The 115,343-nt window shown below is 67.1% G+C and carries 93 protein-coding genes and 6 pseudogenes (2 of these 99 only partly in view); 59 read left to right on the top strand and 40 right to left on the bottom strand.

Annotation, left to right across the window (positions count from 1 at the left end):
* Positions 1-671, bottom strand: partial view of a transketolase gene (gene tkt, locus OCQ_RS15995; RefSeq protein WP_008258107.1) — the 5' end (the start) only. It extends 1,429 nt beyond the left edge of the window; the window shows 671 of its 2,100 coding nt (coding positions 1-671); it begins with the start codon at positions 669-671; the stop codon falls past the left edge of the window.
* A gap of 255 nt (positions 672-926) precedes the next feature.
* Here tkt and OCQ_RS15990 point away from each other — a divergent pair, with 255 nt between their 5' ends.
* Complete coding sequence (locus OCQ_RS15990; protein WP_008258105.1) at positions 927-1,853, top strand: heme o synthase; 927 nt, start codon at positions 927-929, stop codon at positions 1,851-1,853.
* Between the two features lie 277 nt (positions 1,854-2,130).
* On the opposite strand, the gene OCQ_RS15985 is transcribed toward OCQ_RS15990, so the two are convergent.
* Positions 2,131-3,105, bottom strand: a complete 975-nt coding sequence (locus tag OCQ_RS15985; protein WP_008258103.1) for a quinone oxidoreductase family protein — start codon at positions 3,103-3,105, stop codon at positions 2,131-2,133.
* 19 nt (positions 3,106-3,124) lie between these two features.
* On the opposite strand from OCQ_RS15985, the gene OCQ_RS15980 reads away from it, so the two are divergent.
* Positions 3,125-3,775, top strand: a complete 651-nt coding sequence (locus OCQ_RS15980; protein ID WP_041785086.1) for an ATP-grasp domain-containing protein — start codon at positions 3,125-3,127, stop codon at positions 3,773-3,775.
* On the opposite strand, the gene OCQ_RS15975 is transcribed toward OCQ_RS15980, so the two are convergent.
* The 4 genes from OCQ_RS15975 to mptB all read right to left on the bottom strand — a co-directional run bounded on the left by OCQ_RS15975 (position 3,725) and on the right by mptB (position 8,214).
* The gene (locus tag OCQ_RS15975) at positions 3,725-4,678 is read right to left on the bottom strand and encodes a COX15/CtaA family protein (protein WP_014385242.1); all 954 of its coding nucleotides are present in this window, start codon (positions 4,676-4,678) and stop codon (positions 3,725-3,727) included. The genes OCQ_RS15980 and OCQ_RS15975 overlap by 51 nt on opposite strands.
* A gap of 62 nt (positions 4,679-4,740) precedes the next feature.
* Positions 4,741-5,517, bottom strand: a complete 777-nt coding sequence (locus OCQ_RS15970; protein ID WP_014385241.1) for an ABC transporter permease — start codon at positions 5,515-5,517, stop codon at positions 4,741-4,743.
* Entirely contained in the window at positions 5,514-6,449 is a 936-nt protein-coding gene (locus OCQ_RS15965) for an ABC transporter ATP-binding protein (RefSeq protein ID WP_041785083.1), read from the bottom strand. Before OCQ_RS15965 ends, OCQ_RS15970 begins: the two co-directional genes overlap by 4 nt.
* A 61-nt stretch (positions 6,450-6,510) precedes the next feature.
* Positions 6,511-8,214 (bottom strand): polyprenol phosphomannose-dependent alpha 1,6 mannosyltransferase MptB, encoded by a 1,704-nt coding sequence (gene mptB, locus OCQ_RS15960; RefSeq protein ID WP_014385239.1) that lies wholly within the window; start codon positions 8,212-8,214, stop codon positions 6,511-6,513.
* A 96-nt stretch (positions 8,215-8,310) separates the two neighbouring features.
* Here mptB and OCQ_RS15955 point away from each other — a divergent pair, with 96 nt between their 5' ends.
* Genes OCQ_RS15955 through OCQ_RS15925 form a run of 7 tightly spaced genes read left to right on the top strand, consistent with a single transcriptional unit; the run spans position 8,311 to position 14,623 of the window.
* On the top strand, positions 8,311-9,084 hold the full coding sequence (locus OCQ_RS15955) for a helix-turn-helix transcriptional regulator (RefSeq protein ID WP_009955755.1): 774 nt from the start codon (positions 8,311-8,313) through the stop codon (positions 9,082-9,084).
* Positions 9,081-10,529: a Fe-S cluster assembly protein SufB gene (sufB, locus tag OCQ_RS15950; RefSeq protein ID WP_009955754.1), complete on the top strand. Its 1,449-nt coding sequence runs from the start codon at positions 9,081-9,083 to the stop codon at positions 10,527-10,529. Before OCQ_RS15955 ends, sufB begins: the two co-directional genes overlap by 4 nt.
* Positions 10,529-11,713, top strand: a complete 1,185-nt coding sequence (gene sufD, locus OCQ_RS15945) for a Fe-S cluster assembly protein SufD (protein WP_009955753.1) — start codon at positions 10,529-10,531, stop codon at positions 11,711-11,713. The genes sufB and sufD overlap by 1 nt, the downstream gene beginning before the upstream one ends.
* Positions 11,713-12,486 carry a Fe-S cluster assembly ATPase SufC gene (sufC, locus tag OCQ_RS15940; RefSeq protein WP_009955752.1) on the top strand — a complete coding sequence of 258 codons (774 nt, stop codon included), beginning with the start codon at positions 11,713-11,715 and terminating at the stop codon, positions 12,484-12,486. The genes sufD and sufC overlap by 1 nt, the downstream gene beginning before the upstream one ends.
* A gap of 1 nt (position 12,487) precedes the next feature.
* The gene (locus tag OCQ_RS15935) at positions 12,488-13,804 is read left to right on the top strand and encodes a cysteine desulfurase (protein ID WP_014385238.1); all 1,317 of its coding nucleotides are present in this window, start codon (positions 12,488-12,490) and stop codon (positions 13,802-13,804) included.
* Positions 13,801-14,301 (top strand): Fe-S cluster assembly sulfur transfer protein SufU, encoded by a 501-nt coding sequence (gene sufU, locus OCQ_RS15930; RefSeq protein WP_014385237.1) that lies wholly within the window; start codon positions 13,801-13,803, stop codon positions 14,299-14,301. Before OCQ_RS15935 ends, sufU begins: the two co-directional genes overlap by 4 nt.
* Positions 14,276-14,623 carry a metal-sulfur cluster assembly factor gene (locus OCQ_RS15925; RefSeq protein ID WP_008258091.1) on the top strand — a complete coding sequence of 116 codons (348 nt, stop codon included), beginning with the start codon at positions 14,276-14,278 and terminating at the stop codon, positions 14,621-14,623. Before sufU ends, OCQ_RS15925 begins: the two co-directional genes overlap by 26 nt.
* Here OCQ_RS15925 and OCQ_RS15920 read toward each other — a convergent pair.
* The 20 genes and pseudogenes from OCQ_RS15920 to OCQ_RS15830 form a co-directional block, all read right to left on the bottom strand.
* Positions 14,613-15,146 (bottom strand): DUF421 domain-containing protein, encoded by a 534-nt coding sequence (locus OCQ_RS15920; RefSeq protein ID WP_014385236.1) that lies wholly within the window; start codon positions 15,144-15,146, stop codon positions 14,613-14,615. The genes OCQ_RS15925 and OCQ_RS15920 overlap by 11 nt on opposite strands.
* A 574-nt stretch (positions 15,147-15,720) precedes the next feature.
* Positions 15,721-16,671 (bottom strand): NAD(P)/FAD-dependent oxidoreductase, encoded by a 951-nt coding sequence (locus OCQ_RS15915; RefSeq protein WP_014385235.1) that lies wholly within the window; start codon positions 16,669-16,671, stop codon positions 15,721-15,723.
* Between the two features lie 62 nt (positions 16,672-16,733).
* Complete coding sequence (gene ctaD / locus OCQ_RS15910; RefSeq protein WP_041785082.1) at positions 16,734-18,440, bottom strand: aa3-type cytochrome oxidase subunit I; 1,707 nt, start codon at positions 18,438-18,440, stop codon at positions 16,734-16,736.
* A gap of 70 nt (positions 18,441-18,510) precedes the next feature.
* Entirely contained in the window at positions 18,511-19,059 is a 549-nt protein-coding gene (gene msrA / locus OCQ_RS15905; RefSeq protein WP_041297910.1) for a peptide-methionine (S)-S-oxide reductase MsrA, read from the bottom strand.
* Positions 19,056-19,550 carry a peptide-methionine (R)-S-oxide reductase MsrB gene (gene msrB, locus OCQ_RS15900; RefSeq protein WP_014385232.1) on the bottom strand — a complete coding sequence of 165 codons (495 nt, stop codon included), beginning with the start codon at positions 19,548-19,550 and terminating at the stop codon, positions 19,056-19,058. The genes msrA and msrB overlap by 4 nt, the downstream gene beginning before the upstream one ends.
* A gap of 34 nt (positions 19,551-19,584) precedes the next feature.
* Entirely contained in the window at positions 19,585-20,355 is a 771-nt protein-coding gene (locus OCQ_RS15895) for an SDR family NAD(P)-dependent oxidoreductase (RefSeq protein WP_014385231.1), read from the bottom strand.
* A gap of 171 nt (positions 20,356-20,526) precedes the next feature.
* On the bottom strand, positions 20,527-21,042 hold the full coding sequence (locus OCQ_RS15890; RefSeq protein ID WP_014942447.1) for a YkgB family protein: 516 nt from the start codon (positions 21,040-21,042) through the stop codon (positions 20,527-20,529).
* A 133-nt stretch (positions 21,043-21,175) separates the two neighbouring features.
* Complete coding sequence (locus tag OCQ_RS15885) at positions 21,176-21,766, bottom strand: GNAT family N-acetyltransferase (protein ID WP_014385229.1); 591 nt, start codon at positions 21,764-21,766, stop codon at positions 21,176-21,178.
* Between the two features lie 58 nt (positions 21,767-21,824).
* Positions 21,825-22,475 (bottom strand): RraA family protein, encoded by a 651-nt coding sequence (locus tag OCQ_RS15880; RefSeq protein WP_014385228.1) that lies wholly within the window; start codon positions 22,473-22,475, stop codon positions 21,825-21,827.
* The gene (locus OCQ_RS15875) at positions 22,475-22,750 is read right to left on the bottom strand and encodes a DUF6510 family protein (RefSeq protein ID WP_014385227.1); all 276 of its coding nucleotides are present in this window, start codon (positions 22,748-22,750) and stop codon (positions 22,475-22,477) included. Before OCQ_RS15875 ends, OCQ_RS15880 begins: the two co-directional genes overlap by 1 nt.
* A 14-nt stretch (positions 22,751-22,764) precedes the next feature.
* Positions 22,765-23,505 (bottom strand): ferredoxin reductase, encoded by a 741-nt coding sequence (locus tag OCQ_RS15870; RefSeq protein ID WP_014385226.1) that lies wholly within the window; start codon positions 23,503-23,505, stop codon positions 22,765-22,767.
* Positions 23,506-23,513: 8 nt separating this feature from the next.
* Positions 23,514-24,113 (bottom strand): sulfite oxidase-like oxidoreductase, encoded by a 600-nt coding sequence (locus OCQ_RS15865; RefSeq protein WP_008258058.1) that lies wholly within the window; start codon positions 24,111-24,113, stop codon positions 23,514-23,516.
* Positions 24,110-25,237 (bottom strand): transaldolase, encoded by a 1,128-nt coding sequence (gene tal / locus OCQ_RS15860; RefSeq protein WP_014385225.1) that lies wholly within the window; start codon positions 25,235-25,237, stop codon positions 24,110-24,112. The genes OCQ_RS15865 and tal overlap by 4 nt, the downstream gene beginning before the upstream one ends.
* Positions 25,238-26,017: 780 nt before the next feature.
* Positions 26,018-27,430, bottom strand: coding sequence for an NAD(P)H-quinone dehydrogenase (locus OCQ_RS15855; RefSeq protein WP_008258053.1), 1,413 nt, complete (start codon positions 27,428-27,430; stop codon positions 26,018-26,020).
* Between the two features lie 36 nt (positions 27,431-27,466).
* Complete coding sequence (locus OCQ_RS15850) at positions 27,467-27,934, bottom strand: DUF5709 domain-containing protein (RefSeq protein ID WP_008258051.1); 468 nt, start codon at positions 27,932-27,934, stop codon at positions 27,467-27,469.
* Between the two features lie 58 nt (positions 27,935-27,992).
* Positions 27,993-28,381: pseudogene (locus OCQ_RS26150) on the bottom strand (four-helix bundle copper-binding protein).
* A 239-nt stretch (positions 28,382-28,620) separates the two neighbouring features.
* Complete coding sequence (locus OCQ_RS15845; RefSeq protein ID WP_008258049.1) at positions 28,621-28,935, bottom strand: hypothetical protein; 315 nt, start codon at positions 28,933-28,935, stop codon at positions 28,621-28,623.
* Between the two features lie 186 nt (positions 28,936-29,121).
* Complete coding sequence (locus OCQ_RS15840; protein WP_008258047.1) at positions 29,122-31,392, bottom strand: LuxR C-terminal-related transcriptional regulator; 2,271 nt, start codon at positions 31,390-31,392, stop codon at positions 29,122-29,124.
* A 690-nt stretch (positions 31,393-32,082) separates the two neighbouring features.
* Positions 32,083-34,806 (bottom strand): helix-turn-helix transcriptional regulator, encoded by a 2,724-nt coding sequence (locus OCQ_RS15835; protein WP_008258045.1) that lies wholly within the window; start codon positions 34,804-34,806, stop codon positions 32,083-32,085.
* 176 nt (positions 34,807-34,982) lie between these two features.
* The gene (locus OCQ_RS15830) at positions 34,983-37,775 is read right to left on the bottom strand and encodes a helix-turn-helix transcriptional regulator (protein WP_014385221.1); all 2,793 of its coding nucleotides are present in this window, start codon (positions 37,773-37,775) and stop codon (positions 34,983-34,985) included.
* 571 nt (positions 37,776-38,346) lie between these two features.
* On the opposite strand from OCQ_RS15830, the gene OCQ_RS15825 reads away from it, so the two are divergent.
* The 16 genes from OCQ_RS15825 to OCQ_RS15750 all read left to right on the top strand — a co-directional run bounded on the left by OCQ_RS15825 (position 38,347) and on the right by OCQ_RS15750 (position 55,687).
* Positions 38,347-40,131 carry a sigma-54-dependent Fis family transcriptional regulator gene (locus tag OCQ_RS15825; protein WP_014385220.1) on the top strand — a complete coding sequence of 595 codons (1,785 nt, stop codon included), beginning with the start codon at positions 38,347-38,349 and terminating at the stop codon, positions 40,129-40,131.
* Positions 40,132-40,633: 502 nt separating this feature from the next.
* Positions 40,634-41,122: a hypothetical protein gene (locus OCQ_RS15820; protein WP_014385219.1), complete on the top strand. Its 489-nt coding sequence runs from the start codon at positions 40,634-40,636 to the stop codon at positions 41,120-41,122.
* Positions 41,123-41,569: 447 nt separating this feature from the next.
* Complete coding sequence (locus OCQ_RS15815; protein WP_041785075.1) at positions 41,570-42,622, top strand: alpha/beta hydrolase fold domain-containing protein; 1,053 nt, start codon at positions 41,570-41,572, stop codon at positions 42,620-42,622.
* A 25-nt stretch (positions 42,623-42,647) separates the two neighbouring features.
* Entirely contained in the window at positions 42,648-43,883 is a 1,236-nt protein-coding gene (locus tag OCQ_RS15810; RefSeq protein ID WP_014385217.1) for a PPE family protein, read from the top strand.
* A 98-nt stretch (positions 43,884-43,981) separates the two neighbouring features.
* Positions 43,982-44,227 (top strand): hypothetical protein, encoded by a 246-nt coding sequence (locus tag OCQ_RS15805; RefSeq protein WP_085976450.1) that lies wholly within the window; start codon positions 43,982-43,984, stop codon positions 44,225-44,227.
* Positions 44,227-45,147, top strand: coding sequence for an NADP-dependent oxidoreductase (locus tag OCQ_RS15800; protein WP_014385215.1), 921 nt, complete (start codon positions 44,227-44,229; stop codon positions 45,145-45,147). The genes OCQ_RS15805 and OCQ_RS15800 overlap by 1 nt, the downstream gene beginning before the upstream one ends.
* Positions 45,148-45,165: 18 nt before the next feature.
* Complete coding sequence (locus OCQ_RS15795) at positions 45,166-45,606, top strand: cupin domain-containing protein (RefSeq protein WP_008258030.1); 441 nt, start codon at positions 45,166-45,168, stop codon at positions 45,604-45,606.
* Positions 45,593-46,075 (top strand): hypothetical protein, encoded by a 483-nt coding sequence (locus tag OCQ_RS15790; protein WP_050989387.1) that lies wholly within the window; start codon positions 45,593-45,595, stop codon positions 46,073-46,075. The genes OCQ_RS15795 and OCQ_RS15790 overlap by 14 nt, the downstream gene beginning before the upstream one ends.
* Positions 46,076-46,080: 5 nt before the next feature.
* Positions 46,081-47,559: a dihydrolipoyl dehydrogenase family protein gene (locus tag OCQ_RS15785; RefSeq protein WP_041785714.1), complete on the top strand. Its 1,479-nt coding sequence runs from the start codon at positions 46,081-46,083 to the stop codon at positions 47,557-47,559.
* 52 nt (positions 47,560-47,611) lie between these two features.
* Positions 47,612-48,586, top strand: a complete 975-nt coding sequence (locus tag OCQ_RS15780) for an NADP-dependent oxidoreductase (protein ID WP_232065665.1) — start codon at positions 47,612-47,614, stop codon at positions 48,584-48,586.
* Positions 48,583-48,972, top strand: a complete 390-nt coding sequence (locus OCQ_RS15775; protein ID WP_014385211.1) for a RidA family protein — start codon at positions 48,583-48,585, stop codon at positions 48,970-48,972. Before OCQ_RS15780 ends, OCQ_RS15775 begins: the two co-directional genes overlap by 4 nt.
* Positions 48,969-49,634 (top strand): nitroreductase family protein, encoded by a 666-nt coding sequence (locus OCQ_RS15770; protein WP_014385210.1) that lies wholly within the window; start codon positions 48,969-48,971, stop codon positions 49,632-49,634. The genes OCQ_RS15775 and OCQ_RS15770 overlap by 4 nt, the downstream gene beginning before the upstream one ends.
* 71 nt (positions 49,635-49,705) lie before the next feature.
* Positions 49,706-51,166 carry an MFS transporter gene (locus tag OCQ_RS15765; RefSeq protein ID WP_014385209.1) on the top strand — a complete coding sequence of 487 codons (1,461 nt, stop codon included), beginning with the start codon at positions 49,706-49,708 and terminating at the stop codon, positions 51,164-51,166.
* Positions 51,163-52,191 (top strand): methyltransferase, encoded by a 1,029-nt coding sequence (locus OCQ_RS15760; protein WP_041785074.1) that lies wholly within the window; start codon positions 51,163-51,165, stop codon positions 52,189-52,191. The genes OCQ_RS15765 and OCQ_RS15760 overlap by 4 nt, the downstream gene beginning before the upstream one ends.
* Before the next feature lie 128 nt (positions 52,192-52,319).
* Positions 52,320-52,745, top strand: coding sequence for an MmpS family transport accessory protein (locus tag OCQ_RS15755; protein ID WP_008258012.1), 426 nt, complete (start codon positions 52,320-52,322; stop codon positions 52,743-52,745).
* Complete coding sequence (locus OCQ_RS15750; RefSeq protein WP_014385207.1) at positions 52,742-55,687, top strand: MMPL/RND family transporter; 2,946 nt, start codon at positions 52,742-52,744, stop codon at positions 55,685-55,687. Before OCQ_RS15755 ends, OCQ_RS15750 begins: the two co-directional genes overlap by 4 nt.
* Positions 55,688-55,707: 20 nt before the next feature.
* Here OCQ_RS15750 and OCQ_RS15745 read toward each other — a convergent pair whose 3' ends face one another.
* Complete coding sequence (locus OCQ_RS15745) at positions 55,708-55,926, bottom strand: hypothetical protein (protein WP_009955746.1); 219 nt, start codon at positions 55,924-55,926, stop codon at positions 55,708-55,710.
* A gap of 303 nt (positions 55,927-56,229) precedes the next feature.
* On the opposite strand from OCQ_RS15745, the gene OCQ_RS15740 reads away from it, so the two are divergent.
* The 3 genes from OCQ_RS15740 to OCQ_RS15730 all read left to right on the top strand — a co-directional run bounded on the left by OCQ_RS15740 (position 56,230) and on the right by OCQ_RS15730 (position 59,054).
* Positions 56,230-57,000, top strand: coding sequence for an SDR family NAD(P)-dependent oxidoreductase (locus OCQ_RS15740; RefSeq protein ID WP_014385206.1), 771 nt, complete (start codon positions 56,230-56,232; stop codon positions 56,998-57,000).
* Between the two features lie 269 nt (positions 57,001-57,269).
* Positions 57,270-58,508, top strand: a complete 1,239-nt coding sequence (locus tag OCQ_RS15735; protein WP_014385205.1) for a thiolase family protein — start codon at positions 57,270-57,272, stop codon at positions 58,506-58,508.
* Positions 58,509-58,667: 159 nt separating this feature from the next.
* Complete coding sequence (locus OCQ_RS15730; RefSeq protein ID WP_014385204.1) at positions 58,668-59,054, top strand: GNAT family N-acetyltransferase; 387 nt, start codon at positions 58,668-58,670, stop codon at positions 59,052-59,054.
* A 601-nt stretch (positions 59,055-59,655) separates the two neighbouring features.
* Here OCQ_RS15730 and OCQ_RS15725 read toward each other — a convergent pair.
* Positions 59,656-60,817, bottom strand: a pseudogene (locus OCQ_RS15725) (IS3 family transposase).
* Here OCQ_RS15725 and OCQ_RS27270 point away from each other — a divergent pair.
* From OCQ_RS27270 to OCQ_RS15700, 4 genes are read left to right on the top strand one after another with little or no spacing between them, the layout of a single operon-like run.
* Positions 60,701-61,321 (top strand): cupin domain-containing protein, encoded by a 621-nt coding sequence (locus OCQ_RS27270; protein WP_330981643.1) that lies wholly within the window; start codon positions 60,701-60,703, stop codon positions 61,319-61,321. The pseudogene OCQ_RS15725 and the gene OCQ_RS27270 overlap by 117 nt on opposite strands.
* Positions 61,322-61,337: 16 nt before the next feature.
* Entirely contained in the window at positions 61,338-61,766 is a 429-nt protein-coding gene (locus tag OCQ_RS15710) for a Rid family hydrolase (protein ID WP_008258002.1), read from the top strand.
* Positions 61,767-61,802: 36 nt separating this feature from the next.
* Entirely contained in the window at positions 61,803-62,555 is a 753-nt protein-coding gene (locus tag OCQ_RS15705; RefSeq protein WP_014385201.1) for an SDR family oxidoreductase, read from the top strand.
* A 19-nt stretch (positions 62,556-62,574) separates the two neighbouring features.
* Positions 62,575-62,985 (top strand): cupin domain-containing protein, encoded by a 411-nt coding sequence (locus OCQ_RS15700; protein WP_014385200.1) that lies wholly within the window; start codon positions 62,575-62,577, stop codon positions 62,983-62,985.
* Between the two features lie 42 nt (positions 62,986-63,027).
* Here the strand turns inward: OCQ_RS15700 and OCQ_RS15695 are convergent, their stop codons facing one another.
* The 3 genes from OCQ_RS15695 to OCQ_RS15680 all read right to left on the bottom strand — a co-directional run bounded on the left by OCQ_RS15695 (position 63,028) and on the right by OCQ_RS15680 (position 66,586).
* Positions 63,028-63,768, bottom strand: coding sequence for a DUF5666 domain-containing protein (locus OCQ_RS15695; RefSeq protein ID WP_041785709.1), 741 nt, complete (start codon positions 63,766-63,768; stop codon positions 63,028-63,030).
* A 126-nt stretch (positions 63,769-63,894) separates the two neighbouring features.
* Complete coding sequence (locus OCQ_RS15690; protein ID WP_179960080.1) at positions 63,895-64,683, bottom strand: DUF5666 domain-containing protein; 789 nt, start codon at positions 64,681-64,683, stop codon at positions 63,895-63,897.
* A gap of 73 nt (positions 64,684-64,756) precedes the next feature.
* On the bottom strand, positions 64,757-66,586 hold the full coding sequence (locus OCQ_RS15680; RefSeq protein WP_014382818.1) for an acyl-CoA dehydrogenase: 1,830 nt from the start codon (positions 66,584-66,586) through the stop codon (positions 64,757-64,759).
* A 145-nt stretch (positions 66,587-66,731) separates the two neighbouring features.
* Between OCQ_RS15680 and trxA the strand changes: the two genes are divergently transcribed.
* The 4 genes from trxA to OCQ_RS15660 all read left to right on the top strand — a co-directional run bounded on the left by trxA (position 66,732) and on the right by OCQ_RS15660 (position 69,984).
* Positions 66,732-67,085, top strand: coding sequence for a thioredoxin (trxA, locus tag OCQ_RS15675; RefSeq protein WP_009953261.1), 354 nt, complete (start codon positions 66,732-66,734; stop codon positions 67,083-67,085).
* 43 nt (positions 67,086-67,128) lie between these two features.
* Complete coding sequence (locus tag OCQ_RS15670; RefSeq protein WP_008257990.1) at positions 67,129-67,938, top strand: enoyl-CoA hydratase; 810 nt, start codon at positions 67,129-67,131, stop codon at positions 67,936-67,938.
* A gap of 27 nt (positions 67,939-67,965) precedes the next feature.
* On the top strand, positions 67,966-69,603 hold the full coding sequence (locus OCQ_RS15665) for an ABC-F family ATP-binding cassette domain-containing protein (protein WP_014385196.1): 1,638 nt from the start codon (positions 67,966-67,968) through the stop codon (positions 69,601-69,603).
* A gap of 183 nt (positions 69,604-69,786) precedes the next feature.
* Complete coding sequence (locus OCQ_RS15660; RefSeq protein ID WP_008257988.1) at positions 69,787-69,984, top strand: helix-turn-helix domain-containing protein; 198 nt, start codon at positions 69,787-69,789, stop codon at positions 69,982-69,984.
* Here the strand turns inward: OCQ_RS15660 and OCQ_RS15655 are convergent.
* Positions 69,981-70,556: a TetR/AcrR family transcriptional regulator gene (locus tag OCQ_RS15655; RefSeq protein ID WP_008257987.1), complete on the bottom strand. Its 576-nt coding sequence runs from the start codon at positions 70,554-70,556 to the stop codon at positions 69,981-69,983. The genes OCQ_RS15660 and OCQ_RS15655 overlap by 4 nt on opposite strands.
* A gap of 22 nt (positions 70,557-70,578) precedes the next feature.
* Complete coding sequence (gene acnA, locus OCQ_RS15650) at positions 70,579-73,416, bottom strand: aconitate hydratase AcnA (protein WP_041785071.1); 2,838 nt, start codon at positions 73,414-73,416, stop codon at positions 70,579-70,581.
* A 259-nt stretch (positions 73,417-73,675) separates the two neighbouring features.
* On the opposite strand from acnA, the gene OCQ_RS15645 reads away from it, so the two are divergent.
* From OCQ_RS15645 to OCQ_RS15620, 6 genes and pseudogenes are all read left to right on the top strand, one after another.
* The gene (locus OCQ_RS15645) at positions 73,676-74,248 is read left to right on the top strand and encodes an Rv1476 family membrane protein (protein ID WP_008257976.1); all 573 of its coding nucleotides are present in this window, start codon (positions 73,676-73,678) and stop codon (positions 74,246-74,248) included.
* Positions 74,249-74,450: 202 nt separating this feature from the next.
* Positions 74,451-75,888: pseudogene (ripA, locus tag OCQ_RS15640) on the top strand (NlpC/P60 family peptidoglycan endopeptidase RipA).
* Positions 75,889-75,913: 25 nt separating this feature from the next.
* Positions 75,914-76,648 carry an NlpC/P60 family peptidoglycan endopeptidase RipB gene (gene ripB / locus OCQ_RS15635; RefSeq protein ID WP_008257972.1) on the top strand — a complete coding sequence of 245 codons (735 nt, stop codon included), beginning with the start codon at positions 75,914-75,916 and terminating at the stop codon, positions 76,646-76,648.
* A gap of 122 nt (positions 76,649-76,770) precedes the next feature.
* A complete protein-coding gene (gene moxR1, locus OCQ_RS15630; protein WP_008257970.1) occupies positions 76,771-77,904 on the top strand; it encodes a chaperone MoxR1 in 1,134 nt (377 codons plus the stop codon).
* A 38-nt stretch (positions 77,905-77,942) separates the two neighbouring features.
* On the top strand, positions 77,943-78,854 hold the full coding sequence (locus tag OCQ_RS15625) for a DUF58 domain-containing protein (protein ID WP_014380439.1): 912 nt from the start codon (positions 77,943-77,945) through the stop codon (positions 78,852-78,854).
* A 7-nt stretch (positions 78,855-78,861) separates the two neighbouring features.
* Positions 78,862-79,869, top strand: coding sequence for a VWA domain-containing protein (locus OCQ_RS15620; protein ID WP_008257965.1), 1,008 nt, complete (start codon positions 78,862-78,864; stop codon positions 79,867-79,869).
* Positions 79,870-79,938: 69 nt separating this feature from the next.
* On the opposite strand, the gene OCQ_RS15615 is transcribed toward OCQ_RS15620, so the two are convergent.
* Entirely contained in the window at positions 79,939-80,778 is an 840-nt protein-coding gene (locus OCQ_RS15615) for a hypothetical protein (protein ID WP_041785069.1), read from the bottom strand.
* A 163-nt stretch (positions 80,779-80,941) separates the two neighbouring features.
* Between OCQ_RS15615 and fabG1 the strand changes: the two genes are divergently transcribed.
* The 3 genes and pseudogenes from fabG1 to OCQ_RS15600 all read left to right on the top strand — a co-directional run.
* Positions 80,942-81,709 (top strand): 3-oxoacyl-ACP reductase FabG1, encoded by a 768-nt coding sequence (fabG1, locus tag OCQ_RS15610; protein ID WP_009953266.1) that lies wholly within the window; start codon positions 80,942-80,944, stop codon positions 81,707-81,709.
* A 34-nt stretch (positions 81,710-81,743) separates the two neighbouring features.
* The gene (gene inhA / locus OCQ_RS15605) at positions 81,744-82,553 is read left to right on the top strand and encodes an NADH-dependent enoyl-ACP reductase InhA (RefSeq protein WP_009953267.1); all 810 of its coding nucleotides are present in this window, start codon (positions 81,744-81,746) and stop codon (positions 82,551-82,553) included.
* A 6-nt stretch (positions 82,554-82,559) separates the two neighbouring features.
* Positions 82,560-83,607, top strand: a pseudogene (locus OCQ_RS15600) (ferrochelatase); the annotation flags it as partial.
* Here the strand turns inward: OCQ_RS15600 and OCQ_RS15595 are convergent.
* Positions 83,579-84,522, bottom strand: a pseudogene (locus tag OCQ_RS15595) (hypothetical protein). The pseudogenes OCQ_RS15600 and OCQ_RS15595 overlap by 29 nt on opposite strands.
* 56 nt (positions 84,523-84,578) lie before the next feature.
* Between OCQ_RS15595 and OCQ_RS15590 the strand changes: the two are divergent.
* Genes OCQ_RS15590 through OCQ_RS15580 form a run of 3 tightly spaced genes read left to right on the top strand, consistent with a single transcriptional unit; the run spans position 84,579 to position 86,545 of the window.
* Positions 84,579-85,013 carry an NfeD family protein gene (locus OCQ_RS15590; RefSeq protein ID WP_008257952.1) on the top strand — a complete coding sequence of 145 codons (435 nt, stop codon included), beginning with the start codon at positions 84,579-84,581 and terminating at the stop codon, positions 85,011-85,013.
* Between the two features lie 35 nt (positions 85,014-85,048).
* Entirely contained in the window at positions 85,049-86,179 is a 1,131-nt protein-coding gene (locus OCQ_RS15585) for an SPFH domain-containing protein (protein WP_041785067.1), read from the top strand.
* Positions 86,180-86,188: 9 nt separating this feature from the next.
* On the top strand, positions 86,189-86,545 hold the full coding sequence (locus tag OCQ_RS15580; RefSeq protein WP_014385189.1) for a DoxX family protein: 357 nt from the start codon (positions 86,189-86,191) through the stop codon (positions 86,543-86,545).
* On the opposite strand, the gene OCQ_RS15575 is transcribed toward OCQ_RS15580, so the two are convergent.
* Complete coding sequence (locus OCQ_RS15575) at positions 86,542-87,036, bottom strand: nitroreductase family deazaflavin-dependent oxidoreductase (protein ID WP_041785066.1); 495 nt, start codon at positions 87,034-87,036, stop codon at positions 86,542-86,544. The genes OCQ_RS15580 and OCQ_RS15575 overlap by 4 nt on opposite strands.
* Positions 87,037-87,043: 7 nt before the next feature.
* On the bottom strand, positions 87,044-87,460 hold the full coding sequence (locus OCQ_RS15570; RefSeq protein ID WP_014385187.1) for a hypothetical protein: 417 nt from the start codon (positions 87,458-87,460) through the stop codon (positions 87,044-87,046).
* Positions 87,461-87,715: 255 nt separating this feature from the next.
* Here OCQ_RS15570 and OCQ_RS15565 point away from each other — a divergent pair, with 255 nt between their 5' ends.
* Both OCQ_RS15565 and OCQ_RS15560 read left to right on the top strand, forming a co-directional pair.
* Positions 87,716-88,447 (top strand): response regulator transcription factor, encoded by a 732-nt coding sequence (locus tag OCQ_RS15565; RefSeq protein ID WP_014385186.1) that lies wholly within the window; start codon positions 87,716-87,718, stop codon positions 88,445-88,447.
* On the top strand, positions 88,444-89,925 hold the full coding sequence (locus OCQ_RS15560; RefSeq protein ID WP_014385185.1) for a HAMP domain-containing sensor histidine kinase: 1,482 nt from the start codon (positions 88,444-88,446) through the stop codon (positions 89,923-89,925). Before OCQ_RS15565 ends, OCQ_RS15560 begins: the two co-directional genes overlap by 4 nt.
* 106 nt (positions 89,926-90,031) lie before the next feature.
* On the opposite strand, the gene OCQ_RS15555 is transcribed toward OCQ_RS15560, so the two are convergent.
* Positions 90,032-100,312: a non-ribosomal peptide synthetase gene (locus tag OCQ_RS15555; RefSeq protein ID WP_014385184.1), complete on the bottom strand. Its 10,281-nt coding sequence runs from the start codon at positions 100,310-100,312 to the stop codon at positions 90,032-90,034.
* A 564-nt stretch (positions 100,313-100,876) separates the two neighbouring features.
* Between OCQ_RS15555 and OCQ_RS26905 the strand changes: the two genes are divergently transcribed.
* Positions 100,877-101,650 (top strand): hypothetical protein, encoded by a 774-nt coding sequence (locus OCQ_RS26905; RefSeq protein WP_014385183.1) that lies wholly within the window; start codon positions 100,877-100,879, stop codon positions 101,648-101,650.
* A gap of 587 nt (positions 101,651-102,237) precedes the next feature.
* Complete coding sequence (locus OCQ_RS15545) at positions 102,238-103,254, top strand: fatty acid desaturase (protein ID WP_014385182.1); 1,017 nt, start codon at positions 102,238-102,240, stop codon at positions 103,252-103,254.
* 48 nt (positions 103,255-103,302) lie between these two features.
* Here the strand turns inward: OCQ_RS15545 and OCQ_RS15540 are convergent, their stop codons facing one another.
* Both OCQ_RS15540 and OCQ_RS15535 read right to left on the bottom strand, forming a co-directional pair.
* A complete protein-coding gene (locus OCQ_RS15540; RefSeq protein WP_041785063.1) occupies positions 103,303-104,286 on the bottom strand; it encodes a chymotrypsin family serine protease in 984 nt (327 codons plus the stop codon).
* Positions 104,287-104,335: 49 nt separating this feature from the next.
* The gene (locus OCQ_RS15535; RefSeq protein WP_008257927.1) at positions 104,336-105,103 is read right to left on the bottom strand and encodes a TVP38/TMEM64 family protein; all 768 of its coding nucleotides are present in this window, start codon (positions 105,101-105,103) and stop codon (positions 104,336-104,338) included.
* Positions 105,104-105,283: 180 nt separating this feature from the next.
* On the opposite strand from OCQ_RS15535, the gene mutA reads away from it, so the two are divergent.
* The 7 genes and pseudogenes from mutA to OCQ_RS15500 form a co-directional block, all read left to right on the top strand.
* On the top strand, positions 105,284-107,161 hold the full coding sequence (mutA, locus tag OCQ_RS15530; RefSeq protein ID WP_041785061.1) for a methylmalonyl-CoA mutase small subunit: 1,878 nt from the start codon (positions 105,284-105,286) through the stop codon (positions 107,159-107,161).
* A gap of 6 nt (positions 107,162-107,167) precedes the next feature.
* Positions 107,168-109,417, top strand: a complete 2,250-nt coding sequence (gene scpA / locus OCQ_RS15525) for a methylmalonyl-CoA mutase (protein WP_009953287.1) — start codon at positions 107,168-107,170, stop codon at positions 109,415-109,417.
* Between the two features lie 76 nt (positions 109,418-109,493).
* Positions 109,494-110,476: pseudogene (gene meaB / locus OCQ_RS15520) on the top strand (methylmalonyl Co-A mutase-associated GTPase MeaB).
* Between the two features lie 54 nt (positions 110,477-110,530).
* Positions 110,531-111,817, top strand: a complete 1,287-nt coding sequence (gene lipL / locus OCQ_RS15515) for an esterase/beta-lactamase LipL (protein ID WP_008257920.1) — start codon at positions 110,531-110,533, stop codon at positions 111,815-111,817.
* 365 nt (positions 111,818-112,182) lie between these two features.
* Complete coding sequence (locus OCQ_RS15510) at positions 112,183-113,265, top strand: acyltransferase family protein (RefSeq protein WP_014385178.1); 1,083 nt, start codon at positions 112,183-112,185, stop codon at positions 113,263-113,265.
* Positions 113,266-113,588: 323 nt separating this feature from the next.
* Entirely contained in the window at positions 113,589-114,503 is a 915-nt protein-coding gene (locus tag OCQ_RS15505) for a sulfotransferase family protein (protein WP_014380423.1), read from the top strand.
* Positions 114,504-114,863: 360 nt separating this feature from the next.
* Positions 114,864-115,343 carry the 5' end (the start) of a sulfotransferase family protein gene (locus tag OCQ_RS15500; RefSeq protein WP_014385177.1) on the top strand. 513 nt of this gene lie beyond the right edge of the window, so 480 of the gene's 993 nt are visible here — the first part of the coding sequence; the start codon lies at positions 114,864-114,866; its stop codon lies off the right edge, out of view.

Raw genomic sequence — 115,343 nt, 5'->3', positions numbered from 1 at the left:
GCGGTGTCCTCACACAGCGCGATGTTGGTGTCGTCCTCGATCGAAATCTGGTTGTGGTCATAGAAAACGATGAGGTTGCCCAGTTGCTGGACGGCCGCCAGCGACGAGGCCTCCGAGGTGACGCCCTCTTCGATGTCCCCGTCGGAGGCGATCACGTAGATGAAGTGATCGAACGGGCTGGTGCCCGGGGCGGCGTCGGGGTCGAACAGGCCGCGCTCGTAGCGGGCGGCCATCGCCATGCCGACGGCGGACGCCAGGCCCTGCCCGAGCGGACCGGTGGTGATCTCAACGCCCTTGGTGTGGCGGAACTCCGGGTGCCCGGGCGTCTTGGATCCCCAGGTGCGCAGCGACTCGATGTCGGAGAGCTCCAGGCCGAAACCGCCCAGGTACAGCTGCAGGTACAGGGTCAGGCTGCTGTGTCCGCACGACAGGACGAACCGGTCGCGGCCCAGCCAGTAGGTGTCGCTGGGGTCGTGGCGCATCGTCCGCTGGAACAGCGTGTACGCCAGCGGGGCCAGGCTCATCGCCGTCCCGGGGTGGCCGTTGCCGACCTTTTGCACCGCGTCGGCCGCCAGCACCCGAATGGTGTCGACGGCGGCCGAGTCGAGCTCGGACCAGTCGTCCGGGAGGTGCGGTTGGGTCAGCGTGGAGATCTCTTCGAGTGTCGTCACAGACTCAGTCCTTGGGTCATCGAGCTGATCAATCCCACCCTAGTGCGGGAGGGCCGGCTCTTGCAGAGCAGGATTTCGGGTACCCGCGGCCGGCAGGTGAGAAAATTACGCGCCCGTCGAAAGCCCTTAACATTCAGTTCGGAAAACTGGGAAAAGTCTGCGGGAACCGACCCACGGGCGGGGCATCGCCGCCACTCGGTCTACCATCGTCTGTAGTAGATGCTGCGCGCCGCTGCGACCCCGAGGAGTTATTGCGTGAGCGTTCGCGGGCGCGCCGCGCCGAGCCGATTGCCAAGCCGGGTGCGAGGCACGGTGCTGGCGTACCTGGCGCTGACCAAGCCGCGGGTCATCGAGCTGCTGCTCGTGACCGCGATCCCGGCGATGCTGCTCGCGCAGCGCGGCACGGTCAACCCGCTGCTGATCGTCAACACCCTGATCGGCGGCATGCTGGCCGCCGGGGGCGCCAACACGCTGAACTGCGTGGCCGACGCGGACATCGACAAGGTGATGAAGCGCACGGCGCGCCGGCCGCTGGCGAGGGCCGCGGTGCCCACCCGCAACGCCCTGGTGCTCGGGCTGGTGCTGACGGTCGGGTCGTTCTTCTGGCTGTGGTGGACGACCAACCTGCTGTCGGGGCTGCTGGCCCTGGCGACGATCGCGTTCTATGTGTTCGTTTACACACTGCTGCTCAAGCGCCGCACCTCGCAGAACGTCGTGTGGGGCGGTGCGGCCGGCTGCATGCCGGTGATGATCGGTTGGTCCGCCGTGACGAACACGATCGGCTGGCCCGCCTTGGTGATGTTCGCCATCATTTTCTTCTGGACGCCGCCGCACACCTGGGCGCTGGCGATGCGCTACAAGGACGACTACAAAGCGGCGGGCGTCCCGATGCTGCCGGCTGTCGCGACCGAGCGCCAGGTGACCAAGCAGATCCTGATCTACACCTGGCTGACGGTGCTGTCCACCCTGGCGCTGGCGCTGGCGACGGGCTGGCTGTACGCGGCGGTCGCCGTGGTGGCCGGGGTGTGGTTCCTGGCGATGGCGCACCAGCTGTACGCGGGGGTGCGCGTCGGTGAGCCGGTCAAGCCGCTGCGGTTGTTCCTGCAGTCGAACAACTACCTGGCGGTGGTGTTCTGCGCGTTGGCGATCGACTCGGCCATCGGGCTGCCGCACCTGTTCTGACGATCTGGGGCCGCCACTCGGGCGCCGCCAGTCACTTGGGCCACTCCAGTCTCTCCGAGAGAGTGGACCGCGAATGCCCACCTCCCCGCGACAATCGTCCGGCCCGAGTTGTCGCAACCCCACCACGGCGGGTAGCGGCAACCCACCACGGCGCGTAAGGGCAACCCCACCGCGCCTAGTAACGGCAACCCCACCGCGATGCGTTGTCGCTCGGAGGTGGGCAAAACGCCCATGCCTTCCGCGGCGAACCAATGTGGCCGCTGTGACTCGACAGCCCTCAGGGCACCAGCACGATCGAGCCCGTGGTCTTGCGGCCCTGCAGGTCCTCGTGGGCGCGGGCGGCATCGGCCAGAGGGTAACGCCCGCCGACCTCGACGGTGATGTCGCCACGGGCGATCGCGGCGAACAATTCCTCTGCGCGCCAGCTGAATTCCTGCCCGGTGCGGACGAAGTGCGCCAGCGACGGCCGGGTCAAAAACACGGAGCCGGCGGCATTGAGCCGCTGCGGATCGAACGGCGGAACGGGCCCGCTGGCCGCGCCGAACAGCGCGAGCGTGCCCCGCACGGCCAGGCTGGCCAGGCTGGCGTCGAAGGTGGTCGCGCCCACGCCGTCGTACACCGCGGCCACCCCGGCACCGTCGGTCAACGCCCGGATCCGCTCGCCGAACTCGTCGGCGTCGTCGGGGTAGGAGAGCACCTCGTCGGCGCCGGCCTTCGCCGACATCCGCGCCTTCTCCGGGGTCGAGACCGTCGTGATCACCCGCGCGCCGAGCAGGTGCGCCCACTGCGTCAGGATCAGTCCGACACCGCCCGCGCCGGCGTGCACCAGCACCGTGTCGCCGGCCTGCACCGGATACACCGACTTCAACAGGTAATGCGCGGTCAGCCCCTTCAGCAGCGCCGAGGCCGCCACGTCGGCGGGAACGCCGTCGGGCACCGACGCGGTGAAAGACGCTGGGGCGGTGGCATATTCGGCATAACCGCCGGAAGCCGTGGCGGTGACCACCCGGTCGCCGGCGGTGAACCCCTCGACGCCCTCGCCGGTGTCCACCACCGTGCCGCTCGTCTCCTGGCCGAGGATGAACGGCAGCTGGCGCGGGTACTGGCCCGAGCGGAAATACGTGTCGATGTAGTTGACGCCGATGGCCTCGGCCTCGATCAGCACCTCGCCCGGGCCGGGGGAGGGTTGCGGCGTATCGACGTAGCGCAGCACCTCGGGGCCGCCGGTTTCGCTGACTTCGATTGCGTGCATGTGCTTATCATGCCCGGGCATGAAGCTCGCTCGTCCGGACGTCTTCCATCCCCGCATCGTGCTGGCGGGGCCCGGCGACGACCCCGACGACGCGGGGCTGGTGCCCGCGCTGCGCCGGCGTGGCCTGCACGCGCGGTGGCTGTCCTGGGACGACCCGGGGGCCGCCCAGGCCGACCTGGTGATCCTGCGGGCCGCCCCGGTCGGGCCGGGCCGGCGCGACGAATTCCTGGCCTGGACCCGCCGGGTGCGCCACCTGCTCAACCCGCCCGACGCCATCGCCTGGAATTTCACTGAGCGCTATCTGCGCGATCTCGCGGACGACGGGATCCCGACGGACCCTGGCGCGACGGCCCGCTCGACGTTGATCTTTCTCGGCGGGGAGCGATCCCACGCCTGGCCGGGCGAGCCGGAGTTCGAGTCCTGGGACCTCGCCTATGCCGCGCTGGCGGCGGCCGCCGAACGCGCCGGGGTCGGCGCGCGGGAGCTCCTCTACGCGCGCGCCGACGTGGCGGGGGACCGGTTGGTGAAGCTGGATCTCGTTGCGCCGCAGCTGGGTTGGCGGCACGTGGACGCCGCCACTCGCGAGCTCGCGCAGCGCCGGTTCGCCGTGGCGGTCGAGTCAGGCTGCGAGCGGCTCGGGCTCGGCCCGTTCTCGCATCGACGCCCATAGCGCCGCGGTGGCGGCGGTGGCCGCGGCGGCCCCCGCCACGTGCAGGGCGACGAGCGCCGCCGGGACGCCGGTGTAGTACTGGGCGGTGCCGACGGCGGCCTGCGCACACAGCAGGACGAGCAGCACCCCGAGCCGCCGCAGCACCGCGCGGGTCGCACGCACCGCCAGCAGCCCGAAGCCCAGGCCCACGACCAGCGCGAGGTAGGCGACCAGCAGCGAGGAGTGCACGTGCACCAAAGTGGCGACTTCGACCTTGAGTCGCGGCACCGTCCGGGTGGCGCTGCGGTCACCCGCGTGGGGGCCGGCGGCCGTCACCAGCGTGCCGGTGATCAGCACCGCGGCCAGGTTCACGCCCGAGAGCGCGGTCAGCGCGCGCAGGGGCGCGGGGATCAGCACGCGCACGGCTCCGTCGTCGGGCTCGCCGATCTTGACGTAGAGCAGCACCGCGAGCCACACCATCGTCATCGACGTCAGCAGGTGGATGGCCACCGTCCACCACAGCAGCCCGGTGCGCACGGTGATGCCGCCGATGACCGCCTGGACGACGGTCGACACCGGCATCAGCCACGCATACACCAGGACCTCGCGCCGTCGGCGGGCCCGCGTCACCGCGAGCACGGCCAACGCCGCGGTGATCACCACGGCGAAGGTGACCATCCGGTTGCCGAACTCGACGGCCTGGTGGATGCGCGGCACCTCGGCGTGGGCCACCGGGACGAAGCTGCCCGGAAAGCATTGCGGCCAGGTGGGGCAGCCCAGCCCCGAGGCGGTGACGCGCACGATCGCGCCGGTGATGGCGATGCCGCCCTGGGTCAGGATGACGGCCGCGGCGATCAGCCGCTGGACGCCCAGACTGGGATTGGGGAGCAGGTCCACCAGTCGCAACAGCGTTCGTCCGAGCACGGCCCGATCCTAAGGCACCGAAAACTACATGCTGTAGTACGCCCTGGGTCGCCGAGCGGTCGTCAGGTGAACCGGAACCAGCGCAGCGCGCTCAGCGCGGCCAGCGTGCCCCAGGCCGCCAGGACGATCACCCCGAACCAGTCCACCGACATGGTCATCGCCTGCGACAGCGCCTCGGTCAGCGCGCCCGACGGGGTCAGCCGGGCCGCCCATTTCACACCCGTCGGGATGATGTCGGTTTCCACGGTCAGCGCGCCCAGGCCGGCGAAGACGAACCACATCAGGTTGGCGACCGCGAGCACGATCTCGGCCCGCAGCGTCCCGCCGAGCAGCAGGCCGAGGGCCGCGAACACCACGGTGCCCAGCGCGATGACCCCCGCGCCCAACGCCAACGCGAGCAACGCGGGTCGCCAACCCAGCGCAAAACCGATGGCGCCCAACAGGATTGCCTGCAAGAACACCACCGTGACGACGGCCAGGGACTTGCCCGCGATGATGCCCCACACCGGCAGCGGGGTGGCCCCGAGCCGCTTGAGCGCGCCGTAGCGGCGATCGAAGGCGACCGCGATCGCCTGCCCGGTGAACGCGGTCGAGATCACCGCCAGCGCCATGATGACCGGGGTGAACGTGGCGGCGCGGTGCTGGCCGAACGAGCCGAGCGGAAGCAGCGTGAGCCCGACCAGCAGCGTGATCGGGATGAACATGGTCAGCAGCAGTTGTTCGCCGTTGCGCAGCAGCAGCTTGAGCTCCAGACCGAACTGCGCGGCCAGCATCTTGGGCACCGCGCTGGGGCGCGGGTCGGGGGCGAAAGTGCCTGCGGGGAAAGGTGATTCGCTCATGGCCGCAACTTCCTGCCGGTGAGGTCGAGGAACACGTCCTCAAGGCTGCGTTGCTCGACGCGCATGTCGGTGGCCAGCACGTCGATCCGGGCACACCACGCCGTGACCGTCGCCAGCACCTGCGGGTCGACCGGGCCCTCGACGAGGTATTCGCCCGGCGTCACCTCGGTGGCCTTGTAGTCCTCGGGCAGCGCCGCGGTCAACAGGGACAGGTCGAGCCGGGGCGGCGCGCTGAACCGCAACTGGTCCTTGGCGCCGCTGCGCATGAGCTCGGTGGGCGTGCCCGAGGCCACCGTCGCCCCGCGGTCGATGATGACGATCCGGTCGGCGAGCTCCTCGGCTTCTTTGAGCTGGTGGGTCGTCAGCACCACCGTCACGCCGTCGCGGCGCAGCGCGTCGATCAGCTCCCACACCAGCAGCCGCGCGTGGGCGTCCATGCCCGCCGTGGGCTCGTCGAGGAACACCAATTCGGGCCGGCCGACCAGCGCGCACGCCAGCGCGAGCCGTTGCTGCTGGCCGCCGGAGAGCCGCCGGTAGGTGGTGCGCGCGGCGTCGGTGAGGCCCAGGATGTCCAGCAGCCAGGCCGGGTCCAGCGGATCGGCCGCGTAGGCGGCCACCAGGTCGAGCATCTCGCCGGCGCGGGCCGCCGGGTAGCCGCCGCCGCCCTGCAGCATCACGCCGATGCGCGCCCGCAGCCGCGCGTTGTCGGCGATCGGGTCCAGGCCGAGCACCTCGATGGTGCCGGCGTCCGGGCGCACGAAGCCCTCGCACATCTCGACCGTCGTGGTCTTACCGGCGCCGTTGGGCCCGAGCAGGGCCAGCACCTCGGCGGCGTGCACTTCCAGGTCGAGGTCGGAGACCGCTGTGGTGGATCCGTAGTGCTTGTTCACGCCGCGCAGTCGCACGACCGTGTCAGGAACGTCGGGACTCACGAGCGCCGCTCCTCCTCATAGGCGCCGCTCATGCGGCGCACGGCTGGGTCGTCGGCGCGGCTCACGTGGAATCAGCGTAGGCGTCATGGGTCGGCGTCGGCCGCGGGGTCGGGGCAGGTTGCGCGGGCGATGACGGGTCGGCGGCCGGTCGACGGTCGGTTTCCCGGGCCTGCACCGGCAGGGGCCGCCAGGGCAACCGGGTGTAGGTCAGCGCGATGAGCAGCACCACGATGACGGTGCTGGCCAGCGTGGCGTCCACGATCTGGAACAGTGCGAACCGGTCGCCGTTGGCGGTCGGGCCGAAGATGCCGACGACGAGGCTGATGACGATCGCCGCCACCCGGAAGCCGGTGCGGGTGGCCCAGCAGGCCAGCGGGATGATCGCCCACAGCAGATACCAGGGCTGCACGACCGGGAACAGCAGCACGCAGATGCCCAGCGCGACGCCGAGGCCGCCGATCGGGTGCAACCGGCCGCGGAAGACGGCCAGCAGCAGCCACGCCACCATGACCGTGATGATCAGCACACCGATCGCACGGGTCAGTCCCAACACCGCGGTGGTGTGATCGCCCAGGCCCAGCAGGATGCCCACCTGCCCGGTGCCGAGCGCCAGCAGCGTCGGGGGCGACATCCAGCTGCGCACCACGTTCGCGGTGCCCAGCGTGTAGATCCAGCCGAAGCCCAGGCCGCTGGCCCAGCCCACGACGGCCATCACCGCCAGCGACAGGGCCGCCATGCCGCCTCCGGTCAACAGCAGGGCGCGCAGGTTTCCTCCCCGCCGGTAGGCCAGGGCCATCGTGACGAAGCCCAGCGCCAGCAGCGACGGCAGCTTCACCTGCGACGACAGCGTGATCAGGACGGCGCCGGCCACCAGCATGCCCAGCGGTTCCCAGTCGGGACCCGGCTTGAGGGAGCGCGGCAGCAGGCGCGGGGTGTCGACACCGCGCAGCGCGAATTCGGCACCCGCCAGCATCAGGCCCAGCATCAACGCCTCGTTGTGCACGCCGGCCACCAGATGCATGATCAGCAGCGGATTGGCCGCGCCCAGCCACAGCGCGCTGACCTCGGCGACGCCGCAGCGCCGGGCCAGCCGGGGCGTCGCCCACACGATCAGTGCGACGCCGAGCAGCTCGACGAGCCGGTGGCACAGCACGGCCGCGACGATGTTCTCCCCGGTGATCGCCGAAATGCCGCGCCCCATCCACAGAAACAGCGGGCCGTAGGGCGCGGGCGTCTCGCGCCACAGCGTCGGCACGGACAGGGTGAAGATGTGGGACAGGCCCAGCCCGGAGGCCGGGCCGACCCGGTACGGGTCGAGTCCCTCCAGGGAGATCTGGCTCTGCGCCAGATAGGAGTAGACGTCCTTGCTGTACATCGGTGGGGCGATCAGCAGCGGCAGCACCCACAGCAGCAGGGTGCGGTCCAGGTCACCGCGCGACATCCGCCGGTTGCCCAGCGCGAACCGGCCGAGCATCAGCCAGGCCAGCGCCATCATGACCGCGCCCGTGGTCGTCATCGTCAACGACACGGTCTGAATGCGCGACGGCAGGTTGAGCAGCCGCACCCCGAACGTCGGGTCCTGCACGACGGGCCGCGCCCCGGCGCCCAGCGCGCCGATCGCCATCAGCATCGTGCCGCTGGCGCCGAACAGGCGGATGCGGCGGAGCGAGGTCAGCTCGGTATCGTTCAGCGGCGTACCCACCGCCTGCTCGTCGCCGTGCAGACTCGCGATCGACGAGCTCAGCGTGTGGTGGCGGGCTGACATCTTCAGCAGCGTAGCCGTCCGGCGGTGTGACCAGCGCAACGCCAGGACAGGGGACCCTTGCTAGACCGATCGTCGGAATTGCGTCACACTGGTGTTGTGAAAATCCGAACCAGCCCCGATGGCGTCGCCGCGCCCGACGTCGGCGCTGCGAGCTCGGATCGTCACACCCGCCGCGCCATCGTGCGCCTGCTGCTGGAATCCGGAACGATCACCGCGGGCGAGATCGGTGACCGGCTGGGCCTGGCGGCCGCCGGTGTGCGCCGGCACCTCGACGCCCTGATCGAGGCCGGCGATGCCGAGGCCACGGCCCCCGCGGCATGGCAGCAGGCGGGGCGCGGGCGTCCCGCGAAGCGCTACCGGTTGACCGCCGGCGGTCGGGCCAAGCTCGACCACGCCTACGACGACCTGGCGGCGGCGGCCATGCGGCAGCTTCGCGAGATCGGCGGCGAAGAGGCGGTTCAGGCGTTCGCCCGGCAACGGATCGACGCCATCTTGACCGAGGTCACCGCGGCTGACAGCGCGGCGGACGACGACGTCGAGGCGGCCGCCGAACGGATCGCCACCGCGCTGACCAAGGCCGGGTATGTCGCCAGCACCACCCAGGTCGGCGGGCCGATTCACGGCGTGCAGATCTGCCAGCACCACTGCCCGGTCTCGCATGTCGCCGAGGAATTCCCCGAGCTGTGCGAGGCCGAACAGCAGGCGATGGCCGAGGTGCTGGGCACCCATGTCCAGCGGTTGGCGACCATCGTCAACGGCGACTGCGCCTGCACCACGCACGTCCCGCTGACGCAGAGCAAGGCTTCAAGTACGGCGCCCAGCCCGCGCCACATGACCGACACCACGAGCATCAAAGGAGCGTCTCGATGACACTCACACCCGAGGCCAGCAAGACGGCTACCGCGCCGCTGACCCAGGAAGAGGCGATCGCCTCCCTGGGGCGGTACGGCTACGGCTGGGCCGACTCCGACGTCGCGGGCGCCAGCGCCCAGCGCGGGCTGTCCGAGGCGGTGGTCCGCGACATCTCCGAGAAGAAGAGCGAGCCCGAGTGGATGCTGCAGGCCCGGCTCAAGGCGCTGCGCATCTTCGAGCGCAAGCCGATGCCGACGTGGGGCTCGAACCTGGAGGGCATCGACTTCGAGAACATCAAGTACTTCGTGCGCTCCACCGAAAAGCAGGCGGCGACCTGGGATGACCTGCCCGAGGACATCCGCAACACCTACGACCGGCTGGGCATCCCCGAGGCGGAGAAGCAGCGCCTGGTCGGTGGCGTGGCGGCGCAGTACGAGTCCGAGGTGGTCTACCACCAGATCCGCGAGGACCTCGAGGCCCAGGGCGTCATCTTCGTCGACACCGACACCGGCCTGCGCGAGCACCCCGAGATCTTCCAGGAGTACTTCGGCACCGTGATCCCGGCGGGGGACAACAAGTTCTCCGCGCTCAACACCGCGGTGTGGAGCGGCGGCTCGTTCATCTACGTCCCACCGGGCGTGCACGTCGACATCCCGCTGCAGGCCTACTTCCGGATCAACACCGAGAACATGGGCCAGTTCGAGCGGACGCTGATCATCGCCGACGAGGGTTCGTACGTGCACTACGTCGAGGGCTGCACCGCGCCGATCTACAAATCGGACTCGCTGCACTCGGCCGTCGTCGAGATCATCGTGAAACCCAATGCGCGCGTTCGCTATACGACGATTCAGAACTGGTCGAACAACGTCTACAACCTGGTCACCAAGCGCGCCCGCGCCGAGGCCGGCGCGACGATGGAGTGGGTCGACGGCAATATCGGATCCAAGGTCACCATGAAGTACCCGGCGGTCTGGATGACCGGCGAGTACGCCAAGGGCGAGGTCCTCTCGGTGGCCTTCGCCGGCGAAGACCAGCACCAGGACACCGGCGCCAAGATGCTGCACCTGGCGCCCAACACGTCGAGCAACATCGTGTCCAAGTCGGTGGCGCGCGGCGGGGGCCGCGCCTCGTATCGCGGCCTGGTGCAGGTGAACAAGGGCGCCCACGGATCACGCTCCAGCGTGAAATGCGATGCGCTGCTGGTCGATACGATCAGCCGCAGCGACACCTATCCGTATGTCGACATCCGCGAGGACGACGTCACGATGGGGCACGAGGCCACCGTGTCCAAGGTCAGCGAGGACCAGCTCTTCTACCTGATGAGCCGCGGCCTGACCGAGGACGAGGCGATGGCGATGGTGGTGCGCGGCTTCGTCGAGCCGATCGCCAAAGAGCTGCCGATGGAGTACGCGCTGGAGCTCAACCGCCTGATCGAGCTCCAGATGGAAGGCGCGGTCGGCTAGTGACGAATCTGACCGAAGCGGTCGAGGGGTCGTCGCTTACCGCGCTGAACAAGGGGGAGCTGTTCTCCTCCTTCGACGTGGACGCGTTCGAGGTCCCGCACGGCCGCGACGAAATCTGGCGCTTCACCCCGTTGCGCCGGCTGCGCGGCCTGCACGACGGTTCGGCGCATGCCACCGGCAAGGCGCAGATCACCGTCACCGAACAGCCGGGTGTGCGCACCGAAGTCGTCCGCCGAGGCGACGAGCGGCTGGGCCAGGGCGGCGTTCCCGCCGATCGCGTTGCGGCTCAGGCTTTCTCGTCGTTCAACTCCGCGACGGTGGTGACCGTGGCGCGTGACACCGAGGTCGCCAAGCCCATCGAGATCGTGGTGGACGGGCCGGGCGAGGGCGCGGTCGCCTACGGGCATCTGCAGATCCGCGTCGAGGAACTCGCGCGGGCCATCGTGGTCGTCGACCTGCGCGGCAGCGGAACGTACGCCGACAACGTCGAGATCATTGTTTCAGACTCGGCGGCGCTCGGGGTGATCTGGATCGCCGACTGGGCGGACGACATGGTCAACGTCAGCGCGCATCACGCACGGCTGGGCAAGGATTCGGTGCTCGGCCACGTCAACGTGACGCTCGGGGGAGACCTGGTGCGCACCTCGACGACGGTGCGGTTCACCGCCGCCGGCGGCGACGCTCAACTGCTCGGCACCTACTTCGCCGATGACGGCCAGCACATCGAATCCCGGCTGCTCGTCGACCACGCTCACCCCAATTGCCGCTCGGACGTGCTGTACAAGGGTGCGCTGCAAGCGGATCCGGAATCCGACCGTCCGGACGCACACGCCGTCTGGGTCGGCGACGTGCTGATCCGCGCCGAGGCGACCGGCACCGACACCTTCGAAACCAACCGCAATCTGATCCTCACCGACGGTGCCCGCGCCGATTCGGTGCCCAACCTCGAGATCGAGACCGGTGAGATCGTCGGCGCCGGACACGCAAGTGCCACAGGGCGATTCGACGACGAGCAGGTGTTCTACCTACGGGCCCGCGGTATCCCCGAAGACCAGGCCCGCCGATTGATCGTGCGCGGCTTCTTCGCCGAGATCATCCAGAAGATCGCCGTGCCCGCCGTGCGCGAGCGCCTGACCGAGGCCATCGAACACGAGCTTGAGCTGACCGAAGGAAACAAGAACTGATGACCACGCTCGAAATCAAGGACTTACACGTCAGCGTCGCGCGCACCAACGAGGCCGACGCCATCGGAATCCTCAAGGGCGTCGACCTCACGGTGTCCTCGGGGGAGACGCACGCGCTGATGGGTCCCAACGGATCCGGCAAGTCCACCCTGTCCTACGCCATCGCCGGGCACCCGAAGTACGAGGTGACGTCCGGATCGATCACGCTGGACGGCCAGGACGTGCTGGCGATGAGCGTCGACGAACGCGCCCGGGCCGGCCTGTTCCTCGCGATGCAGTACCCGATCGAGGTCACCGGGGTGTCCATGTCGAACTTCCTGCGCTCGGCCGCCACCGCCGTGCGCGGTGAGGCGCCGAAGCTGCGGCACTGGGTCAAGGAAGTCAAGGCCGCGATGGACGACCTGGGGATCGACCCGGCGTTCTCCGAACGCAGTGTGAACGAAGGCTTTTCCGGCGGCGAGAAGAAGCGCCACGAGATTCTTCAGCTGTCGCTGCTCAAGCCCAAGATCGCCATCCTGGACGAGACCGACTCCGGCCTGGACGTCGACGCGCTGCGGGTGGTCAGTGAGGGTGTGAATCGCTACGCCGAAGCCGAGCATGGCGGCGTTCTGCTGATCACGCACTACACCCGCATCCTGCGCTACATCCAGCCGCAGTTCGTCCACGTGTTCGTCGGCGGGCGCATCGTCGAAGCCGGCGGCCCGGAATTGGCCGACCAGCTCGAGGAGCACGGCTACGAGCGCTTCGTGCAGGCGGCGTCTGCGAAGGCCTGACATGACTCGGCGTGATGCGGCGGCTTCCGCTCTCGATCTCGCGGCGATCCGCGCCGACTTCCCGATCCTCAAGCGCGTCATGCGCGGCGGAAACCAGTTGGCGTATCTGGACTCCGGGGCGACGGCCCAGCGTCCGCTGCAGGTGCTCGACGCCGAGCGCGAGTTTCTGCTGACGTCCAACGGGGGCGTGCATCGTGGTGCGCACCAGCTGATGGAGGAGGCCACCGACGCCTACGAGCAGGGCCGCGCCGACATCGCGGCGTTCGTCGGCGCCGACGCGCAGGAGCTGATCTTCACCAAGAACGCCACCGAGGCGCTCAACCTGGTCTCCTATGTGCTGGGCGACAACCGGTTCGAGCGTGCCGTCGGCCCCGGCGACGTCATCGTCACCACCGAGCTCGAGCACCACGCCAACCTGGTCCCCTGGCAGGAGCTGGCCCGCCGCACCGGTGCCACGCTGCGCTGGTACGGCATCTCCGACGAGGGCCGCATCGACCTGGACTCGCTGGAGCTCGACGAGCGGGTCAAAGTCGTTGCCTTCAGCCACCATTCCAATGTCACCGGCGCGCTCGCGCCGGTGGGCGAACTGGTCTCCCGCGCCAAAGCCGTCGGCGCGCTCACCGTGCTGGACTCCTGCCAGTCGGTGCCGCACCGCCCGGTCGACTTCCACGCGCTCGACGTCGACTTCGCCGCCTTTTCCGGCCATAAAATGCTGGGTCCCAACGGGATCGGCGTGCTGTACGGACGCGGGGAGTTGTTGTCGGCGATGCCGCCATTCCTCACCGGCGGCTCCATGATCGAGAACGTCGCCATGGACGCCTCCACCTACGCCGCGCCCCCGCAGCGTTTCGAGGCCGGCACCCCGATGACGTCCCAGGTGGTCGGGCTGGCCGCGGCCGCGCGCTATCTCGACGGCATCGGCATGGACGCCGTCGAGGCGCACGAACGCGGGCTGGTCGCCGCCGCCCTCGAGGGCCTGTCCGGGATCGAGGGCGTGCGGATCATAGGGCCCACCGCACTGGAAAACCGCGGCTCTCCGGTGTCATTCGTCGTCGAAGGCGTGCACGCGCACGACGTCGGGCAGGTCCTCGACGACGACGGCGTCGCGGTGCGCGTGGGGCACCACTGCGCGCTGCCGCTGCATCGCCGGTTCGGGCTGGCGGCCACGGCCCGGGCGTCCTTCGCGGTGTACAACACCGCCGAAGAGGTCGAGCGGTTGGTCGCGGGCGTGCGCCGCGCGCTGGATTTCTTCGTCGGCGATCGCAAGCGCGGCGAAGCCGGGCGCAGCGGGTCGTCGCCATGGGTTGGGAGACAATGACCTTGCGCCTCGAACAGATGTATCAGGACGTGATCCTTGATCACTACAAGCACCCGCAGCACCGCGGGCTGCGGGAGCCGTTCGGCGCCGAGGTGTTCCACGTCAACCCGGTCTGCGGTGACGAGGTCACCCTGCGCGTCGCGCTGTCCGACGACGGCGAAACCGTCGCCGACGTGTCGTACGACGGGCAGGGCTGCTCGATCAGCCAGGCGGCCACCTCGGTCCTCACCCAGCAGGTGATCGGTCAAAGTGTCGGCGATGCCCTCAAGACCATCACCGCGTTCACCGAGATGGTGTCCTCCCGCGGCACCATCGATGGCGACGAGGACGTGCTCGGCGACGGAGTCGCGTTCGCCGGGGTGGCCAAATACCCCGCCAGGGTGAAATGCGCGCTGCTGGGGTGGATGGCGTGCAAAGACGCGCTGGCACAGGCTTACTCACGACAAGAACCAGCCCTCGAGGAGGTTACAGATGAGCGAGACCACCACACCACATGACGAGTTGCTCGCCGACGTCGAGGAAGCGATGCATGACGTCGTCGACCCCGAACTCGGCATCAACGTCATGGATTTGGGCCTGGTGTACGGCTTGGAGGTCGAGCACGGCGAGATGGGCCCGGTGGCATTGATCGACATGACGCTCACCTCGGCGGCCTGCCCGTTGCAGGACGTCATCGAGGACCAGTCGCGCAGCGCGCTCGTCGGCGCCGGCTTGGTCGACGAGCTGAAGATCAACTGGGTGTGGAACCCGCCATGGGGCCCGGACAAGATCACCGACGACGGGCGCGAGCAACTGCGCGCCCTTGGCTTCACGGTCTAGAACTTCGGTATCGACTCGAATCTCGCGCCGCTCTGCAGTCATCGTCTTTGCGCAGAACGGAAATGGCGCCTTTGGCCTCGAAGATCGCAAGATTGATGCAGTCGGCGTTGGGGTGGCCGTGCAGGCGTAACACGGCCTCCAGGTCGGCTGCGGTCAACCCGCATTGGCGCAGATTGCGTCGGTCTATCTTCCCGTCGCGGATCAGCACTTTCAGCGGTGGATCGATGAACCGTCGAACCCCCGGAATGAAGCGCAATCGTGCCAACACCGCGTGGGTGACCAGGAGGCAGATCAGCGCCGTGGTTGCGCTGAGCCACGACGCGTCACTGGCGGTGGCGGCCCTGCCGACGATGGCGCCCGCGGCGACCGCGGCGATCCAGTCGAAGGGCGCGAATTCGGCGAGGGTGCGCCGCTCCGTGAAGCGAAACAGGACCGCGGCGGTGAGGAACAGCGTCGAGGATTTGATGGCGGCACCGGTTACACCGGCCGAGTCGCCGATCAGGGCATGAAATATTCGGTCCACGCGTGCCTCCGTTCCCGGTAGTGAGCCTGGCCCCAACCGTTGTGAACTGTCATCACCCTTCACCGCCAATCACCCGGGTGAATGAACGGCAGGGGTGATGACGGTTAACCCCGCCGCGCGTCACGCTCACTGTATGAGCAGACCTGCGGAGGCCCAGGATGTCGCGCCGAGATCCACCGCCGCTATCACAAACTCCCCGGTTCGGACGCACAGCCCGATCGCCACTCCCTGCGGCATCGAACATCTCGATTTCTCGCCACAGTGTCAGCTGGCGTTCCTCGACAACGGTTTTCGGTGTGCGCGCCCGGCGGCGGCGTATGTGGAGTTTCACATGGTCGGTTACTGCAAACGCGACGATTGTGACGAGGATGGCAATGCCTGCGGTTTCGTGTGCGCGGACCATCTCGATGCGTTGGAGTACACGGCCGAGTGCACCGCACGGGAGCTACACCCCGCGAGTCCCGCGCGGCGGCTGTCCCGGCGCGTCGTTCGATGCCCATCCTGCGATAGACCGATCCGATCTGCCGCCGATATTCTGCAGGTCGTGGTGATGCTCTAGCCAGGCCGACGGTGGTCATCGGCCCTGTCTCAGAGCAGATTTCGCTAACCAGCGTTCGGCGTCGAGGGAGCATGCGCAACCGCTGGCGGCCGCGGTGATGGCCTGCCGGTAGCGGCGGTCAACCAGGTCGCCGGCGGCGAATACGCCGTCGACCGAGGTGTGGCTGGTCCCTTCTCGCGTGAGGACATACCCGTGGGGATCGAGATCGACGATGCCCACGAGCAGCTCCGAGCGGGGGCCGTGGCCGACGGCCACGATCACCGCGGAAACCGGCAGATCGCGCTCGGCGCCGCCTACGTGCTGTCGCAGCCGCAGGCCGGTCACCCACCGCCGCCCTCGGACGGCGAGGACCGAGGTGTTGGTGAGGACGGTGACCTTGTCGTGTGCGCGCACCCGGGCGGTGGTGAGCGGCGATGCGCGGAAGGTATCGCGGTGATGAACGATGGTGATGCTGCGCGCGATCCCCGTCAGGAAGAGCGCCTCCTCCATGGCGGCGTCCCCTCCGCCGACCACGGCGACATCCTTGTCGCGCAACATCAACCCCGCACCCTTGGCGGTGGTACTGACGCCTCGGCCCCGTAGCCTCTTCTCGCCGGGGATGCCAAGCGCCCGCGGGGCCGAACCCATGGCGAGGATGACGGCGCGGGAACGCCAGACCTTTCCGGCTGCCGCCACGGTCTTGACGTCACCGTCTAGCCGGAAATCATCGACGTCGTCGGGGTGCAGCTGGGCGCCGAACCGTTTGGCCTGGGCACACATGTCCCCTACGAGAAGTGGCCCGCCGGTGCCCTCGCGGAAGCCGGGATAGTTCTCGACGACCGTGGTGGTCATCAGCGCCCCGCCACGCGAAGTCCCTTCGATCAGCACCGTGTCGAGCTGCGCTCGCGCCGCATAGATGCCTGCGGTGTACCCCGCCGGGCCCGATCCGACGATGACGACGTCATGGATGCGGGCCGGCGCCGGCACTGCGGGAGCGGACGGGACAAACGTGCTAAACGGTTTGAGCGACAACGACTCCGGCGTCGCGCTCACCGCGCATCCGCACTCCCGTATCGCACGTGGGATTCAGCGCGCAATCGGTCGACCATGTGCGGGTAGTGAAGTTCGAAGGCGGGCCGCTCGGAGCGGATCCGGGGGAGTTCGATGAAGTTGTGTCGTGGCGGCGGGCTCGAGGTGGCCCATTCCAGCGAGTTGCCGTGTCCCCATGGATCGTCGACGGTGACCGGTTCGCCGTACCGCCAGCTCTTGAACACATTCCACACGAACGGCAGCATCGAGAAGCCGAGGATGAACGCCCCGATCGTCGAGACGATGTTGAGCGGCTGGAAGCCGTCGGTGGGCAGATAGTCGGAGTACCGGCGCGGCATGCCCATGCTGCCCAGCCAGTGCTGCACCAGGAACGTCGTATGAAAGCCGATCAGCGTCAGCCAGAAATGAAGCTTGCCGAACCGCTCGTCGAGCAGCCGTCCGGTCATCTTCGGGAACCAGAAGTACACCCCGGCATAGGTGGCGAACACGATCGTGCCGAACAACACGTAGTGGAAGTGGGCGACCACGAAATACGTGTCGGTGACGTGGAAGTCGATCGGAGGGCTGGCCAGCAGCACCCCGGACAACCCGCCCAGCAGGAACGTGACCAGGAAGCCCATCGCGAACAGCATCGGGGTCTCGAAGGTCAGCTGGCCCCTCCACATGGTGCCGATCCAGTTGACGAACTTGATCCCGGTGGGGACCGCGATCAAGAACGTCGTGAACGAGAAGAACGGCAGCAGCACCGCACCGGTGGCGTAGAGATGATGCGCCCACACCGCGATCGACAGCGCCCCGATGCTGATGGTGGCGTACACCATCGTGGAGTAGCCGAACAGGGGCTTGCGGGAAAACACCGGCACGACCTCGGTGATGATGCCGAAGAACGGCAGCGCGATGATGTAGACCTCGGGGTGGCCGAAGAACCAGAACAGGTGCTGCCACAGCAGGACTCCGCCGTTGGACGCGTCGAAGATGCGCGCGCCGAGGTGGCGGTCGGCGGCGGCGCCGAACAGCGCGGCCGTCAGCAACGGGAAAGCGACTATCACCATGATGCTCGTGACAAGGATGTTCCAGGTGAATACCGGCAAGCGGAACATCGTCATACCCGGTGCGCGCAGGCAGACCACCGTGGTGATCATGTTCACCCCGCCCAGGATGGTGCCCAGGCCGCCGACAATCAGCCCCAGGATCCACAGGTCGCCTCCGGCGCCCGGGGAATGGACCTCGTTGGAAAGCGGCGTGTAAGCCGTCCAGCCGAAATCCGCTGCGCCGCCCGGGGTGATGAATCCCGCCAGCGCGATGAGAGCACCAAACATGAAGAGCCAGAACGACAATGCGTTGAGCCGTGGGAAGGCGACATCGGGGGCGCCGATCTGCAAGGGCAGCACGAGGTTGGCGAACCCGAACACGATCGGGGTGGCATAAAACAGCAGCATCACCGTGCCGTGCATGGTGAACAGCTGGTTGTACTGCTCGTTCGACAAGAACTGCAGCCCCGGTGCGGCCAGCTCGGTACGGATGAACAGCGCCATCAGCCCGCCGACGAAGAAGAAGGCGAAGCAGGCGACGATGTACATGATCCCGATCAGCTTGTGATCGGTCGTGGTGATCAGGCGGTAGATCAGGTTGCCCTTGGGCCCGACGCGCGCCGGAAAGGCCCGGTGGGCGCGCAGCTCACCCACCGGGGGTGCGTAGGCGGACATCAGATTGGTCTCCTAATGCTGGATCCGTCTCCCGCCGGCGGTCAACGGCCTCGGCGCCGGACGACCGCGATCACCCATCGCGGTTCGCGTGCGCCGACGGCGACTTGGCATCGCGAAAGCCGCTGCGGTGGGGCAGCTTCCATCCTGGCCGGACGTAGTGGCACGTATAGCCCGACGGATACCGCTCGAGGTAGTCCTGGTGCTCGGGCTCCGCCTCCCAGAACTCGCCGGCCGGAGCCACTTCCGTGACCACCGCGCCGGGCCACAGTCCCGACTCGTCGACGTCGGCGATGGTGTCGAGCGCGATCCGCTTCTGTTCGTCGTCCAGATAGAAGATCGCTGAGCGGTAGCTGGTCCCGACGTCGTTGCCCTGGCGGTTCTTGGTGGTCGGGTCGTGGATCTGGAAGAAGAACTCCAGCAGCGTCCGATAATCGGTCCGGTCGGGGTCGTAGGTGATCTCGATCGCTTCGGCATGCCCGGGATGGTTGCGATAGGTGGGGTGCGCGTTCTGGCCGCCGGTGTAGCCGACCCGCGTGGACACCACACCGGGCTGCTTGCGGATCAGATCCTGCATGCCCCAAAAGCATCCACCCGCCAGGACGGCAACCTTGTGTGTCATGACCGCTGCTCGCTCACGGGTGCGCCGCCGCGTCGCTCCGCAGCCGCGTCGGAGAACAGGCTCAGGTATCGCCCGTAACCTTCGGCCTCGAGGTTGTCGCGGTGAATGAAACGCAGCGACGCCGAGTTGATGCAGTAGCGCAGGCCGCCTTTATCCCGGGGGCCGTCGCTGAAGACGTGCCCGAGGTGGCTGTCGCCGTGCGCCGAACGAACCTCGGTGCGTTCCATGAAGTGGCTGCGGTCGCTCTTCTCGACGACGTTGTCCGCGTCGATCGGCTGGGTGAAGCTGGGCCAGCCGGTGCCGCTCTCAAATTTGTCGACCGATGCGAACAGCGGCTCACCGGAGACGATGTCGACGTAGATACCGGGTTCCTTGTTGGCCCAGTATTCGCCGGAGAATGGACGCTCGGTCCCGCTCTCCTGGGTAACGTGGTACTGCTCGGGACTCAGCGCGTCGACCGCCGCCGGGTTCTTGGTGTATTCGTGTGACACGGATGCTCCTTGGTGAGTGTGCTCGGTTGTCCGATTAGTTGCGGCCGGCCATGATGCCGCCGTCGACGTTGAGGATCGCGCCGGTGACCCAGCTGGCCTGTTCGGAAAGCAGATAGGTGACGGCGTTGGCGACGTCGACGGGGGTGCCGACTCGTCCCAGCGGGTGAAGCGGCGCGAAAGTGTCTAGCGTGGCGTCGATTTCGTCCTTCGGGATAAAGCCCTCATACAGCGGGGTCTTGACAACCGCCGGCGCCACCGCGTTGACGCGAATCTTGTGCTCCGCAAGCTCGATGGCCAGATTGTGGGTAAGGGCGTGCAGGCCGGCCTTTTGCATCGAATACGCAGACGATGGTGTCAAACCGATGGCCTGATGTGCCCACATGCTGCCGATGTTGACGATGGAACCGCCCTCGCCATTGGCGATCATGCCCGCAACGACGGTCTGTGTCAGGAAGAACAGCGCGTAGTTGAGCTCCATGTAGGAGTCATAGAACTGCTGGTCGTACTCGAGAAACGGCCTGGGGATGAAGAATCCCGCCGCGTTGACCAGCAAGGTCGCGTCGTCGTGCTGCTCGGACAGCGCCCGCTGTACATCCGCGACGGCAGCGCGATCAGTCAGTTCGGCGGCGATGCCCCAGGCGTGGCGACGCCGGTTCGTCAGCTCAGCGACGGTGTCATCGACACGGTCCTTCGAACGTCCGATGATCACCGCGCTGCCGCCATGGTCGACGACATCGAGAGCGACCTGCCGACCCATGCCGGCACTGCCGCCGACAACGATGACCTTCTTGCCGTCAAAATGCATGTTCGGTCCCCTTCGTGGTTGTCTTTGACGGCTCCCCGCTGGGCCGCCGTCTAACGAGACTGCAACGTCGCGGACTGAGCCGGCATCACCCCAGCCGTCTGTTCACCCGGGTGATTTGATGCGGAGTTGGGCGCGAGTCCTTGTCCCGGGCAACTTCGTCGGCGGGGAGAGTCACTGCGATTTGGCGACGACCGGCTGTTCGCGGGTTGCGTCGATAGCGTCCACCAACAGCCAGAGCGCTAAGCCGATGAGCGCGATGTCCTTCATCAAGAATTCGCCATCGGCGGACAGAATGGGAAACCCACCCGCAGACGCCTCGCCGACCCCGGGCGTCGTGATCATGAAACTCAGCGTGGTGACGAAGAACAGAGAGGCGACTATCCCGCCCACCACGGCAGCTTTCGGAGACCAGGGCTTGAGGGCCAAGAGCGCCGCCGTGACCAATTCTACCGTTCCGTTCAATCGGCCAAAGGCGTCGATGGACATGATTTCGTAGACCCAACTCAAGAAGGGGCTGTTGGCCACCCAATGCGAAATGCCGTGGGACTCATAGTAAGTGAATTTCATGGCGCCGAACCAGGCCAGGACTACAGCCAAACCGTAACGTGCGACGAGGGGCGCGATGACGTTTATTCGAGACTTTCCTGGCCCAGCAGTCATCATGGCGGTGGCCTCACTCTGCGACATGCGGTCTCCGTTCTGTGTGTCGGTCGCGGCTCAGATCAGCGACCACTATCTACGCGCATGGGGTGAGTTGTCCTCATCCCCGGATGCAATTCACCCGGGTGAGACGACGGTAAGCCGTTGCGGGGCATGCCGTTCAGTGCGCACAAGCCGGCTCCGGCAGGTCGAGATCGGCCTTCGTCAAACGGTAGACCTGTAGCGTGAGGTTGTAGTACTTGTCGGTCTCGCCGACCCACTCCATCCCCACTCGCCGGGCGGTAGCCACACCACGGCGATTCTCCGGTCGCACGACTGCGAAGACCTCACTGATACCGGGGTTTTCGAATGCCTGATGGGCAACCGCGTGACCGGCTTCCGCGCCGTAACCGTAGCCCCAAGCGTTCGGAGACAGCTGCCACCCGATTTCCAGATCCGTGCCGCCCGGCGGCAGCGGAAGCAGGGCAACGCCCCCGATTACGTCTCCCGCGGTGTTGTCGGTGATCGCCCACCGGCCCAGCGGCAGCCCGGTCGGGTCGCTTTCGGCGATCCATGCCGCCAGGACGTGTCGCATCACCATCGCGTCGGGGATGGGGGGCAAGGCCGGGCACAGCCAACGCGCCACTTCGGGCGCACCGTAGATCGCATATGCGGCGAGAGCGTCATCGAGTTCCCACGGCCGCAACACCAGCCGGGGTGTCTCGATGCGCCGCGTGTCCGCGTCCCAGTCGACGTGATGATGCTCAACCATTCCCGCCCCTAGCGTTGTCGTGTGTAGTGCCCAAACGTTGTGGGCGCGGTCCGATCCGTCAGTTCTCGTTGGTTCCCAGTGTGTTTGGCGTCTCGGCCCTGATGGCCACGATGGTCTCCGCGTCCTCCAGTGCGACCTTTTTGGCGGCGCGCACCACCGCGCGCACGTCGCCGGCGGGTATGACCGCGGCGCCCGAGGCGTCGGCGAAGACGTAGTCGCCGGGACGGACCGCCACCCCCGCGATCACCACCGGACGGTTCGCCTCGTACGGGGTGACGATGTCGCCGCCCGACCGCGTTGTCTCGCCGCGGCAATAGACGGCGAGGTCGTAGTGCGCCAGCTCGGCGAAGTCGCGCAGCTTCCCGTCCGCGAGAATGCCGGCGAGCCGATGGTTATGGACACGCGACAGCTTTGTCCCGCCGCCCAGCGACGCGTCGCTGCAGCCATTGCTGGCCAGGACGAGCACGCGCCCGTCGGCGCCGCTTTCGATGGCGTCGTAGAACAACCTCTTGAAGTTGTAGCGCTCGGGAGGGAGGGCGACCCGGCACGCCGGGAAGTAGGAGATGGTCACGGCGGGACCGAAGAGACGGCGGCCGGGTGTCGGGCTCACCAGGTCGAGGAGGTGACAACGATGTCGGTGCCGGCGCCCCATGGCGTCCACGATGTCGGCGGTGCGCACGCGACCGGCGAGTACGTCGAGGGATTGCATCAGCGGTCCGGGGTCGCGATACGCCAGGACTGGGCGCCACGGAAGTCGAGCCAGGTGTCCGTGCTCGTTTGCACGAGTCGGGCCAGGACGTCGTCGCAGCCCGGGCAGCGCACCACGATGCCGGGGCCGCGGTGGTAGACGTGGCTCTCGGCGAAGGCGGTGTTACGACAACATTTCCCGCAGGTCAGCGTCGCGGTGGTGACCTCGAATCCCAGCACTTCCGCGAAGGCGCCGGCGGCCGCGTTGCCGTCGACGTGTGTCGGTTCGGTCATCATTCCTCGCTTCTGGATTAGTTGCTCGGCCCAAACCGCTCGGTCCGGATGGCTGACGGCTGATGCCCCTGCTCGATCAGCATTGCGGTCACCGATTCCACGAATCCCGTTGGGCCGCACACATAGATGCGCAACTCGTTGCGGGGTGCCCAGCGGGTCGGCGCGAAGTCAGCGGCACGCACCCGGCCGGACGGCCGCGTGGTGTGTGGCGCGGCCGAGCGGGTGTAGACCCGTGTGACCTCAAGCCAATCACATTCACGCTCGAGCCGCGCCAACTCTTGGGCGTAGTACACATCGGTAGGACTGCGCACCGAATAGATCAGCCGAAAGTGGGCGCTGCCCACCACTAGCCGCTGTCGCAGCATCGCCATCAACGGCACGATTCCCGATCCGCCGCCGACGAGTAGAACCTGACCCCCCTCGTCGGGGCGCCAGACGAACCAGCCACCGATGGGGCCGCGCAATTCGATCTCGTCGCCGGCAGCGAGTCCGAGGAGAAACGGCGAGACCTCTCCGTCGGAGATCCGCTGCACGGTGAGTTCGATGTGCTCACCGTCGGCCGGTCTGCTCAGCGAGTAGCTGCGTTGCGCGCTGTACCCGTCCTCGGCGGTCAATTTGAGATCGATGTGCTGGCCGGCCAGGTGGCCGCCCCAGCCGGGCACGGTCAGCCGGATCGTGCGCGCCGAATCGGTCTCGGGGTGAGAATTCACGACACGCGCGACCCGCCACCGTAGCGCCGGTTTCACCTCGACATCCACAGTCGCCGTCAATCCCCGGCGTAGCGTTGTTCTCGCCACGGGTCCCCGTAGTTGTGGTAGCCCAACCCTTCCCAGAAGCCCGGTATGTCGCTGTCGCGCAACTCAATGGATCTCACCCACTTCGCGGACTTCCAGAAATACAGGTGCGGCACCAGCAGCCGTGCCGGGCCGCCGTGCACCGGGCTGAGCGGTGCGCCGTCGTAGGCGTAGACGATCCACGCCCTGCCGCCGAGAAGGTCGCGCAGCGGGAGGTTGGTGGTATAACCGCCGTAGCAACCGACCAGTGCGAATTCGGCGGCCGTGTCGATCCCTTCGAAAAGAGTGTCTACAGCTACGCCCTCCCACATGGTGTTCAGCTTGGACCACGTGGTGACGCAGTGGATGTCGACGGTGGGCCGCTCGCTGGGCAATTGCCTCAACTGGGCCCAGGTCCACACGCGTTCGGTGCCATGCTCGTCGCGGATTGTGAACCGCCAGCGATCGAGGTCGATGCGCGGAGTCGGTCCCGCCTGCAGCACGGGGAAGTCCGCGGTCAGATGCTGACCGGGCGGCAACTCGACGACCGACTCGGCGCGACGCCCGCGAAAGCCCTTGTTGACGACAGTCATTGGTGTCCTTTTGGCAGCAGATTTGGGGGAGCGGGATAGGACCCGAGCAGTTGCCGCCAGGATGCTACGAATTTGGCGACGCCGTCATCTTCGAGCGTCCTCACAACGTCCTTGAGTTCCACGCCGGCTGCGCTGATGTTGTCGAGCACGGCTCGGGCGTCGGCGGCCGTCCCGGTGATGGAGTCGCCGCTGATCACGCCGTGATCGGCGAGTGCCTCCAGGGTTTTTTCCGGGATGGTGCTGACAGTGTGTGGCGCGACCAGCTCGGTGATGTACATGGTGTCGGGATAGGCGGGGTTCTTCACCCCGGTGGAGGCCCACAGCGGGCGCTGCACATGGGCGCCGTCGTAGCCGAGCGCGGCGTAGCGGTGTCCGGCTTGGAACACCTCCTGGTATGCGGCATAAGCGAGCCGGGCGGTGGCGATTCCGGCACGTCCGCGCAGTTCCATGGCTGCCTCGGTGCCGATCGTCTCCAGCCGCTGGTCGATCTCGGTGTCGATGCGGGAGACGAACAGGGATGCCACGGAATGGATTTGGGTGAGGTCTTTGCCGGCGCGCTGCGCCGCCTCCAGCCCGGCCAGGTAGGCGTTCATCACCGCACGATGGCGCTCGACCGAGAAGATGAGGGTCACGTTGACTGAAATGCCCTCGGCCACAGTGGCGGTGATCGCGGACATACCGGCCGACGTCGCGGGGATCTTGATGAACAGATTCGGCCGATCGACGATCTTCCACAACTCGACGGCTTGACTGACCGTCTTGTCGGCGTCGTGGGCTGCCCTCGGGTCCACCTCGATGGATACCCGTCCGTCGACGCCACCGGAGGCTTCCCACTGCGGGCGCAGGACGTCGCACGCTTGCCGGACGTCGTCGGTGATGACGGTGCGGATCGCCGATTCGGCGTCGGCGCCGCCTTCGGCCAGTTCGGTGATCTGCCGATCGTAGGCATGGCCATGTGAGATCGCCCGCTGGAAGATCGAGGGATTGGTGGTGACGCCGACTACGCTTCTGGTGTCGATCAGCCTCTGCAGGTTGCCGGATACCAGACGGTCGCGCGACAGGTCGTCCAACCAAACCGAGACCCCCGCCGCCGAAAGCGCGGTCAGGGTTGGGTCTTGCGTCATGTGTCTGCGGCCTCCTGCCGATGTCGGCGGCTACGCGCTGTTCGTGCGGTGAGGAGCGCGGCGGCGAACGCGACGACCGGCCAGTACGCGCCGGCCAGCATCCGCCGGTCCCGCGTCGTCAAGCTAATGCGGCGCGCTGTTTGCGTCACAGATCCTCCGTTACCAGGCCTTCATAGAGCGTTGTTGCACGACTGCGCGTGCAAGCCCGTTGCTGCGGAACTCATTCCCGCCCGGTCGATGGCCAGGTTGTGTATGGGCACCTGCCGGGTGGTGTTCTGAGCGTGGCCCGGACCCGGCCAAGCCGTCATCACCCTCCAGCACCATTCACCCGGGTGATAATGCTCAAGCTGGACGGACGGTTAGACCCCTCAAGGGTGTGTCCAGTGATTGCGGCACGAATCGCAGCTCCGCGGCGCCAAAGGACACACCGAAGCGGGCGCACCACAGAATGACGCTGCCGACTCCGGCGGTGTCGACATGGCTACTCGTGTGTCACTCAGCCAGACGCGCAGCTGCGGACCCAACGTGGCATGGAGATTGTCCAGCCGCAGTATCCGTGACCCGTCGGGCAAGGTCGCCAGCCGCGCAGCACCGCTGGTTGGGTGGATGTGGCTGGTGAATTCTCCTAACTGGGTGGTCTGAGCTCCTGGCGGCGGCATCTCATCGATTGTGGTCTTGATCAACAACTTCCACGGTGCCAGCCACCACACGGCGGCAGGCAGTGCGCCCAGGACAAGGGTCGCCCGGGCCACGGGCCGCGGCGCCAACCACTGTGCGGCGTCAGTCCAGATCATCGTGCGCTATCAGCCGCCTGGCCGCCTCGGTGATCGAGCCGGACAGCGACGGGTAGATCGCGAGCGTCTGCGCCAGCCCGTCGACCGTGATGCGATTCTGCACGGCCACGGCGATCGGCAGGATCAGCTCCGAGGCGATCGGGGAGACCACCACACCGCCGATCACGACGCCGGTGGCCTGTTGGCAGAAGAGTTTGACGAAGCCATGACGCAGCTCCGACATCTTGGCGCGCGCATTGGTTTCGAGTGGCAGCATGATGGTCCGGGCCGGCACCGAGCCGTCGTCGATCGCCGTCTGCGGCACGCCGACCGCGGCGATCTCGGGACGCGTGAATACCGTGGCCGCGACGGTGCGCAGCCGGATCGGACTAACCGCCTCGCCCAGCGCGTGATACATCGCGATCCGGCCCTGCATCGCGGCGACCGAGGCCAACGGCAACAGGCCGGTGCAATCCCCGGCGGCATAGATCCCGGGAACCGACGTCCGTGACACCCGGTCTACGGTCAGGTGGTTGCCGCGCCCCAGCTCGATGCCCACCCGCTCCAGGCCCAGGCCGTCGGTGTTGGGGGTCGATCCGATCGTCATCAGGGCGTGGCTGCCCTCAACGGTGCGGCCGTCGGTCATCGTCACCACGACTCCGCCCTCGGTGCGGACAACCGATTGCGCGCGTGCGTTTTTGACGAGTTTGACGCCGCGTTCGGCAAACGATTCCTCCAGTACCCATGCGGCGTCGGCATCCTCGTAGGGCAGCACCCGGTCCCGGCTGGCCACGACGGTCACCGCGGCACCGAGTTCGGCGTACGCGTTGGCGAACTCGGCGCCGGTGACGCCCGAGCCGACGACGATGAGGTGCTCGGGCAGCGCGGTCAGGTCGTAAAGCTGGCGCCAGGTCACGATGCGCTCGTCGTCGGGCTGCGCCGAGGGCAGGATTCGCGGGCTGGCGCCGGTCGCGACCAATACGACGTCGGCATCTCGCACCATCGCGGTGCCGTCGGGCTTGGTCACCTTGACGCAGTGGCGCGCCAGCCCGGGAGTCGCGTCGATCAGCTCACCGCGACCGGCGATCAGCTCGACGCCCATGCTGAGCAGGTCGGCGGTGATGTCGGCGGACTGGGCGGCCGCCAATGTCTTGACCCGCTGGTGGATTTCGGGCAACGAGATCTCCGCGTCGGCGATACCGATGTCCAAGCTCAGAGGCGCCCGGCGCAGTTCGGTGCGCAGCCCGGTGGAGGCGATGAACGTCTTTGACGGCACGCAGTCGCACAGCACGGCCGCACCGCCGATACCGTCGGCGTCCACGATGCTCACCCGTGCCACCTCAGGCCCTCGGGCGGCGGCGACCAGTGCCGCCTCGTAACCGGCCGGGCCCCCGCCGAGGATCACAATGCGGGTCGGCACAGCTCGAACCTCACCATCCGGCCGGACGACAGGTCATCAAAAACGCCATCCACCACCGGCGTTCGTGTCTTCATCGCCGATGATATGGATGGCGGCTTCCTCAGCCGACGCGGCGCCACCGTCAATGCCGACGTCGTAGGCAAGGTAATCCGTAGCCGGATCCGTAGGGTCTACGTCGAAGGCGACGAGCCGGCCCGCGCGCATGCCGCCGACCTGATCGTCGATCGGCTCGCCATCGCTGTCAGCGCTATCACCGATTCCGTCGCCGTCCCACTGGTCGGTCACGTCCGGCAGCTCACGGGCCAGCCGGCGCGCCAGACTTTCGTGGGTGCGCGCTTCCCTCGCGGTGAGACCCCACGCCCGCAATTCCCGCGGGCTTTCCGGGGGTGAGTAGCCCTCGTCCAGGTCGATGCCCGTCTGTTCAGAGTCCACGCTTTCTTCCGGCTCGAGCAGGTGGGCCCCGACGTCGTCGAATTCAGAAATCCCCATCAGCGCCGTCTCCATTCCTTATCTGCAAGGTCGCACTCGCGAAGCGAAGCCGTGCGCCCGCCCGGTGGTTGCCTCAACCGAGCGCCTCGACAAGATCGCGGCAGGCTCGTTCACAGCGACGGCATACCTCGGCGCACACGCGGCAATGCTCGTGTTTCGCCGCGTGCTTGTCGCACTCGTCCCCGCTTGTCTTACAGGCGACGGCGCACGTTTGGAGCACCGTCCTGGTCAAGTTGGCGTCATAGCCCGTGTGCCGGGACAGCACGCGCCCGGTTGTCGCGCAGACATCCGCGCAGTCAAGGCAGGTACGGATGCATTTGGTCAAGTGGTTGACGTCGTCTTCACTGAGGCAGGCGTCTGCACACGCTGTGCACGCCTGGTCGCATTCAAAACACGCGTCGATACATGCGACCAGCTGTCTCGATCGATCCGGCCTAGATCGCGGGGATAGGTCTCCAGCATTCTCCTGGCGGCGTTCACTACGTCCTCCTTGTCAGGTTCCTCCTTGTTGGAGGCTGTCTCACACAACAGAACACGGCTGCGTAGCTGTAGACATCAAAAGCATGGCGTGCAAACGGGTGAACTGTCCTCGCCCACCTGAGTGCCTCACCCGGGTGATAAAACGACGTGACGAATCCGCCGAACCCACTACCCAAGATCACCACTGACGGGGCGCGACCGGTCTGGCGGGTCAGGCGCTCCTAAACCGCCTCGGGCTGCCGCGGGCGAATGATGGCCAGCATCCTGCGCAGCTGCGGCTCCTCTGGGCTGCCGGCGTAGCCATTCAGCCATCCGGTCAACTTCGAGTGTATCGCCACCGGCAACGCCGTACGGGTTGCCAGGAGGGAGGTGAGGATGCGTTTGATCACGAGATACCCTTCGCCGCAGCCTAATTCGACGAAGACAACCGTGCGCTCATAGCCGGTCAGACACGAATTCACCGCGTCGACCAGTAACCACGCCATGTCCTCGTCGGAGATGCTCGACGGCTCAACCGTGGGGCGCGGTTGCGCCACCGAACCACGACTCGGGAACCTCCGTGTCTTCGACGACACCAATCGGGCCTGGGGCCTGATAGCGGCAGTAAGCATGTCCTGGTCCCTTTCCGGTTTCCTGGCGGCGGCTGGGCGTGGTTCATTAACGGCTTTGTCAGACAAGGTGATTCGTGACCGGGCACATCTGGTGCGGTGCCCGCGGATGGGCTAAAACAGTCCGAGTTCTCGCGCCCGGCTGACCGCCGCGCCGCGGTGCTCAACGCCGAGCTTGCGGTAAATGGCGCGCTGGTGGGTCTTCACGGTATTGAGCGAGACGTAGAGCCGCTCACCGATCTCGCGTCGCGATAGCCGGGTGGCGAGCAGGCGAAGAACCTCAACCTCTTTGGGGGTCAGTTCCTCGGCGACCACGCTCCGTTCGTTGCGCGGACTCACCGCGACTCCCGCGTTGCGCTCGGCCGAGGCGAGCAGCGTCGGGGCGATGCCGGCATCGGCGCAACCACGCACCAGGGTGCCGGCCTCTTCGAGGCTCGCCTTGGCGGTCTGGTGGTCGCCGAGCCGCTCGGAGATCTCCGCCCTCACCAACTGCGCCTTGGCCACCTCGAGGATCGCACCACTTTGGCGGGCCGACATGACGGCCATGTCCGCGGCGGCCACCGCCGCAAGCGCGTCACCGCTTTTGGCGAGGAGTTCGGCCGTGGCCAGCGACACCATCACGTCCACCAGATGTTCCGCATCGGCCAGGTCTCGGGGGCTGCCCGAAGCCTCCCGGATCTGATGCTCGGCATCCGCGAGCTCACCCCGTTCGGCCGAGATCAGCGCCAGATAGCCCAACGAGGAACTGCGGGCGCGACGATCGCCCACCTTCTCGGCAAGCTGCACGGCCCGCCGGAAGGCGGCTTGCGCCTCGGGGACATCGCCCGAAAAGTACAGCGCGGCACCATAAATGCAATAGGCGCTCGGTCGGCCCAGCGGTGCTTCGCCGAAATCGAGGGTGGTCGCCCGGCGAGCCCCCTCGAGCGCGGCAGCAACGTCAGCCGTCTTGAATGAGTGAACCGCGCGCAACACGGCGGCTTGCGCGCTGATGGCGCGACCATCCGCGGTATCGTCCGCGGATCGCGCCTCGACCGCCTCGATCCACTCGGCGGCGTCATCGAGTTGACCGACGCTGAGGGCGATCCACGCGCGGGCGACGCTCAGGCGCGGATCCTCTAAGACGGTTTCCTCGGGAAGTAGATCCAGGTAGCCGGAGATGGTCGACAGGCCGCCGCCGTTGAATTCGTCGACCCAGTCCGCGGCGATCAGGTCAGCGCTGCGCGCGGTGTCGCCGGCGGCGAGCAGGTGGCGCAGCGCCTCATCGATGAGTCCCTCGGCCTCGAACCACGTCGCGGCTCGCCGGTGCAGATCGGCGACGAGATCAGGCTCGGTGCGGCGCAGCTCGGTGCGCAGCAGCTCACCGAACAGCTGGTGATAGCGATACCAGTGACGCGACGTGTCCAGTGGCACCACGAACAGGTTTTCGCGCTCGATCTTTTGCAGGACCGCGGCCGAGCCAGACGTTTGCAGCACCGCGTCGCACAGCGCACCGCTGAGTCGTCCCAGGACCGACGTGCGGAGCAAAAAACTACGCAGGTTCGGTGGCTGCCCGTCGAGCACCTCGGCCATCAAGTAGTCGACGATATGACGGTTGTCGCCTGCGAACGTCTTGATGAACGTTGCGGTGTCAGCACGCCCGGCAAGCGAGAGGGCGGCAAGATAGAGGCCGGCAGCCCATCCTTCGGTGCGGCGGTGCAACAGTTGAATATCCGTGGGCGCCAAGCCCAGCCCGAGGACATCGTTCAGCAGGTGGTCCGCCTCGGTCGGCCCGAAACGTAAGTCGTCCGTTCGCACCTCGGCGAGCTCGCCGCTGGCCCTCAGCCGAGCCAGCGGCAACATCGGATCGGCTCGGGTGGCCAACACCAGGTGAAGATTCGCCGGCATCCGGCTGATGAAGAAGGCAAGCTGCTCATGCATCGCTCGGCCTACCACCAGATGGTAGTCATCGAGAATGAGCACGACGGGGCTAGGGATCGTGTCCAGATCGTTGAGCAGGGTAGGCAGCACGACTTGCACTGGATCGGCACCCATCGCCAGGAGTTCGACCGCGCGAATCCCCAGCCCGGGACTGACTTTCTGCAGCGCGGCGACCACGTACATCCAAAACCACACCGGGTCGTTGTCGGAGGAATCGAGCGACAGCCAGGCGAACCGCCCATCCCCACCCATCGCCCACTGCGCCAGCAATGTCGTCTTGCCCCAACCCGCCGGCGCACTCAACAGGGTCAGCTTGCGGGTACGCCCCGCCGACAATGCGTCCAGCAGGGCCGCCCGGTGAACCAGCTGCGCCCCCATGGCCGGGACGTGCAGCTTGGTGGCGAGCAGGACTGCGCGCGCACCGGCTTGTCCGACGCCGTTGTCGCTGCGCCCTGCTGAGCCGCTCATGTCCGCACTCCGCGAATCCGTCGAATCCCGCAGCCGGGCGGGGAAACTCGGCGGTGACGCGTCCTGGGTGGCCGCCCTGTCGGCATCCCAGTTTGTCCTTGCGGGGCCGCCCGGGCTCGTTCTGCTCGGTAATCGCGGCGACTCTATTGAATCAGATGCGCCGTCCGGAAATGCCGCGGGCGCACGCCGGCGGTGCCCGTTTGGGCCGGCGGACCCGCGTCCCGCCAAGGGCTCAATGGTTGTCTCATGAGCCGCGCTCATGCTGTGCCCGCTCACCGCACTTCTCCTGTTTTCACCGAAGCCTCTACTCCTGCAACCCACTGCACCGCCGCGCCCGGATGCTGAACCTCTCAAGGGAGGTGACTGAGCGTCTCAACGCGAGACTTCGGGGCACGCGGGCCGGCGGCCCGCCATCGTCTGCGCCGTGCTCATGGACGTCGGGACACCAACACGTAGCCACCCACGCCGAAGACCACCGGCATCATCATCAACATTCCCAACAGTGTGCTCATCATCGTCTTCTCGACCCTCTGCGCGTTTGCCCTCCGGCGCCGGGCCCTGGTTGGGTCGCGGCGATCCAAAGCGCAATGACTACGTTGGCACCGCGGGAACCGCGCCACCATCGCCCGGCGGGTGATGTTTAGGGCCGGGTCGGTGTATGCCTAGTGGCCTTGGGCTTTGACGGATTGGTCAATCCGGGCGGCGCATGAGTTGCGTCAGTTGAGCGCGGGACGTGATCCCGAGTTTGGCGAAGGCATTGTGAAGATGCGTTTTCACCGTGTGAGGGGAGAGGTGCAGTTGCTGCGCGACCGCGCGGTTGGTCGCGCCGTCGGCGATCAGATGGACGACGGTGAGTTCGGAGTCGGTGAGGCTGTCCAAGCCCGTTTTCGCCCGCGGGTGTGTGACGATGCGCCGTTCCACGCCCAACCCGCGCAGCGCGCGACCGACCCGGCGGGCATCGGCGGTCGCCCCGCACTCGATGTAGGTGTCGAACGCGGCGTTCAGTTGTTCGAGCGCCTCGGCATTGCGCTGCGCGCGAGCCAGTTCGCCGCCGGCATCCTCGGCGGCGCTGGCGTACAGAAGCGGCCGCGGCGACGCGTGCAGCAACTCCGCGGCAGCCACCAATGCCTGGGCATCGTGTTCGAGGATCCCGCGGGCGTACCCGGCCACCGCCGCGAACAGCGGCACCGCGGGCCGGTCACGCTCGAGCACCTCGGTGGCCTGCAGGACCCGCGCGCGTAAACCGGCATCACCGGCGGCCGAGGCCACCCGCGCACCCAAGATCAGGCGAGCCAACGCGTGGGGGAAAAACGGTGTCGCCAGCAGGATGACGTCGCCGAGCCAGCGCATCGCGTCATGAATGTCGTCGCGCTGCCACGCCGCCCGCGCGAGCACATACGCCGATCCGCGACGAATGCCGGCGGAGCCAGTGGAATGGGCGTCGCGCGCGTCATTGACCATCTGTTGCAACAAGTTCCGGTCATCGGTGTGGGCCGCCACCTCGGCGAGAATCACCGTGCGGAGTACGTCGTGCTCGGTCGCCCCCGTCCGCTGCGGTGGCGGAAGGCATTCCGTCGCATCGCGAGCGGCCGACAGCCGGCCCGCAGCGAGGTGGACGAGCCCACTGAAGACGGCCCACAAGGCGAGCGCCATCGCGTTGCCTTCCCGACCGGCTTGCCCGATGCCCTGCGCAACCTGGGCCGTCGCGTCGTCCAACCGGCCGACCACTGCCAGCAGGTTTGCGTTGTACATTCCGGCATAGGCATGCGCCAACGCCGTTTCATTCGTGTGGGCGAGCGGGCAAAGCTCTTCGAAACGGCGCAGTGCGCGGGCCGTATACCCCTCACCGGCATCGAGCAAAGCGTGGGTGACGCCGGCCATGATCGTGGCCTCGAGATCACCGGTGGCGGCCGCGGCCGCGGCCGCCTCGTCGGCGGCCTCGCGCCGTTGCCCACCTTCGTCGAACACCAGGTTGTACGCCAGCCACGCTAGATGCCGCGCCCGGGTGATCTCGCTGAGTCCGCTCAACTCGAGCGCCCGCCGATTCTCCTCCACACGCCGCTGGTCAGTGTGCTTGGTGTGCACGGGAAGTCGCAGCCGGATCTCGGCCTCTACTTCGGGCGACGCCGCGCCCGAGAGCGCCGCGACGGCCAATTCTTCGGCCTCGCCGTGGCGGCCGGCCCGGTTGAGCCACCCCACCGTTTCCGCGACCAGGGATCCATGCTCGGCGTCGTCGGCGGGCAACAGCCCCAGTGCGCGCTTGCTCAGGTCCGCGGCCGCGCTCGCGTCGCCGCGGCCAACCGATTGGGCGGCGTGGCGCAGAGCGTCGATCGCCTCCCGGTCTCCCGGCTCGGCGCTGCGCGCCAGCTGGGTGGCTACCTCGGCCGGCGCCGCGCCCATCCCCAGCATGACCGACGCCGACTGGCGCTCCATCGCCCGGCGCAGCGACTGCGGCAAGGACTGTCGGGTGGCCTCGCGCAGCAAGTCGTGCCGAAACCTCAGCTGCTCACCGTCTTCGATGAAAAGATCCGCGCGCACCGCCTCCTCGAGCGCCGAGAGCAACGACGTCGGCGAACGTTCCAGCATCGCGGCCAGCAAGCCGGCCGAGAACCGGTCCGGCAGCACCGCGGCCACCCGGACCACTTCTGATGCACCTTCGGAGAGCAGGTCCAGCCGTTGCTGCATACTGGCGCCCAGCCGTCGCGGCAGCTCATGTCCGGTGGCCACCGCGTGCCCGCCGGTAACGCTCAGTCGGTCCTCCTCGCCGAGCCCCCTGACGAGCTCGCTGACCAAAAACGGATTTCCGTGCGCCTTGGCGGCCAGATTCAACAGTGACACATCGGCTTTCGCCCGCACGGCGTCACAAACCATGTCGGCGACCGCATCCGGCGCGATGGCCCCCAGTCGCAGGAATGTGGCATGCGCGCGGTGCAGCACCGACAACGTCTCTTGCACCGCTGGCCCGCCGGCCCCGGTGCGGGCGGTCAATATCCACAACACCGCCGCATCCGGCCGCGCGGTGGCCAGCGAACGCAGCGCCAGCAGCGTGCCGTTATCGGCCCAGTGAATGTCCTCCAACACAATCACCAGCGGGGTCTGTGCGGCCGCGGCGTGAATCGCGTCGGCCAAATCGTGCACCACCCAGTAGCGCAGGTCGGCCGATCCGCCCAGGCGGCGCAACGCCTCGGCGTCTCCCACCGGGGGATCGGCGTTGAGCGTGGCCATGAACAGCGAGAAAAACGGCACCGTCTGCTGGTACTCGAACGCCTCACCGAACAAGGTGCGCACCCCGCTGTGGTCGGCCAGCGCCAACACTTCGGTGAGCAACCGACTCTTCCCGATGCCGGGCGGGCCCTCGATGACCAGCACGCCCCCGCGGCCCCGCGCCAGCGCGGTAACCAGTGCGCCGATCATTTTCAGCTCGTCTGCCCGCCCTCGAAGCGGCGGAGTGGACAGCCTTGGGCCGCCGACATCGAATAGGCCGGTGGAAGGCCCCATCGGGTGTGTGTCCTATCTACCGTTTACCGGACTGCCATTGGAGTGCACGTCATTGTAGGCCCGCGCACGCCATCTATCCGATTTGCTGCCGGTCAATCAGCGCCGCGCATGAGCTGCGCCAATTGGGCGCGGGAACTGACGCCGAGCTTGGCAAATGCGTTGTGGACGTGGGTCTTCACCGTGTGGGGGGAGAGGTGCAGCTCGGTAGCGACGTCGCGGTTGGTCGCGCCCTGTGCGATGAGGTTGACGACAGTGAGTTCGGAGTCGGTGAGGCTGCCCCAGCCTGATTTTGCTCGCGGGCTGACGATCCGCCGCTCCACGCCCAATCCACGCAGCGCGCGGCCGACCCGGCGGGCATCGGCAATCGCTTCACACGCGATGTAGGTGTCGAATGCCGCGTTCAGCTCGTCGAGCGCCTCGGCGTTGCGCTGTGCGCGACTCAGCTCGCCGCCGGCGTCCTCGGCAGCGCCAGCGTAGAGAAGCGGCCGCGACGACGAGTGGAGCGCACTCGCCACCGCCACCAACGCATCGGCATCGCGCTCGAGGATCCCGCGGATGTGCTCGGCGACGGTGGAGAAGAACCGAACCCCGGGCCGCTCGCGTTCGAGCACGTCAACGACGGCCAGGAGACGCGCCCGCAACCCGGCATCACCGGCAGCCGAAGCCACGCGCGCGGTCAAGGTCAGCTGATCAAAGACGATCGGCAAGACGGGTGTCACGAGCAGCGGGATATCGCCGCCGAGCCACCGCACCGCTTCATGGACGTCGTCGCGCTGCCACGCCGCCAGCCCCAGCGCGGCCGCGGCCCCGCGACGTACGGCAGGTGTACCGCTGGAGTAGGCATCGCGTGCCTCACTCATCGTCTCTAGCAACAACGTTCGGTCGTCGGTGCGGGCCGCCACCTCCGCCAGGGTGAACATGCGCATCGCGGTTACGAAGGTCGACCCCGTTCGCTCCGGCGTGGGCAGCCACTCGATGGCGGCGCGGGCAGCCGACAATCTGCCGGCGGCCGCCTGTACGACCCCCGCCGTCAGGGCCCAGATGTGAAGCGCCATGCCGTCGCGTTCTTGCTTGGATTTCTCTGTGCACTTGTCGACGAGCGCCGCAGCATCGTTCAACCGTCCGACCACCGCGAGCAGGTTTGCTAGGTGGCATGCGGCGAGATTGTGAGCGGTCATGTCGCCCGCGGGGGTCAGGGCTTGCAGTTGCTCAACCCGGTAAAGGGCGCGGCCGGCGTACCCGTCCGCGCAGTCGAGGCAGGCAAGTGCTACTCCGGATAGGATGCTCGACTCGAGATCGCCGGTGGATGCGGCGGCGGCCGCCGCCTCGTTGGCTGCCGCGCTGTCCTGTCCCTGTTGGCCGTACATCGCCATGTTGTACGCCAGCCACGCCTGATGTCGTGCCCGGGTCACGTCGCTGAGGTGAGGCAGTTGAAGTGCGCGGCGGTTGTCTTCGATGTGTCGCGTTGTCGTATCGGTGATCGGTGTCCGGAGCTGGAGAAGAATCTTGGCCTCTTCTTCGGGCGCCAGCGCGGCAGACAGGGTGGTGTCGGCCAATCTTTCCGCCTCTTCGTAGCGGGTGGCCCGATTGAGCAGCACGATCGTCTCTGTGACGAGTGACGCGCGTCCTGAGTCTTGGGCGGGTTGGAGTTCCAACGCGCGCTTGCTCAAGTCCGACGCGGCGCCCGGATCGCTATAGGCCAGAGACTGTGCGGCTTCGCGGAGTGCGGCGATCGCGGCCTGATCGCCCACCTCCGCGCTGCGGGCGAGCTGGGTGGCGACCTCCTGCGGCGCCGCGCCCATGTCCAGCATGACGCTCGCCGATTGCCGCTCCATCGCTCGGCGCAGCGACCGGGGCAACGATTGGCGCGTCGCTTCGCGCAGCAGATCATGACGGAACCTCATCTGATCACCGTCTTCGATGAGCAGGTCGGCGCGGACCGCCTCTTCGACCGCCGATACCAGGGCGGCCGGGCGGCGTTCGAGCATGGCGGCGAGCAGCCGGGCCGAGAATCGGTCAGGCAGTACTGCCGCGACCCGCACGACTTGGCTGGCGGCGGGGGAGAGTTGATCGAGTCGTTGCTGCATGGTGTGGCTGAGCCGTCGCGGCAACGAATCTCCGGTGGCGACCGCGCGGCCGTCGCTGACGTCGAGCCGGCCCTCCTCGTCCAGTCCGCGCAGCAGCTCCGTCAGCAGGAAGGGGTTGCCGTGCGCCTTATCGGCCAGATTCAGCAGCGACGCATCCGCGTTGGCTCGCACGGCGTCTTGCACGATGTCTGCGACCGCGCTCGGTGTCATGGCAGTCAACCGCAGAAAGGTGGCATCCTCGCGTTCCAGCGCGGTCAGCGTCTCGCGAACGGCCGGACCGCCGGCCCCGGTTCGCGCGGTAAGGATCCACAGCACCGGGGCGTCGGGTCGGGTCGCGGCCAGCGACCGCAGCGCCAGCAGGGTGGCGTTGTCGGCCCAATGGATGTCCTCGAGGAGGATCGCCAGGGGCGTTCGGGACGCGGTGGCATGGATGGCCGCTTGCAGATCGCGCACCACCCAGTAGCTGAGATCGGCCGATGTGCCCAAGCGGCGCAACGCCTCCGCATCCCCGACGGGGGGATCCGCGCGCAGTGTCGCCATGAACAGCGGGAAAAACGGCACCGTCTGCTGGTACTCGAACGCCTCGCCGAAGAGTGCACGGACGGCTGCCTTCTCGGCGCGCGCCAAGACCTCGGTCAACAAGCGGCTCTTGCCGATGCCCGGTGGTCCCTCGATGACCAGTACGCCCCCACGCCCCTGAGCGAGCGCCGCGATCAGCGCATCGATCGCCCTCAGCTCGCTCGCCCGCCCGCGGATCGGCGGCGTGCGCAGCTGCCCCGACGCATTCGCGGCACTCACGCGAACCGCCACCCGCCGACGTGTTGTGGGCGGGCGGGAGACGTCCAAGTTGTGTAATCCACTGTTCTCGCCACCGTTAGCGCTGGCAGTCAGTGTAGGCATGTTCTTCGGCCCCACCTGCTGTGTTTCGCGTTCGATTGAATCAACGCACTCAGCAATCACACCCGGTGCACGTCCCCTTTTGCTGGCGGGCGCTAGCCCCAAGGACCTCATCATTTTCTCGTGATCCGCGCTCATGCTGTGCCCGCTCACCGTATTTCTCCTCTCGGGATCGATGTATCGGCTCCTGCCAACTCATGACATCGCTGCGCGCGGATGGTGAGCGTCTCAACATGAGGTGAATGGGTGTCTCAAATTGAGACGACGGCGGACGGTCCGTCATGGTCTTTCCGCTTGGCTTCGGACGGGTGTATCGGTTCATCCGAGCAACGCACCCGTCGCGCGCGTAGGGTAATCGCCGAAGTCGATAAAAGTTTGCTGTCTGCAGCGAAGGGACACCCAGTCTCCGGCCGCGGTCGGCGGGTGTCAGCCGCCGCTCCGCGACGGTGACCCGGAGTCGAGGTAGTTGGGGATGGGTTCACAGGCGCGCCGCACGGCCGAACTCGAGCAGGCCAAGGAAACGTTCCTGCCCGTGGAGTCCCTTGACGTGATTCGCTCAGTCGATGAGGACATTGTGCGCCCCGGTGTCCTCGATTCGTGGCGTCGGTCCCGGGCCCTGCAAGTCCACCCCGACCGGGTCGAGCTGCCCTTTGTGCGCGAACCCAACAGGGGTTCGCGCCTGGTGCGCGCGGCTGCGCCGGTGCTGGAGCGGGTCACCTTTGACCTGGCCGCGCAGGATGTCAGCGTCGTCCTGACGTCGGCTGACGGTGTGGTCGTCGATCGGACCGCTGCGGCAGTCCCCATCCTCGACGCGTTGGACACGGTGAGCCTCGCACCGGGCTATAGCTTGGCCGAAGAGGTGGCGGGCACCAACGGGATCGGCACGGCTCTGGAAACCGGACAGCCCACATTCATCGGTGGCAGCGAGCACTACGTGGCTATGTTCACCGGTTTTGCGTGCGCGGGGTCACCGATCCGTGATCCCGTAACGGGCAGAGTCATCGGAGCCGTCAATTTGAGCTGTCTCGCAGACCGATCCGATCCACTGCTGCTCGCGCTGGCTACCAGCGCCAGTCGCCACATCGAGGAACGCTTGCGCCTGGTGGCTCATGAGAGCGAGACGGCACTTCTGGAAGCCTATCTGCAGCAGGCACGGCGATGTTCGGCCGGCGTGCTGGCGATCGGTGGCGATGTCGTGTTGATGAACCCCTACCTGCGTCGCACGCTCGACGGGGACGAGCAGACCGCGCTGCTTGAACACGCCTCGGATCTGCTCACGTCCACCCTGTCGGGCACGGCGCTGGTTGTGCTGCCGCGGGGACACATCGCCAAAATCACCGCCGCCGACCGGTCGACGACACGCGCCGGCCGCCTCAACGTCGTTTTCCGCGTTGATCTTTCCGGCGAGACCGGCTCGCAATCGCGTCGAACGGGCCGCCTTGCGCCCACGTACATCCCCGGCTTGGTCGGTCGCAATAGCGCCTGGCTGCATTGCTGCCAGCAGGTCCGGCAGTGCTGCCGCGACCGAGAATGGGTGATGATCGAGGGTGAGAAGGGATCCGGCCGGGCAAAGCTGGCGCAGGCGGTGGGGCAGCATGTGAAGCCGGACCGAACGATTCGCGTGATGCGCAGCGAAAGCTTCGGGAGCGCGGCATCTTTCGTCGCCGAGCTGGCGACACTGGCCGCCGATGACGACTTCGCGGTGGTGATCGCCGACGTGGATGACATCGACGAGGACATACTCGAAGCGATCGTGCCGATGCTGGCCGCGCGCGCAGGTCGGGGGTGGATCGCGGCCACCACAAGTTCCGCGGCTCCTGCTGCACCGATCAAACAGTTACTGCCGCTGTTCACCCATACCGTCACCGTGCCCGCGTTGCGACACAGGATTGACGACCTCGAGGAACTCGTGCCCCTGCTGCTGCGCGAGATCACCCGGGGCGCCGATGTGACGCTGGCGCCCGAGGCCATGCGGCAGCTGAGCAGGTTGCCGTGGCCGGGCAACGTCTCGCAGCTGCGCCGGGTCCTGACCGACACCGTTGCCCGCCAACGATCCGGCATTATCGGCGTCGACAAGTTGCCGCCGGAGTGCCGGTCCGTCACACGACGCAAGCTGACTCGGATGGAGGCTCTGGAGCGCGATGCGATTGTCCGCAGCCTTCAGGACAGCGGCGGCAACAAACAAGAGGCCGCACGCGCCCTGGGAATGTCACGTGCGACCATCTACCGCAAGATCAACGATTACGGCATCGCGTAACGGCCTTGCGCTTGTCGGCCGAAAAGCATTGGCCCGCAGTCATCATCAGGAAGCGCCGCGTCCCTCGGCCGTTGCTGGCCAAGTTCCGGGTCGCCAAAGCGCCGGGCGCGTCGCGGGCGCCCCGCCCGGCTGCGGCAACGCGATGAGCCGCTGACCGCCTCTTCGATTCGCACCGCGCATCCTCTCGGCAAATGGGTGGCTCACCCACGTGCGGGGGATGACGTCGCGAATACACCACCTTGAGCGACGTTCGCTGACAGCTCATGACGCTCCCAATGCCAGGCAAATCACCCGGGTGAATCAGTTCGCCGGGCGATGACCACTCATCCCACGTCGGTTAATGCTGACTTAACAACTGGCGAGCGGACGGTACGTGGAGTCCACCACGTTTCGGGGATCGGCATTCAGGCCGCATGAGCGAGCAACGGGTCGGGGTGAAGGTGGACTACCTCGCTGTGTCGATCACCGCGGAACCGCCACCGCCACGAAGTGGAGAAAACACATGGAGCCCCGCCAATTTCAACGACCGCCAACCGAATACGGCTCCGGCGCCACGCGAACACCATGGCTGCTGCATCGATTACGGGGCGCCGCCGCATCTGCCCGGCATTGGGCGCGCCGCAATGGAGAGGCCGGGACGGGCGCCATCCCGGCGATCGAGGACCAACTTCACGCGCTGCAGCCCATCTGCAGTGCCCAGGGGCTGGCGACCGGCACCACATGCGGTGCGCCGGCGGTGGCGGTCGCCGAGATACACGCCATCGACGGATGCGACCAAATGGGGCTCAGCCCGGACGGTGACCTCGTCGAAACGCTCTGCCAACACTGCCTGGCCACTGTGCGATGGGCGATGGCGACCTACGTAGGTGACAAACGCGAGATGGCGTCGCGCTGCGGCACCCGCCCGGTGTGTGCGACCTGCGGGCGTTCCACCGGATACCTGCGCAGCGTCTTCGCTGTGCGCCCGATCGGGTCCGAGGGAGTGTCATGATGACCCGGGTACGCGTTGCCTCCGTGTTGGTGGCTGTGGTGGCCGGTGATTACGCGCTTCTCACATTGGTCAATGGTCGACTCACCGATTTCGGCGTCACCGCCGGCATCTGGGTGGGGTGCTCGACCGCGGCGGGGCTGATCGCCTACGCCAGCAGGCGACGCCGCCAAGCGATGGCCCGGGGACGTGCGGCTGTTTGGCAACGCCGTGATAGGCAGGCGGCTACCGCTGGCGGACAACAGTGCCCGTCATGCGGAGACGCGCGCCAACTCCCAAGCGAATCACCCAGATTCGCTGACCGGCAGCGTACGCGCTTGTGCGGGATATGCGCGCCTGGTTCTCACCCCAGAGTCGACACGACGAGCCCAGGCCGCTCGCGGCGCAATCACCACGTGAAATCCGTTGGGGGCGTGGGGCAACCGATTTCCCGAGCGCGGAAGCGTTGACATGACCGCGCCCGCCGCCGTACCCGGTTCACCGCGCCCCGGTCTAGGAGCGCCCAGGGCGCGTAAAGCCCGACGGTCCCCGTTCCGCGCGGACGTCGTCGTCGATGTGATCCAGGACGGTCCGAGCATGGCTGGGCGCATTGCCTCGCTGAGTGCCCGACTGATGATCCGGCCCGCACTGAGCGTGGGCAGCCGCGTGCCCTCGGCGCCCTGGCCATGGGGCGCCGTTGAGATCGCCGCTCGCGCCATCGCCCCGCCACCGGGCACGGTACGCACGGGTGTCGGGCTGGCGCACTGCAGTGCGCAGCTAGTCCGCGCCGCCGGAGTGCTACCGGCCGACGGCTCCCACCGGGCCGTCCTGTACCTGCACGGCGGAGCCTTCCTCACCTGCGGCGCCCACTCGCACGGTCGGCTGGTCAGCATGCTGTCCGGCTTCGCCGACAGCCCCGTACTGGTGCCCAACTACCGCAAGATCCCCAAACATGCGATCGGCGAGGCGATCGAGGACTGCTACGACGGGTACCGCTGGTTGCGACGACAGGGTTACCAGCCCGACCAGATCGTGTTGGCCGGCGATTCCGCCGGCGGCTATCTGGCACTAGCGCTGGCCCAACGCCTGCTCGAGTGCGGTGAGCAGCCGGCAGCGATGGCGGCCATGTCACCGCTGCTGCAACTGGCCACGCAACCCAAAACGACTCATCCCAACGTCGGCTCGGACGCGATGTTTCCGCCCAGAGCGTTCGACGCCTTCCACGCCTTGATCACTCGCGCCGCAGGGCGCACCGCCGCCTACGGGCATTCCGACGCGCTCTACGAGCCGCTCGACCACATCCGACCCGGCCTGCCGCCCATGCTGATCCATGTGTCCGGTTGCGAGGTGTTGCTTCACGACGCGCAGCTGGCGGCTCAACGACTGGCCGCCGCCGGGGTGCCGGTCGAAGTGCAGGTATGGCCGGGCCAAATCCACGTGTTCCAGCTCGCCGCGCCGATGATCCCCGAAGCCATCCGCTCGTTGCGTCAGATCGGCCGCTACATCCGCGAGGCGACCGGATAGCCAGAGGAACCTGGGGATTTCAAAGATGGATTTCGGGGCGCTGCCGCCGGAGATCAACTCCGGCCGAATGTATTCCGGTCCCGGCTGCGGGTCGATGCTGGCCGCCTCGGCGGCCTGGGACGGGCTGGCCGCCGACCTGTATTCCGCCGCCGGCTCCTATGGGTCGGTGATCTCGGACCTCACCAGCGCAGCATGGCTGGGTCCCGGGTCGGTGGCGATGGCGGCCGCCGCCGCACCCTACGTCTCCTGGCTGACGACGACGGCGGGCCTGTGCGAGCAGGCCGCTGCCGGGGCCAGGGTCGCCGCGGCCGCCTACGAGGCCGCTTTCGCGATGACGGTGCCTCCACCGGTGGTCGCGGCCAACCGTGCGCAGCTGATGTTGCTGATCGCGACGAACATCTTCGGCCAAAACACCCCGGCGATCGCGGCCACCGAAGCCGAGTACGGCGAAATGTGGGCCCAAGACGCCGGGGCGATGTACGGGTATGCGGGCGCATCCGCTGCGGCTTCGGCGTTACCGCCGTTTACCTCGCCCCTTCCCACCACCGATCCAGCAGGGGTCGCCGAACAGGGCGCCGCGGCTGCCCACGCCGGCACCACGACAGCCGGCACGGCCACCCAGGCCATCCTGTCGGCGGGCTCGCAGCTGCTCTCCGCGGTACCCAATGCGCTTCAGGGACTTGCGCTTCCTCTACCGGCCGCGGCAGGACTTCCCTCGTTCTTGGAATTGCTGAGCTTACTGAGCCCGGTGAACCTGTCCGTCTCATCGGCGGCGACAGCCATCACGTCCACGGGGACGGCCGGGTCGTATGCGGGCTTGGGCTACGCGGCGCACTACGACCCGGACGGTGCCAGCAAGATGGACGCCGTATTGGAACGTTTGGGGGCGCTTTCGGGAGGTCCGGGAGCGAGCGCAGCAGCGTCATTGGGTTCGGCGGAGAGGGCGGGCAGCGGTGCGGCGCCCGTGCTGTCGGCGGGGGTGGGCCGAGCCTCCTCAATCGGCGCGCTGTCGGTGCCGTCGGGCTGGGCCGCGGCCACGCCGACCATCAGGGCCGTCGCGGTGACATGGCCGAACTCCCTCCCCGGCCCCATCCCCCCGACCGTCCTGGCGACGAATCCGGAAAACATGCTCAACGAAATGGCTTTGGCGAGTATGGCGATGCGCGGCATCCGCGGTGCTCCGCCCCAAAGCCGGTCCACGATCACCATCACCGTGACGCCACGCCCGCCGGATGACGGCGGGGCGCGCATCACGATGTGAACCGGTTCGCGCTCACCCGGGTGATTTGGCTCGCCGGGTGATGACGACTCACCCCGCACCGGTGAATGCTGACTCGACAGCCGGCGAGCGGAGGGCAAGTGCAGTCGACGATGTACCAGATCTGCATTCGAGGCCGCGTGACCGAGCGGCTCGGGTCCGCATTAGAAGGGATGCGCCTCGAGGCCGGTGCGACCGAAACCGTGTTCACCGGTGAAATCCGCGACCAGTCACAGCTTTACGGACTTCTCGACCGGGTCCGTGATCTCGGCCTCGAGCTCGTCAGCGTACAACCGCAGCCCGCGGCTGACCCGACGACAACCACCCATATCAGGAAGGACCTGTAATGCGAGCCATCACTGTTTCAGATCGTGACGCCGGTGTCGCCGGCCTGTCGCTGACGGACCTGCCCTACCCCCAGGCGGCCGACAACGACGTCGTCGTGCGGGTACACGCCGCCGGTTTCACACCCGGCGAGCTTGACTGGCCGCACACGTGGATCGACCGCTCGGGTCACGACCGGACACCGAGCGTGCCCGGCCACGAGCTGTCGGGCGTCGTGGTTGAGTTGGGTTACGGCACCACACTTTTGACTGTCGGCCAGCGGGTGTTCGGACTCGCCGACTGGGCCCGCAACGGCTCGCTGGCGGAGTACGCCGCGGTGGAAGCCCGCAATCTCGCACCGCTGCCGATGGACATCGACCACACCGTGGCCGCGGCGCTGCCGATCTCTGGATTGGCCGCCTGGCAGGGCCTGTTCGACCACGGCCGCCTCGCCGCCGGGCAAACGGTTCTGATCCACGGCGCCGCGGGTGGGGTCGGGTCGATCGCGGTGCAGCTCGCCCGCGAGGTCGGTGCGCGCGTCATCGGCACCGGCCGGACCGCAGACCGCGACCGAGCGGAGGAGCTCGGCGTGCACGCCTTCCTCGACTTGGAGACCGAAAAGCTCGAGGACGCAGGCGAAGTCGATGTGGTGTTTGACGTGATCGGCGGGGAGGTCCTCGCCCGATCGGCCGCACTGGTGCGGGCGGGCGGGACGCTCGTCACCATCGCGGAGCCGCCGAAGACCCAGCCGCACGACGGACGGGCAGTTTTCTTCCTTGTCGAAGCCGACCGCGCCCAGCTCGCAGACCTCGCCGCGCGAGTGCGGGACGGACGCCTCAAGCCAGTCGTCGGCGCGGTCCTGCCGCTCGCCGACGCCGCCACCGCGTTCGCTCCCGGCAAGCGCATCCCCGGCAAGACGATCCTGCGGGTCGTCGAGGACTGAAAAGGGAAGGCGGCCAAAATGGCCCTAAAACCGCTCGCCGCGCTGACCGTGGCGGTGATGCTCGCGCCTGCCGCGCACGCCGAGCCGGCGCCAGAGAATCCGGAGCAAAAGCCGGTGGTCCGCCCGGTTTTCAATCAACCCACCAATGTGCCGGGCAAATCACTTGAGGCAGTGAGCGTCAGCTATCCGCCCGGAGCCAAGAGCGAAGCCCACCACCACGCGAAATCGGCGTTCATCGTGGCGTACGTGATCTCGGGTGCGATCCGCAGTCAGGTCGAAGGTGAGCCGGCACGCGTCTATCACGTCGGGGAGACATGGAGTGAAGCGCCCGGCGCCCACCACACCATCAGTGAAAATGCCAGCGCCACCGAACCCGCCGAATTGCTGGCGGTGTTCCTCCTGGACACCGGAGACGGACCGCTCACCACGGACGACAACGCGAGCCATGCGCACGCCTGATCCGATCCGAGTTGTCCGGATGGCACTACGAGTCTCACTCGCGGCGGCCTTTCTGTCCGCTGTTGCGGACCGATTCGGGTGGTGGGAACCGTTTGGGCAGGGTAGCTGGGGGAGTATGGACCGCTTCGCCGACTATGCCCACCGGCTTGTTCCGTATGCTTCTGGATGGTCGTTGACCGTCATCGTGTGGGCCGCCACCGCCACCGAAGCGAGCCTGGCGATCCTGCTCCTGGCCGGCTGGTGGCCGAAACTCGTCGGGGCGGCGACCTGCCTGGTGCTCACTGTATTTGGGACCGCGATGGCCGTATCCCTCGGTATCGAGTCACCGCTTAGCTACAGCGTCTTCTCCGCGGCAAGCGCCGCCGCGGCCTACGCCATACTCGGCGCGACATCGCCGGCACCCGCCGCTGGCGCCTCATGCAGTCCGGAAACTTCCAACCGTCGCAACCCGGCTCGTTGTAACGGGTGAGCCTGATGAAAGCGAGCAAGGACTTCGACGTGATCGTCATAGGCGGCGGGGTGGCCGGTGTGGCCGCCGTGCGCAAGCTCGCGTCCGTGGGCCTGTCGGTAGCGCTCATCGACGATCGTCTGGTCGGCGGGGAGTGCCATTATTGGGGCTGCAACCCCAGCAAAACACTGCTGCGCCCGATCGAGGTGTTCAACCTCGCGAGGTCGGTTCCAGGTGTGCGAGAAGCTATTTCGGACCGAAAGATCGACGTGGCCGCCGTCTTCGCGAAGCGCGATGCGATCATCGAGCACCTTTCGGACGACGACCGAAGAGCATCGCTACGGCAAGCCGGGGTCGCGGTGTTTCACGGCTTCGGACGGCTGAGCGGAGAACGAACAGTGCGCGTGGCCTACGCCCCGGGAGATACCACCGAAGTCGTCCTGACGGCACACCATGCGGTCGTCGTGGCGACCGGCACTCGTCCCAACGTGCCGGAGGTACCCGGGTTGGCGCAAGCACGCCCGTGGACCAATCGGGACCTGACGACCATGGCACAAGTGCCACCGCGTGCGCTGGTGGTGGGCGGCGGTCCGGTCGGTGTCGAGTTCGCGACCATCCTCACCGGATTGGGCTCCGCGGTAACACTTCTGGTGCGTGGTAACACCCTGCTTCCCAACTGCGAACCCGAAGCCCGCGAGTTGGTCGCGCAATCACTGCGCAGCCAAGGCGTCACGATTCACTTCGAGACAGAGTTGTCGTCGGCCGCCCGCCCCGTGGCGGGCGGGCCCGTCGCCGCAACGTTCCACCGCCAGACCGTCGAGGTGGACGAGATCGTCCTGGCCGCCGGACGGCGCACTAACACCGACAACATCGGACTGGAAACCCTTGGCCTGCCACGCGGCGAGACCGTCGCTGTGAACGACCATCTCCAAGCGGTCGGCGTCACGGGCGACTGGCTCTACGCGCTGGGAGACACCACCGGGCGTGCCCGGCTGTCTCATATCTCCACCTACCACGGCCGCGTCGTGGCCGACATCATCGCGGCCCGGGCCGCCGGACGGGAACTGTCCGAGAACGAGTTGACTGCCCATGATGCCGGCAACCTGGCGCAGGTTATCCACACTGACCCTCAAGTGGCGTGGGCGGGGCGCACCGAAAGTCAGGCCCGAGCAGAAGGATTCGCGGTGCGGACGCGGACCGCCCGTTACCCCGGCGCAGTGTCATTTCTCGCCCTATACCGGGATGGCTTCCAAGGATGGGCGAAACTGGTCATCAACGACGAGACCGACACGTTGCTCGGAGCGACCTTCGTCGGCCCGCAGTTCTCGGAACTGATTCAAGCGGCCACCCTGGCCATCGTCGCGAAGGTCCCGGTCAGTTTCCTACGCCATGCGGTCGCGCCGCATCCGACGGTCAATCAGGTCTGGGATCCGCTGCTGGCCGAGGAGTCCGAACTCGCCCGGTTACTGAAAAACGAGACGCAGAAAGCACAGAAGAGCGCTTGAGCCTTGAAGGAACCACCATGACCTACGACCGGCCGCCCGTCTCGCCGTGACCATGCTTGTGGCGGGAATCCGCACGCTCGGCGGAAACGTGGAGACATTCGACGTGGACGACCCCCGACCCTTGGCGGCCGACGAGGTCCTCATCGACGTTCGCGGCGCCGGTGTCGGCAACTGGGACAACATCATTCGGTACGGGGGTTGGGACGTTGGCACGGGGCCGCCGCTGGCGCTCGGTGTCGAGGCCGCCGGGGTCATCAAAGCCGTCGGCAACAGCCCGGGCGGATTCGGTGTGGGCGATGAGGTGCTGTGTCACCCCGTGCCGCTGCGCGACCACGGCGCGTGGGCGCCGCTTCTGATCGCACCCGTCGGATCGCTGGCGCGCAAACCACCCGAGATCCCTTGGGAGACCGCGGCGATCTTTCCGGTGCCGGCGTTGACCGCCGAGCAGGTGGTCGGCGAGGCGTTGGCGCTTCGCGGGGGAGAGACGTTGCTCGTTCATGGCGCGGGTGGGATCACCGGCGGGCTCATTGTCCAGCTGGCCGCCCTGCGCGGGGTCGACGTCCTCGCCACGGCCGGTCCGCGCAGCGCCGTCCGGGTCCGCGAGCATGGGGCCCGCGAAGTGATCGACTACCGCGATCCGCTGTGGCCGCAACACGCGAGGGCGTTGGCGAGGGGCTCTGTCGACGCCGTCGCCAACGCGGCCCCGGGGGGTGCAGGTGCGGCCATGACCGCGCTTGCCGACGGCGGCCGGCTGGCCACCATCACCCCCGACCCGCCCGCACCCACCCGCGGGATCGGCGTGACGTCGGTTTACGTCCGTTCCGACGGGGCGCAACTCGGCCGCCTCGCCGCGCTACTCGCCTCCCGTCGATTGAGCATGCCGACCCCGCGTTCCTGCGGCCTGGATCAGGCCGCCGCCGCCCTCGCGCACGTGGTCGCGGGCCACGAGGCCAGCGGAGTCGCCATCACGACAGACAGCTCACAAAGTCAGCCGAAAAGCACACACCGCCAAGGAGTCTCGCGATGACCACCATTACCCCGATCCGCACCGGAGTGGCCGATCACATCGGGCACTACGCCGACGCCGTCGCCGTATCCGGGGGCGGCACACAGATTTTCGTCTCCGGAACACCCGGGGTGCGCGAAGACGGCACGCTGCCCGAGGACTTCACTGACGAGGCCCGGCAGTGCTGGGCCAACGTCGAAAAGGCACTCGGCAAGGCCGGCGCGACGCTCACCGACATCGTCTACATGCGCCAATGGGTCACCGGCCGTGACAATGCGTCCGCCTACCTGGCGGTAAGCAAAGAAATCATCCGCCACCGGCCTGCCGCCATGTTCAGCATCATCGACGGGCTGGTGTGGCCCAACATCCGCGTGGAGGTCGAAGTCATCGCCATCCTGCCGGCATGAGCGACTACGCAAGAGTCGAGTTGTCCACCGACGAACTATTGACCACGACCCGTTCGGTGCGCAAGCGCCTCGATTTGACCAAACCCGTTCCCATCGGCCTGATCCGGGAATGCCTGGAGATCGCGGTGCAGGCACCGACGTCGGCGAACGTGCAGAACTGGAGCTTCATCGTCGTCACCGATGCCGAACAGCGTCGGGCGATCGCCGAGGTGTACCGGCGCACCTGGGACTCGATCGCCACGTCGCCGTACGCGGTCGCCGATCGGTTCAAAGACGATCCCGCGCGCAATCGCGAGCAGCGCAAAGTCTCCGACAGCGCGGCGTACCTCGCCGAGCACCTCGGCGAGGTCCCGGTCTTGATGATCCCGTGCGTCGAGGTCATCGACGGTGATGGCACGCTGACGGGCGAAAACGCCAACCGGTATTGGAGTTCGGTCATGCCGGCCGCGTGGAGCTACATGCTCGCCGCGCGCTCCCGGGGCTTGGGGACCACGTGGACCGGGGTGACGATCATGGCCGACGACGAGATGCGGGCCATACTCGGGTTGCCCGACAACGTCTATCACGCCACGACCATCCCCACCGCCTACTACACCGGCACGACCTTCCGCCGTGCCAAACGGATTCCGCTCGACGACGTGCTGCATTTCGACCGGTGGTGAGAACCGATGATGACCAGCTCACGCAACGGGTCTGGCGCCCAGCCACGGCCATTCGCCGAACGGGCCCCGCAATGACGTTGCGCGACGCGGCACCGACCCGCCGGGCGATGGTGGTCGCGGTGACGGTGTCGATGGTCGCGTTCTTCGATTCCACCGTGATCAATCTGGCTTTGCCGGCCACCGAGCACGATCTCGGCGGTGGTCTGGCGTTGCAGCAGTGGGTCATTGACGGCTACCTGTTGGCGATGGCGGCCGCGATCTTGCCCGGCGGCTCCGTCTCGGACCTGTTCGGGCGCGTTCCGGTGATGCGCTTCGGGCTGTTGACCTTCGGCGCGGGCTCGGTCCTGGCGGCGGCCGCCACCTCGCCCGCGATGCTGATCGCCGCGCGCCTCGTCCAAGGCCTGGGTGCCGCGTTCCTGGTGCCGGGCTCGCTGGCGTTGATCAACACGGTCTTCGACAAGGCGCAGCGGTCCGCGGCGATCGGCGTCTGGACCGGGTGGACGGGAACCGCCTTCGCTGCGGGCCCCCTGCTGGGCGGAATGTGCGTCGATTTTCTGGGCTGGCGTTGGATTTTCGTGCTGTCGGCGATTCCTATGGCGGTCGGGTATGCCCTGACGTTCTGGCTGTGCCCGGTATCGGGGCGGGTCGAAGGCGCCCGTGTAGATACCGCGGGCGTGGTCCTGTCGGCGGTGGGGCTGGGCGCGACCGTATACGCGTTGATCGAATCCCAACGCGATGGCTGGACCGACCCGGCTGTCCTCGCACCATTGGTGGTCGGGGTCGCCGCCCTGGCCGGCTTCGTGAGGTGGCAGCACCGCAGCAAGTGCCCGATGCTTCCGTTGTCGCTGTTCACCTTTCGCAACTTCGCTGCCGCCAACCTCGTCACCGCCTTCGTCTACGGCGCATTGACGCTGGGATCGCTGGCCGTCGCCCTCTACACCCAGGAAATCGGCCGGTACTCCGCCACGGCGGCCGGACTCGCCACCCTGCCGATCCCGGCGCTGTCGTTCGTGTTCGCCCGCCATGTCGGTCGCATCGCCGCGCGGGTGGGACCACGCGCGTTCCTGATCGGGGGCCCCGCCGTGGCGGGATTGGGACTGCTGCTGATCCGCCCGAAACCCAGTGGATTCCACGCGATCAGCGACCTTATCCCCGGGATGACCGTGCTGGGCATCGGGCTGGTCGCGACGATCACACCGCTGACGTCGGTGATGCTGGCCTCGGTGCCGACCGACCACAGCGGCCTGGCGTCGGCGATCAACAACGCGGTGTCGCGGCTGGCCGCGCTGATGTCGATCGGGTCCATGGGCCTCATCACCGTCGGCGCGGCGAGCGCCGCCGGATTCGCCCGCGTGTTGGAGGTGAGTGCCGCGCTATTCGCCCTAGGCGCGTTGTGCGCCGCACTGTTGATAACCAATCCGCCTGGCGGGTGCCGACCCGTCCCGTGCGACATCGCGGCGTTGTGCCGTGACCGGCCCGGCGTGCAACCGGCCGTGGCCTCGAGTCCGTCTGCCGCGATGGAGGAGACATGACAGCACATTCCGCACCGTCCGGGGCGCAAGATTACGAGCGCATGATGACCATGCTGACCGGTTTCTGGGTCACGCAGATCGTTCGTGCTGCAGCGACTTTCAACGTGGCGGATCATCTCGCCGCGGGTACCGACACGGCTGAAGCGATCGCGGCGGAAGAGTCCATCGATCCGGCCGCCACCCGGCGGCTTATCCGTGCCTGCGCCTCCCTGGGTCTTGTCACGTCGGACGATGGTGTGCGGCTCACCGGGACGCCCTTGCTCAGCACGCTGCTGCGCGACGACCCGAACTCGTTGCGTGGCATGGTCCTTGCCCAAGCCGCGCCTGGTCATTGGCTGACCTGGGGCCGCTTCCCGGATGCTGTTCGCAGCGGCACCGGCCAGATGAAGGCTGCACACGGCACACCCGGCACGATCTTCGACTATCTGGCCGCGCATCCCGACGAGGCGAGTCATTTCACCGAAGCCATGTCGAATCTCAGTGCGGCCGCTGCGATCGAGATCGCAAAGGTGGTCGACACCCTAGGCGTCAGATACGCGCTGGACGTTGGGGGAGCAAACGGCGAGGTGCTTCGGGCGATGATGCGGGCCAACCCCCACCTGCGCGGTGGCGTCTTCGACTTGCCGCACATCGTGCCCGACGCCGCGACGGCGGCGCGCAAAGATGGTCTGCACGAGCGTCTTACCGCGGTGGGAGGCGATTTTTTCGAGACGGTACCGCCCTCGGATCTCTACGTGCTCAAATACATCCTGCACGACTGGGACGACCAGAACTGCACACGGATCTTGAGAAACTGCCGTGCCGCCCTGCAAGAAAACGGGCGCCTCGTCGTCATCGACTATCTTGTGGGAGAATTCGGGCTTCCCGGGCTGCCGGCGATGATGGACATGAACATGTTGGTCATGAATGGTGGCAAGGAACGCGACATCGCCGAGTTCGACGCGCTCTTCGCCTCCGCCGGATTTCGCCGCACGACCGTCGGCCAGGCTGGGCAGTTCGCGGTCATCGAAACCGTAGGGATCTGAACATGGCATCCGAGCGAATGCGCCCACCGCGGGAATCAACTCGACCGCTGTTGCGTTCGGCTAGCCGTGGCGCACGCGAAGAGATGTCTTAATATCAGCCGGTCGAGCATTCCTGATCGGGGGGCACGGTGTTAACGCTTCTCAAGCGGGCATGGGTTCCGCTGGTCGTGGCTGTGGCGCTGGTCATCGGTGGCGTCGCAGTGATCCGACTCAACGGCGTTTTCCCAGGACCCGGGCTGCCCAAGCCCGATCCCCGGGACGCGACCCCGCCGTATGCGGCCAAGACCGCCATCTACGAAATCCTGGGACCGCCCGGGACGACCGGCGTCGTCAACTGGATGGATGCGGAGTCACTGCCGCAGAAGGCCAACTTCACCACCTTGCCATGGTCGAAGACGATCGTCGCCGAGATGCCCGGCATCTTCGCCTACGTCGTCGCCCAAGGTGACAGTCCCTTCATCGGCTGCCGCATCACCGTCGACGGCAAGTTGGTCGATCAACAACAGGCCACCAACCGGAACGCGCAGGTTTCCTGCTTGGACAAGTCCGCGTGAGCAGCGATAGCAGCGACGCTGACGACACGGCCGAAATCCCCGTCGTGCAGCGCACCGAGGTTGAGCGGAAACCGCGGATCGCCCGCACCATCCGCGTCCTGGCACTGCCGATCATCGTGGTCTGGCTGCTGATCGCGATCGGCGTCAACGTCTTCGTCCCACAGCTGGAAAAGGTTGCCGAGGAAGTCTCGGTGCCGCTCTCGCCGTCCGACGCGCCCTCGGTGACCGGGATGAAGCACATCGGGGAGAAATTCAAGGAGTACGACTCCGACAACCTTGTCCTGGTGACCCTGGTCGGTGACAAACCCCTCGGCGAGGATGCTCACCGGTTTTACGACGATCTGGTCAAGAAGCTGCAGCAGGACCACGAACACGTCGAGCATGCGCTGAATTTCTGGGGACAGCGATTCACGTCTTCCGGTGTCGAGAGCTACGACCACAAGGCCGCCTATGTTCAGGTCAACCTGCGGGGTGACCAAGGCGGGGCCGTCGGCGACAAATCGGTTGCGGCGGTTCGCAAAATCGTCGCGGACTCGAAACCGCCGGCCGGGGTGAAGGCCTACGTCGCCGGTCAGGGAGCCCTGACCGCCGACACGATCGTCGTCGGCGACGCGAGCCTGGCCAAGATGACGATCATCACCATCATCATCATCGCGATCATGCTGATGTTCGTCTATCGATCCATCGGCACGGTGTTGCTGACGATGGTCATCCTGTTCGTCGGACTGGCCACCGGTCGCGGCGTCGTTGCGCTGCTGGGCGAAACCGGCATCATGGGGCTGTCGACCTTCGCCGTCAACTTGTTGACGGCACTGGCCATCGCCGCCGGCACCGACTACGCCATATTCATGGTCGGCCGCTACCAGGAGGGCCGCGAACGGGGGCTGGATCGCGAAGCCGCCTATTACGACACGTTCGCCGGTGTCACCAAGGTGGTGCTGGGCTCGGGTTTGACGATTGTCGGGGCGCTGGCCTGTCTGAAATTCACCCGGCTGCCGTACTTCAGCTCGCTGGCGTTTCCGTGTGCGGTCGGTCTGCTGGTGGTGGTGGCCGCGGGCGTCACGCTGACGCCCGCGCTGATCGCCTTCGCAAGCGGCTTCGGCCTTTTCGACCCGAAGCGCGAGTTCAACTACACGCGGTGGCGCCGCTTGGCGACGGCCATCGTGCGGTGGCCGGCGCCCATCCTCGCTACGTCGGTCATCCTGGCGATCGTCGGCGCAATTGGCTTGATGGGCTTCACTCCTCGTTACAACGACCTGTACTACCTGCCGCCGAGCGCTTCGTCGGTGCAGGCGTACACCGCGGCCGATCAACACTTCACCCAGGCCCGGTTGAACCCGGACCTTCTGATGATCGAATCGGACCACGATCTGCGCAATCCGAGGGACATGCTGGTCCTGGACAAGATCGCCGGTGCCATTTTCCGGGTGCCGGGCATCGAACGTGTGCAGAGCATCACCAGGCCTCTGGGCCCGCCGATTCAAGACGGATCGATTCCGTTCCAGCTCAGTGTGCAAAGCGCGCCGATCCGCAGCAACCTGAACTACCTGAAGGATCGCGTCGCCGACATCAAGAAGATCACCGGTTTCCTCGACACCCAGATCGCGCTGTTGGAGCGTCAATACGCGGTCACACAGAAGCTCGCGAACGCCGCCGACGACAGCTCGAAAACCACGGGGGAGACGGCGGCCATCACGGACGAAATCCGAGATCACATCGCGGATTTCGACGACTTCTGGAGACCGATTCGCAGCTACTTCTACTGGGAGAAGCACTGCTACGACATCCCGATCTGCTGGTCGCTACGGAGCCTGTTCGACGCGCTGGACGGGTTCGATCTGCTGGCCGAAAAGTTCCACGCCCTCACGAGCGACCTCACCAACACGGCCAAGGCCACGCGCGAACTGCTGGCGATCATCCCCGAGAACATCGCCGTCTCGAAGTCGATCCGGGATACGACGCTGACCATCTACAGCTCGTTCGACAGCCTGATCGATCAGTTCGACCGGTTGACCGACACGAACGCCGTGATGGGCAAGTCCTTCAACGACGCCCAGGTGGAGAGCCTGTTCTACCTGCCACCCGAGATCTTCCAGAACTCGGACTTCCAGCTGGGGTTGAGCCTGATGGTGTCGCCGGACGGCAAGGCCGCGCGCTTCATCATCACTCACTCCGTGGATCCGGCGACGTCGAAGGGAATCGCGTCCGTCGATCAGGAGCGCCAAGCGGCCAAGGAGGCGCTGAAACTCACCTCGCTGGAGAACGCGGACATCTACCTCGGCGGCACGGCCGCAACGTTTTACGACATCGCCAACGGCGCCAAGTACGACCTGATGATCGCCGGGGTGGCCTCGATCGTGCTCATCTTCATCATCATGGTGATCGTGACCCGCGCGCTGGTCGCGGCGGGCGTCATCGTCGGCACCATCGTGATGTCGCTAGGGGCCGCCTTCGGGTTCTCGACACTGATCTGGCAGCACCTTGGTGATTTCCAGTTGCACTGGGTGGCAACCGAATTCGCGTTGATCGTGCTCCTGGCGGTGGGGTCCGACTACAACCTGATGCTGGTGTCCCGCATCGAGGAGGAGATCGGAGCGGGGCTGAAAACGGGACTCATCCGCGGCATGGGTGTGACCGGGCCGGTGGTGACGGCCGCCGGCGTGGTGTTCGCCGTCACCATGGGCACGATGATCACCAGCGATCTCCGGGCGATCGGCCAATTCGGCACGACGATCGGCATCGGCCTGTTGTTCGACACGTTCGTCGTCCGATCGCTCATCACGCCGTCGATCATGACGGTGATGGGACGCTGGTTCTGGTGGCCGAAGCGGGTACGGGTCCGCCCGGCCAGTCAGATGCTCCGGTCGGTCGGACCCCGCCCGCTTGTTCGTGCACTGCTGTACCACCCGCAACGCGGGGTGCCGTCGGATGCGCAGACATAGCAGCCGGCGGGACAATCGGTCTACGTTTCGCGATGCGCCGCCATGGCGGCTTCGCGCTGAGCCTTCTCTTTGACGTGGGTCGAGCAGCAATGCACGATCTCGCAATGGTAGCGGTCACTGCACTCGTGCGAACAATAGACCGATGCGGCCGGGAGCCACTCCGGATCGGATAGGTCACGCCGCCGGGCATCCGGGTCGAACGTGTGGCCGCAATGCACGCAGGTCTTGGTCTTGACCATACTGGTCAGAATACGCGCGGCTGCCCTGAATCGGTGCTGGTTTCTTATCGCTAGCGGACAATTTCCGTTTCGAAAACAGGTGGCGGCCATTTCAAAATAATTTCGTTGCGCTTGCAAATTAACTATCTTCTGAAAACCGAGCCGTCGTCGTCGATTCTCACTGCAAAGTCGGTTCACTCACCCGGGTGAATACGGTGCCGGGGTGATGACAGCTCACCCCGCCTGGCCGCAGTCTCACTACAGATCGGACGGGATTGCTACCCCGGTTGGGGGCTCGTCAGGAGACCGGGAAGGGACCCGAGCATGCATTTTGACGGCAAGAAGGTCATCGTTGTCGGGGGCAGTGCGGGCATGGGCCGGCAGGTCGCGACGGACGTCGTCGACCATGGCGGCAGCGCGGTGATCGTGGGACGCTCGAAAGCCCGTGTCGACGACACCGTCGCCGACCTGACGGGCCGGCGTGGCCACGCCTGGGGCATCGCCGCCGAGCTGACCGACCGCGCTGCGATCGCCGATGTGCGGCGCGCGCTTGCCGAACAGCACAGCGATGCGACCCTTTTGGTCAACGCGGCCGGATTCTTCATCCCCAGGCCGTTTCTCGATTACGACGCGCAGTTCTACGACTCCTACATGGAGCTCAACTACGCGCTGTTCTTCCTGACTCAGGCCGTCGTTGCGGGGATGGTCGCCAGGGGTGAGGGCGGGGCCATCGTCAACATCGGCAGCATGTGGGCGCATCAAGCCATCGGCCGGACCCCATCGGCGGGGCATTCCATGCAAAAGGCCGGGCTGCATGCGCTCACCCACAACTTGGCCATCGAGCTTGCCGGGCACAAGATCCGCGTCAACGCGGTGGCACCGGCCGCGGTGAAGACCCCTGCCCTCGAGCGATGGGTCCCGAAGGACGAGATCGACGCCACGCTAGAGACGTTCGCGCCGTTTCATCCCTTGGGACGGGTCGGCACGGCCGCCGACGTCGCCAACGCCGTGACGTATCTGCTGTCGGATGAGGCCAGTTGGGTCACCGGCGCAATCCTCAACGTCGACGGCGGCGTCATGGCCGGCCGCAACTGATCGAACACGCGCTACCGAGAAGCCCATCCGGTGTTGGTTATCGCTTCGGGCCGCAGACCGAACTTTCGCCCGACTCAGTCGATGAGCGCAACCGGGGAAGGGTAATCACGAATGCCGACGTTGCTTGATCTTGGGCGAGCGCCAATATTGTTGGGGCCGTGCTTGTTACCGCGTGATCGTCGTGACCGGATCGTACTGACGGAACGGGTGGACCGCATGTCGCGGCGCTCCACGTCGTTTGGGCTTGGCCGCGACGAGGAGGGGCCCCGATGAGTGACGCCTATGTCCTCGGCGGAGTGCGTACGCCGTTTGCCCGCTACGGGGGCGCGCTATCGGCGATCCGTGCCGACGACCTGTTGGGCATGACGCTCAAGGGCGCATGCGAACGGGCGGGCGTTCCCCTGGATGCCGTCGAAGATGTCCACGCCGGATGCGTGAACCCCGCCCATGAGGGGATGGGTGATATCGCACGATGGGCCGCACTTGCCGCTGGGTTTCCCGACAGCGTCGCGGGCTTGACGGTGAATCGGTTCTGCGGCTCGTCGTTGAGTGCGGCGGTGAGTATCAGCCATGCCATCAAGGCCGGCGATCTGGGCTTGGGCATCGCGTGTGGGGTCGAATCGATGTCGCGCTCGGGTTGGGCGCTGATGAAGGGAGACGCGGCCTTCAACCCCCGCGGTCCGGTGTTGATGCTCGACACGATGTGGAGTGGTGCGGGCGGTCCGCCGAATTCAGTGTTGCTGGCGCGCAACGCCTACCTCAGCATGATCGAGACGGCGCAGAATGTCGCGGATCGCTATTCGCTGAGCCGTCGGGAGATTGACGCGTTTGCGCTGCGCTCGCAGCGCCACGCCAAAGCCGCTCGCGATCGGGGGAGGCTGGCCAAAGAGATCATGGCAGTGTCGATCCCGGCTACCAAGAAGACGGCGGCGCGCATGGTTGAGCATGACGAGTTCATCCGCGATGACACCACGGCGGAGGCGCTGGCGGCACTTCCGGCCCAGCCGGGCACCACGCAGATGACGGCGGCGAACTCCTCGCCCCTGAGCGACGGCGCGAGCGCGGTACTCATCGGTTCGAAGGAACGCGCGGCCGACTTGGGCCTGCAGCCGTTGGCCAAGATGGTGTCGAGCGCCGTCCATGGGATCGATCCGCTGATCATGGGGATAGCTCCAGCGTGGGCGATGCCGGCGGCGATCCGGCGTGCCGGCCTGACCCCGCAACAGATCGATGTCTGGGAGATCCATGAGGCGTTCAGCGCGCAAGCCTTGGGGGTGCTGCGGGAGTTACCCAACCAACTCGACGGCTTTGTCGTGCCCGATGACAAGCTCACGCCCAACGGTGGCGCGGTCGCGATCGGGCATCCGTTTGGCGCGACCGGAGCGCGGTATTTGTTGACATTGTCCATTGAGCTACGGGAACGTGGCGCACGCTATGGCGTGATCGGGGTGTGCATCGGCTCGGGCCAAGGGGTGGCGGTAGTGGTGGAAAACCCTGATGCCGTGTAGCTTTCGGCCCCCTGGCGCAGCGCAGTCCGGCTTCCTCGAGACGAATCACCCGGACGATCGGAATTCGGATGATGACACCCCGGCGACTCTCACCGAGCATGAGGTCATCGCCCATGACCTCAGCTGCCACCCGTGACGATGCGGAAGGGATAGTGGATCGTGAGCGAATCGGCAACATCGATGGGCAGTATCGAACGCAGTGCCCACCATGGACTACAGACGATCATCACCGACAACGCCCAAGACAGTCGGTTCGAGGCCGCCGTCGACGGCCAGGTGATCGGTCGGCAGCCGTACCGCCGCTACCGCGCGCACATCGTTTTGATGGCCACCGAGGTCGATGCGCAATGGCGTGATCGGGGGGTCTCCTCGGCGATGATCAGTGGTGTGCTCACTCTGATCCGGAGGGCCGGACATACCGTCATCCCACGGTGCAAGGTCACGGCCGACTACATCCTGCGCCACCCCGAATATCGGGGCCTGGTCGCCGACCAGTATCAAGGATTGCTCCGCCCGGTGTCGCGGCCGGCTCGCGACAGCCCCTAATCGCCCGCGCTTGTTCCGTGGCCGGCCGCCCGTCAGCGACGACGTAGTCGCCGCTCTGGTGAGCGTATCCTGCTGTGTGCGTTCAGTTTCGGAAGATGCGATTCCCTGATGGGAGGCAAGTCCACTCATAATGCGGACGCGTTCGATCTGTCCCGCGAACAGCGGGCTCCCGCGAGCGCAGGCTCATCCGTCCACGCTCGGGTTCACTGCGGCGCACTACTCACCCGGGTGAATTGGTGGTTGGGGTGATGACAGCTCACCCGGCGTGGTTGCAGGTTCACTAAGAGCAGGACCCGCAGGATTGCCCCCCGTTGTGCGGCGGCCGAGCTGAGCTGTTTAAGCGCCGTCGATACCGGGGACGGCGATGAACCGTCACGGAAAACCTAAAGGAGACCTCGATCATGCAGTGTGAGGCCAGATGGTTGTTTCGGTGACGACAGAAGAGTTGGGAAGGTGGAATTGACGTGGCAACTGACATCTTGAGGCCGGGCGGGCCACCCGCTAGGTCTGTCGGGCGCACCGAAGGCAAGTCGGTGTTCCAAGGCACTATCGGTGTCCGCCGGGACTGCCCCGCATTCAGTTGACTCGCGGGGTGGGATTTTCAGGCCGCGGTTGCGGCTTGTGTGTGGAGCAGTTCGAACTCTATCGGGGTGAGTCTGCCGAGTGCGCGTTGCCGGCGGCGTCGGTGGTAGGTCCGCTCGATCCACGACACGATCGCCAGGCGTAGTTCGGCTCGGGTGGACCAGCGTCGCCGGTCGAGCACGTTGCGTTGCAGAAGGGCGAAGAACGACTCCATGGCAGCGTTGTCACCGCACGCGCCGACACGACCCATCGATCCGTGTAATCCGTTGTGCGACAGTGCATGGACGAACTTTCGTGAGCGAAATTGGCTACCCCTGTCCGAATGAACGATCGTCGCGGCAGGTGAACGCAACGCCACGGCGTGATCGAGGGCGGCCACTGCCAGCGAGGACTTCATCCGCGAGTCCATCGAGTAACCCACGATCCGGTTGGAATAGACGTCTTTGATCGCGCAGAGGTAGAGCTTGCCTTCATCGGTGCGGTGTTCGGTGATGTCGGCCAGCCAGACCTGGTTGGCGGCCTGGGCGCTGAACTGACGCTGCACGAGGTCGTCGTGAACTGGCGGCCCGGATCTGCGGTTCAGTCCTCGCTTCTTGGCGAAGACCGACCAGATGCGCTCCTGGGAACACAACCGTGCGACACGGTTCTCGCTGGCGAAGATACCGCGTCCGGGAAGTTCGTCGGCGATGAATCGGTAGCCGAATGCGGGGTCGTCGGCATGGATGTCGCGGGCGGCGTTGATCAGGTGCGCATCATCCCAATCTCGCTGCGATAGAGGTGCTTTGCGCCATTTGTAGAACGCCTGGGTGGAAAATCCCAGGACCCGGCAGGTCACCGTGACGGGCACGCCGTCATCGGCAAGGTCGAGGACCAGCGGGTACATCATTTTGGGTTGGCATCCCGGGACAAGTAGCCGACCGCGCGACGCATCACTTCAGCCTCCCCTGCTCGAGGAGCTTGATCCGCTTATGCGCCTCGCGCAGCTGCGCCGACACATCCTCAGAGACCGCCGCAGGCGACAGCCGGTTGGCACCGTCCTCGCGGTCGGCGATCTTAAGCCAGCGATGCAGGCAGGCCTCCGAAATCCCGAAGTCCTTCGCGATCTGGCGCAACGGCGCCTCACCCTTGCGGGCCACAGCGATGACATCGGCTCGGAACTCGGCGGGAAACGGTCTCGGCACGAGGTTGATCCTTCCAGCAAGGACGAATCCTCACAGGTCAGGAGTCAACCAAACCGGGGGCAGACCCGCCACATCCTCGACAAGCTTGATGCGGAGGGGCGCTTCTCGGTCCTCGAGCATCCGATGTCGCCACGAGCGCTGGCCGCACCGCTTCATCGCCACCACAACGAAGATGAGTACAGCTGGATCATCGAGGGACGTGTAGGAGCTTTGCTCGGCGATGAAGTGCTCTATGGCGGGCCCGCCGACTTCATCTTCAAGCCGCGGGGCCAATGGCATACGTTCTGGAATGCGGGTGACGAACCCGCCCGCATCCTCGAGATCATTTCCCCCGCAGGATTTGAGCAGTTCTTCGACGAGCTCACCGACCTTGGCGGTGTGGACAAGATATCGACGGAGAGCCTAGACGAACTCTGTGCACGCTACGAGCTGGAGATGGACGTCGACAGCGTGCCCGAACTCTGCAAACGCTTCGGCGTGAGATTCCCCGGTGAGCCCATTTGATGAAAGGAACCCCCGCATGTCCAAGCCCGAATTCTTCGATACGCCCGGGTACGGCGAGATTGCCCGCACCCGCAACCACTACCGCCAAGCTCTGCGCATCGGCGATCGCATCGAGATCTCCGGGCAGGGCGGCTGGGACGCGAATTTCACCTTGTCGGTCACATCCTTAGAGGACGAGATCGACAAGGCGTGTGACAACATCGAGAAAACCCTCGCCGAGGCGGGCGCCACCTGGGGCGACGTGGTGAACGTACACTCCTACCATGTCCCCACCGCCGACGATTCCATTGGCAGTCAACACATGTCGTTGATGGTGGACCAGTTCCGCAAGCGGCTCGGTGAACGGCAGCCGCTGTGGACCGCACTGGGCGTCGAGGCGCTCGCACTGGCCGGCCAGCGCGTCGAGATCGAGGTCGTCGCCATCGCCGGATTTGGCAGCAAGTAGACCGGTTCGGTCAAGAACAACTCGGAAAGGTCCATCATGAAGATCGTGGTCATCGGCGGTCGCGGGCTTATCGGCTCGAAGGTGGTGAGCCAGCTCAGCGCGCAAGGACACGACGTGCTCGTCGCCTCCCGCCGATCCGGTGTCGATTCACTCACCGGTGAAGGCCTGGCCGACGCCGTCGCCGGTGCGGACGTCCTGGTCGACGTCGCCGATTCGCCGGTGTTCGACGATGAACCCGTGATGCACTTCTTCACGACCGCGACCGCGAATCTTCTCGCTGCCGAACGGGAAGCGGGGGTCAAACACCACGTCGCGTTGTCCGTGGTGGGCGCGCAGAGCATGCCGGACAGCGGCTACAACACCGCGAAAGCGGCTCAGGAGAAGCTGATCAAGGATTCGGGCGTGCCTTATTCGATCGTGCGAGCAACTCCGTTCTACGAATTCGCGGTCAGCTTGGCCGATTCCGCCACGGACGGAGACATTGTCAGGTTGCCGCCCGCGCTGTTCCGTCCCATCGCCGCCGACGACGTCGCCACCGCCGTGGCCCGCGCGGCGGTCGAGCCCCCGAGCAACGGCGTGACGGAGATCGCCGGACCCGAAGCGATGGGAATGGACGACTTTGTCCGCGCGGGCCTCGCCGCCGGCGGTGATCATCGACGGGTCGTGACCGACGCCCAGGCCCCGTACTTCGGCGCGGTGATCGACGATCACACCCTCGCGCCCGACGACAACGCCACGATCTTCACCACTCGATACTCCGACTGGATCGATGCGCACCGCGCGTCGTAACCCCAGGTTGAGGCAGCGAATGTTGTTGGATGCGAACGACTTCGAACCGAAATCAACGTTCACCGTGCTGCAGGAAGTGCGGTCGCCGTCGATTCCGGCCGACGCCCACGTGCTGACCGTCCTCATCAACCATCCACCCGGCGCCCCCGGAAACCCGCCGCATCGGCTTCCCGGCGGACCGGGATTCGGGTACATGATCGACGGGGAGATGCTGTTCGAGATCGAAGGTGAAGCGCCCCGCGTCCTTCGCGCGGGAGACGCGTTCTGGGGGGCCGGCGGCGACGTGATCCACTACCGGGACGCGAACAACCGAGCTGACATTCCTTGTAGCTTCGTCCTCACGTTGCTGTGTGTGCCGGGGCGACCGTTGCGCGAATGGGTTACCCAAGAGGAGCTCGAGGCGCGAAAGGGTTTGCGGGTCAACGGCTGAACGGCCGGCGGCCCGCTGCGCCCGGCTTCGCGCCGCCGCAGGCTAAAGGTGGAACGGCAGGTGGGGCAGATGCAGGTGGTGGTGGTGGTGCGGGTGGCCCATGGGCGGGCACGTCTCCAAGCTGATCATCGCCGCGTGCAGCACACCGCCGTCTTGAGTTCCGTTAGCGCCCAGGCATTTACCGTTGGTGATCGCCTGGGCGTCCGACGGTGTCTGCCGTTGATATGAGGTCGAGTCGGTGACGGTCACGGTGGTGGGCGCGCCCGGGCCGCCGGGGCCCAGCCCGGTGACGGTGATGGTGTTGTCCGACACCGAGGCAACCGTCCCGTAGAACCCGGCCGGCGGCGGGCACTTGCCGTCCGCGGACGCGGTGACCGTCACCGATTGCGCGGTGACCGCCCCGGGGGTCGGCGCGCTCTGCGGGGTGGCGCGGACGTTCACGCAGCTGCCGGGGGTCACGTCGGCCAGCTTGGCCGGGGTGACCTGGACAACCCTCGTCTCGGGCGTGTAATCCACGCTCGCGGAGCCGGTTCGCGTCCGCAGCGCGATCGTGCCACCCGAGACCGACTGGACCATGCCCTCGACGTAATCCTTGCCGACCGGCGGGGCAGGGGGCGGCGCCGGCGGTGGCGCCGCGCTCGGTGCGGCGTTGGGCGGGACGGCCGTGACGGCGGGCGGCGCGTTACTGCTCGACGTGTTGCGCGGGGAGTCGCACATGGCCACGCACAACGCGATGAAAACGATCACCGCGGCGATCGCGATGTGCGTCGGCCGGGGTTTCAGTGAAGCGGCACGCACTGACTCTTCTCCATCGCATGTTGCGCCGTCGCGGCCAATCACCCCCGGCGAGCGCGGTTTTCACCCACGCCCGCCGGGGGTGACGGCAACCTCAGCTGGCTCGAGCCGGGGTCAGCCACCCTGGCCGGGCTGCTTGGGCTTACCGCATTTGCCGTCGACGGCCTGTCGTAGCTTGATGCTCGTCGCCTGCAGCGCGCCGCCGCTGTCCGTGGTTCCGCGCGCGGACAGGCACTTGCCCGGCGCGATCGCCTCGGTGTTCGCGCTGGTCTGCTTGGTGTATTTGGTCTTGTCGTCGACCGTGACCGTCGTCTGCGTGGTGTTGCCGCTGGCATCCGTGCCGGTCAGGTTGATGGTGTTGCCCGACACCGACGCAACCGAACCCCGCACCCAGGCCGGCTTGGCGGGGGCCGGCGACGGCGAGCCGGACGGCGGCGTGCTGCTGGCCCCGCCGGGGGTGGACTCGTGCGGTTTGGGGCAGGTGCCGTTGACGGACTCGCTGATCTTGACGTTCGCGGCCGTCACCGGCTGCCCGGGCGCCGATCCCTCGGTGGGCTTCACGCTGAGGCAGCTGCCCTGGGTCACGTCGGGCAGGCCCGCCGGAACGGCCTCGGTGATCTTGGTGGTCGAGGTGAAGTTCACCGCGGCGGTCGCGTTGTCTTCCTTGGTGACCTGGATGGAGTTGCCGGCCACCGACGCGATAAGGCCGCTGACCTTAGCTTCGGCGTTCGGGGTGGACGAGGGGGCCGCCGAGGTCACGGTGGACGTCGACGTCGACGTCGAGGTGGAGGTGGAGCTGGACTTGTTCGACGAGCTGCAGGCGGACAGGGACAGGGCGGTGGCCCCCGCGACCGCGAATACCGCGAAGCGCGTGAGCCGGGGCACGGCACAGCTGGCAGACATCAACGTTTCTCCATTCGTCGGTGAGAGCGAACGTCATGGTTTACCCATTTGAGCTGTGCGTAACCTGTGACCGTCAGAAGGCCTCTTCGGGCACCCTCATGATCTCGTCGTCGATGGCCTCGATGACCGTGCGCAGGGAGGTCAGCTTCGGCAACATGTTCTTGGCGAAGAACGTCGCGGTCGCGACCTTGCCCTGATAGAACGGTTCGTCAGCGCCCGCCGCGCCGTCGGTCAGCGCGCGGTGTGCGACGCCGGCCTGCACCAGCAATCGCCAGCCGATCAGCAGATCGCCCACGGCGAGCAGAAACCGCACCGAGGCCAGCCCCACCTTGTAGATATCGGTGGGCTGTTGGGCCGCGGACATCAGATACCCGGTCAGTGCGCCCGTCATCGCCGTCACGTCGTCGTACGCGGTCTGCAGGAGTTGGGCGACCGGCTTGAGAGCCTCGTCGCAGTCGTCGATGGTCGCGGTGATCTGTGTCGTCAGGAACTGCAGGGCCTGGCCCCGATCGCGCACGATCTTGCGGAAGAAGAAGTCGAGCGCCTGGATGGCGGTGGTGCCCTCGTAGAGCGAGTCGATCTTGGAATCGCGGATGTACTGCTCGAGCGGGTAGTCGGCCAAAAAGCCGGAACCGCCCAGTGTCTGCAGCGATTCGGTCAGCACCTCGTAGGCCCGCTCCGAGCTCACGCCCTTGACGATGGGTAGCAGCAGATCGTCGATCCGGTGCGCCATGTCGTGATCGGCGCCCGAAACACGTTGGGCCACTGCGTCATCCTGGTGTGCGGCGGCGTACATGTAGAGCGCCCGCAGGCCCTCGGCGTAGGCCTTCTGGGTCATCAGGCTGCGGCGCACGTCGGGGTGGTGGATGATCGTGACCCGCGGCGCGGTCTTGTCGGACATCTGCGTCAGGTCCGCACCCTGCACTCGCTCCTTGGCGAAAGCCAGCGCGTTCAGATAACCGGTGGACAGCGTGCCGGCGGCCTTGACGCCAATCGTCATGCGCGCGTGCTCGATCACGGTGAACATCTGCGCGATACCCCGGTGCACGTCGCCGACCAAGTAGCCGACGGCGGGCACATCGGTTGCGCCAAAGGTCAATTCGCACGTGGGTGAGGACTTGATGCCCATCTTGTGTTCCAAGCCGGTGACGAAAACCCCGTTGCGCGAACCGAGTTCGAATGTGTCCGGGTCGAACAGATAGTTGGGCACATAGAACAGGCTCAGGCCTTTGGTGCCCGGACCCGCGCCCTCGGGGCGGGCCAGCACCAGGTGGAAGATGTTCTCGGCGGTGTCGCCCACGTCGCCGCCGGAGATGAAGCGCTTGACGCCCTCGATGTGCCAGGTGCCGTCGGGCTGTTCGAAGGCCTTGGCGCGTCCGGCGCCGACGTCAGAACCCGCGTCGGGTTCGGTGAGCACCATGGTGGCCGCCCAGCCGCGCTCGACGCCCTCGGCGGCCCAGTGCCGCTGCTGCTCGTTGCCCTCGATGTACAGGGCCTGGGCCATCAACGGGCCGAGGCAGAAGAAGTTCGCCGACGGGTTGGCGCAGATGATCATCTCGTTGACCCCCCACGCCAGCGGCGGGGGTGCGGCCATGCCGCCGATCTCCTCGGCCAGCATCAACCGCCACCAGCCGGCCTCCTTGATCGCCCGCACCGTCTTGGCCAGCTCGTCGGGCACGCTGATGGTGTGCTCGGCCGGGTCGAACTCCGGCGGGTTGCGGTCGGCGAAGGCGAAGGATTCGGCGACCGGGCCCTCGGCGAGGCGGGCGGCCTCGGCCAATATCGTGCGGACCGTCTCCTCGTCGAGTTCGCTGTAGCCCCCGGTGCCCAGGACGGCGCCGATATCGAGGACCTCGAAGAGGTTGAACTCGAGATCACGGACGTTTGCGATGTAGTGGCCCAACGCGATTCCCTCACTGGTTCATTGAGGCGGCGGATGGTCAGGCCCAGTCTGTCGGACGCGGGAAAACGTACGCAACCGTAACCAGCGCCGGGCGCGGCGCCGGCGGAGCGGGAACACCGTGTCGGCGCCGGGCGTTACCGCAAATGTGACAACACTCGATCTCACCGCTGAGAAGTTCAACGAAACCATCGAGGGCAACGACATCGTGCTCGTCGACTTCTGGGCGTCCTGGTGTGGTCCTTGCCGCCAGTTCGGCCCCACGTTCCAGGCCTCCTCGGAGAAACACCCCGACATCGTGCACGCCAAGGTCGACACCGAGGCCGAACAGCAGCTGGCTGCGGCCGCCCAGATCCGGTCCATCCCCACGCTGATGGCCTTCAAGAAGGGCAAACTGCTGTTCAACCAGCCGGGTGCGCTGCCGCCCGCCGCGCTGGAGGACCTGGTTCAGCAGGTCCGGGCGTTCGACGTCGACGCCGCCGAAGCCGGCCCGGCCGAGTAAGCGCGGCACCGCGCCGGCGTCGGCCACGCGCTAGGTTGCATGGGTGAGTTTGGTATTGGTGGACCATCCGCGGCCCGGCGTCGCGCTGATAACCCTCAACCGGCCCGAGCGGATGAACTCCATGGCGTTCGACGTCATGGTCCCGCTCAAGGAGGCCCTGGAAAAGGTCAGGTACGACAACGCGGTGCGCGTCGTCGTCCTCACCGGGGCCGGCCGGGGCTTTTCCTCGGGGGCTGATCACAAGTCCGCGGGCTCGGTGCCCCACGTCGAGGGGCTGACCCGCCCCACCTATGCGCTGCGCTCCATGGAGATTCTCGACGAAGTCATCCTGGGTTTGCGCCGGTTGCACCAGCCGGTGATCGCCGCGGTCAACGGCCCCGCCATCGGCGGCGGCCTGTGCCTGGCGCTGGCCGCCGACATCCGCGTGGCCTCCACCACCGCGTACTTCCGCGCCGCCGGCATCAACAACGGGCTGACGGCCAGCGAACTGGGGTTGTCCTACCTGCTGCCGCGGGCCATCGGGTCGTCGCGGGCGTTCGAGATCATGCTGACCGGGCGCGACATCACCGCCGAGGAGGCCGAGCGCATCGGGCTGGTGTCCTGCCAGGTGCCCGACAAGCAGCTGCTGGACACCTGCTACGCCATCGCCGCGCGGATCGCGGCGTTCTCGCGGCCGGGCGTCGAGTTGACCAAGCGCACGCTGTGGAGTGGACTGGACGCCGGTAGCCTGGAAGGGCACATGCAAGCCGAAGGCTTGGGACAGCTTTTCGTCCGCCTGCTCACCGCCAACTTCGAAGAAGCGGTTGCCGCACGCGCAGAACGACGACCAGCGGTATTCACCGACGACAAATAGGCGTCTTTTCAACTCGGGAGAGCGATCGTGATCACGGCCACGGACCTGGAGGTCCGCGCTGGCGCGCGCATCCTGCTCTCGCCCGACGGCCCCGATCTGCGGGTCCAGCCCGGCGACCGCATCGGCCTGGTCGGCCGCAACGGCGCCGGCAAGACCACCACCCTGCGCATCCTGGCGGGGGAGACCGAGCCGTACGCCGGGTCGATCACCCGCACCGGCGAAATCGGTTATCTGCCACAGGATCCCAAAGAGGGCGACCTCGACGTGCTGGCCCGCGACCGGGTCCTGTCGGCCCGCGGGTTGGACGTGTTGCTCACCGACCTGGAAAAGCAGCAGGCGTTGATGGCCGAGGTCGCCGACGACGACGCCCGCGACCGCGCGATCCGTCGGTACGGGCAGCTCGAGGAGCGTTTCGTGGCCCTGGGCGGCTACGGCGCGGAGAGCGAAGCCAGCCGCATCTGCGCCAGTCTCGGCCTGCCGGAACGGGTGCTGACCCAGCAGCTGCGCACCCTGTCCGGGGGGCAGCGCCGCCGGGTGGAATTGGCGCGCATCCTGTTCGCCGCCTCCGAGGGCGGAGCGGGAACCTCGGGCTCGGAGACAACGCTGTTGCTCGACGAGCCCACCAACCACCTCGATGCGGATTCCATCGGCTGGTTGCGCGATTTCCTGCGGGCCCACACCGGCGGGCTGGTGATCATCAGCCACAACGTCGAATTGCTCGCCGACGTCGTCAACCGGGTGTGGTTTCTGGATGCCGTGCGCGGCGAGGCCGACGTCTACAACATGGGCTGGCAGAAATACCTGGACGCGCGCGCGACCGACGAGCAGCGCCGCCGCCGGGAGCGCGCCAACGCCGAACGCAAGGCCGCCGCGCTGCGCACCCAGGCCGCGAAGCTCGGCGCCAAGGCCACCAAAGCCGTTGCGGCCCAGAACATGTTGCGCCGCGCCGACCGGATGATGGCCGCGCTCGACGAGGAGCGCGTCGCCGACAAGGTGGCCCGCATCAAGTTCCCGACGCCGGCCGCCTGCGGGCGCACGCCGCTGGTCGCCAAGGGGCTGAGCAAGTCCTACGGGTCGCTGGAGGTGTTCACCGGCGTCGATCTGGCGATCGACCGCGGCTCGCGGGTGGTGGTGCTGGGGCTCAACGGCGCCGGCAAGACCACACTGCTGAGGCTGCTGGCCGGCACCGAGACCCCCGACACCGGAGGGCTCGAGCCCGGGCACGGCCTGCGGATCGGCTACTTCGCGCAGGAGCACGACACCCTCGACAACGACGCGAGCGTGTGGGACAACATCCGCCACGCCGCACCGGATTCGGGCGAGCAGGACCTGCGCGGCCTGCTGGGCGCGTTCATGTTCAGCGGTCCGCAGCTCGACCAATTGGCGGGCACCCTGTCCGGCGGTGAGAAAACGCGGCTCGCGCTGGCCGGTTTGGTGGCGTCGACCGCCAACGTCTTGTTGCTCGACGAACCGACGAACAACCTCGATCCGGCGTCGCGCGAGCAGGTGCTCGACGCGCTGCGCAGTTACCAGGGCGCGGTGGTGCTGGTGACGCACGACCCCGGCGCCGCCGAGGCCCTCGACCCGCAACGAGTGGTGCTGCTACCGGACGGCACCGAGGACTACTGGTCCGACGAATACCGGGATCTCATCGAGCTCGCCTGACTTGGCCTGATGGTGGCGACCCGCTGCGCCCGGCTTGGACTCTGCGGCGGTCGCGCTTGCGATCGCCACTGGCGGCAAGCGCCCCAAGGCGATTTGGCGAAATTCGCCCGCCGTCGACGACGGCTTCTTACTCTAGGTTTCTTGCGGTCGTGTCCCGGTGTCGGAGGAGCCATGAGAAGAGCAATGCACAGGTCGGCCAAGGCGCGCGACCAGTTGTTGGACGAACTGCGCCACGCCTACGAAGGCGGGGCCAGCATCCGCAGCCTGGTTGCCACGACCGGTAGGTCGTACGGGTCGATCCACAGCCTGCTGCGGGAGTCGGGTACCACGATGCGCAGCCGCGGCGGCCCCAACCGGACCGCGAAGGCGGCGCGGGCCTAACCTCGAGAACCGTTGCGCCGCATTGAGTTCTCGACCAGGTCGAGCACCGAGGCCAGGCGTTGCGGGTCCTCGCCGGACGCCAGCCGGGCGACCAGGCCGTCGAGCACCAACTCCAGATAGCACTGCAGTACGTCGCCGGGCACGTCGTCGCGCACCCGGTGTGCCTCCGTCTGCCGGCGTAACCGATCGGTGGTCGCCGCCGCCAGCTCGGCCGAACGCTCCGCCCAGCCGCGGCTGAACGCGGGATCGTTGCGCAGCTTGCGGGCGATCTCCAATCTGGTGGCCAGCCAGTCGAACTGGTCGGGCGCGGCCAGCATGTCCCGCATCACCTGGATCAGTCCCGCGCGGGAGGCGACATCGGCCATCCGCTCGGCGTCCTCGTGGGCGAGTGCGAAAAACAGCGCGTCCTTGTCCCGGAAATGGTGGAAGATCGCGCCGCGCGACATCCCGATCGCCTTCTCCAGGCGGCGCACCGTCGCCTTGTCGTAGCCGAATTCGGCAAAGCAGCGGCGGGCGCCGTCGAGGATCTGGCGGCGGCGAGCCGCCAGATGGTCCTCGCTGACTTTGGGCACGAGTGGCTGGGCCGGTCTCGCGCTAGTCCGACTTCTGGCCCGACTTCAGCATGTTGCGCAGCACGTACTGCAGGATGCCGCCGTTGCGGTAGTAGTCGGCCTCGCCGGGGGTGTCGATGCGCACCACGGCGTCGAACTCCACTGCGTCCGAACCGTCCTTGCTTGCCTTGACCTTCACCGTCTTCGGCGTCTTGCCGTCGTTGAGCGCCTCGATACCGGTGATGTCGAACACCTCGGTGCCGTCCAGCCCCAGGTCCTTGGCGGACTTGCCGTCGGGGAACTGCAACGGGATCACGCCCATACCGATCAGGTTGGACCGGTGGATGCGCTCGAAGGACTCGGCGATCACCGCGCGCACCCCGAGCAGCCGCGTTCCCTTGGCCGCCCAGTCACGCGACGAGCCCGACCCGTACTCCTTGCCGCCCAGCACCACCAGCGGAATGTCTTGCGCCGCATAGTTTTGCGCCGCGTCGTAGATGAACGCCTGCGGCGCGTCATCCTGGGTGAAGTCGCGGGTGTAACCGCCGGACACGTCGTCGAGCAGCAGGTTGCGCAGCCTGATGTTGGCGAACGTGCCACGGATCATCACCTCGTGGTTGCCGCGCCGCGAGCCGAAGGAGTTGTAGTCCTTGCGCTCCACGCCGTGCTCGTCGAGATACTGCGCCGCCGGGGTGCCCGGCTTGATGCTGCTGGCGGGGGAGATGTGGTCGGTGGTCACCGAATCACCGAGCAGCGCCAGCACCCGCGCGCCGGTGATGTCGGCGACCGGCTCGGGCTCGGCGGGCATCCCGTCGAAGTACGGGGGCTTGCGCACGTACGTCGAATCCGGGTTCCACTCAAAGGTGTTGCCGCTCGGCGTGGGCAGGTTGCGCCAGCGCTCGTCGCCCTTGAAGACGTCGGCGTAGTTTTTGGTGAACATCTCCTGGTTGATCGCCGAGGCGATGGTGTCGGAGACGTCCTTCTGCGACGGCCAGATGTCTTTGAGGAAGACGTCATTGCCGTCCTTGTCCTTGCCGAGCGGCTGCTCGTCGAAGTCGAAGTCCATGGTGCCGGCGAGCGCATAGGCGATCACCAGCGGCGGCGACGCCAGGTAATTCATCTTCACGTCGGGGTTGATGCGGCCCTCGAAGTTGCGGTTGCCCGAGAGCACCGCGGCCACCGAAAGGTCGTTGTCGTTGATCGCCTTCGAAATGTCCTCGGGCAGCGGGCCGGAGTTACCGATGCACGTGGTGCAGCCGTAGCCGACCAGATAGAAGCCCAACTTCTCCAGATACGGCCACAGGCCGGCCTTGTCGTAATAGTCGTGGACCACCTGGGAGCCCGGGGCCATGGTGGTTTTCACCCATGGCTTGGAGACCAAGCCCTTTTCGACGGCGTTGCGCGCCAGCAGCGCGGCGCCCAGCATCACCTCGGGGTTGGAGGTGTTGGTGCACGACGTGACGGCGGCGATCACCACCGCGCCGTGGTCGAGCACGAACTCGCCGAGCTCGTCGGACTTGACCGTCACCGGGCTGCTCACGCGGCCCTTGGAGTGCGCGGCGGCCGATTGCACCTTGTGGTCGTCGGCGTGGCCGTTGGTTGCCTGCCCCGGGTCACTGGCCGGGAACGACTCATCGACAACCTCGTCGAGCTTGGAGTATTCCTTCTTGTCGGGGTCGTCACCGACGTAGTCGCAAATCTGCTCGCGGAACGTGGATTTCGCGTCGGCCAGCGCGATCCGGTCCTGCGGACGCTTGGGGCCGGCGATGGACGGCACCACGTCGGACAGGTCGAGTTCGATGTATTCGGAGTACTCGGGCTCGTGCTTCGGGTTGTGCCACATGCCCTGTTCCTTGGCGTAGGCCTCGACCAGCGCCAGCTGCTCGTCGTTGCGGCCGGTGAACTTCAGATAAGAGATCGTCTCCTCGTCGACCGGGAAAATCGCTGCGGTGGAACCGAATTCGGGGCTCATGTTGCCCAGGGTGGCTCGGTTGGCCAGCGGCACCTCGGCCACGCCCTCGCCGTAGAATTCGACGAACTTGCCGACCACGCCGTGGTGGCGCAGCATTTCGGTCACGGTCAGCACGACGTCGGTAGCCGTCACGCCGGGCTGTATCTCGCCGGTCAACTTGAAGCCGACCACGCGGGGGATCAGCATCGACACCGGCTGGCCGAGCATCGCGGCCTCGGCCTCGATGCCGCCCACGCCCCATCCGAGCACGCCGAGGCCGTTGACCATCGTGGTGTGCGAGTCGGTCCCCACGCAGGTGTCGGGGTAGGCCACCACTGTGCCTTGCGCGTCCGCGCGAGACATCACCACTTTGGCGAGGTATTCGATGTTGACCTGGTGCACGATGCCGGTGCCCGGGGGCACCACCTTGAAGTCCTGGAACGCCCCCTGGCCCCAGCGCAGGAACTGGTAGCGCTCCCCGTTGCGCTGGTACTCGATCTCGACGTTGCGCTCGAACGAGTCGGCGGTGCCGAACAGGTCGGCGATCACGGAGTGGTCGATCACCAGGTCGGCCGGCGCGAGCGGGTTGACCTTCTCCGGGTCGCCGCCGAGGTCGCCGATCGCCTCGCGCATGGTGGCCAAGTCGACGATGCACGGCACGCCGGTGAAGTCCTGCATCACGACGCGCGCCGGGGTGTATTGGATCTCAATGCTGGGCTCCGCCTTGGGATCCCAGTTCGCGATGGCCTCGATGTGGTCCTTGGTGATGTTGCTGCCGTCCTCGTTGCGCAGCAGGTTCTCGGCCAGGACTTTGAGGCTGTAGGGGAGCTTCTCGGTATTGGGGACGGCATCGAGGCGATAGATCTGGTAACTCTTGTCGCCGACCTCGAGGGTGTTGCGGGCTCCGAATGAGTTCACAGAATCAGTCACTTCAACTCCCAAGGATTTAGTTCTAGCGCCGACGGGCTGAGTGTCGGCGGATCGTCCAAAACGATCATGCAACTTTAACAGTACGCTTGTCCTGCATTACTACGGCAGTCCTGATTGCAGTCTTATCGCGGTGGCCGCCGGTTAAACCTTCGCGTGCGCCCGAATCTCGCCGGGATGAACGCGGCGCGATCGGCGCCGGGCGCGATGCGGCGCCCGCGCGTCGCGTACGGTGCCTCTAGCACTACCGCAGGAGGCGCAGATGACCGGGCACGTTTCTTTCGGACCGCCGCCGCAAACGGTTCCGGTCCTTCCCGCCTACATTCCGGTGGACGTCGACATGACGATGATCAAGGCCCAGGTCGCCGCCACCGGGGTCAGCGCGCCACCGGCGGCCATGCCCGGTTTGCTCGAGGTGGTCAACCAGGCGCACGGCGACGGCATCAACCTCAAGATCGTGCTGCTCGACCACAACCCCCCGAACGACACCCCGCTGCGCGACATCTCGACCGTGGTCGGCGCCGACTACCACGACGCCACCGTCCTGACGCTGAGCCCGAGTTACGTCGGCAGCTACAGCACGCAGTTCCCGCGCGTCACCCTCGAGGCCGGCGAGGACATCGCCAAGACGGGCAACCCGGTGGTCTCGGCGCAACATTTCCTGCACGAGCTCGACACGCCCGAGTTTCCCTGGACCGGCCTGACGATCTTCCTGTTGATCGCGGTCTTCGCCGCGGCCGTCGGCACCCGATTGCTGCAGGTGCGCGGCGAGCGCTCAGCAACCTCGGACGGGTCGGCGACCGCTGAGGACGCCGAGGCCAACACCGGGTCCTGACGACTCGCGGCTAATTCGGCAAACGGGCCAGGTCACCGTTCGGTCACATTAAACGCACGTAGAGAGTGCGATTTCGGTGGAGCGTTTGCACGCCCACCTGTGTGACGTACGGTGCAAATGATGCTGGTGTTGTCTTTGGCGCCTTACGAGAATGCTGTGGCCGGCGCCGCCCGTCGCGTCGAGCCGTAGGAGACCTAGTCGAATGAGACGCACACGCTGGGGGTCTTCCGCGCGACCGACCGCAAGATTGCTCCGGCCCGTCGTGCCATCGGTGTTGAGCGTGGCCCTCTTGGTGTGCACCCCGGGACTGGCGGAGGCTGACCCCGCAGCCGACAATCTCGCGGCACTGATCGCGAACGTCGCCAAGGCCAACCAGCGCCTGCAGAATCTGAGCGCCGAAATTCAGACCGAACAGGAAAGCGTCAACAAGGCCCTCGTCGATGTGGAGACCGCCCGGGACAACGTGGCCACCGCCCAACACGATCTGGAGACCAGCCAGCAGGCGGTCAAGGACGCCAACGCGGCGATCGCCGGGGCGCAGCAGCGCTTCAACACGTTCGCCGCGGCCGCCTATATGAACGGACCGTCGAGCAGCTACCTGACCGCCAGCAGCCCCGACGACATCATCGCCACCGAGGCCGCCGCCAAGAGCCTGACCGCCAGTTCGCAGACCGTGATGGCCAAGCTGCAGCAGGCCCGCACCGAGCAGCTGAACAAGGAATCGGCGGCGCGGCTGGCCAAGCAGAACGCCGACAAGGCCGCCGCCGACGCCAAGTCCAGCCAGGATGCCGCCGTGGCGGCGCTGACCAATTCCCGGCAGAAGTTCGACGAGCAGCGCGAGGACATGATCCGGCTGGCCGCCGAGCGGAACCAGGCGCAGGCCAAGCTCGAGGCGGCCAAGCGTGAGGCCGCCGCCCGGCAAGGGTCGGGCGGCTCCCCGGCGTCGGGCGATCGCTGGGAGACGGGAACGCCCGGCGGAGCGGCGCCGTCGTCCGGGGCCCGCCAGTGGGACGGCGCCTGGGACCCCACGCTGCCGATGGTCCCGAGCGCCAACATCCCCGGCGACCCGATCGCGGTGATCAACCAGGTGCTGGGCATCTCGGCCACCTCGACACAGGTCACCGCCGGTCTCGGCCGCAACTTCCTGCAGCAGCTGGGCATCCTCAAGCCCGACGACACCGGCATCACCAACGCGGCGCCGGGCGGGGTCGGGGGGGCGCATTCCCCGGGTGTACGGCCGGCAGGCCACCGAGTACGTGATCCGGCGCGGCATGTCGCAGATCGGTGTGCCCTACTCCTGGGGCGGCGGCAACGCGGCCGGCCCGAGCAAGGGGATCGACTCCGGGGCCGGCATCACCGGTTTCGACTGTTCGGGCCTGGTCCTGTACTCGTTCGCCGGGGTGGGCATCAAGCTGCCCCACTACTCGGGCTCGCAGTACAACCTCGGCCGCAAGATCCCGTCCTCGCAGATGCGCCGCGGCGACGTCATCTTCTACGGCCCGGGCGGCAGCCAGCACGTGACGATCTACCTCGGTGACGGGCAGATGCTCGAGGCTCCCGACATCGGGTTGAAGGTTCGCGTCGCCCCGGTGCGCACCAGCGGCATGACCCCCTACGTGGTCCGATACATCGAATGGTGATCCAGTGAGAACTGAACGGGAAGTCATGCGCCGCAAGCGATTCCGTCTCATCAACTTCGCCTGGATCACCACCGTGGTGACCGGGCTGATGCTTTCTGTGGCCGGTCCGGCTCCGGTGGCCGCGGCCGATCCGGGCGCGTGGGATCCCACCCTGCCGGCCCAGATCAGCGCCGGCGCCCCGGGCGATCCGCTCGCCGTCGCCAATGCCTCGCTGCAGGCCACCGCCCAGGCCACCCAGACCACGTTCAATTTGGGCAAGCAGTTTTTGGGCGGGCTCGGCATCAACATCGGCGGCGATCCCGCTCCCAGCGCGGCCACCCCCTCCAACCCCGGCGGCAAGATCCCGCGGGTCTACGGGCGGCAGGCCATCGAGTACGTGATCAAGCGCATGGGGTCGCAGATGGGCGTGCCCTACTCCTGGGGCGGCGGCTCGCTGGACGGCCCCAGCAAGGGCGTCGGCGACGGGGCCAACATCACCGGCTTCGACTGCTCGGGGTTGATGCGCTACGGCTTCGCCGGGGTCGGCGTGCTGATCCCGCGGTTCTCGGGTGACCAGTACAACGCCGGGCGCCACATCCCGCCGGATCAGGCCAGGCGCGGCGACCTGATCTTCTACGGCCCGAACGGCGGCCAGCACGTCACCATGTACCTGGGCAACGGCCAGATGCTGGAGGCCTCCGGCAGCGCCGGGAAGGTTACGGTCAGTCCGGTTCGTAAGCCGGGGATGACGCCGTTCCTGACCAGGATCATCGAGTACTGATCGCGGGGGCCGGCGACCCATCGGCCGGGCGAGCGTCGACGGGGACCGGCAGGCCTGGAATAGTTGGACGAGGGCACGTCGCTGCCCGGCAGTCGTGTCCGATTGAGCGTGGAGGGTTCTTGATGACAGCAGCAGGTGGGCCGCCGCCAGGCGCCAGTGGTTACTCGGGCCCGGGCGGGCAAGCAGGTTCGCCGGCTCACGAAGCGCCGACGGGTGGGGGCAACGGACTGGCCGCCGAGGTCCAGACCCTCGAGCGCGCCATCTTCGAAGTCAAACGCATCATCGTCGGCCAGGACCAGCTGGTGGAGCGGATGCTGGTCGGCCTGCTGTCCAGGGGCCACGTGCTGCTCGAGGGTGTGCCGGGCGTCGCCAAGACGCTGGCCGTCGAGACGTTCGCGCGGGTGGTCGGCGGGACGTTCGCGCGCATCCAGTTCACCCCCGACCTGGTGCCCACCGACATCATCGGTACCCGCATCTACCGGCAGGGCAAGGAGGAGTTCGACACCGAGCTCGGCCCGGTGGTGGTCAACTTCCTGCTCGCCGACGAGATCAACCGCGCGCCCGCCAAGGTGCAGTCGGCGCTGCTGGAGGTCATGCAGGAACGCCACGTCTCGATCGGCGGCAAGACCTTCCCGCTGCCCAACCCGTTCCTGGTGATGGCCACCCAGAACCCGATCGAGCACGAGGGTGTGTATCCGCTGCCCGAGGCGCAGCGCGACCGCTTCCTGTTCAAGATCAACGTCGGCTACCCGTCGCCGGAAGAGGAGCGCGAGATCATCTACCGGATGGGCGTGCGCCCGCCGGAGCCCAAGCAGATCCTCAACACCGGCGACCTGTTGCGACTGCAGGACATCGCCGCCAACGTCTTCGTGCACCACGCGCTGGTGGACTATGTGGTGCGCGTCGTGACGGCCACTCGTCATCCGGAACAGCTCGGCATGAACGACGTCAAGACGTGGATCTCGTTCGGTGCGTCGCCGCGCGCCTCGCTGGGCATCATCGCCGCCTCCCGGTCGCTGGCGCTGGTCCGCGGCCGCGACTACGTGATTCCGCAAGATGTCGTGGACGTCATTCCCGACGTCCTGCGGCACCGGCTGGTGCTCACCTATGACGCGCTGGCCGACGAGATCTCGCCGGAGATCGTCATCAACCGGGTGCTGCAGACGGTGGCCCTGCCTCAGGTGAATGCCGTTCCGCAGCAAGGGCATTCGGTGGCCCCGGTGATGCAACCCGCCGGCGCGGCCAGCGGTCGGTGACCGGGCCCAAGGGGCGGTCGGCTGTCCATCCCCCGTCGATGCAGCGCGGGCAGATCGATGACCCGAAGCTGTCGGCGGCGCTGCGCACCCTCGAGCTCACCGTCAAACGCAAGCTCGACGGTGTGCTGCACGGCGATCACCTCGGGCTGATCCCGGGCCCGGGCTCCGAGCCGGGGGAGTCGCGCGAGTATCAGCCCGGTGACGACGTCCGCCGCATGGACTGGGCCGTCACCGCGCGCACCACCCATCCCCACGTTCGGCAGATGATCGCCGACCGCGAGCTGGAAACCTGGTTGGTGGTGGACATGTCGGCCAGCCTGGACTTCGGCACCACGGTGTGCGAGAAGCGCGATCTGGCGGTCGCGGCCGCGGCCGCGATCACCTTCCTCAACAGCGGGGGCGGCAACCGGCTCGGCGCGATCGTGTCCACCGGCGCGAACATCACCCGGGTGCCCGCCCGCTCCGGCCGCCAGCATGAGCAGACGCTGTTGCGCACCATCGCCACCACGCCGCGCGCGCCGGTCGGGGTGCGCGGCGACCTGGCGACGGCGATCGACGCGCTGCGCCGCCCGGAACGCCGGCGCGGTATGGCGGTGATCATCAGCGACTTCCTCGGGCCGATCAACTGGATGCGCCCGCTGCGCGCGGTCGCCGCCCGGCACGAGGTGCTGGCCATCGAGGTGCTCGACCCCCGCGACGTCGAACTGCCCGACATCGGCGACGTGGTGCTGCAGGACGCCGAGTCCGGGGTCACCCGCGAGTTCACCATCGACGCGCAGCTGCGCGACGACTTCGCCAAGGCCGCCGCGGCGCACCGCGCCGACGTGGCGCGCACCATCCGCAGTTGCGGGGCCCCGGTCCTGACGCTGCGCACCGACCGCGACTGGATCGCCGACATCGTGCGGTTCGTGGAATCCCGCCGGCGCGGGGCATTGGCGGGGCGCCAGTGACTCGCATATGAGCCTGCCGCTCCTGGGCCCGATGTCGTTGTCGGGCTTCGAACATTCGTGGTTCTTCCTGTTCCTGTTGGTCGTCTTCGGCCTGGCCGCGCTCTACATCCTGATGCAGTTGGCGCGGCAGCGGCGCATGCTGCGGTTCGCCAACATGGAGCTGTTGGAAAGCGTTGCGCCCAAACGGCCTTCGACGTGGCGGCATGTGCCGGCCATCCTGCTGGTCGCGTCGCTGGTGCTGTTCACGATCGCGATGGCGGGCCCGACGAACGACGTCCGCATTCCCCGCAACCGCGCGGTGGTGATGCTGGTGATCGACGTGTCGCAGTCGATGCGCGCCACCGACGTGCAACCCAACCGGATGGCGGCGGCCCAGGAGGCGGCCAAGCAGTTCGCCGACGAGCTCACCCCGGGCATCAACCTGGGGCTGATCGCCTATGCGGGGACCGCGACGGTGTTGGTGTCGCCGACGACCAATCGGGACTCGACCAAGGCCGCGCTGGACAAGCTGCAGTTCGCCGACCGCACCGCCACCGGGGAGGGCATCTTCACCGCCCTGCAGGCCATCGCGACGGTCGGCGCGGTGATCGGCGGCGGCGACAAGCCGCCGCCGGCGCGCATCGTGTTGTTCTCCGACGGCAAGGAGACGATGCCGACCAACCCCGACAACCCGAAGGGCGCCTTCACCGCCGCGCGCACCGCCAAGGACCAGGGCGTGCCGATCTCGACGATCTCGTTCGGCACCCCCTACGGTTTCGTCGAGATCAACGACCAGCGCCAGCCGGTGCCGGTCGACGACGAGACCCTCAAGAAGGTGGCCCAGCTCTCGGGCGGAAACGCTTACAACGCAGCGTCTTTGCAGGAGCTGAAGGCCGTCTACGCGACCCTGCAACAGCAGATCGGCTACGAGACGATCAAGGGCGACGCGAGCGTGGGCTGGGTGCGGCTGGGCGCGCTGGTGTTGGCGTTGGCGGCGCTGGCGGCGCTGCTGATCAACCGCCGCCTGCCGACTTGAGTCTTCGCCGTTCCGCTGAGCCCGCTTGTAACGCCACGGCGGGATTCCGCGCGATTTTTCGCCCTGGCGTTACAAGCGGCGGCTTCGGGCGTCGCGCACCCGGCGAATGATGTCGGAGGGATGGTGCTCGGCGATGACGCGGACGACGATCCAGCCGTAACGCTCGAGCATCTCGAGTCGGCCGATGTCCTTGGCGTATTGGGTGCGCAGGGACCGATGGTGGTCGCCGTCATACTCGACCGCGACCTTGATGTCCTCCCACCCCATGTCCAAATACGCCTCGGCCCAACCCCATTCGTTGCGTATGGCGATCTGTGTCTGCGGCCGCGGGAAGCCGGCATCGATCAACAACAGACGCAGCCACGTTTCCTTCGGGGACTGAGCCCCGCCGTCGACCAGTTCGAGAACCGCCCTGGCGGCCCTCACGCCGTGGCGGCTGCGGTAGCGGTCCGTGAGCACCTCGACGTCGGCCATCTTCAGCTCCGTCGCTTGCACCAGCGCATCGATCGCGGCGACCGCGATGTCTCTGGGATGACGACGTGCCAAGTCAAGCGCGGTGCGCGCCGGCGTGGTGATGCGCATCTGCTCGACGACGGTGATCTCGTCCGGTTCGATGCGTTCCTCCCAGACGTGTGCGCCCGGGGCCGGACGTCGATTGGTATCGATGATCTCGGCGGGTCGGGACGGGTCGATCCACCGAGCGCCATGCATGGCGGAGGCCGAGAAGCCCGCCAGGACGCCCCGCCGGCGCGATCGCAGCCAGCACGCCTTGGCCCGCAGCATCGCCGTCAGTTCGGCATCCCTCGGCAGGTACACGTCGCGATGCAGGGCGACGTAACGACTCCGCAGCTCATGCCGCGACATCAGTCGCGCGGCCAGGGCTTCGCTGCCGAGGAACGGGTCGGTCATGACGAGAGTGTGCTGAGTCACACCGACACCGGATCGCGCTCGTAACGCCACGGCGGGATTTCGCGCGATTTTTCGCCCTGGCGTTACGGCCGGTGGGAAAAAGCGGGACGAGGGAAACGGGGGAGGTTTCGGCCAGCGTGAGCCGAGGCGATAGGTTGACGGGGTGACTGACACGGCGACCGAGAACACCACCGAAAGTGCTGCCGACTACGGCAGACCCGCATTCGTAGCCCGCTCGGTCCTGGTTACCGGAGGAAACCGGGGGATCGGTCTGGCGATCGCGCAGCGGCTGGCCGCCGACGGCCACAAGGTGGCGGTCACGCACCGGGGATCCGGGGCGCCCGAGGGGTTGTTCGGCGTCGTGTGCGACGTCACCGACAACGAGGCCATCGACCGCGCGTTCAAGGAGGTCGAGGAGCACCAGGGCCCGGTTGAGGTGCTGGTGTCCAATGCCGGCATATCCAAGGACGCATTCCTCATCCGGATGACTGAGGAGCGGTTCGAGGAGGTCATCAACGCCAACCTCACCGGGGCGTTCCGGGTGACCCAGCGCGCCGCGCGCAGCATGCAGAAAAAGCGGTTCGGCCGCATCATCTACATCGGCTCGGTCTCCGGCAGCTGGGGCATCGGCAACCAGTCCAACTACGCGGCCGCCAAGGCCGGCCTGATCGGCATGGCCCGCTCGATCTCCCGGGAGCTGTCCAAGGCCAACGTGACCGCGAATGTGGTGGCGCCGGGCTACATCGACACCGAGATGACCCGTGCCCTCGACGAGCGGATCCAGGCGGGTGCGCTGGACTTCATCCCGGCCAAGCGGGTCGGCACCGCCGCCGAGGTCGCCGGGGTGGTCAGCTTCCTGGCATCCGAGGACGCCAGCTACATCGCCGGCGCGGTCATCCCGGTGGACGGCGGCATGGGCATGGGCCACTGAGTTCAAATACGACATACGGACACTAAGGACGGACATGGCTGGACTGCTCGACGGCAAACGGATCCTGATCTCGGGGATCATCACCGATTCGTCGATCGCGTTTCACATCGCCAAGGCGGCCCAGGAGGCCGGGGCGCAGTTGGTGCTGACCGGTTTTGACCGGTTGCGCCTGATTCAGCGCATCGCCGACCGGCTTCCGGAGAAGGCGCCGCTGATCGAGCTCGACGTGCAGAACGAGGAGCACCTGAACTCGCTGGCCGAGCGGGTGACGGCCGAGATCGGCGACGGCAACAAGCTCGACGGCGTGGTGCACTCGATCGGGTTCATGCCGCAGACGGGGATGGGCATCAACCCGTTCTTCGACGCGCCGTACGAGGACGTCTCCAAAGGCATTCACATCTCGGCGTATTCGTACGCCTCGCTGGCCAAGGCGACGCTGCCGATCATGAACCCCGGCGGTTCGATCGTCGGCATGGACTTCGACCCGAGCCGCGCGATGCCGGCGTACAACTGGATGACGGTCGCCAAGAGCGCGCTGGAATCGGTCAACCGGTTCGTAGCGCGCGAGGCGGGTAAGTTCGGCGTCCGCTCCAATCTCGTTGCCGCGGGCCCGATCCGGACCCTGGCGATGAGCGCGATCGTCGGCGGTGCGCTGGGCGAAGAGGCCGGCGCCCAGATGCAGCTGCTCGAGGAGGGTTGGGACCAGCGCGCCCCGATCGGCTGGAACATGAAAGACCCGACACCGGTCGCCAAGACGGTGTGCGCGCTGCTGTCGGACTGGCTGCCAGCGACGACGGGGACCATCATCTACGCCGACGGTGGCGCCAGCACGCAATTGCTTTAGAGCCTAATGGAATTCGACGCCGTCCTGCTGCTGTCCTTCGGTGGGCCGGAAGGCCCCGAGCAGGTGCGGCCGTTCTTGGAGAACGTCACCCGGGGTCGCAACGTGCCGCCGGAACGCCTCGACCACGTCGCCGAGCACTACCTGCATTTCGGCGGGGTGTCACCGATCAACCGGATCAACCTGGCGCTGATCGAGCAGTTGCACGCCGAACTGACCGACCGCGGCCTGGACATCCCGGTCTATTTCGGCAACCGCAACTGGGAGCCCTACGTCGAAGACACCGTCGCAACCATGCGCGACAACGGGATTCGCCGAGCGGCTGTGTTCACCACCTCGGCTTGGAGCGGCTATTCCAGCTGCACCCAATACGTCGAGGACATCGCTCGGGCGCGACGCGCCGCCGGGCCGGACGCACCCGAATTGGTCAAGCTGCGGCCGTATTTCGACCACCCGCTTTTTGTCGAGATGTTCGCCGGGGCAATCACAGACGCGGCCGAAAAGGTTCCCGACGCGCGCCTGGTGTTCACCGCGCATTCGATCCCGGTGGCCGCCGACGAGCGGCTGGGCCCGCGGCTGTACAGCCGGCAAGTCGCCTACGCCGCAAGCCTTGTGGCGGCCGCCGCCGGATACGCCGACTACGACCTGGTATGGCAGTCGCGCTCGGGGCCGCCCCAGGTCCCGTGGCTTGAGCCCGACGTCGCCGACCACCTGGCGGCCCTGGCGGAGGCGGGCACGACGGCCTTCGTCGTTTGCCCGATCGGTTTTGTGGCCGACCACATCGAGGTGGTGTGGGACCTCGACCACGAGTTGGCGGGACAGGCCGAGGCCGCGGGGATCGTCATGGCGCGGGCGTCAACGCCCAACGCCCAGCCGCGTTTTGCGCAACTGGCCGTCGACCTGATCGACGAATTGCGCCACGGTCGGGCGCCCGAACGCGTGACTGGTCCCGACCCGGTGCCCGGCTGCCTCGCCAGCGTCGACGGCGCGCCATGCGAGCCGCCGCACTGTGCCGCCCGCTATCAGGACTAGTCCGCCCAGGCCGAATGCAGGATCGCGGTCACGGCGGCCATCCGCGCCGAACGCACCACGGCGGTCAGCGGTCGTAGCGCGTCGCTGGCGATGCGGGCCTCCGACGACGACTGCGTGCCGAGCGGTTCGAGGCCGGCGGCGATGGGCGCGGCGAAACGGTCCGGTGAGTCGGACCGGCTCAGCCCCGCGCTGACGGCGATGATGGCGTCGACGTGCGCGGCGTTCTCCAGCACCCGCAGCGCGCGCGACGGCGCGTGATCCGGAATGCGGTGTTGTCGTGCGGATTCCAGCAATTGTTCGACCAGCCCCCGCGGATCGTCGACGTCGGCCGCGGCCGATCCCAGCCCGATGGTGCCCAGCGCGTCGGCGGCAGAGCGCACGGCGGACCGCAGGTGTATTCGGCGTCGCCCAACTCGTAGTGGTCGAGTATCGGGGCGCCGGGCAGCGAGTACACGGTCCACGTCAGCGTGCACAGTTCGGCCAGGCCGGTCTCGTAGTCGTCGGGCGTGTCGTCGTCGTCCTGATAGGAGAATTCGGGGACCAGGCCGACGGCGGTAGCGGGGCTGTGGGGGTTGGCGATGATGATCGCCTCGCCGGCGGACAGCGCGTCCCGCTCGAACTGCGTTCCCGGGGCCAGGCCGCGCACATCGCCGGGTACCGGCAAAACCACGTTGATGGTCCCGCGCATCAAGGGAGGCGCCCCCCGCGTCGACGTGGGGCGGCCCACCGCGGCGCGCAGAGTCTGCAGCAGCGTGACCGTCCCGGCGTCGTTGACATCGGGCCACGGCAGCCCGGTATGACCCGCCGCCACGGCATCATACGCGGTCACCGATTGCTTTGGCGCCCAAACGGATAACGCGTCCAGGACGTCATCGGGCGCGGCCTTACCCGCGAGCCAGGCATTGGCCCACAGGGACAGCGAAACACTGGGACACCACACCAGACGCAGTGTAGTTGTTTTGCCCCGCACAGGCGGATCACGCGTATCCTTGCCGCATGCACGCCGCGCTGCTATGGCTAATATTCGCGCTGGTGCTGGCCGGTGCGGAGGCGCTCACCGGCCATATGTTTTTGGTGATGCTCGGCGGGGGCGCGCTGGCCGCGGCCCTCACGAGTTGGTTGCTGGATTCACCGGTGTGGGTGGACGGCGCGGTGTTCCTGGTCGTCTCGGTGCTGCTGCTGGTGGTGGTGCGTCCGCCGCTGCGGCGCCGGCTGACGCCGAACGTGCCGCGCTTGGGAATCGAAGCGCTGGAGGGCAAAACCGCGCTGGTGCTCGAGCGCGTGGCCCGCGACAACGGTCAGGTGAAGCTCGACGGCCAGGTGTGGACCGCGCGTCCGCTCGACGAGAACGACGTCTACGAACCCGGCGAGCCCGTGACCGTGATGCAGATCGACGGCGCCACCGCGGTGGTCTTCAAGGCCGGCCTGTAGGGCCGCGAGAACGGCTGCGAAAGAAAGGAACTCCGATGCAAGGTGCGGTTGCTGGTCTGGTGCTGCTGGCGGTGCTGGTGATTTTCGCCATCGTCGTGGTGGCCAAGTCGGTGGCGCTGATACCGCAGGCCGAGGCCGCGGTGATCGAACGGCTGGGCCGCTACAGCCGCACCGTCAGCGGACAACTCACACTGCTGGTGCCGTTCATCGACCGCATCCGGGCCCGGGTGGACCTGCGTGAGCGGGTGGTGTCGTTCCCGCCGCAGCCGGTGATCACCGAGGACAACCTGACCCTCAACATCGACACCGTCGTCTATTTCCAGGTCACGGTTCCCCAGGCGGCCGTCTACGAGATCAGCAACTACATCGTCGGCGTCGAGCAGCTCACCACCACCACGCTGCGCAACGTGGTCGGCGGGATGACGCTGGAGCAGACGCTGACATCGCGCGACCAGATCAACGGGCAGCTGCGCGGCGTGCTCGACGAGGCCACCAACCGCTGGGGCCTGCGGGTCGCACGGGTCGAGTTGCGCAGCATCGACCCGCCGCCGTCGATCCAGGCGTCGATGGAAAAGCAGATGAAAGCCGACCGCGAGAAACGGGCGATGATCCTCACCGCCGAAGGTATGCGCGAGGCGGCCATCAAGGAGGCCGAGGGCCAAAAGCAGGCGCAGATCCTGGCCGCCGAGGGCGCCAAGCAGGCGGCGATCCTGGGCGCCGAGGCCGAGCGGCAGTCCCGGATGCTGCGCGCCCAGGGTGAGCGCGCCGCCGCCTACCTGCAGGCGCAGGGGCAGGCCAAGGCGATCGAGAAGACCTTCGCCGCGATCAAGGCGGGCCGGCCCACCCCGGAGATGCTCGCCTACCAGTACCTGCAGACGCTGCCGGAGATGGCCCGCGGCGACGCCAACAAGGTGTGGGTGGTGCCCAGCGACTTCAGCGCGGCGCTGCAGGGATTCACCAAACTCCTGGGCACCCCGGGCCAGGACGGGGTGTTCCGCTTCCAGCCCTCGCCGGTCGAGGACGCGCCCAAGCACAGCGCCGACGACGACTCCGACGTCGCGGACTGGTTCTCCACCGAAACCGACCCCGCGATCGCCCAGGCGGTGGCGAAGGCGGAGGCGATCGCCCGTCAGCCGGCCGAAGGCCCGGGCGAGCTGACTCAATAGGATTGCGGGATGAGTGCGTTGACCTCCCCCAAGACTTATGCGGCGCTTGGCGCCTTCCACGCCGTCGACGCGGTACTGTGCGGCGTCCAGGTGGCCCCGATCAAGAAGGTGCTGGATGACGTGGGCCTGCCGGAGAACGTGCGGCCCGTGTTGCCGGTGGTGAAGGCGACCGCCGCGATCGGCCTGCTGTCGGTCACCCGTTTCCCCGTCCTGGCGAGGGTGACGACGGCGATGCTGACGCTGTACTTCGTGGTGGCGGTCGGCGCGCACGTCCGGGTGCGCGACAAGGTCGTCAACGGCCTTCCGGCCGCGCTGTTTTTGGCCCTGTTCGCCGCGATGACGGTCAAGGGCCCGGATCGGGGTTAGTCCAGCTTCAACTCGACCAGCGGCAGCGGGGTATCCGTGTCGGTGATCGGCTCGCCGAGCGTGTCCTCGAGCACCGGGCGCATCCGCTCCCACGTTTTGGGGTGGCGGGTTCGATAGTCGGCCAGCGTGCGGTCGGCCTCGTGTTGGTCGAGGACGCGCGCGGCGGCGGGCCTGGGCGCGTGGCTGCCGGCGTAGACGCGTACTTGAGGGTTGGCCGCAATGTTGCGGAACCACTGGGCTTTTCGGCCAAATCCGGAGGCCACGACGTAGGTGTCGGGGGACGGGTGGTCGATGACCTCCAGCACCGCGTGGCGCGGCGCTCCGGATTTACGGCCGATGTGTTCGAGCAACAGGATGCGCGAACCGAACAGCGCGCCCGCACGGGCCTTGTAGATCCAGATCGGTGCGCGCATCAGGTGGCGCGACCGCAGCAGCCGTGCGGCGAGCTTGGCGGGGAGCGGAGACGATTGATCTCGTGGCACGCTCCCCATCCTGCACTCAGGGGCGCGGCGCGGGGGACGGTGGCGGCGGGGGCGGCGTCGGGACACCCTCGTGCGGCGGTCCCGGCCAGGCGCCATGCGGCGGTTCCAGCGGGCCCGGCGGGCCGGGCGGGCCGGGCGGGCTGGGCGGGCTGGGCGGCGGCGCAAATCCGAACCCTCCCGGACCGGCCATCGGCGGCGGGGGCGCATGGAACAGCATCGGCGGGGGCCCGGGTGGTGGCGGCGGGCCGGGCGGACCGACGCTGACGATCCAGGCGAAGGCGATGGCCGCGACGGTGCCGACCGCGCCCACCAGCGCTCCCGCCACCCCGGCGGCGATCACCACACCGGTGGGGTGACGGCGTCGCTCGGGCGGACGGTGGGCGGGCGGCGGATTGCTCGGCGGATTGGTGTCGATGTCGTCGTTCGTGGTCATGTCACGGACGGTAGGAGCCGGATCTGAAGTGGATCTGAAGAAACTGCGCCGAGTCCCATCCGCCACTGCCGTCACGAGCGGAAGGAAGCAGTGTTGTGCCCACCTCCGAGCGACAACGGCCGCGACGCCGCGCCGGCAGCGAGATTGTCGCTCGGAGGTGGGCACCGAACACATCGCCGACCTCTTGTGACCAACGAGGCTGCCGTGGCGGGAGAGACCGGCGTCTTCAGGTTCGTTTCAGCACCGGCGCCGACAATGGTGGTCATGACTGATTGCGTCCGCACGGCCGCGGGTCGCGGCGGTCACTTCAGCGTGGGCACACCGCGGGTGCTGGTCGTCGAAGACTCAGAGACCATCCGGGAGATGGTCAGCGAGGCGCTCGCCGATGTCGGCTATCACACCGACGCCCGCTGCGACGGCGACGGGCTGGAAGAGGTGCTCGACGGCATGCGGCCCGATCTCGTGGTGCTCGACGTGATGCTGCCGGGCCGCGACGGGTTCGCGCTCATCGATGTCATCCGCGAATGGGGCGACATCGGAATCGTCTTGATCACCGCTCGCGACGGGCTGCCGGACCGGTTGCGCGGCCTCGACGGCGGAGCCGACGACTACGTCATCAAGCCGTTCGAGTTGGCCGAGCTGGTGTCGCGGGTCGGCGCGGTGTTGCGCCGGCGCGGACGGCTGCCGCAGGTGGTTCAGGTGGGCGAAGTTGCGCTGGACCTCGGCGCCGGGGTCGCCGCGCGCGACGGCCACCGGCTCGACCTGACCGCCACCGAGCTGCGCGTGCTGGCCTTCCTCGTGGAGCAGCGGGGCCGGATCGTCTCCGCCGCCCAGATCCTGAACGGGGTGTGGGGCTACGACGCGTACGACCCCAACCTGGTGCAGGTGCACGTCAGCGGATTGCGGCGCAAGCTCGAGGCCCACGGCCCCCGGATCCTGCACACCGTTCGCGGCATCGGCTACCGGCTGCAACCCGAGCGGCCATGACGGGCGCATCGACGACGCCGACTCCGTCGCTGCAACGGCGCGTGACGCTGGTGGTGTTGGCGCTGCTGGCCGTCCTGCTAATGGTGCTCGGGGTGACCATCGACGTCACGATGGGCGTCCTCACCCGCCACAATCTGCACGACCGGCTGCTCGCCGAGACATCGCGCGCCGACGCGCTCAGCGCCGCGCACACCTCGCCCGATCGGATCGCGGCCGAACTCAACGGCGGCGGGATTCGCGGGCTCGTCGTCACCGCCGACGGCGCCGCCTACGGAGACCGCGGGATCAGCCCCGACCTGACCGCCGGACCGGTGCAGCCGCCACCGCCGCCCGTTCCGCCACCTCCGCCACCGCCGTATCCGCCTGCGCCCTATGCGTTTCCGCCGCCACCGCCGCCGCGACCGCCAAGGCCCGGCCCTCCGCCGGATGCCACCGCGACGGCCGTGGTGCATCCGTTGCCCGACGGCTCCCGGGTGATCCTGGTCGCCGACACCACGCAGACGACGCAGGTCACTCGCCAGCTGCGTGGGCTGCTGATCGCGGCGGGCCTGGTGACCTTGCTGATCGCGGCGCTGTTGCTGATCGCGGTTAGCCGGGCGGCGCTGCGGCCGCTGGATCGGCTCACGGCGCTGGCCAACGCCATCACCACCGGGGACCGCGGCTGCCGCCTGCATCCCGAGCGCACCGACACCGAACTCGGCCGCGCCGCAAGCGCTTTCGACGGCATGCTGGACGCCTTGGAAACGTCCGAGCGCCGCGCCCGGCGCGCCGCCGACACCGCACAGCGCGCGGAGACGGCAGCCCGGCGATTCCTCGTCGACGCCGCCCACGAGCTGCGCACCCCGATCGCCGGCATCCAGGTCGCCGCCGAGCAACTCGCCAACAGCGCCTCCGAACACCACGACGGAAGCCAATATCGCCGGGCGGCGCTGCTGTTCTCCGATGCGCGCCGGGCCGGACGGCTCGTGTCCGACATGCTGGACCTGAGCCGCATCGACGCCGGGCTGGCGCTCGAGCGCGATGACGTCGACGTGGCCGCCGTGCTCGATGGCGAAGTCGACCGAGCCGCCATGCTGGCACCGCAGATCACGGTGCGCCGCACCGGATTACCGTCGCTGACGCTACAGGCCGACCCGACCCGGTTGTCGCAGATCGTGTCCAACCTGCTCGACAACGCTCGCCGGTACACCCCGGCCGGCGGCGCCATCACCGTCGACCTGCGCGCCGGCGACGACGTCGCGGAGGTCACCGTGACCGACACCGGGCCGGGCATCCCGGAGCAGGAGCGGGATCGCGTCTTCGAGCGGCTGGTGCGCCTGGACACCGGGCGCGCCCGCGACCACGGCGGCGCCGGGCTGGGACTGGCGATCGCCCGGGCGCTGGCCCGCGCCCACGGCGGCGACCTGGAGTGCCTGCCCCACGAGGGCGGCGCTCAGTTCCGGCTCGTCCTGCCGATCAACGCCCGGCGATCGGGATAGCTGAGTCGGACCGGGCGCGGAACGAGGCCAGGGTCGAGCAGCGGCATCTGCGCTGGATTCGCTTCTGGCCCAAGCTGTTTGGCGGCCGGCTGTCCCGTACGGACGGTCATGATTGCTCCGTCACGTCTGCGGTCATGGCTACCAGCACGCGCTTGAACCGTTCGACCAGCTTTTCGATTCTGTCCGCCGTGAACACGTCGGTATCGAATTCGACGCGGAGACCCAGTTCGTGGCCCGGCGCGACTTGCACCGAAAGCGGGTAGTGATTGTATTCGCGGTTCGTAAAGCCAGTTATCTTCAACTCGTCGACGGCCGACAGCGCGGCGGTGTCGATCGGATAGTTCTCGTACACGAACATCGTGTCGAACAACTGGTCGTGTCCCGTTATGCGGTGTATCTCACTCAGAGCCAGGTGCTGGTGGTCAAGCGTCTTGGTGTAGGCGATCTGCAGCTGCTCAAGCAGGTCGGCGGTGGTCGTCTCCGCGCCGATGGTCGCCCGGACCGGGACCGTGTTGATCAACAGACCGACCATCGATTCCGCGCCGGCCAGGTCGGTCGGCCGCCCGGACACCGCGGTGCCGAACACCACGTCGTCCTGTCCGGTCAGCCACGTCAGCAGCAGCGCCCACGCGGCCTGCAGGACGGTGCTGACCGTGGTGTGGTACGAGCGCGCCAGCTCGCCCAACGCCTTCGTGGTCTCCGCGGACACTCGGAACGACTCCGCACCGCGCAGACCGAGCGCTAGGCCCCCCGGGGGTCCCACCAGGCTGGGAGCGCCGAACCCGTCGAGGACCTCACGCCATGCCGTCTGAGCCGCGCCTCGGTCTTGTTCGGACAGCCAGGTGACAAAGCTGCGATACGACGGGGCGGCGGGCAACCGCACACCGTAATAGCTGGCGAAGATTTCCTGCAGCAGGATCGGCTTCGACCAACCGTCGAGCACGATGTGGTGGTTGGTGAGCACGAACCTATACAGATCGTCTGCGGTGCGGATCAAGGCAGCCCGGAACGGCGGCCGGCCCGCCAGATCGCAGACCGCGACGCGTTCGGCGGTGCACAGCTGCTGTACCTGTTCCTCGAGATCGGCGTCTGCCGAGCTGAGCTCGACGTACTGCCAGGCCAGCGCCGGATCGGCGGGCATGACCTGCACCGGTTCGCCGAAGTCTTCGCAGAAACCGGCCACCAGGTTCGGGTGGCGGGTGACGACGGCGTGCACCGCCTCGCGCAAGCGTTGCGGATCAAGGGCACCACTCACGGTGATATCGAGCTGCACCGCATACAAGTCGTCACCGCCGCGCCCGCTGCCGGCGTAGTACAGCAGGCCCTGCTGCAGCGGCGTTAGCGGCAACACATCGCCGATCCGGTACTGCTGCGCCAGCCTGTCGATGTCGCGCTGGGCGAGACGGGCCGGCGCGATGTCGGACGGGGTCAAGCCGCCCCCACCACCGCGCACGTGCGCGCAGATGCCGGCCAGCGCGTCGAACCACAGCTCGGCGAGCCGGCTGATCTGCTTGTCGTGCAACGCCGAACGCGCCCAGGTCCAGTTGGCCTGCAGCTGCGGGCCGGCCTCGGTGTCCATCGTGCCGGCATTGAGCTCCACGGTATGCGCCAGCGGCATCTCCACGGCGCCCGCGGCGCCGCCCAGCGAGAAACTGTTCTCGCTGAGCCGCCATAGCTCACTGGAGAGCTCGGCCGCACCCCCCAGACGACCTAGGTAGTTGAAGCCGATCACGGGGTCGGACCCACCCAGATCGACCTCGGGGGTGAGGTAGCGCAGCAGCCCGTAGGTCAGCGGATCGGGCAGGGCGCGCAGCTGTTCCTTGGCGTCCTTGATCGCAGTGCCCAGTGCATCCTCACCCGCTATCACCTGTCCCCAGGACAGGCCGCCGGCCGGGCCCCCGAAGTTCAGCGCCACCGGGTACTTGGTGGTGAACCAGCCCACCGTGCGCGACAAGTCGATATGCGGGGCCAGCTCCTCCTGGCGGCCGTGGCCCTCCACATTGATGCCGATCGGGGCGCTGACGCTCAAGAATTGGGTCCACGCCAGCCCGAACGCGATCAGCAGGATGTCCTGCACCCCGGCATGAAACGCCGCCGGGACCGCACCGAGCAGCAGGCGGGTCGTCTCGACATCCAGGGACACCGACAATTGGCCGGCGCTGACGTAGGTGTCCTCCGCCTGTACCGGCGGCAGCACGGCCGGGATCGCCGCCACCTGACGCCACGCCTCGGCCTGGGCCATCACCTCCGCGGTCTGCGCGTACTCGGCCAACAACGACGACCACCGCGCAAACGACGTCCCGGTTGCCGGCAGCGCCACCGGCTGGCCACTGCGATGCTGGGCCCATGCAATGTTGATGTCTTCCAACAGGATTCGCCACGACACGCCATCGACGGCCAGGTGGTGAATGATCAACGCCAACTGGTTGGTCGACTCGGCCCACACCGCGCGCAGCAATGCCCCGGTCCCCGGGTGCAGGCGTGACCGGGCCGCCACCAACGCCTCGGCCGACAGCGCGTCGACGGTGTCCGCGCAGCCGCCGGCATCTACCGTCCCGGCTTCGGGCACCCACAACGACCAGCCGCCGGCGCCGTCGTCGTCGACGCGCAGCCGCAACGCGGCATGCCGGTCAAGCAACGCCTGCAGCACCACCATCGCGTCGCCCTGTGCGACACCGGCAGGAGCTTGCAACACCATCGTCTGGTTGAACTGCTCGACCGGACCCTCGACGCTGTGCAGCCAGCGCATGATCGGGGTAGCCACCACCGGCCCGGTGCCCTCGTCGACCACGCCGCCCTCGCCGTCGGCGACCACCGTGGCGACCTGTGCGAGGCGCGCCGCGGTCTGTTCGACGAAAACGTCACGCGGACGGCACATTACGCCGGCCGCGCGGGCGCGGGCCACGACCTGCATCGACAGGATGCTGTCGCCGCCCAGATCGAAGAACGAATCATCGACACCGACCCGCTGCACACCCAGTACCTGGGCATAGATGCCGGCCAGGATTTCCTCGACCGCGCTCGATGGAGCCCGGTAACGGTCGACATCGGAGTATTCGGGTGCCGGCAGGGCGCCGACATCGAGCTTGCCGTTGACCGTCAAGGGCAGCGCCTCGAGCACGACGATCGCGGTCGGCACCATGTAGGCCGGCAACCGTTCACCCAACTGCGTACGGATCTCGGCCGGGTCGGCGGCCCCGGTGATGTAGCCCACCAGCCGCTTGTCGCCGGGGCGGTCCTCGCGTGCGATCACCGCCACATGATCGACCCCGTCCAAATCGGCGAGGGCCGCCCGGATCTCACCGAGCTCGATGCGATACCCGCGGATCTTGACCTGCTCGTCAGCGCGGCCGACGTAACGCAGCTGTCCGTCGGCGCCCCACGACACCAAATCCCCGGTGCGATACATGCGGGCCCCCGGCTCCCCGAACGGGCACGCCACAAACCGCGTCGAGCTCAATCCCGGCCTGCCCACATACCCCGCGGCCAACCCGGCACCGGCCACGTACAGCTCGCCGACCACCCCGGCGGGGACCTGACGCATCCACCCGTCGAGTACGAAGAAGGCAAGGTGGGTCAACGGCACGCCGATGGGGCTGGCATTGCTGTCGACGTCGCCGTCGACGATCTCGCGGAACGAGGCGTGCACGGTCGTCTCGGTGATGCCATACATATTGATCAGACGCGGCAGTCCGGGGTGGTGGTTCAGCCACGTCTGCAGACGCTGGGGTTCGAGCGCCTCGCCGCCGAACACCACGGACTGCAATTTCAGCTGCTGCCCCAACCTCGACGCGAGCCCGTCAGCGGTCTGCAGCGCGTAAAACGCCGACGGCGTCTGGCTCAACACATTGACCTGTTCACGAACCAGCAAGGCGTGCAGTTCTTCTGGCGAACGCACCACCGAATCGGGCACCATCACCAACCGCCCGCCATGCAACAGCGAACCGAAGATCTCCCACACCGAGAAGTCAAACGCCAACGAATGACACTGCGTCCACACCTGTCCCAACGTCAACTGAGCGTCCAGCGAATCCAGCAACCGGGTGACGTTGTGATGAGGCACTGCAACACCTTTGGGCGCCCCAGTCGTGCCGGAGGTGTAAATGATGTAGGCGATGTCGTCCGCGGCCGGCGGCGCCAACGGTGTCTCGGGTTGGGCCGTCACCGCAGGGTCGCTGATGTCGATGAGCGGCAGGCCCGATCCCTCCAGTCGTGACCGCATGTCCGCGTTGGTGACCACCGCGATAGGCGCAGAGTCGCCCAACACGAACTCGATCCGCGCCGCGGGCACCGTCGGATCGATCGGCACATACGCGGCACCGGTTTTGAGCACCGCCAGCATTGCCACCACCGCCTCAGGCGTACGCGGAAGCAACAGGGCCACACGCGTACCCGGGCCCGCACCCTGAGAAATCAGCAAGTGCGCCAACCGATTAGCGGACGCCTCCACCTCGCGGTAAGTCCATGACCGATCCCCATAGCTGATCGCCACCGCCTCCGGGTCGCGGACGGTCGCCTGAGCGGCGAACAATTCGGGGATCGAGACCGCGGACGTCTCCGGCTCGGCCAGCACCGCCCGATTGCCCCACTCGTTGAGGCGGTCGTGCTCGCAGCGGTCGAGCAGATCGATCGACGACAACCGCCGGGCGGGATCGGCGATCATTGCCACCAGCGCGCGCCGCAACCGGTCGATCAGCGTGTCGATGGCCGCACGGTCAAATGCGTCCGTGTCGAATTCGACGCGAACACTGAGTTCGTGGCCCGGCGTCGCCACCACCGAAAGCGGATAGTGGTTGAATTCGCGGCTGTCGAACGCGGTAACGGCCAGCTCGTCGGCGCCCAACAGGGCACTGGCGTCGATCGGATAGTTCTCGTACAGGAACAGCGTGTCGAACAGCTGATCGTGGCCGGTGGCGCGGTGGATCTCGGGGAGAGCCAGATACTCGTGCTCGAGGGTTTCGTTGTGGACGCGCTGCAGCTGCTCCAACAGATCGGCCACTGTGGTCCGGGTGGTGGCGTTGGCCCGCACCGGCACCGTGTTGATCATCAGCCCCACAATGGATTCCGAGCCGCTCAGCTCGGTCGGCCTACCGGAGACCGCGGTGCCGAACGCCACATCATGCTGACCGGTCAGCCACATCAGCAGCTGCGCCCACGCGCCCTGCAGCACGGTGCTCACGGTGGTGTGGCACAAGCGGGCCAACTCGGTCAGGGACGCCGTGGTCTCGGCGGACATCCGGAAGGACGCGACGTCGTGGCCGCCTACCTGGCCAGGCGTGCCCACCAATGTCGGCGCGTCGAAGCCCGCCATCACGTCGCGCCAAACGGCCTGTGCGGCACTGCGATCCTGCCGATCCAGCCAGCTGACAAAGCTGCGGTACGACGGGGCCGCGGGCAGTCGCTCGCCGTAGTAGCTGCCGAACATCTCCCGCATCAGGATCGGCAGTGACCAGCCATCCGCCACGATGTGGTGAATGGTGAGCACCAACCGGTATTGGTCTTCTGCGACGCGGATCAACGCCGCACGGAACGTCGGCTTGTCAGCCAGGCCGCAGACCGCGGCGCGCTCAGCAGCACACAGGCGTTCCACCTGCTGATCGGTGTCCGCGCCCGCGGGGTCCAACTCGACGTCCTGCCACCCGATCACCGGCTTCGCCGGGATGACCTGTACCGGCTCGCCGAAGTCTTCGCGGAACCGGGCCAATAGGTTGGGATGGCGGTTGACCACCGCCTGCACGGCCTCGCGCAGGCGGTGCGCATCGAGGGGGCCGTGGACCGTGATACCGAGCTGCACGGTGTACAGGTCGTCCAGACCCGGCACGAAGCTGGTGTGGAACAGCAGACCCTGCTGCACCGGGGTCAGCGGCAGCACGTCCACGACGTCGCCCTGCGAGCAGAGTTGGTCGATCTGCTGTTGGCTGAGTCGGGCGGGAGCGATATCGGATGGGGTAAGCCCGCCGCCGCCGGCTTTGACGTGCGCGCCGATACCGGCCAGAGCCTCAAACCACAACTGGCTCAGGCGGCCGACCTGCTCGTCGTTCAGCGCCGAGCGCGCCCACGTCCAGTTCGCCTGCAGCTGCGGCCCGGCGTCGGTGTCGATGGTGCCGGCATTGAGCTCCACCGTGTGCGCCAACGGCAGGGGCACCGCCGCAGCCATGCCCGCAAACGACAGGCTGTCCACGTTGATCCGCCACAAATCGCCGGGCAGGTCGGCACCCGCACCGAGACGGCCCAGGTAGTTGAACCCGATCGTCGGGTCAGACCCACCGAGATCAACCTCTGGGTTCAGGTAGCGCAGCAGACCATAGGTCAGCGGATCGGGCAGGGCGCGCAGCTGTTCCTTGGCGTCCTTGATCAGTGCGCCGAGTGCGGCCCCACCGGTGACCACCTGTGCCCACGACAGGCCACCGACCGTCACCGCGACCGGATATTTGGTGGTGAACCAGCCCACCGTGCGAGACAGGTCCACACAGGGAGCCAGCTCCTCGTGGCGCCCGTGACCCTCGACGTCGATACCGATCGGCACAGCCGCGCCGGCGCCGAGAAACTCCGCGAACGCCAGGCCGAAAGCGATCAGCAAGATATCGCCGACCCCGGCGTGGAACGCCGCGGGCACCTCACCCAGCAGCAGGCGGGTTGTCTCGACATCCAGCGACGCCGACAGCTGGCCCGCGGACTCGTAGGTGTCCGCCTCGGGTTGCACCGTCGGCAACGCGGCCGGTATTGCTGCCACCTGTCGCCACGCCTCGGCCTGCGCCACTACCTCGGCGCGGCGCGCATGGTCGGCAAGCAGCGCCGACCACCGCGCAAACGATGTCCCGCCGGCGGGCAACGCCACGGGCCGGCCACCGTGATGCTGTGCCCAGGCGATGTTGAGGTCCTCCAACAGGATTCGCCACGACACCCCGTCCACGGCCAGGTGATGAATGATCAATGCCAGCTCGCCGGTGGACGTCGCCCACACCGCGCTGACCATCACTCCCGCCCCAGGGTTCAACCGCGAGCGGGCCTGTGCCAGCGCCTCATTCGACAACACATCGACGGTATGCAGGCATCCGCGCGCGTCCACCGACCCAGCTTCGGGTGCCTCCAGCGACCAGTCGCCGGCGCCGTCATCGTCGATGCGCAGCCGCAACATCGCATGCCGATCGAGTAGCGCCTGAAGGACAACCGCCACGTCGGCTGCCGTCACACCCGCCGGGGCGGCGACCACCATGGTCTGGTTGAACTCGTCGATCGGGCCCTCGACGTCGCGCAGGCAGCGCATGATCGGAGTGGCCACCACCGGGCCGATTCCCTCGTCGACGACGCCGCCTTCGGCACTGGACACCGTCGCGACCCGCGCCAGTCGCGCCACCGTCTGTTCGACGAAAACGTCACGCGGGCGGCACATCACCCCGGCTGCGCGCGCGCGGGCCACGACCTGCATCGACAGGATGCTGTCGCCGCCGAGGTCGAAGAACGAGTCATCGACCCCTACCCGCCGCATCCCGAGGACTTGGGCGTAGATCTCGGCCAGGATTTGTTCGACCGCGCCGGCCGGGGCCCGGTACTCACCGGCGGTGAATTCGGGTGCGGGCAAGGCACGCTTGTCGAGTTTGCCGTTGGCCGTCAATGGGATTGCCGGCAACACGACCACTGCGGCGGGGACCATGTAGGCGGGGAGCCGATCAGCCAGTGCCGCGCGGATCTCGGCCGGGTCGGCGGTGCCGGTGATGTAACCCACCAGCTGCCTGTTGCCCGGGCGGTCCTCGCGGGCGATGACCGCCGCCTGGTCCACCCCGTCGAGAGCAGCCAGGGCTACCTGGATTTCACCGACTTCGATCCGGTACCCGCGGATCTTGACCTGCTCGTCGGCGCGGCCCAGGTGTCGCAGCTGCCCGTCCGCGCCCCAGGAGACCAGGTCGCCGGTGCGATACATCCGTGTTCCGGGGGCCCCGAACGGGCACGCCACAAAGCGCGACGCGGTCAAACCAGCACGCCGCACATACCCGACGCCCACGCCACGACCGGCCAGGTACAGCTCACCGACCACCCCGGCCGGCACCGGCTGCAACCACTTGTCGAGCACGAACATTGCCGCCCCGGGTATCGGCGACCCGATCGGCACCAGGCCCGGTCCCGGCGTCAGCGGCGTACTCATCGATGCACACACTGTCGCCTCGGTCGGGCCGTAGGCATTGATCATCACCCGCCCGGGTGTCGCCCAACGATCCACGACGTCGGTCGGGCAGGCCTCACCGCCCACCACCAACGCCGTCGACTCCAGCCCTTCCGGTGACAGCATCGCCACCGACGACGGAATCTGAGTCAGGACGCTGACGTGTTCCGCGACCAGCAATGCGTGGAGATCTTCCGGGGACCCGGCGACTGCCTCCGGCACCACCAGCAGCCGCCTACCCCGCAGCAGCGCACCCCAGATATCCCACACCGATAGGTCGAAGGCCGAGGAGTAGCACTGCGCCCACACCCCGCCCGGCGGCAGGAGTTCGTCGAGCGCCTCGATCAGCCACGTGACGTTGTGGTGCGTGATGGCTACGCCCTTGGGTGTTCCGGTGGTACCGGAGGTGTAGATGATGTAGGCGACATTTTCGGGGGCGGGATACGGAAGTGGGGTGCCGGGTTGGGCCTCGATGGAGGGATCGTGGACATCGATGACCGGCAGGTCGGATTTGTCCAGCCGTGAGCGCAGTTCGGCCGTGGTGATCACGGCGGTCGGTGCGGCATCGGCAAGCACGAACTCCATCCGCGCCGACGCATGCGCCGGGTCGATCGGCAGATACGCCGCCCCGGTCTTGAGCACGGCCAGCATCGCCACGATCGCCTCCGCGCTCCGGGGGAAAAGCAGCGCTACACACTGCCCTGGGCCAACCCCACGGCCGGCCAGAAGATGGGCCAACCGGTTCGCGGCCTCATCGAGCCCCCGATACGTCATGGCGCGGCCGTCGAACGTCACCGCTATTGCCTCGGGGGTGCGCTCGGCGTGCTCGGCGAACACCGCCGGAATCGACGCCGACGCGGTTACCGGCCGGGCTGACGCCGCGCGATGCGACCACCTATCGAGCCGGTCGTTCTCTTCCGCATCGAGGATTTCGATCGAGGAGATCGGCCGTTGTGGATCGGCGGTCATTTCCATCAGCACCTGCTGCAGGCGTGCCGCCAGATAGGGAACGCCAAAGCTCGCAAAGGGTTGTCCGACCCCCGCCGTGCTGAGAAACAGCTGATCGGCGGCCCCGATGAAGAACAGGCCGAAGTGCCCGGCCGGGCCGTTGTTGGTGTACGTCGCGGTTGCCGGAGCGCCTCCGAGCTCCAGGGTCAATCGAGATGGGATGAAATTGACACCTACCCGGTTCGATGGCTCTCTGAGGCTGCGGGAGCCGACTTCACCGTCGAGCTGGTGCACCGGAAACCGTTGATGCTTCAGCAATTGTCGTATCTGGACGTCAACGTGCTGACAAAAATCGGCGACCGTTGTCTGCGGTGACGTCTGCAGGACCAGCGGCACAACTCCGGCGAGCATCCCTGGGAGCGTCTTCGACTCGGGACGTACGCGCCGGCTGACCGGGAAATCCAGTGCCACCTCCGAACCGCTTCCCGACCATGCATGCACCACGAGTGCGGACGCCGCGGTGATGACCGAATAGCGACGGATGCGCAGCTTCTTTGCCAACGCTTGCATCCGGGCGACGGCGGTCGCGTCCAATTGGACTGAGGCCGAAGGCGAACACGGGTCCCCGCTGGCGTCGGTCTGGGGGAGCTGATAGTCGTGTCCGCCCTCCGGCGGAAGGTTCTTGCGCCAGTACGCCTCGTCTTCCAGATAGTCGGTGGATGCTTCGTATCCCGACTCGAGGTCAATCAAATCCTGCGCCGAGCCGAAATAGGCGTCGGGAACGGGCGATCCAGCCACCATTGCCGAATAGATGGTGGCAACCCGACGGGACACCAGCGCCATGCCCAACCCGTCCAAAACGATGTGGTGGCAGCAGCCGAACAAGTAAAACTCCTCGGCCTGCGTCTGGAACAGGACGAATCTGAATAGCTGGCCGTTCAACGCCATCGGCGTGCGCTGGATGGAGGAAGCACTCCGACGGACGTCCTGCAGGGGATCGAGCGAGCCGGTCAGGTCGTGAAACTCGACCTCGACGTGCGGGCAATCGATCGGCCGTTGGAGCACCTGCCCGTCGATCTCGAAGAATGAAACCCGGAGCGGCTCGGCTTCCGATACCGCTTGGCGGATCGCCCGCTCGAGGACATCCCGGCGTATCGAGCCTTCGATCTTTATCAACAGGCCGAGCTGCCAATCCGTGCCGGCATAGCCCGATTCCTGCGAGAGCCAGATGTCCAGTTGTCCGCGTGTCAGCGGTAACGCCAGGCCATCACGCCCCATCGACTCCCCCAGAGCTCCACCCACTCGCCCCGCTTACCTCGAGTGGTTACTGGTCAAAATCCTGCCCGTCGTCTGCTCGTCGCGCAGAGATTTCGGCCGAATGTCGGGCCAATTCTTCTCGATGCGACTGCTGAAACGCCGCGCGTCGGCTCCCGTAGCGGCCATCCGCCCTCCAGCTGGACCACCGGCGAAGCCGCCGCTGGGACATGTGAATCCGGTTGAGGGGCAAGCGGATTGGGATCGAAACCGAGGCGCGGACCGGTTCCGCAGGAGGTTCCTGACGGCGTCACGACTGGGCGATCGCACAGGATGCGTTCGGCGCGACGTGAACGATCAGCTGGCCGGATTCGGGCCCGGATCGGTGTGACGGTCGCCAACCGTGCCGGGAGATAACAGTGCCGCCGCGTATCGGCGATTTTGCGAACGTGCGGGGCGGACCACGGTTACACTCCGTTTCGATTCGGGGGATTTACCGCCGGCGACGCACCTGATCTCGGGCGATCAACGTGAGCGCAGGCACCGGTAGGACGTGGGTGTTGAGTTTCGCCATGGGGAGGGGCGTCAATGAACCGACGATCGGATTATGTCTTCACTGAACTCAGCCATCACACGGACGACTGCGTGCCGGTAATACAACAATATCTTGATTTTCTTGTCCGTGGTGACGGTCGAAAAGCTCATTGTCCATTCACCGAGACGATGCTCGGAAAGCGCCAATTCTACTACGATACGAGCGATTTTCTCCTGGATGAGGAGGAATTTTTCCGGGCTATCGCGGAGATGCGTGAATTTCACGCTAGACATTCTGATCGTTATTTGGTTGTCGGGGTGGCGTATCAGAATGTCGATAATTTCCGGCAAGCGGTCGCTGCCCAAGGCGAAGTGTGGCGACAGAAAATGAGGCTCGAGCTTATAGCCGCTGGCCTGACGATTGCCTGGACTCATCCGAAAAATCCACTCGGCACCCATACGGATCGCGATAAGCCTGTCGAGCCTCTTTGGGTGAGCGATATTCCACTTCTTATGCTCAGGAATCTCGACAAGGGCGATGAACCGTTCATGGTGAGCGCCGATTCCAAGACCGCGTTCGTGCTGGGCATGAAATATCGCGAATCAATACCAATCGCGATACGTCCTGGCGCGATGAGTCCGCAGCTGGAATCGCACTATAAGTTGAACGCTCTGGCGGATCTCATGAATCATGTTCGACTTTCCTCCGTCAGATCGGTAACAGCCGATTTGGCCGGAGACCTCACGGTGCTTTTGAAAAGCGGAAAAACCTGCGCGCATGCGTGGAGTCCCGAGCCCGCGATATCGGAGGTAATGCAAAATGCTTGAGCTTCCGTGCACCCGGATTGTCGAAAGGCGGGAACGCCCCGTCGATCTGAAGTGACCAACTTCGGGGCAGGAAAGCTTAGCAACTTCGACCTGAGGGGAGCGCCAGGCGACGACATCTGGAAATCAACCATGAACGCCGCTTTCCGGCAGTAACAACGTTGCTTTTTAGCGACTAGGTCACAAACGTTTGTCCTGGTGAACGCCCCGGTTTAATCCGGGCCGAACATCCTGCGACATCGCACTCCCCATGGACAAAGAAAGACTCGATTGGTTCTGCGCGGCAAGGAGGACGTGAATGTACTTACGCTCAACCGCGTGGATCCGCGCGCAATGGCTTACGTATACCCGCGCATTTATTGTGTTCACCCGCATGTCGAAATCGGCAAATAATTTATTGCCCGAAGAAATATGACCAGCAAAGTCGGAACAAGGTGGTGCCACATGGTCTTCTATGCAGTGCATCGGCGGCGTATTCCTCGTCGGGCGCCGTGGTGACGGGGGTCGAAATGCTTGCCGCCACAGAGCTAAGGTCACGGGGCGCCGGTGATGTGGCCGCAATTCCGCGGGGCCCCCTAGCTCCCAGGTTCGTGCGGCCGACCATTGCGGTGCCGACCGTGCTGGTCTGGCTTGGGTCGCTCGTTGCGTGGTTGGGGGCGACGGCGGCGGTTCTGTGCGGAGTGAGTCGTTGGTGGTTGGCGGTCACCATCGTCGTTCAGGGTCTCGTAACGTTTTCCATGTTCTCGGTGCTGCACGAAGCGATTCACCACACCGTCGGCCGACCAAAGTGGATCAACCAGGTATTCGGTCGCTTGTCGATGCCGTTCGTCTCATTGTTCGGAACTTTCCCCATGCTCGCGTATACGCATCTGGCGCACCATCGCAACACCAACGAAGGTATCCATGAGGATCCGGACGCGTGGAGTCTCACGGGTCCGCGTTGGCAGCTGCCGTTGCGCTGGTTGACGATCGATGCCTGGTATTGCCGCTTTTACCTCGCGCGCCTGCGCCGGCGCCCCCGTAAGGAAGCCTTGGGCTTTGCCCTACACCTCACTCTGGCCCTTGCCTTCGTAACCACCATCCTGATTCTCGGCTACTGGCGAGAGCTGGTGCTTATCTATTTCATCCCACAGCGGATCGGCATGGTCATCCTCGCGTGGTGGTTTGACTGGCTGCCTCATCACGGTCTTGTTCCGATAAAGACCAATCGATTCCAGGTCACCCGCGCTCGGGTTGGCTGGGAGCGTGTTCTGTGTCTGTTATTGATGTATCAGAACTACCACGTAGTTCATCACCTCCATACTGCGATTCCTTTCTACCTGTACGTAAAGGCATGGCGGGCCGCAGAATCGGAGTATCTGGACCGAAACGTGCCGATCAGCACCGCGTGGGGCCAGGACATGACGCCTTCGGAGTACCGCAGATGGCGGGGGGTCAGTAGCGGCATCGTCGAAGCGGATCGCGGAGATCGGTGGGTAGCGGTTCGACCACACCTCGACGCGGCTGGCGCACCCCCGCCCTCATCATCCCGGCGGCGCAACGGACCGCCCGGCCCCTGTCCCGGCGGCGCGAAATCGTCCTTCTCGCACCGCGTGCCGCTACGTTAGGAAGTCAGCGCGAAGCTCTGGCCTGAAGAAGGGCGGGACCGAGAGTGCTCAGCGTGGGGACGACGGCGCGGTGATCGCGGTCAGGTTCCACTTGTCCAGCCACGGCCGCACCAACTCGGCGACGGAGAATTTGGCGCGGGCGGCGCACCCGGCCTTGGGCGTGTAAGGATCACCGCCGCGGATGAGGATGCCGACGGCGCTGACGGTGCCGTCGCGTTCGTAGTGGTACACCGGCCCACCCGAATCGCCGCACTGGCCGCTCGCCAGGAACACGACCTTGCTGGCGGTGATCTCCACGATCTGCCCGCAGGCGTCCGCGCCCGAACCCATGCCGAACTTGCACAACTGTTGTCCGACTTGAAGATTGGTGGCGACGCCGGTGACCGGTAGCGACGCGGCGACCGCCGCGGACCGGGGAACGTTGTCACCGTCGAGCGTGATCAGGCCGATGTCGTGCTGTTCGTCGTGGACCCCCTCGCTGATCGTCTCGGTGAACGTGCCCAGCGTGGTGTAGGGAAGGACCCCGCCCAGGTTCATCGTCACCTTGCTCCGCTGACCGGGACGATTGCAGTGACCGGCGGTGAGGATCCCGGCCCGGGCGCCCCCGGTATGCACCAAAAATCCTGCGGTGCAACCCATTCCACCGGATCCGTCGGCATACTCGACGTAAATGCCGGCACCCGGACCGATGGCGCTGGCCGCCGGCAGATCGATCGGCGCCAGGGTCGGCGGCGCCGGGAGGGGAGGCTGCCGCGCCGGGGTGGTGGCCCTGGGGTACAGGCAGACGGCCGCCACCAGGGCGGCGGTGCTGCACACCGCCGCCAGGATGAGCAGTGTGGTGTGCAGTTTGGCGCGCTGCGGCACATCGGAGAAACGGCTCTTCGGCGTGCGTCGGCGCTGGTCCCGGCTGGGCAGAAAGCCCAACACGGCCAGCACCGCCAACACCAGGGCACTGAGCGGCAGCGCGACGGTACGAGCCGGCGAATAAGGCGACCCCCAGCTGGCGAACTCCAGCGCGTACACGCCCCCCATTAGATCGGTCTTTGCCGCCTCGCGCGGCGCTCTCGACAGAGTTGGTGGATCAGCCGACGGTGGCCGGCTCGGGGGAGGGTTCGTCGTCGACGCGACGGTGTGCGCGGCGGTGGTGCCGGCGGAAGTGGCGGACCTCGATGATCAAGCCCGCCAGGCCCAGCGCGCTGGTGATCGCCGACACCAGGTACAGCAGCGAGCTCGGGTGACCGGCCAGCGCGTCGCCGAGGACGACGACGGCGGTGGTGCCGGGCAGCAGGCCGGCCAGCGTCGCCAGGCCGTACGGCAGCACCCGCACGCTCGACGCGCCGGCGGCGTAGTTCAGCGCCGAGAACGGCACCGCCGGAATCAATCGCAGCGACACGATCGCCAGCCAGCCCCGCCGCCGCAGCCGTTCTTCCACCGTGTCGATCGATCGGTGGCGCACCAGGCGGTTCAACCGCCACCCGAGCGCCCGCACCAACAGCAGGGCGATCATCGCGCTCGCCGTGCTGGCGACCACCGCGATGGCGACGCCCAGCAGCGGGCCGAAGAGCAACCCGGCCGCCAGCGTGAACGCGGTCCGCGGGATGGGCACCACCGTCACGACGATGTGGGCGACCAAGAACGCCAGCGGGAACCACGGTCCGAGGGACTGCGCCCAATCGCGCATCTGCACCGGCGAGGGCAGCGGAAGCCACGACGCCAGCACCAGCAGCGCTGTGATGCCCACCACTGTCCAGACGATCCGCGACCGAGACACACTTCGCGCCGCCGCGCCGATGGCGCAGCCGAGATCGCGAAGCGTCGCGGTGATTTTGCTGGTGGCGGAACCCGTCACGGCATCCAAGGTTACGGGGCGCAGATGAATTGGGCGTTGCCCGCGGCTGGCGTTTCGTCCAGAACCCGGTCGGGTGGCGGCGCCTGGCGGTTTTTAGCGGAGAGCTCCCATCAATTAGCCTCAATAGCTAAGTGGTATCCCCAAAGCTGTAGCCCAAATGCTGGGAAAAGGGAGCAATCGGTGTCCATTGATGTACCCGAGCTCGCCGGCCTAGAACAGGTTCGCGGGCGTTGGCGCAGTGCGGTCGCCGGAGTGCTGGCCAAGAGCACCCGGAAGGACCCCGAGCAGTTGGGGGACGCGCCGGAGCGCCTGCTGGAGACCCCGACGTACGACGGGATCGCGATCCGCGCGCTCTACACCGCGCTCGACGAGCTTCCCGAACCGCCGCTGCCGGGCGAGTGGCCCTACGTGCGAGGCGGCGACGCGCTGCGCGACGTCAAGACCGGCTGGCGGGTCGCCGAGGCGTTCCCGGCCACCCCGGTGCCCGGCGTCGCGGCGGCCGACGTCAACTCCGCGGTGCTCGACGCGCTCGGCAACGGGGCCAGCGCCCTGGTGCTGCGGATCGGGGAGTCGGGCGTGGCGCCCGGCCAGCTGGCCGACGCGCTGCAGGGCGTCTACCTGAGCATGGCGCCGCTGATCCTCGAAGCCGGCGCCGACTACGCGGCGGCCAGCGACGTGGCGCTGGCGCTGGCCGACGGGGTGGAACCCGACCAGCGCGCCACCGTGTCGATCGACCTCGGCGGCGACCCGCTGACCGCGGCGCTCAGTGAGCGTGCCGCCCCGAAGATCGAGGACGTGGTCGCCGTCGCCAAGCGGGCCGCCGAGCACACCGGCGTGCGGGCGATCACCGTCGACGGACCCGCGTTCCACAATCTGGGCGCCAACGCGACCTGGGAGCTGGCCGCCGGCGTCGCGGCCGCGGTGAGTTACCTGCGGGTGCTCACCGAGGCGGGGATGCCGATCGGCCGGGCGTTGCGCCAGATCAGCTTCCGGTTCGCCGCCGACGACGACCAGTTCATGACGATCGCCAAGTTCCGCGCGGCGCGCAACCTGTGGGCGCGGGTCGCCGAGGTCGTCGGCGATCCCGATGCCGGTGCGGCCGTCATCCACGCCGAGACGTCGCTGCCGATGATGACGCAGCGCGACCCCTGGGTGAACATGCTGCGCTGCACCCTGGCCGCCTTCGGTGCCGGCGTCGGCGGCGCCGACTCGCTGCTGGTGTTCCCCTTCGACGTGGCGATCGACGGCGGATTCCCGGACACCGCAACCAGTTTCGCGCGGCGAATCGCCCGCAACACCCAGCTGCTGCTGCTCGAGGAGTCGCACGTGGGTCGCGTGCTGGACCCGGCCGGCGGGTCATGGTTCGTCGAGGACCTCACCGCCCGGCTGGCCGAACAGGCCTGGCAGCACTTCCAGGCCATCGAGGCGCACGGCGGATTCACCGAGGCCGTCGATTTCATCGCCGCCCAGATCGGCGAGATCGCGGCCCGCCGCAGCGACGACATCGCGCACCGCCGCACGGCGATCACGGGTGTCAACGAGTTCCCGAACCTCACCGAACCGCCGCTGCCGCAAAGCGACTCGTCGTATTCGCCGCTCGCCGCCGGGAAGCTGGTGCGTTACGCCGCGGAGTTCGAAGCGCTGCGCGACCGCTCCGACGCCTTCGTGGCCCGCACCGGCTCGCGCCCCCAGGCGTTGTTGCTGCCGCTGGGCCCGTTGGCCGAGAACAACATTCGGGCAACCTTCGCGTCGAACCTGTTGGCCTCCGGGGGCATCGAGGCGGTCAACCCCGGAACCGTCGACGCCGCCGGCGTCGCGGCGGCCGTGGCCGAGGCGGGGACGCCGACGGTGGCGGTCATCTGCGGCACCGACAAGCGCTACCAGGACGAGGCGTCCGGCGTCGTGCAGGCGGCGCGCGCCGCCGGCATCGACCGGGTTTGTCTGGCCGGACCGGAAAAGGCCGTGGCCGACGCCGAGCACCAACCGGACCAATTCCTGACCGCGAAAATCAATGCGGTCGAAGCACTGTCGGATCTGCTCACGAGGCTGGGGGCGTAGCCAGTTATGACGACCACTGCACCTGCTGTCGGCAGCTTCGCCGATGTGCCGCTGCACAGCGAACGGACCATAAAACCGGCGACCGAAGCCGCCGTCGAAGAACACGTCGCCGCGGCCGCGGCCGCGCACTGGTACACGCCCGATCAGCTGCAATGGCATACGCCGGAAGACATCGACGTCAAACCGGTCTACATCGCCGCCGACCGCGCCGCGGTCGAGGCCGACGGCTATCCGCTGCACAGCTTCCCCGGCGAACCGCCGTTCGTGCGCGGACCGTACCCGACGATGTATGTCAACCAGCCGTGGACGATTCGGCAGTACGCCGGGTTCTCCACCGCCGCCGAATCCAACGCCTTCTACCGACGCAACCTGGCGGCCGGACAGAAGGGCCTGTCGGTCGCGTTCGACCTGGCCACCCACCGCGGCTACGACTCCGACCACCCGCGCGTGCAGGGTGACGTCGGAATGGCCGGTGTGGCAATCGATTCCATCCTCGACATGCGGCAGCTGTTCGACGGCATCGACCTGTCGACGGTGTCGGTGTCGATGACCATGAACGGCGCGGTGCTGCCGATCCTGGCGCTGTACGTGGTGGCCGCCGAGGAGCAGGGTGTCCCGCCGGAGAAGCTGGCCGGCACCATCCAGAACGACATCCTCAAAGAGTTCATGGTGCGCAACACCTACATCTATCCGCCCAAGCCGTCGATGCGCATCATCTCCGACATCTTCGCCTACACCAGCGCCAAGATGCCGAAGTTCAACTCCATCTCGATCTCCGGGTACCACATCCAGGAGGCCGGTGCCACAGCGGATTTGGAGCTGGCCTACACCCTGGCCGACGGGGTGGACTACATCAAGGCCGGCCTGGACGCCGAGCTGGACATCGACAAGTTCGCGCCGCGGTTGTCCTTCTTCTGGGGCATCGGGATGAACTTCTTCATGGAGGTCGCCAAGCTGCGGGCGGGCCGGCTGTTGTGGAGCGAGCTGGTCTCCCAGTTCGACCCGAAGAGCGCCAAATCGCTGTCGCTGCGCACACATTCGCAGACCTCGGGCTGGTCGCTGACCGCGCAGGACGCCTTCAACAACGTCGCCCGCACCTGCATCGAGGCGATGGCCGCCACCCAGGGGCACACCCAGTCGCTGCACACCAACGCGCTGGACGAGGCGCTGGCGTTGCCCACCGACTTCTCCGCCCGCATCGCCCGCAACACCCAGCTGGTGCTGCAGCAGGAGTCGGGCACCACGCGGCCCATCGACCCGTGGGCGGGCTCGTATTACGTGGAATGGCTGACCCATCAGCTCGCGCAGAAGGCCCGCGCCCACATCGCCGAGGTCGCCGAGCACGGCGGCATGGCCCAGGCCATCAGCGACGGGATCCCCAAGCTGCGCATCGAGGAGGCGGCCGCGCGCACGCAGGCCCGCATCGACTCCGGGATCCAGCCGGTGATCGGGATCAACAAGTACCAGGTCGAGGAGGACCAGGAGGTCGAGGTCCTCAAGGTCGAGAACAGCCGGGTGCGCGCCGAGCAGCTGGCCAAGCTCAAGGAGCTGCGGGAAAGCCGCGACCAGCAGGCCGTCGACGCCGCGCTCGCCGAGTTGTCACGCGCCGCGGCCGCGCACGGTCGTGCGGGTGAGGACGGGCTGGGCAACAACCTGTTGGCGCTGGCCATCGACGCGGCCCGCGCCAAGGCCACCGTCGGCGAGATCTCCGACGCGCTGGAGAAGGTCTATGGCCGTCACCAGGCGGAGATCCGTACCATCGCCGGCGTCTACCGCGACGAAGCTGGAAAGGCCGGAAACATGGCCAGCGCAACCGAACTGGTCGAGAAGTTCGCCGAGGCCGACGGCCGCCGCCCCAGGATCCTGGTGGCCAAGATGGGGCAGGACGGCCACGACCGGGGCCAGAAGGTGATCGCGACGGCGTTCGCCGACATCGGCTTCGACGTCGACGTCGGATCGCTGTTCTCCACGCCCGAGGAGGTGGCCCGCCAGGCCGCCGACAACGACGTGCACGTGGTAGGGGTGTCCTCGCTGGCCGCCGGTCACCTGACGCTGGTGCCGGCGCTGCGCGACGCGCTCAAAGAGGTGGGGCGCCCCGACATCATGGTGGTGGTGGGCGGCGTCATCCCGCCCGGCGATTTCGACGAGCTGTACGAGGCCGGGGCCGCCGCCATCTTCCCGCCCGGCACGGTGATCGCCGACGCCGCAATCGGCTTGCTGCACAAGCTCGCCGAGCGGCTGGGTTACGACCTCTAATGATGCGCGCGAGACGGCAACTACCGACAGGGTTACTCGGGAAATGCGTCGCCAGTTGCGGTCTCGCGGTGTGGAAATGAACCCAGAGCAGCTGGCCAAGGCGGTCCGCAGCGGTGACCGCGCGGCGTTGCCGCGCGCCATCACCCTGCTGGAGTCCACCCGCAAGGACCATCAGGAGAAGGCGCAGCGGCTGCTGTTGGAGCTGACGCCGGACTCGGGCAAGGCGCACCGGGTGGGGATCACCGGGATTCCCGGGGTGGGCAAGTCCACCACCATCGAGGCCCTCGGCATGCACCTGATCGAACTGGGCCATCGCGTCGCGGTGTTGGCCGTCGACCCGTCGTCGACGCGCACCGGCGGCTCGATCCTCGGTGACAAAACACGGATGGCGCGCCTGGCGATGCACCCGGATGCATACATTCGGCCGTCGCCCACGTCGGGCACCCTCGGCGGGGTGGCCAAGGCCACCCGCGAAACATCGGTGCTGCTGGAGGCCGCCGGGTTCGACGTGGTCCTGATCGAGACTGTCGGCGTCGGGCAGTCCGAGGTGGCCGTGGCCAACATGGTCGACACCTTCGTGTTGCTGACCCTGGCACGCGGGGGCGACCAGCTGCAAGGCATCAAAAAGGGCGTGCTGGAGCTGGCCGACATCGTGGTGGTGAACAAGGCCGACGGGAATCACCTGCCCGAGGCGCGGTCGGCGGCCCGCGAGCTGTCCGGGGCGATCAGGCTGATATATCCGCGCGAAACCCTTTGGCGCCCGCCCGTTCTCACGATGAGCGCTGCGGAGGGGACCGGCCTCGACGAACTGTGGGAGACCGTCGAACGCCATCGTCAGGTGCTCAGCGAGGCGGGGGAGTTCGAGGCGCGCCGCCGCGGCCAGCTGGTCGACTGGACCTGGCAGATGGTGCGCGACACGGTGCTGGACCGGCTGGCCTCCAACCCGGCGGTGCGCAAGATCCGGGCCGACGTCGAGCGGAAGGTCAAGGCGGGGGAGCTAACTCCGGCCCTGGCCGCCCAGCAAATTTTGACGGCCGCGTCTGGCTAACGGATAGGTAAATAATCGGGGGGTTTCGCTCCTGCCCGGTGTGTAATCCAAGTAAATTCAAAAGTGTGACGGTGGATAGCCGAGTCAATCGCCGCGCGGTCCGTGTCCACGATGACCTTGACGCAGGTCACCGTGTGTCCGGCGCGGCGGACTCACACTTCGGGTGCGTCGTTCGTAGCTTTTCCAGCATGTTTCCGGCCCGCCGGTTCGGTGGCGGGGCGTTGGCCGTCTATGTGGACGGCCAGCCCGTCGTGGACGTCTGGACGGGGTTTGCCGACCGGGGCGGGCAGCGGCCGTGGTCGGAGAACACCGCCCCGATGGTGTTCTCCGCGACCAAGGGAATGGCCGCCACCGTCATCCACCGGCTCGCTGACCGGGGGCTGATCGACTACGACGCCCCGGTCGCCGAGTATTGGCGCGAGTTCGCCGCCAACGGCAAGGCCGACATGACCGTGCGCCAGGTGATGAGCCACCAGGCCGGCCTCTCGGGGCTGCGCGGCGCCACCAAGGAAGACCTCCTGGATCACGTGGTGATGGAGGAGCGGCTGGCGGCGGCGGCTCCGGGGCGGCTGTTCGGCAAATCCGCATACCACGCGCTGACCTTCGGCTGGCTAATGTCGGGTCTGGGCCGGGCGGTGACCGGTAAAGGGATGCGGACGCTGATTCGCGAGGAACTGGCCGAGCCGCTGGGCGTCGACGGCCTGTACCTGGGCCGGCCGCCGGCCGGATGCCCGACGCGGGTCGCCGAGATCGTCGCGCCGCAGAACCTGCTGGGCAGTTCGCTCGTCAACTACGTCTCCCGCAAGGTCGCCAACGAGCTCTCCGGCGGCTTCCGGTCGATCTATTTCCCGGGCATGGTCGCGGCGGTGCAGGGCGACACCCCGCTGCTCGACGCCGAGATCCCGGCGGCCAACGGTGTGGCCACGGCGCGCGGCCTGGCGCGGATGTACGGCGCCATCGCCAACGGTGGCGAGGTCGACGGCATCCGATTCCTCTCCCGCGACCTGACGGCAGGCCTGACGGGCGAGCGCAGCCTGCGGCCGGACCGAAACATCTACGTGCCGTTGGCATTCCACCTCGGTTATCACAGTCTGCCGATCGGCGGCGTGATGCCCGGCTTCGGTCACGTCGGGATGGGCGGTTCGGTCGGATGGGCCGACCCGGCCTCGGGGGTGGCGTTCGCGCTGGTGCACAACCGTCTGCTGACGCCGCTCGTGATGAGTGACCACGCGGCGTTCGTCGGGATCTATGCGCTGATCCGCAGGGCCGCGGACAAGGCCCGCAAACGCGGATTCCGCCCGGTCACCGAGTTCGGGGCGCCGTTCTGCGAGCCGGGGGCCGTCGCGGGCTGAAAGCGGGCAGACGGTGAGTTCCGGCGATGCAAATGACCGCGTAATTTACGGGGGCGCTTAAATCGACTCGCCGGTTCGAATGACGGTGGTCGAAAGCCCATGTGCGGTTGTTCGCATGCGATGTAATCTGTGCGGGATGTTTGCTCAGTTCATTTCCGCAAATTGCCGCGGCGTTGCGCGAAAACAATGCCCGCCGGTAATCCCGCTTTTGCGGGTGTGCTGATGCCTCGACCGCGATTTTGGCACCCGGGCGCCGGGCAGCGAGAATCGTTCAGGTGAGCGCGCACCCGACAGTCTCTGGCCCCGATGCAACCGTCAACCGCCGGCCAAAGCGGCGAGGGTCGGCGGGCTCGACGCTCGCCCAGGTGTTCGACACCCGAAACAACGCGCTCAACGTTTGGCGCCTGGTGCTGGCGTCTGGCGTCATCCTGCAACACTCCTGGTCTCTCACCGGCCGCAAGATCTACCCGCCGGTGGAACAGCTGCTCACCCAAGTGTGGGTGGACGGATTCTTCGCGATATCGGGGTTCCTCATCACGGCGAGCTGGGTGCGCAACCCGCGCCTTCGCGAGTACTTCGTCGCCCGTGTTCTTCGCATCTTCCCCGGGCTGTGGGTCTGCCTGGCCGTGGTGGCATTTGTCATCGCCCCGCTCAGCGTGGCGATCCAAGGAGGCTCGCCCGCCAGGTTGCTGCTGTCTCCCGCGCCGTTCGCGTATGTGCTGAACAACGCCGTGCTGAACGTCTATCACACCGGTATCGACGGAACACCCCGAAACGTCCCCTTCCCGGGCGTCTGGGACGGCGTCCTGTGGACCCTCGTATTCGAATTCCTCTGCTACATCGCCATCGCTGTTGCCGGTGTGGCCGGACTCCTCAAACGCCGCTGGCCCGCTCCGGTGGTGTTCGCACTGTTCTTGGTGGGTGCGGCGCTTGTGTCTTACCCGGTGGGAGCGGTGGAGACGATCCCGCAGATGATCACGCGTTTCGCCCTCGTCTTCGCAGCGGGAGCGGTTCTGCATCAATTCCAAGACATGATTCCCGCCCGGTGGTCACTTGTTGCCGTGAGCGCGGCCATCGTGGTGGTGGCCGGCTTGCTGGTGCCGAACTATCGGGTAGTGGCGGCCATCCCACTGGCCTATGCCGTCATCGTTTCGGGAGCGCTGATCCACAACCAGCGCATGCGTTTACGCACGGACCTGTCCTATGGCGTGTACATCTACGCGTGGCCCATTCAGCAGCTGTTGGTGATCTGCGGACTGGGTGTCGTCCCACCAGTCGCGTTCGCCGTTCTTGCCGCCGTCGCCACCCTGCCACTGGCCGCACTGAGCTGGTTCCTGGTGGAAAAGCGTGCGCTTGCGCTCAAATCCCGCTTCAAGCGCAAAGCGCGTGAACACGACGGCGTGGTCGATGACGCGCAACCGTCCGCGCAGATCGTCACCGGCGACTAGGTTCCTTGCGGATTCCGCGCCGCATTAGCCTCGATCTCACCTTTACCTAGAGATGAAAAGTCGTCCAGACCGAATGATTAATGCGCGTTGCTGAACGCGCCTCGTGGTCGGCGACGGCGTTGCCGGAAGCGCGTAATTGAACTTTGCCCCACAAATTGCAAACTCATGGATAATGACCCGTGATCCCGGGGGCCACATGACGCGCAACTGAAAGGTGTGGGCCACCGATGACAGCTTCCCGGACGAGCCAACCCGCCGATCTAACAGGGTCATCCGCCCGCCAAGCAACCGCCGTCCGTCCGGTTGCGCTGTTCGTGTTGGGAATGGCGCGGTCCGGAACGTCGGCGCTGACCCGGGTTTTGTCGCTGTGCGGTAGCACGCTCCCGGCCGGAATGTGTGGCGCCGACGGGAACAATCCGCGCGGTTATTGGGAGCCGCGGGCGGCGATCATGCTCAACGAGACGATCATGCGCCGCCACGGCAGCAATTGGTACGACCCGACGCTGCGCCTGCAGGAGGAGTGCGCGTTCGGCGCCGACGAGAAGGCGGCCTGGATCGCGGAGATCGCGGCGTATCTGGGCACACTGCCGGCGGCGCCGCTGGTGGTCATCAAGGAGCCGAGGATCACGGCGCTGTCGGGCCTGTGGTTCGAGGCGGCGCGCCAGGTCGGCTTCGACATCGCCGCCGTGATTGCGGTGCGCCATCCGCAAGAGGTTGTCGCCTCGGCGGCGAAGTACGTGGACACCTCGCCGGAGCTGTCCAGCGCATTGTGGCTGAAGTACAACCTGCTCGCCGAGCGGCACACCCGCGGGATCCCGCGCGTGTTCGTCGACTACGGCAACCTTCTCGACGACTGGCATCGAGAGGTGAAGCGCGTCGCCGCCGCGCTGGAAATCGATCTGGACACCGTCGACGAGAGCGCCGTCGAGGAATTTCTCACCCCGGAGCTTCGACGCCAGCGATACGGCGGCCCGGTGGCGGACCATTTCGGTGCGGACTGGGTCTCCGCCGTCTACGAGGCGCTGCACGGGGCCGCGCAGGACAACCCCCTGCACGCAGCGACTTTGGACCGGGTTTTCGAGTCGTATCAGGCCGGCGAGCGTGATTTCCGCATGGCCTTCACGGAATTCCACGCCCGCACCAACAGCCTGCTTCGCCGGGTGTTTCGGCCGTTCATCGTGAAGCGGATCCTCGAGATCGCCGCGGTGGTGCACCGGCACCGCGGGGCCTGGGCGTAGGTCACGCCGTCAAAGATTAAGTAAGAAAAACAGGTTCGTAAAAAGGCCGCCTTGGTCCATCGCACGGGGCTATAGTCCTTAGCGGGCGAAATGATTCGAAGGTTCTCACCGGGGGGCAGAAGTTGCCGGTCACAAGTCAGCCGTGACTCGTGTGAGGAGCGCGGTATATCGCTTCCTCTTTGCCAAAGTTGTTGAGCAGGCTGCGATCTAGCTCTCTGACACCGTAGTGTGCGCGACGGTGTCGATTCCCAACGGTTGCTACGCGCATGGATCGCGCGTGCACCAAGTCGGAAACCCCTGGATATCAACCGAACTCCGAAAGTCGTTCAGGCGCACGGCCAGTGAAAGGTTGGATTCGCGATGAGATTGGCCCGGATGACCAAGCCCGTCGATCGCCCCGTCGGCTCCGGGAACCGCCCGGTTGCCCTCTTCGTGCTGGGACCGCAACGGTCGGGAACGTCGGCGCTCACTCGGGTGCTCTCGCTGTGCGGTGGCACGCTGCCGGCTGCGATGCTGGGCGCGGACGCCAACAACCCGCTCGGGTATTGGGAACCGCGAGCGGCCATTTCGCTCAACGAAACGATCCTGCGCCGTCTCGGGACCAATTGGTACGACCCCTCGCTTCGCTTCCTGGACGACGTTTCACCCACCAAAGAAAAGAAGGCCTGCGTCGCCAAGGTCGGGGAGTACCTGTCCACGCTGCCGGCGGCGCCGCTCGTGGTGATCAAGGAACCCAGAATCACGACACTGTCCGATCTGTGGTTCGAGGCGGCACGCGTGGCCGGATTCGACGTCGCCTCGGTGATCGCGGTACGTCATCCGCAGGAGGTCATTTCGTCT

Source organism: Mycobacterium paraintracellulare (genome assembly GCF_000276825.1).
GTDB lineage: Bacteria > Actinomycetota > Actinomycetes > Mycobacteriales > Mycobacteriaceae > Mycobacterium > Mycobacterium intracellulare.
Note: the sequence above shows the minus strand (reverse complement) of the source record. Positions and strands in the feature narration are given on the sequence as shown.

Excerpts from the sequence above, each read along its gene's own strand:
- OCQ_RS15985 (WP_008258103.1), bottom strand. The coding sequence starts at position 3,105 with ATGCACGCAATCGAAGTCAGCGAAACCGGCGGCCCCGAGGTGCTGCGC.
- OCQ_RS15980 (WP_041785086.1), top strand. The coding sequence starts at position 3,125 with ATGAAGCTCGCTCGTCCGGACGTCTTCCATCCCCGCATCGTGCTGGCG.
- OCQ_RS15970 (WP_014385241.1), bottom strand. The coding sequence starts at position 5,517 with ATGAGCGAATCACCTTTCCCCGCAGGCACTTTCGCCCCCGACCCGCGC.
- mptB (WP_014385239.1), bottom strand. The coding sequence starts at position 8,214 with ATGTCAGCCCGCCACCACACGCTGAGCTCGTCGATCGCGAGTCTGCAC.
- sufB (WP_009955754.1), top strand. The coding sequence starts at position 9,081 with ATGACACTCACACCCGAGGCCAGCAAGACGGCTACCGCGCCGCTGACC.
- sufC (WP_009955752.1), top strand. The coding sequence starts at position 11,713 with ATGACCACGCTCGAAATCAAGGACTTACACGTCAGCGTCGCGCGCACC.
- OCQ_RS15935 (WP_014385238.1), top strand. The coding sequence starts at position 12,488 with ATGACTCGGCGTGATGCGGCGGCTTCCGCTCTCGATCTCGCGGCGATC.
- sufU (WP_014385237.1), top strand. The coding sequence starts at position 13,801 with ATGACCTTGCGCCTCGAACAGATGTATCAGGACGTGATCCTTGATCAC.
- OCQ_RS15925 (WP_008258091.1), top strand. The coding sequence starts at position 14,276 with ATGAGCGAGACCACCACACCACATGACGAGTTGCTCGCCGACGTCGAG.
- ctaD (WP_041785082.1), bottom strand. The coding sequence starts at position 18,440 with ATGTCCGCCTACGCACCCCCGGTGGGTGAGCTGCGCGCCCACCGGGCC.
- msrA (WP_041297910.1), bottom strand. The coding sequence starts at position 19,059 with ATGACACACAAGGTTGCCGTCCTGGCGGGTGGATGCTTTTGGGGCATG.
- OCQ_RS15895 (WP_014385231.1), bottom strand. The coding sequence starts at position 20,355 with ATGCATTTTGACGGCAAGAAGGTCATCGTTGTCGGCGGCAGTGCCGGC.
- OCQ_RS15890 (WP_014942447.1), bottom strand. The coding sequence starts at position 21,042 with ATGTCGCAGAGTGAGGCCACCGCCATGATGACTGCTGGGCCAGGAAAG.
- OCQ_RS15885 (WP_014385229.1), bottom strand. The coding sequence starts at position 21,766 with ATGGTTGAGCATCATCACGTCGACTGGGACGCGGACACGCGGCGCATC.
- OCQ_RS15880 (WP_014385228.1), bottom strand. The coding sequence starts at position 22,475 with ATGCAATCCCTCGACGTACTCGCCGGTCGCGTGCGCACCGCCGACATC.
- OCQ_RS15875 (WP_014385227.1), bottom strand. The coding sequence starts at position 22,750 with ATGATGACCGAACCGACACACGTCGACGGCAACGCGGCCGCCGGCGCC.
- OCQ_RS15865 (WP_008258058.1), bottom strand. The coding sequence starts at position 24,113 with ATGACTGTCGTCAACAAGGGCTTTCGCGGGCGTCGCGCCGAGTCGGTC.
- tal (WP_014385225.1), bottom strand. The coding sequence starts at position 25,237 with ATGACGCAAGACCCAACCCTGACCGCGCTTTCGGCGGCGGGGGTCTCG.
- OCQ_RS15850 (WP_008258051.1), bottom strand. The coding sequence starts at position 27,934 with ATGGAGACGGCGCTGATGGGGATTTCTGAATTCGACGACGTCGGGGCC.
- OCQ_RS15840 (WP_008258047.1), bottom strand. The coding sequence starts at position 31,392 with ATGAGCGGCTCAGCAGGGCGCAGCGACAACGGCGTCGGACAAGCCGGT.
- OCQ_RS15835 (WP_008258045.1), bottom strand. The coding sequence starts at position 34,806 with ATGATCGGCGCACTGGTTACCGCGCTGGCGCGGGGCCGCGGGGGCGTG.
- OCQ_RS15825 (WP_014385220.1), top strand. The coding sequence starts at position 38,347 with ATGGGTTCACAGGCGCGCCGCACGGCCGAACTCGAGCAGGCCAAGGAA.
- OCQ_RS15820 (WP_014385219.1), top strand. The coding sequence starts at position 40,634 with ATGGAGCCCCGCCAATTTCAACGACCGCCAACCGAATACGGCTCCGGC.
- OCQ_RS15815 (WP_041785075.1), top strand. The coding sequence starts at position 41,570 with ATGACCGCGCCCGCCGCCGTACCCGGTTCACCGCGCCCCGGTCTAGGA.
- OCQ_RS15810 (WP_014385217.1), top strand. The coding sequence starts at position 42,648 with ATGGATTTCGGGGCGCTGCCGCCGGAGATCAACTCCGGCCGAATGTAT.
- OCQ_RS15800 (WP_014385215.1), top strand. The coding sequence starts at position 44,227 with ATGCGAGCCATCACTGTTTCAGATCGTGACGCCGGTGTCGCCGGCCTG.
- OCQ_RS15795 (WP_008258030.1), top strand. The coding sequence starts at position 45,166 with ATGGCCCTAAAACCGCTCGCCGCGCTGACCGTGGCGGTGATGCTCGCG.
- OCQ_RS15790 (WP_050989387.1), top strand. The coding sequence starts at position 45,593 with ATGCGCACGCCTGATCCGATCCGAGTTGTCCGGATGGCACTACGAGTC.
- OCQ_RS15785 (WP_041785714.1), top strand. The coding sequence starts at position 46,081 with ATGAAAGCGAGCAAGGACTTCGACGTGATCGTCATAGGCGGCGGGGTG.
- OCQ_RS15780 (WP_232065665.1), top strand. The coding sequence starts at position 47,612 with ATGCTTGTGGCGGGAATCCGCACGCTCGGCGGAAACGTGGAGACATTC.
- OCQ_RS15775 (WP_014385211.1), top strand. The coding sequence starts at position 48,583 with ATGACCACCATTACCCCGATCCGCACCGGAGTGGCCGATCACATCGGG.
- OCQ_RS15770 (WP_014385210.1), top strand. The coding sequence starts at position 48,969 with ATGAGCGACTACGCAAGAGTCGAGTTGTCCACCGACGAACTATTGACC.
- OCQ_RS15765 (WP_014385209.1), top strand. The coding sequence starts at position 49,706 with ATGACGTTGCGCGACGCGGCACCGACCCGCCGGGCGATGGTGGTCGCG.
- OCQ_RS15760 (WP_041785074.1), top strand. The coding sequence starts at position 51,163 with ATGACAGCACATTCCGCACCGTCCGGGGCGCAAGATTACGAGCGCATG.
- OCQ_RS15745 (WP_009955746.1), bottom strand. The coding sequence starts at position 55,926 with ATGGTCAAGACCAAGACCTGCGTGCATTGCGGCCACACGTTCGACCCG.
- OCQ_RS15740 (WP_014385206.1), top strand. The coding sequence starts at position 56,230 with ATGCATTTTGACGGCAAGAAGGTCATCGTTGTCGGGGGCAGTGCGGGC.
- OCQ_RS15735 (WP_014385205.1), top strand. The coding sequence starts at position 57,270 with ATGAGTGACGCCTATGTCCTCGGCGGAGTGCGTACGCCGTTTGCCCGC.
- OCQ_RS27270 (WP_330981643.1), top strand. The coding sequence starts at position 60,701 with ATGCAGGCAGGCCTCCGAAATCCCGAAGTCCTTCGCGATCTGGCGCAA.
- OCQ_RS15710 (WP_008258002.1), top strand. The coding sequence starts at position 61,338 with ATGTCCAAGCCCGAATTCTTCGATACGCCCGGGTACGGCGAGATTGCC.
- OCQ_RS15705 (WP_014385201.1), top strand. The coding sequence starts at position 61,803 with ATGAAGATCGTGGTCATCGGCGGTCGCGGGCTTATCGGCTCGAAGGTG.
- OCQ_RS15700 (WP_014385200.1), top strand. The coding sequence starts at position 62,575 with ATGTTGTTGGATGCGAACGACTTCGAACCGAAATCAACGTTCACCGTG.
- OCQ_RS15690 (WP_179960080.1), bottom strand. The coding sequence starts at position 64,683 with ATGTCTGCCAGCTGTGCCGTGCCCCGGCTCACGCGCTTCGCGGTATTC.
- OCQ_RS15660 (WP_008257988.1), top strand. The coding sequence starts at position 69,787 with ATGCACAGGTCGGCCAAGGCGCGCGACCAGTTGTTGGACGAACTGCGC.
- OCQ_RS15645 (WP_008257976.1), top strand. The coding sequence starts at position 73,676 with ATGACCGGGCACGTTTCTTTCGGACCGCCGCCGCAAACGGTTCCGGTC.
- ripB (WP_008257972.1), top strand. The coding sequence starts at position 75,914 with ATGCGCCGCAAGCGATTCCGTCTCATCAACTTCGCCTGGATCACCACC.
- moxR1 (WP_008257970.1), top strand. The coding sequence starts at position 76,771 with ATGACAGCAGCAGGTGGGCCGCCGCCAGGCGCCAGTGGTTACTCGGGC.
- OCQ_RS15625 (WP_014380439.1), top strand. The coding sequence starts at position 77,943 with ATGCAGCGCGGGCAGATCGATGACCCGAAGCTGTCGGCGGCGCTGCGC.
- OCQ_RS15620 (WP_008257965.1), top strand. The coding sequence starts at position 78,862 with ATGAGCCTGCCGCTCCTGGGCCCGATGTCGTTGTCGGGCTTCGAACAT.
- OCQ_RS15615 (WP_041785069.1), bottom strand. The coding sequence starts at position 80,778 with ATGACCGACCCGTTCCTCGGCAGCGAAGCCCTGGCCGCGCGACTGATG.
- inhA (WP_009953267.1), top strand. The coding sequence starts at position 81,744 with ATGGCTGGACTGCTCGACGGCAAACGGATCCTGATCTCGGGGATCATC.
- OCQ_RS15590 (WP_008257952.1), top strand. The coding sequence starts at position 84,579 with ATGCACGCCGCGCTGCTATGGCTAATATTCGCGCTGGTGCTGGCCGGT.
- OCQ_RS15585 (WP_041785067.1), top strand. The coding sequence starts at position 85,049 with ATGCAAGGTGCGGTTGCTGGTCTGGTGCTGCTGGCGGTGCTGGTGATT.
- OCQ_RS15580 (WP_014385189.1), top strand. The coding sequence starts at position 86,189 with ATGAGTGCGTTGACCTCCCCCAAGACTTATGCGGCGCTTGGCGCCTTC.
- OCQ_RS15575 (WP_041785066.1), bottom strand. The coding sequence starts at position 87,036 with ATGGGGAGCGTGCCACGAGATCAATCGTCTCCGCTCCCCGCCAAGCTC.
- OCQ_RS15570 (WP_014385187.1), bottom strand. The coding sequence starts at position 87,460 with ATGACCACGAACGACGACATCGACACCAATCCGCCGAGCAATCCGCCG.
- OCQ_RS15565 (WP_014385186.1), top strand. The coding sequence starts at position 87,716 with ATGGTGGTCATGACTGATTGCGTCCGCACGGCCGCGGGTCGCGGCGGT.
- OCQ_RS15560 (WP_014385185.1), top strand. The coding sequence starts at position 88,444 with ATGACGGGCGCATCGACGACGCCGACTCCGTCGCTGCAACGGCGCGTG.
- OCQ_RS15555 (WP_014385184.1), bottom strand. The coding sequence starts at position 100,312 with ATGGGGCGTGATGGCCTGGCGTTACCGCTGACACGCGGACAACTGGAC.
- OCQ_RS26905 (WP_014385183.1), top strand. The coding sequence starts at position 100,877 with ATGAACCGACGATCGGATTATGTCTTCACTGAACTCAGCCATCACACG.
- OCQ_RS15540 (WP_041785063.1), bottom strand. The coding sequence starts at position 104,286 with ATGGGGGGCGTGTACGCGCTGGAGTTCGCCAGCTGGGGGTCGCCTTAT.
- scpA (WP_009953287.1), top strand. The coding sequence starts at position 107,168 with ATGACGACCACTGCACCTGCTGTCGGCAGCTTCGCCGATGTGCCGCTG.
- OCQ_RS15505 (WP_014380423.1), top strand. The coding sequence starts at position 113,589 with ATGGCGCGGTCCGGAACGTCGGCGCTGACCCGGGTTTTGTCGCTGTGC.